Origin of the sequence: Adhaeribacter terreus, assembly GCF_042657365.1 — a bacterium.
GTDB lineage: Bacteria > Bacteroidota > Bacteroidia > Cytophagales > Hymenobacteraceae > Adhaeribacter_A > Adhaeribacter_A terreus.
On sequence record NZ_JBHSKT010000006.1, the window covers coordinates 115,343 to 230,685 of the forward strand.

Consider the following 115,343-nt stretch of genomic DNA (forward strand, 5'->3'; position numbering starts at 1 on the left):
GTTATCGCCTTCCACATTTTCTTTTTTGGCATCGTTGCCACCGCAGGCACCTAATAACGTGGTTACCACCAACAAAGCCACTACCTGCACTTTTTTCAAATTTTTCATATCGTTTTTAGCTGTTTTAGAATAGCGTTTTCTCTGCTGTTCTGCTATATTAGTAATTGAACTGGGCCTGCAGGCGCAGAAAATTACCGGCCTGGTGGTTGTTCAGGTTTTTTCCGTCTTTGTTAAGGCGGTCGGTCAGGCTATACTGCGCCGTCAGCTCGAAAGCCGGCACCGGTTGCCATTCCACGCCAAGCTCGGTTTCGTGCATTTTCGTAAAACGGGCATCGAGTTCGTTCTTTTTGCCGCCTTCGTAATACTGCACTTTAACAAACGGAATTATCCGTTGGTTTTTAACTTTCAGGTGATACATTGCCTGCGCATAACCGCCATGCAGGCTTTTTAGCTTTATCGTTTTGGTTTCCGGGTCGAACTGCGGGCCTTTACCCACGTTGTATTCGGCCTGAAAGCCAAATGGTTTCGGATATAAAATAAAGCTGGCCGCTGCCCGGTGATCCGTGAAATTTCCGCCTTTTATAGCTGTGCTGCTTAACTGATCGGCGGTTACTGTGTACATGCCGGTATAGGCCTGAATGCCTGGTTCAATGACCTGGCCGTTTTTAAAAGCAATGGGGTAAGAAAGGCGCGCAACCACGTTCAGATTATCGTTGGCTTCCGCTTTATTTGCGGTCTGACCATTGTAGATCCCTAAACCGAAAACGCCGTAATCGCCGCTGCCTTTCAAGGTGCTGTTGGTTAGTTCACTGAACCTTTTCCGGATTTTGGCAGGCGCCCAGTAAAACATTACCCCCAGGTCACGTTCGTTCGGTATGCCACTGTTCAGGGCATCGGCGCGGTCTAAGGTAAGGCGGTTGGAGCTCGATTGCATGTTTTCGAAACCGAAAGGAATTTTGCTTTGTCCTACCCGGAAACGGAATGCCTTGGCCGAATCCAGCGCCAGATCGAAATAAGCATCGCGGAGTTGCGCAAAATGAATGGATGAACTGCCGGAAGGGGTAGTAGCCAGATCGGGCTGAATGTAGATATATACCCGGTCGCTAACGCTTCCGCTGAATACCAGGCGCGCGCGGCGGATCAGGAAACCACTTTTCTCGCCAATAGATTTGTCGTACTCAGACTTGAGTTTGGAATTGGTTTCAAGTAACCGGTTATACCGGATCTGGGTGTAGCCGCGCAACGAAATATTCTGGTACCATTTCGGAAGCACAACTGGTTTGGGTTTAATATTATCGGGGCTTGGTGCGGTGCGCAGCGAATCTTTTAAAGCAGGCGGCATAACCTGCGCGGTTGCATTTCCGGAAATCAGGACGAAAGCAATCAAAATACTGAAGCAGATAAAGTTTCGCAGGTTTCTGGCTACGAACTGACATGCGGGTGAAAACATGTGATCTTAATTTTAAATGTTCTACCGGAATGAGAAGCAGCATTGGTTAGTCAGGCGCAACACTGTTTCAGCTAAAAGCTATTTCATTCCATTTTTTACTGTTGCAAAGTTCGGCTTTCTGAAACCGACAGCAGTTAAGAGTAAATCATCTTATTATTAAGAAAATGTTAACAGGAAGGCGAATTGTTAAGGGAATGTTAACTGCAAACTTAAAGCTTTAATTATGAATTAGTTATAAACACCAAAGACCGACAACAACAACTTCAGTTTTTAGCTTTAGAAATTGCCGGAAGTTTAGTTGTCATCCTGAGCACAATTGAGCGCTCAGGAAGACAGGTGTATTTATGTTTGTTACTTCAGCATTTTTTCCGGTCAAAACCATAACGTTTTTCCCACAAAAAAGCCGCCCCGGAATATTCCGAAGCGGCTTGACTTTTTTTAGAATTCACAATAAAGGTAATGTCATCCTGAGCACAATTGAGCGCGGGAGCGCGAAGATTGCGCGCGTAGCGCTGAAGGACCTTGTCGGCTTTGAGCAGAAATGACTTTTTTAGCCGGAAACCATAGCGTTTCCGACATGAATCCAAACCTCACACGTCTTGGAGACCTGTGAGGTTTTCATTTACCAGAACCTACTGCGCAACTTTTATCGCCTGTCCATCGCGCAATTCTTCCGACGCTCTCAGTACTACTTTTTCGCCTTTTTTCACTTCCCCGAAAACTTCAACCAAAGTATCTACGGTCATACCTTTTTCCACAGTTACCCATTTGGCTTTGTTGCCTACCGTTTTAATTACGAAGATCCGTTCGTCGGAATTTACTACGCTGGTGGTTGGCACGAATAAGGTCTCATGGCGGCGGACTAACGGTAATTTCACTTCGGCGTACATGCCGGCTTTTAGTTCGCCGGTTGGGTTGGGTACGTCAAATTCGGTGAGCATTACACGGGTTTTGTCGTCTACGCTGCCGGAGCTGCGGCTGAAGGGGGCGCTGAATTCCTTGTTTGGGATGGCGTTTACGGAGAACATTACCGAAGTATCGCGGTTCACTACGTTGGTATATTTTTCCGGAATGGCAATGGTTAAACGCAGCGTGCTTTGGTCTTCTAACTGAAACAAAGGTTCGCTTCCGGAGCCGCCAACCAACGCGCCCGGACTGATGTGGCGTTCGGTGATGGTGCCGGAAAATGGCGCGGTAATGGTTAAATAATTCACCAGCTCGGCTTTCGATTTAAACACCGATTTTGCGGCTTTCAGATTTCCTTCGGCGTTCACTTTGGCGGCGCTGTCGGCTTTCATTTCGGCTTCGGCTTTATCTAACTCAATTGGCGCTACGGCCCCGGCGATCTGGTTGGCTTTTAACAAGCGCAGGTAATTTTGCTTGGAAGCATAGGCGCGGGCTTTGGCTTCGTTTAAGGCTCCTTCGGCGGCGCGCACAATTCCTTCGGCCTGGGCGAAATCGGCGCTGGTTTCGGGGGCGTCTAAGATGGCGAGCACTTGTCCTTTTTTAACGCGGCTGCCGCGATCCACTTTTACTTCGCGCACAAAACCTTTCATTTTGGCGTAAATAGCCACTTTATCCAGCGGAAATAATTCGCCGGGCACTACAATGGGTTTGTGCGGTTGCAGGCTTTGTACTTCCGTAACTTTCACGGTTGGCGTGTCGTCTTTGGGTGTTTCTTTAGCAGTGGCTTTTTCGTCTTTTCCGCAGGCAAACAGCCCGCAGATCAGGAGGGGTAAGAAACAATATTGGTAAACTTTCATGCTTTTTGAAGTTTTGAATACTCGTAATATTTGCTTTCCGGATCGCCGGGATCCAGCGAAACGGAATCGAAAGATGCTTTGCGCTGCAGCAGCGTGAAAATGGCCGGCAAAATCAGCAGCGAGGCGAAAGCCGAAACCAACAGACCGCCAATTACGGCCTGGCCCAGCGGTGCGATCTGGTCGCCGCCTTCACCGAAGCCCGAAGCCATTGGCATCATACCGGCAATCATGGCAATACTGGTCATTAAAATGGGGCGAACCCGGTTAAGCGAAGCGGCTATGGCGGCGTCTTTCGCGTCTTTCATTTCCAGGCGCAGACTTTCGGCTTTGGTAACCAACAGAATGGCGTTTGCCACCGAAACCCCCACGCTCATGATCAAGCCCATGTAACTCTGCAAATTGAGGGTTGCGCCGCAAAGTAGCAGCAATAAAAGCGCGCCCGCCACCACCGCCGGAACGGTAGAAAGAATGAGCAGCGACAGCCGGAAACTCTGGAAATTGGCCGTTAAAATGAGGAAGATCACCACGATCGCAATAAGCAAACCGCCCTGCAAACTGCTTAGCGTTTCGTCGAGCAAGGTGGTCTGGCCTTTCAGCTCTACGGTTACGCCTTTTGGCGGATCGCCGGCGCGTTTTATGGCTTCCTGCACTTCTTTACTGGCTTTTCCCAGATCCGTGTCGTGTAAGTTGGCGCTTACGGTTACCAGGCGGTTGGCGCCGGAACGGTCGTATTGCGCGGGTTCTTCGGTTTGGTGGAAGGTGGCTACGTCAGATAAAACCGGGTTCATGGCCTCCTTCTGCAAGGGAATGGCACCCATGTCTTCCACGCTCGTCATCTGGTTGATCGGGATCTGCACCTGCACCTGGTAACCAAGGCCTTTATTACGATCGAGCCAGATGTTCTTATCTGTAAAGCGGCTCGACGAAGTGGCGGCAACCATACTTTGCGCAACCTGGCTGGACGTTACACCCATCTGGCCAGCACGTTCGCGATCAATTTCCACTTTCAGCACCGGGTAATTCAGCGGCTGAGCAATCTGTACGTCGCGCAGATATTGTATTTTCTGCATTTCAGCCATTATTTTCCGGGCGAATTTCGCGGCTTCTTCAATATCGCGGGCACCTACGCTTACCTCTACCGGCGTGTTGGAACCAAGGCTCATAATTTTATCTACCAGCTCCATCGGCTCGAAGGAAATGGCAAGTTCCGGCGCGTTCTTCTTCAGGTTTTCGCGAAGTTTTTCTTTCAGCAAGTCCATTTCAACATTGGCAGCTTTGGCAATGGCCACCTGCATTACGGCTTCATGCGGACCGCTGTTGAACACGAAAATGTTGGACGTACCGTAGCTGGAAGGAACCGTTCCTACGAAGGCCGAAGAAATTTCCACGTTGCCTTCGCCCACTTCTTTTTCTATTGCCTGCAACACTTTAAGCGTGGCTTGTTCGGTGCGTTCTACGCGGGTGCCGTCCGGAGCTTTAATGCGCAACTGGAACTGGCGGGAATTTCCGCGCGGCAGAATATCGGTGCCAATAAAGAAGAAACTCAGGCCGATAACCGCGAAAGCTGCCAGCAAATAAACCGTAGTCCAAAGTTTGGCGCGTTGCGTTACGTTCGTTAAAACGCCTTCGTACTTATCTTTAAAGCGCTCGAAGAAGGGTTTCCTGTCGTTTTTTCCTACGGTTTTTTCAGCTTTACTTCCGACTTTTTCAGTCGAATTCCCTATCGTTTTTGCTGAATTTCCTTCGACTTTTTCGCCCGATATCTCTATCGTTTTTCCTTCATCTTCAACTGAAGCCGGCAATAATTTCTCCGGATCGGTTTCGACTTTTTCGGTGGAAAGTGCTACCGTTTGGGTTGACGTTAATCCGGAACTTCCCGCAGGGATCCAACCGGGTTTTTCACCGGAATTCCCTATCGTTTTGGCGTCGTGATCTTCATCGTGTTTGTGGTCTTTTAAAAGCCAGTTTGCCAATACCGGAACGAAGGTTTGGGAAAGTAAAAACGAAGCGATCATGGCAAAACCAACGGCTAGGGAAAGCGGTAAGAACATGGATTTCGGTACGCCGGACATGATGAACGAAGGCGCAAAAACGGCGAGTACGGAAATTAAAATAAGGAATTCCGGGAACACGATTTCCTTACAAGCATCGCGAATGGCAATTACTTTCGGCTTGCCTTGTTCTAAGTGCTGGTGAATGTTTTCGATGGTAACCGTGGCCTGATCGACGAGAATACCAATTGCCAGCGCCAGACCAGAAAGCGTCATGATGTTGATGGTTTGCCCGAATAAATTCAGCAAGATTACCGCGGAAAGCAACGAGATCGGGATGGTGAGAACCACGATGATCACACTTCGCCAATCGCGTAGGAAAAGCAGCACCATTAAACCGGTTAAGATCGCACCCAAGGCACCTTCAATTACGAGGCTTTTCAGGGCGTTGGTAACGTAAGTACTCTGGTCGAATTCGTAGGAAATTTTTACGTCGTCGGGCAGCGCACTCTGGAATTTAGGGAGTTCCTTTTTCACGGCATCCACCACATCTAACGTAGAAGCATCGGACTTTTTTACTACCGGAATGTATACCGCGCGGCGGCCGTTCACCAAGGCGTAACTTACGGTAATATCGGCGGCATCTTCCACGGTTCCTACGTCGCGCACAAAAACGGTGGGGCCAGAACCGGTCCGAATCGGGATATTCAGGAAGTCTTCGGGTTTGTCAATTAAAGCGTTTACGGGCGTCATCACGGCTTTGTCGCCGAGGCGCACGTTACCGGCCGGCGATGGCTGGTTATTGGCAATAATGGCCTGAATAATTTCGTCGGCGGTAAGCTTGTAGCTGCGCACCAGTTTCGGGTCGATTTTTATGACGATGGAACGCTGGTTACCCCCGAACGGCGGCGGACTGGACGAACCTTCGATCTGAGAGAACATGGGCCGGATACGCGAACTTGCCATTTCCTGCAACTCCGCCAAACTGCGCGTTTTACTCTGGAACACCAGCTGGCCCACCGGCACCGAACTCACGTCGAAACGAATTACCTGCGGCGGCTGCATCCCTTCGGGCATGTAAGCTTTGGCGCGGTTCACGTTGTTCGCAACTTCGGAGGCGGCCTGCGCCATGTCGGTTCCGGGATAAAAATCGAGGCGCATTAAACATAAGCCCTGAATGGTTTTAATGTCCACGTTCTTGATGCCGGAAACGTACAAAAAGTGGTCGCGGTATTTCGTAGCCACGAAGGCGTCCATTTCGTCGGCGGCCATACCACCGTAAGTTTGCACAATGAAAATTCGGGGCAAATCGAGGCTCGGAAAAATATCTACGGGAATGCGGAAAAGGGAAAGCACGGCAAAGAAAACGATCCCGAATACTGCTACCAGCACGGAAATAGGTTTTCTTAAAGCACTTTTTATGATCTGAAACATAGCGTTTTTTAAGCTGAAAAAATTATTGAACCTGGTTCAGGAAGATGGAAAGATCGCCGGTGCTGGCCGCTTCCTGCAGCAGCGAACGCCAGGCATTTATGTAGGCAATGTAGCGGTCGGTTTCGGCGCGGTTAAGCGTTACCAGGCTTTGCGTGAAGGTCGGTAAATCAGTCAAACCACTGGCGTACCTTGATTCGGCCTGCCGGAAACCCGCCTGCGCAGCCTGCAATTGCAACGGCGCGACTTTGGCCTGTTCCATGGAAAGCTGAAATTGCATATCCGATTCCCTGAGTTGGCGCGTGAGTTTGAGTTGCTGCTCTTTGTAAAGTTGTTCGTAGCGTTTCTGCTGGAAATTCTGGCTTAAATAATCGCTTCGCACCTGGAAATAATTGCCAATATTCCAGCGCACCGCCGCCCCGAACATGTAATTGTAAACCTGGTATTGCGTGCCGCTGCTGAAGTCCGTTCGGTATTCGCCGGTCTTGTTAGAAACGCCCGAACCCCGTCCCCAGGCCGCTCCCATTAAAGTGAAAGTTGGGTAGAACGTGCGTTTAATGGCAATGGCACGCTGCTTGCTCAGTTCGGTTTGCGATTGGTAAAGCCGGAGCAGCGGCGTTTGGGTTATGTCGTTCTGTAAATAGCTTTGCGGGTTGGGCAAACGGCTGAAAAAAACCATGGAATCGAGGTTTAGATCTTTCACTTCGCCGGTAAGTTCGGCTAGTTTATAAAGCTGCGACCGTTCGTTTTTTTCGGCTTCTAATAGTTGAATTCGGGCGCGGGCAACTTCGGCATTGGCCAACGAACTATCTACGCCGGCGCGCAAACCCGAAATGGTAGCTGCATCAATGGCCTTTTTAAAAGCTTCGGCGCGTTCTAAATTATGGCGTTGCGTTTCTTTCAGGCGTTGGTTTATCAGCACTAATAAATACGCATCGGCAATTCTTATCTGGTGTTGAAAAAGCTCGTTCTCGTACTCCAGGTTCACGGTTTGCTCTTCGGCTTTGGCCGCGATTATATCGGCTTTCACTCTTCCGAAACTGAACACATCCCACTCCAGAATAGCCGTGGAAAGCGTTCCGAAGGCACCTTTGGTAATGTTTTCTTCGCGGTCGCCGCCAGAGGGGTTTATAGTAGTTCCGTTGTTTGAATAGTAAGGACCTACCACGTTATTTCCCGTGCCATAAGTATATTGGTGCTGCAGGTTGAGATCGGGCAAATAACTGGCGCGGGCGGAAGCCACTTTCTTTTCGGCGCTTCTCACGTTGTGCTGGCGGGCTTTCAGGCCGGGGTAATTGGCTTTGCCTGTTTCTAAAGCCTGGTTCAGGTTTACGGTTTGCGCGGTAGCGGAAAAGCACTGCAAAAACGATAGGGCTACAAGCAGAAAAACTGCTTTGATTTTGCTTTCAACCCGAAGCTTAGTGCCTGGGGCTGAAAAATGATATTCCGGGATTGGAACAGGATTACTTTCTGATAACATATTTTCCGGTTTAACTGTTGTAAGCGTTTCGTTTGACAAACCTATACGGCAAAACAGGAAAGAAATGGGAAGTAAAATTTATTTTTTAATCTGGTTTTAATCAGGCTGCATTACCTTTACCGCACAGAAACTACCCCGGAAATTTCCAGTTCAGACCTTTAAGTTTATTCTTGCTCATGCCTTCCGCAATTTTTCCTTACAAGAAAATTTTCTTCGCTTTTTTCCTGCTGTTAAACGGTATGGTTTTGAGCTCAAAAAGTCAGGCGCAGGGCAATCCGCCGCGCGTTATCGACCCGAATTTTAACGGCTGGCTCAGCTACAGCGGCGATCATAATTTATCGGGAAACTGGGGCCTGCACGCCGAATTTGTAATGCGCCGCTATAAACTTTACAAGCACCCCATGCAGGTTATGCCGCGGGTTGGCGTGAATTACAACATTGGCAAAAACATTATGCTTACGCTCGGTTACGCGTACGTGCATACCTACCCGTATGGCGAATTTCCGGCTTCCGATGATTTTCCGGAACACCGCAGTTACCAGCAATTTTTCTTTAAAGGCAACGTAGCTTCGCTTTTCTTTCAGCACCGCTACCGCATCGAACAACGCTGGATCAAACACGCCGGCCGCAAAGATTTTCTGTACACCAACCGTTTCCGGTATAACCTGCGGGCTTCGCATCCTTTCAAAGGCACCACCATCGATCCGAAGGAATTTTATGTGGCCGCCGCCAACGAAGTTTTCATTAATGCCGGTAAGAACGTAGCTAACAACATTTTCGACCAGAACCGCGCTTCGCTTTTATTTGGTTACCGCTACACCAAAGAACTGGCTTTCGAACTCGGTTACCTGAATCAGATCGTGGCGCAACGTAACGGTTTCCGCTTCGAACACAACCATACGCTTATGGCCGGCATTACCTTCAACTTCGATTTCCCGGCCCGTACTATTGATAACGAACCAGCTCCGGCACCTGCCCCGACAGAGAATTAAAATAAGCGAAAACAAAAAAGCCGCTCCGAAATACATCGGGGCGGCTTTACTTTTTTAGCTGCTTCTTCTGAAGCTATAACTTATACTTTTTAAGCTTATTTTGCTACCGTTCTTTCAATTTCGCGGAGGTTATCCATCTTCTTGTTGCGCAGGAAACCGTTGATATCTTCGAAGTGCTCGCGGATACGTTTGTTGCCGAACTCGAATACTTTTTCGGCCAGGCCATCCAGGAAATCGCGGTCGTGGGAAACCAGAATTAACGTTCCGTCGAAGGCTTTGAGGGCATCTTTCAGGATGTCCTTAGTTTTGATATCCAAGTGGTTAGTTGGCTCATCGAGAATTAACAGGTTAACTGGTTGCAAAAGCAATTTGATCATGGCCAGACGGGTTCTTTCACCGCCGGAAAGCATTTTCACTTTCTTTTCAACCGTTTCGCCGCTGAACATGAACGCGCCCAGAATATCTTTGATCTTGGTACGCACATCACCTACGGCAATCTGATCGATGGTCTGGAAAACGGTGAGTTCGCCGTCGAGTTTGGCAGCCTGGTCCTGGGCAAAATAACCGATCATGGCGTTGTGGCCCAAAGTCAGTTTTCCGTCGAAATCAATTTCGTTCATAATGGCTTTCACGAACGTAGATTTTCCTTCGCCGTTTTTACCAACCAGTGCAATTTTTTCGCCGCGTTCAATGGTAAGCGAAGCATCTTTGAACACCACGTGGTTGCCATAAGTTTTGCCTAATTCTTCGGCAATAACCGGGTAATTTCCGGAGCGCGGCGCGGGCGGAAATTTCAGACTCAAAGCTGAAGTATCTACTTCATCTACCTCGATCAGCTCCATTTTTTCCAGCATTTTCACGCGGCTTTGCACCTGCAATGTTTTGGAATAAGTGCCTTTAAAACGATCGATAAAGCCCTGAATATCGGCAATTTCTTTCTGCTGGTCGTCGTATTGTTTCTGCTGCTGTTCGCGGCGCTCTTTACGCAATTGCAGGTATTGTGAGTAAGGCACTTTGTAATCGTAGATCCGGCCCATGGTAACTTCTATGGTGCGGTTGGTAATGTTGTCTACGAAGGCTTTATCGTGGGAAATCACGATCACCGCTTTGGCATTATTCACCAGGAAATCTTCAAGCCACTGAATGGATTCGATGTCGAGGTGGTTTGTTGGCTCATCGAGCAGGATCAGGTCGGGTTTCTGCAACAGGATCTTGGCCAGCTCAATACGCATGCGCCAGCCGCCGGAAAATTCGGTGGTCGGCCGGGTAAAATCTTCGCGCATAAAGCCTAAGCCTTTCAGCGTTTTTTCAACTTCGGCATCGTAGTTTATTTCTTCAATGGAATAGTATTTTTCACCCAGCTCCGAAACTTCCTCGATCAGTTTGTAATAATCATCAGAATCGTAATCAGTGCGGGTTTCGAGCTGGGCGTTCAGTTCGTCCATGCGCTTTTTCATGTCCAGCACTTTGGCAAAGGCCTTACTGGCTTCCTCAAAAACGGTGCAGTTATCGTCGGTAAGCAAATGCTGCGGCAGGTAGGCAATTACGGCATCTTTGGGCGCAGAAATTTTACCGCGCGTAGGTTTTCCAACCCCGGCAATAATTTTGAGCAAAGTCGATTTTCCGGCGCCGTTCTTCCCCATAAGGGCAATGCGGTCGGTTTCGTTAATGTTAAAAGCAATGTTGCTGAAAAGGGCCGAACCGTTAAATTCAACCGTTACACCGTCTACTGAAATCATGTCTTTTGTGAATAAGCGCGCAAAGATACTACATAATTTCCCCGTTTGCCGCAGAATTTGCATCTGGCTTTTGCAGGGAATCAGGAGGCAAACATGAAAGCGGGGTTGTTTAGTTCGGTAAGGAGTTTTTTGCTTGAAAAGCATAGCGTTTTTTTGCTGTCATCTTGATGTGAGGAGAGGTCTCTTCGGAATGGTAGAAATGTTTGCTATTAAGTTTTCAGGCTGAAAAGCATACCATTCCTGTCATTCTGAGCGTTAGCGAAGGACCTCATCGGCGGTAAGTAGTTTTTTAACTAAAAAGGATAGCGTTTTTATAGCCAACTCTTAACTTTTATAGTTTGCTTTTCTCCCTCAAGCCGGGCGGCTTCGTTTCTGCGTTCGCGTCTGCAACTCTTCCTTGCCGCATGCGGCTTTTCTTACGAAACCGGAAAGTGCGGAGGCCGCGCACGCAGAAACTGGTGTCAGTTTTCCTTCGTAGTGAGCTTCTTTTTAGTTTAGCTTTCGAGCTAACGTGATTTTCAGGTAACGCTGCGCTGGCGGAATGTGTAAATTCAGGAATTGAAACAATCGTAGGAAAAGCCCCCCTCCTTTTCAAGGAGGGGTTAGGGGTGGTTAAATCTATTAATCCTTAAATCTGGCGAATCCTAATTCAGACAACTGATAATCCTGACTTTCTCAAATCCATAAAACATCTTCAACCAATAGTCTTCATATTACAGATCTATTTCCTGCACATCGCCGGCTCTTAAAGTGTGCATTTTGCCGCGGAAGTTGAGGCATATTTCGTTTTTCCAGTCGGGGTCTGCAGCTACTACCAGCTTTTGCTGCGTTAGTTTTACAGATAACCAGTTGCCGAGGTATTTCAGGCGAAGTTCGAGGTAGTAGATCTTATCGGGCAAAACGGGATTTAGCAGCAGTTCGTGATTACTCATTACCAGGCCGGTAAAGCAACGCTGAACTAAGTCTACAGAACCGGCCATGGCTCCCAGGTGTATTCCTTCTGAAGTGGTCCCTCCTTGTATATCCTCGATGTCGCTGAGCAATGCCGTCTGAAAATCGCCCCAGCAGCGTTTGCGGTTAGACCTGGCCAGCACCCAGGAATATACAATTTTACTAAGAGTGGAGCCGTGCGTAGTGCGCTTTTCGTAATAAATAATGTTGGCGAAAATGTGTTCAGGTTTAAAATCGTAGCCTAAACGGGTAAAAATATCGAGCAGTTTTTCGGTGGAAAAAAGGTAGAACAACATTAATACATCGGCTTGTTTGCTGGCTTTATAACGGTTAATATCCAGTCCTTCTTTCTCCAGTATCCGGTCCAGGCGCAGCATTTTGCCTTCCGTTTCACGGTATTTTCTTATATCCAGTTCCTGCAACGCTTCATACCCTTCGAACTGGCTTATAACCTGTTTGGTATGGTTAATGAACGGAATAAACATCTGCCGGCTTATCTGCTCCCAACGTTCGAGTTCTGCTGCTGAAATTTTAAGCTTTTCAAAAAGTTCGGCCTGGCGCTTTTCTCCTATAATTTCAGACAACTGCAAAGCCACATCCAGCACCCAAACGGCCATAAAATTAGTGTAAGCATTATTGTTCAGGCCGGGCGTTTCAGCATCAGGGTAACGGGTATGATATTCATCCGGGCCGACCACGCCTTTAATTTCGAAACGCTGTTTTTCTTCGCTCCAACTAGCCAGGCTGGCCCAGAAAAGCGCAATCTCAAAGATCATTTCCGCCCCATATAAATTCAGAAATTCGCTGTTGCCGGTAGTTTGAAAATAGTGCCATACATTGTAAGCCACTGCTGCATTGATGTGCCGCTGCAAATAGGTATCGTCGGGCAGCCAGTTTCCGGATTTCGGGTTTAAGTGAATAACCTGGCTTTCTTCCCGGCCGTTGCTGCCGCTCTGCCACGGAAACATGGCACCGCGGTAACCGGCTCCGCGGGCAGCAAAACGGGCTTCGGGCAAACGGCGGTAACGGTACATTAAAAGTTCGCGGGCCAGTTCGGGTAAGCGTAAATTCAGGAAGGAAAAAATAAAAAGCTCATCCCAGAAAATATGCCCGCGATACGCTTCGCCGTGCCAACCCCGCGCCGGAATACCTACGTCCAGATCGGCGGTGTGCAGCGAAACGGTTTGTAGCAAATGAAAAATATGCAGCCGCAGAATTTGCTGGGTACGGTCGTTGGTGGCCACAACCAGATCGCAGCGGTGCCAGAGGTGCTGCCAGGCCAGGCTGTGCGCGGCAAGTAATTCTGAAAAATCGGGTGCATGTTCCACGGCCCTGCGGGCTTCCAACAGCGGTTCTGAAATGGCAAAATCGCGGGACGTGTAGAGTACCACTACCTTTTCAATTCTTACCGTTTTCTGGTTTTCGCAGGGAATCTGGAAGGCGTGGGCTACATAATTTGCGCGCTGCTCCAGGGCGTAAAGCGGAGATTGTGCAGGAAATTCGCTGTAAAACCGGGTGCGGGCAACCTGCGCCATACTTATCTCCGACTGATTGGTGCGGGCTTCGAGGTAAATATAATGCTGCGTTTCGTCGTTGCCGGTAGCGGTAATTTCGAGGTGCTGATCGTTGAGGGCCTGGTAGCGGGCCACGCCTTTATTTTTAACCGTACCATCCAGCGCGGAACAAATTTCGATAATGCCGGACCAGTTTTCGGGAGTTAATTCCCATTGCAAGGCCGCGATATGCGGTTGTGCCATACTTACCAGCCGCGTACTTTTCAGGGAAGTTTCCCTACCGTTTTGATCTCGGAAACGCAGATGTCGGTGCAAAGTACCGTTCTTCAGATCGAGTTCCTTCCGGAAATAAATAATGGTAACTTCTGCCAGCCCGAACCAGTTTTCGTTGGGGTGCCGAAAATTGAGCGAAAGCCAGTTTGGCCAGTTTACCAGGTCTTCGTTCTCTATCGTTCTTCCGGCAACTTCCGAACGCAAGCGGTTATAGCCGCCGGCCAGGTACGTTCCGGGGTAGTGCACGCCATCGGCGCTGCTTTCTTCGGCGGCGCCGCGGGCAGCAAAATAGCCGTTTCCGAGCGTACAAAGGGCTTCGCGGTGCGCCTGTTCTTCGGGCAACCAGTTTTCGTAAACAATTTTCCAGTTATCAGTTTCCATACCTGGCGGGCAAATGTCTGCTTGTTTTACTCATCTGCCGGGAATTGGGTTATTACCAGGTCGGCGCCAAGTTCCAAAAGTTCTTTTCCTGCGGAAGCATCTTTGCGGTTTACGCCCACTACCAGACCGAATTTACCGGCTTTTCCGGCTTGTACGCCGGCCCGTGCATCTTCAAAAACGGCAGCTTCTGTAGTCTGAACGTTCAATGCTTTGGCAGCTTCCAGGAAAATATCGGGTTCGGGTTTGGTTTTTAAAAGGCGGTTCTCAGCTTCTATGCCATCCAGTTGCACTTCGAAAAGCGTTTCCAGTCCAGCAATTCTCAGCACTTCACGGCAATTTTTACTCGCCGAAATTATAGCGATCCGGAAACCTTCTGCGCGTTTTTGTTTTATCCAGGCTACGGTATCTTCATAAACATCAACGCCCTGGCGCATGATTTCCTGGTAATAGGCGTTCTTTTGGTTTCCTAATCCCCAGATGGTTTGGTTTTCAAAAGTATCTTCCGGTTTGCCCAGTGGAATTTTGAGGTTGCGGGAAGCTAAAAAATTGCGGATGCCTTCGGTGCGGGAAATGCCATCGAGGTAGCGCGGATAATCGTTTTCGATATTGAAAGGTGCCTGACTTTTTCCGGTATTTTGGGTAGCGTTTTGCAGAAATTCGTCAAACATTTTTTTCCAGGCGGCGGCGTGCAGTTTTGCGGTTTGCGTTACTACGCCATCCAGGTCGAAAATAAGGGCGCGGATGTGGCGTTGGCGGAGCAGTTCATTTAAATCGGGTGCAGCAGTTTTTTCGCTTGGGAGCATAGCGTTTTTCCGGGAAGTTTTACTTTGGAATACTACTGCCGTAGTTTTTAGTTATCCGGCTCAAAACCATAGCGTTTTTTAAACGGAAGTATTGAAAGCAGCTAATAATAAGAAATATTCTTTCGGATAAATGCCGGATTCTGCAATATTAGCGTTGAAGTGTTTTCAGCTTTCGGAAAATGACCGACTTTTTCAGGGCAAAAGCATACCGTTTTTAAATTTTCAGCATGACGCCAAAGGATGAAACAAAACCCGCAAAAAGGCTGCATGCAAGCAAATAATACGTAATTTAGAACCAGAAAGGCGCGGCGGCAGTGGTTACAAGCAGAACAAACAAACGGAAAAAACTGTGGCGGAGAAAACTCATGTTTTTTCTGAATATTGTGGCTGCATCGCTGCTGTTGGTTTCGGTTCTGGCTTCGTACGTGAGCCCGGCCGTGGCCTGGATCATTGCCTTGTTCGGTATTGCGTACCCGTATATTCTGGTGCTCAATATTCTGTTTCTGCTTTACTGGCTGATTATTCGCGACAAGGCTTTTCTGCTGTCGCTGGCCATAATTTTACTGGGTTATTCCAACCTGAAAAACCAGCTGCAACTCGACCTGCATGCCAAACCTAAACTCGATCCGGAAAAAGCTTTCAAGGTTCTGAGCTTCAATACGCGTCTTTTCGATCTATATGAATGGTCGAAAAAAACGGATACGAAAAAGCGCATTTTTGAACTGATACAGGCCGAAGATCCGGAAATTCTGTGCATCCAGGAGTTTTATACTTCCAGCACGCGGCCCGGTTTCGATAACCTGGAAACGCTGAAAAACATCCGCAAAAAGCCTTTTGTGCACATGGCTTATACCGATACCAAACGCGGCAGCGACTTTTGGGGCATCGCCACTTTCAGCAATTTTCCCATCGTTCGGAAAGGCAATATTCTATTCAACGAAACCACCAATAACCTTTGCATTTACACCGACATTAAAATAAACGACGATACGATCCGGATATATAACGCGCATTTCCAGAGCAACCGGCTGCAGCGCGAAGATTATGAATTTCTGGGCAACCCGAAGAACAAAAAGGAAAAATGGTTGGCTTCCCGCAATATTCTATACCGCATAAAAACCGGCAGCATAAAACGTTCTAAACAAGTAGATGTAGTAGCTGCGCACATCGAAAATTCGCCTTACCCGGTAATTCTGTGCGGCGATTTTAACGATCCGCCTTCTTCTTACACCTACAACCGCCTCCGGAATAATTTAAAAGATGCTTTTGAAGAAAGCGGCCGCGGTTTTGGCAACACGTATAATGGCCTGATCCCGCTTTTGCGCATCGATTATATTCTGCACGATAAAAAGCTGAAAAGCGCCGATTTTAAAGTGATGGAAGAAGACTTATCCGACCATTATCCGCTTTCGTGCCGGCTGCAATTAACCGGTAAGTAAACGGCAATTTCAAATTGAGTTTTTCAGGCGAAAAGCATAGCGTTTTTCAGAAGTTTACAGCCACTTTTTACGCTTAAAATACCACAGAAAAGTCATGGAAGAGGCTACCATTAATATAAGCGCAAACGGATAACCGGCCACCCATTCGAGCTCGGGCATTACTTTAAAATTCATGCCGTAAATGCTGGCAATGAGCGTAGGCGGCATAAAAACCACCGTTACTACCGTAAAGATCTTAATAACCTGGTTTTGCTCAATATTCACCAAACCCAAAAACGTATTCTGCAGATACTCAAGCCTTTCGAAACTAAACTGAGCGTGCTGCAAAAGTGAGTTAATATCTTTTATGATAATGCGCAGGCGGTCTTTTTCGGGTTCAGCAACAGAAAAACTCCGCAGCAGCGACGAAACCAAACGCTGTTTATCGACAATACTATCGCGGATCTGGATGGTATTTTCCTGAAGTTCGGTGATCCGGATCAGCACTTCTTCCTCAATAGATTGTTCCTTCACCAGTTTTTTACTCACGTTGTTGGTGGTGCGGGTCAGGAACTCGATAAAGTCGGCGTCGAAATCGATCTGGGTTTCGAGCAGCAGCAGCCAGATCTGAATAGCTTTGGTGGTGGTGCTCTTAAAGGTTTTCATTTTGCGCACCGTTTCGGCAAAGGCTTTCATTTCGGTGCGGCGCAGCGTGAACAGAATACCATCTTTCAGAATAAAAGAGATCTGGCGCGTTTCGTAGTTGCCTTTGTCTAAAACCACAAACGCCGAGTTGGCTTCAAAACCGGTGCTGTCTTCGAAATAACGCGAACTGCTTTCAATTTCGGCAGCTTCCTGGGGAGTGAAAAACTCGATGCCAAATTCCTGTTCAACGCGTTGTAATTCTGCTTCGGAAGGCGCCTGCAGATCGATCCAGATGGTATTTTTGCCCGCAGCCGGCCGTAAAGTTTCGGGATCTTTTTCCCAGTGCAGCTCGTCGTTCTGGAGGTAAAAACTTCTGATCATGGCCCAACGGTATAGATTTGGTAAGAAAAAGTGCTTGCCTGTTCACGAAAAACCAGTAGCCAGGGTTGCCCGAAGATTATAATTGCAAACTTATGGTTTTTCGCGGCAGGGTTTTCAGGAAAATTCAGCTAAAGCTATACTTTCCTGCATTTCTTAGCTTTTACGCCTCCGTCAGCAATTCGCCAACGTGTTTCCGGATATTGTGGCAGATCTGATCGATGGGCAAATCGTTTTCATCTGAGCCAAACGGGTTTTCAATTTCTTCGGCAATAAGCTCTAAACTGGCCAGCGCATACATAATTAAAACCACCACCGGAATAATAAAATAACCCAGGCTAAACACCCAGCCGAACGGCAAAGTGATGACGTAGAGAAACACGAACTTCTTAATAAAAACGCTGTAGGTAAACGGAATGGGCGTATTTTTAATGCGTTCGCAAGCGCCACAAACGTCGGTCAGCGATTTTACTTCTTCGTTCAGTAATAATAATTGCGCCGCCGAAATTTTACCTTCAAGATGCAGATCACTTACTTTCTGAAAAATGGCCGCCGCCAGTTGGTTCGGAAAATGTTTGTCGCGTTTCAGATCCAAAACCGAATCAATCTCGTGGAAATCTTCGTTTTCGCGCAGCAGATTTTTCAGCGCAAAAGCATAATTCGGGATCATTTGCCGGAAAAACCTGCGGTCGTTCTCTTCGGGCAGAAATGCGCGGATCTTAATGGCCAGGTTGCGCGCGCTGTTGGTTAAACTACCCCAGATCTTGCGCCCTTCCCACCAGCGGTCGTAAGCCGTATTGGTGCGAAAAACCAGCAGCAACGAAATTACAAAACCCAGCACGGTGTGCATTAGGCCCAGATTTTTAACATTATCGGCCACGTCTTTTTCCAGGAAATTGGTTTCCAGGTAAGCAATTAAACCCGCATACACACTCACAGCCAGCATTAAAGGCAGGAGTTTCCGGAACGTATCGGCTTTGGTTACGCGGAATATGAAAATGAACCAGTCTTTGGGGTTGTAATTGATCATCGGGCACAGCAAAAAGCGGCTACGAAATTACAGATTTCTTTTTTCTGAATTTCCGGAAATAAAAAAACCTCACAAAACTTTACGTGTTGTGAGGTTTGCAAAAATGCTGTATAAAAACGCTATGGTTTCAGGCCGAAAAACTAAACTACGCTTTCGAACTGACGCAGGAAACGCACATCATTTTCGGTAAATAAACGCAGGTCTTTGATCTGGTATTTCAGCATGGTAATGCGCTCAATGCCCATACCAAACGCAAAGCCAGAAAATTTATCCGGATCGATCTTAGAGCTTTCCATAACCGCCGGATCGATCATGCCGCAACCGCCAATTTCTACCCAGCCGCTGTGTTTACAGATGTTGCAGCCTTCGCCTTTGCAAATGAGGCAGGTAATATCTACTTCGGCGCTTGGCTCCGTGAACGGGAAAAACGACGGCCGGAAACGGATCTGCGTATGCGCCCCGAACATTTCTTTGGCGAAGTGATAAATGGTTTGTTTCAGATCGGCGAAGCTTACGTCTTTATCTATAAAAATGCCTTCTACCTGGTGGAACATGCAATGCGCGCGCGCCGAAATGGCTTCGTTGCGGAAAACGCGGCCCGGCATAATGGTACGGATGGGCGGTTGGTTGTTTTCCATTACGCGCACCTGCACTGTAGAAGTATGCGTTCTCAACAGATAATCGGGGTTTTTCTGCACAAAGAAGGTGTCCTGCATTTCGCGGGCCGGGTGGTTTTCCGGGAAGTTCAAGGCCGTAAAGTTGTGCCAGTCGTCTTCAATTTCCGGACCTTCGGAAACATTAAACCCGATACGGGCAAAAATGCGGATGATCTCTTCGCGCACCAAAGAAAGCGGATGGCGGGTGCCCAGCGTGTTTGGAACCGGAGGAAGCGTAAAATCGATGTTCAGTTTTTCGGAAGAAGGTTGCGAACCGGCCAATTGTTCCTGGGCTTCGTCGAAACGCTGCTGCGCCAGTTGCTTTAAACCATTCAGTTGCTGCCCAACGAGTTTTTTCTCCTCATTCGGTACCGTTTTCATCCCTTCGAACAGATCGGCAATATGACCTTTACGGCCCATGTATGCGATCCGGAATTCTTCGAGCTGCGCGGGATTTTCTATTACAAAAGCGCGGATTTCCTGCGCTACCTGTTCAATCTTCTCTTTCATAAGGTTGCAAAGATACGGATTTTAGGATTTGTAAATTTGAAGATTTGGTGATTTGAGAACGATTTCAGCTGTTCTTCCTTTCCCTGACTTTTCCGGCCTGAAAGCATATCGTTTTTTCGCTCTTAAAAGGTAAATTCAGGGGAGGACCTTTTGTCTGAACTTTGATTCTTTTAATTTTTGTGATGGCAATGATTTTATGCTGGAATGCACGCGGACAGATCAAGCCCTGTTCCTACTGCAGGTAAAAAACTCTCCGCCTAGACAGAAGGGGTTGGGGGGGGTGGTTTCTCACATTATCTGATCAAAATCCTGAAAATCCCAAAATCCCGAAATCCTGATTCAGACAAAACGTAGGGTCATAAAATTTTACCCGCATTTCAACCGGCCAAATCTACCGTTCAACGGAATAAGTTTGAACAAAAAAGGCGCAATGAAGAAGTTTGCATCGCTGAAATTCTGCTCCGGCTTGCAAACTTCAGCCGGCAAAAACAGGATTATCCGAACCAAAACAGGCTTTTTTATGGAAATTCGACTAAACGCGCCTGCTAGTAAAATTATTTCGAATGGAAACTTTCGAAACCAAAAACGTTTCCATAGTTTTGCGCCGGAATTACAAAAACGGATGGAATTAAAAGATAAAATTCTGGCTGTAGCCTTCGAAATGTTCCTGAAACGCGGCATCCGCAGCGTCTCGATGGATGACATTGCGCAGGAAATGGCTATCTCTAAAAAAACGATCTACAAATGGTATGAAAACAAAGATGCGATTGTATTTGCTGCCATTGAAAACTACCTGAAAGTTACCGAAGAACGCTGCAATTGCTTTGCCGAGCAATCTGCCAATGCCATAGACGAGCTTTTCCAGACCATGGATATGCTGCGGCAAATGTTCGGCGGCATACACCCCTCGGTTATTTTCGATATCCAGAAATTTCACCCGAAAACCTGGCAGCTGATCGAAAAACATAAATCCAGCTTCCTGCTTTCTAAAATAATCAACAACATGAACCGCGGCATAAAAGAAAGCCTGTACCGCGCCGACCTGGATGTTGAAATAATAAGCCGCCTGCGCCTGGCCCAGATCGGGATCGTTTTTAACAATGAAACTTTTCCGCCTTCGCAATTCAATCAGCAGCGCGTGCAGGTTGCCTGCCTGGAACATTATATGCTGGGCATTGCCACGCTTAAAGGCCACAAACTGATCAATAAATATAAACACGTTACCGAAGAAGAATAATAACCGCACATTTATGAAAACTATAAGTAAACTTTTTCTGCTGGTTTTGTTGAGCGCGTTCAACGTTTCGGCAAGCCAGGCCCAGAATACCCCGCAAGCCTTTAGCCTGAAGCAAGCTGTAGATTACGCCCTCCAGAACCAGGAACGCCTTAAAATTGCCCAGAACGAAACTAAAATTGCCAACGCTAAAATTGGTGAGATCCGGGCTATTGGTTTGCCGCAGGTTAATATTGGCGCAGAAGTTGGCAATAACTTTATTCCGCAAAGCACCTTTTTACCTGCCGAAATTTTTGGTGGCCCGGCCGGTGAATTCCTTCCGGTTGAGTTTACGCCGAAATTTACCGGTAGCGCTGCCATTTCCGCCAGCCAGCTGTTATTTAATGGTTCTTACTTAATCGGTTTAAAGGCAGCTTCTACGTATTCTCAACTTTCGGCCAAGCAGTTGGTTCAAACCGAGATCCAGACTACGGAGCAGGTTACCAAAGCTTATTATACCGTTTTGGTAAGTCACGCCCGCCGCGAATTACTGGATGCCAACTTAAGCCGCCTGGATACTTTGCTAAAGCAAACCAAAGAAATGCATAAGAATGGTTTTGTAGAGAAACTGGACGTTGACCGCCTGACAGTTACTTACAATAACCTGAAAATTGAACAGCAGAAAACAGACCGCCTTATCGAGCTAAGCGAAACGTTGCTGAAATTCCAGATGGGAATGAACCAGCAGGAAGCTATTACGCTAACCGATAAACTGGACAATGTGGAAGTGGACATGAACAAGGTGAATACTAAAGATTTCAACTACGCTAACCGGATCGAATATGCTATCCTGGAAACGCAACGCGATCTGGCCACCCTCGATATCCGCAATATAAAGGCCGGCTATTACCCGAGCCTGGCTTTGAATGCCCGGTATGGCGGCAATATGGCAAACAACCTGTTCAGTGCTGTTACCAAACCGGATAACTGGTTGAGCTTTGGTTATGTGGGCATTGGCCTGCAGATCCCGGTTTTCGATGGCTTAAGCAAAAGCTACCAAACCCAACAAGCTAAACTGCGCCTTGAAAATGCCAACCACGGCCTGAACCTGACCAAACAGAGCATCGACCTACAACTGAATTCTTCATCTACGAATCTTACCAACGCACTGCAGCAGTTAGAATCGCAGAAGCAGAACATGGCGCTGGCCGAAGACATTGCCCGCGTAGCCAAAATCAAATTTCAGGAAGGTGTAGGTTCTAACCTGGAAGTAGTGAACGCCGAAACCGACCTTCGTACTGCCCAAACCAATTACTACGCAGCTCTATTCGATGCGCTTATTGCGAAAGTAGATCTGGATGTAGCTACCGGCACACTGGTTCAGAAGTAATTCAAAACGCTATCTAAAACACTTAAAAAAGTAAAACCGCAACTCCCTATAAAATGAAAAATCCAATTACCATACTTTCCCTGGCACTTTTAGTAAGCTTTACTGCCTGCAACAGCGATGGCGGCGGCGATAAAACAGCCCAACTGGAAAAACTAAAAAAAGAACAAGCAGAAATTGAAGCTAAAATTGCCACACTGGAAGGCGAACTGAAAGTTGCCGGCAAAGGTGCTGAATTAACTGAAAAAGCAGTGCCGGTTGGCGTGATCACGGTAAAGCCGGAAAATTTCAAGCACTATTTAGAAGTGCAGGGCAAAGTAGATTTCGAGCAGAACGTAATGGTGAGCGCCAGAGTACCGGGCGTGCTAACCAGCCTGCGCGTAAACCGCGGCGACCGGGTTTCCAAAGGCCAGATCCTGGCTACCATCGATGCTTCGGTTTTAGACCTAAACATTGCTGAACTGAAGTCGAGCGTAGATTTAGCCAGAACGGTATACAACAAGCAGAAAAATCTCTGGGATCAGAAAATTGGTACTGAAATTCAGTTTTTAACGGCTAAAAACAACAAAGAAAGCCTGGAAAGCAAACTGAAAACCCTGGAGGAACAACGCGATCAGTACAATATTAAAGCGCCTATCAGTGGTTTAGTGGACGAAGTATTGCCGAAAAGCGGAGAAGCTGTAGCGCCGGGTGTGGGTATCATTCGCGTAGTAAACCCTGCAGGTACCAAAGTAGTTGCCGAGGTTTCTGAAGCTTATGCCGCCAAGATCAGAAAAGGCGACGAAGCGGTAGTTTTCTTCCCGGATATGAACAAGGAAGTGCCGGCTACGGTGCGCGTGGTTGGTACAGCTATCAACCCAAATTCCCGTGCTTTCACGATTGAGTTAGGCCTGAAAGATACTAAAGGTATTTCGCTGAACCCGAATATGATTGCCGTAGTGAAGATCAACGATTACTCACAGGAAAGCGCTACCGTTTTGCCGCTTAACCTGATCCAGAAAGACGAAAAATCGAGCTACGTGTATGTGGTGGAAGAAAAAGGCGACAAGAAAATTGCCATTCGCCGCACGGTAACTACCGGCCAGAGCTACAAAGATAAAATCGAGATCCTGAGCGGCATTTCGGAGAACGACAAAGTAGTAAGCTCCGGTTACCAAAGCCTGAACGAAGGCCAGCCGGTTTCATTTTAATTAGAAATTAATTATCAATATCTGAGATTACGCAATCAAGAGAGAAAGTCCCCCTTTGGAGGGGGTAGGGGGAGGATTTGTACATTATCTGATTAAATACAATCCTGATAATTCTCCTGTCCTCCCCCTACCCCCTCCAAAGGGGGACCAAATCAGAAATGCGTAAGATCAGTTATTATTTAGAGCTTTATGAAAGAAAAAATAAAAGAATTCTGGCTTACCAGCTGGGCCGTCGATAATAAAACGTCGGTATACGTGATGACGGTGATCATTTCGCTGGCCGGTATTTTCACCTATAATAAACTCCAGAAAGAAAACTTCCCTGATATCGTAATTCCGACCATGATGGTTTCGGCCATTTATCCGGGAACATCGCCTTCGGATATGGAGAACCTTGTAACCCGCCCGATCGAGAAAGAGATCAAGGCGCTGAACGGGGTGAAGAAAGTTACGTCTTCTTCAAACCAGGATTTCACTTTAATTACAGTGGAATTCAACACCGATGTTGATGTAGCCGACGCGAAGCAGAAAACCAAAGATGCGGTAGATAAAGCCCGTCCGGAACTGCCAACCGACCTTTTGGAAGAACCGCGGGTGCAGGAGATCAGCTTCTCCGAAATGCCGATCATGTACGTGAACCTTTCGGGAAATTACAGCGCGGAAAGACTGAAGAAATACGCCGAAGACCTGCAGGATAAAATTGAAGGTCTGCCGGAAATTAACCGCGTAGACATTGTAGGAGCCCTGGATCAGGAAGTGCAGATCAACGTGGATATGTATAAAATGCAGGCCGCCAAGATCAGTTTCCGCGATATTCAGCAGGCCATTGCCATGGAAAACATGACAGTTTCCGGCGGTACCGTAACCGTAGGCGAAATGAAACGGGCCGTGCGCGTGGTTGGACAGTACACCGATCCGAATGAAATTGGCAACATCGTGATTAAGTCAGCGGGTGGCGGCAATATTCCGTTGCGCGAAATTGCAGAAGTGGTAGATGGTTTTAAAGAGCGCGAAAGCTTTGCCCGTTTAGATAACAAGCCGGTAATTACCCTGAACGTGATCAAGCGTTCCGGCGAAAATCTGATCGAAGCGTCGGATAAAATCAACACAATCGTGAAGGAAATGGAAACTTCCCAGCTTCCGAAAGATCTGAAAGTTACCATTACCGGCGATCAATCGAACCAAACGCGTCACACGCTGAATGACCTGATCGGTACCATTATTATCGGTTTCGTGCTGGTAACGTTCATCCTGATGTTTTTTATGGGTACAACCAACGCACTTTTTGTGGGTTTATCGGTACCATTATCCATGTTCTTGGCTTTCTTCTTAATGCCGGTTGTGGGTGGCATCACCGATTCTTCCTTCTCCCTGAACATGATCGTGCTTTTCGCGTTCCTGCTGGCTTTGGGTATTGTGGTAGACGATGCCATTGTGGTAATTGAGAACACACACCGCATTCACCACCAGTACCACTGGAACATTATTAAATCTACGAAAGCGGCCGCCGGCGAAGTATTCGTGCCGGTTTTAGCGGGTACTTTAACTACTGTTGCGCCATTCGTACCACTGCTTTTCTGGCCGGGCATTATCGGGGAATTCATGTTCTACTTGCCAATCACGCTTATCTTAACCCTGATGGCGTCGTTGCTGGTAGCGTTCCTGATCAACCCGATCTTTGCAGTAAGCTTTATGGGTAAAGATGAAAATCCGAACCCGGTGAAAGCCCGCAAAACGTTTGTGTATTCCATGATCGTGCTGGCCGTTTTTGCCGGAATCTGCTACCTGTCCGGCTGGATCGGTTTAGCCAACCTGACTGTATTTATTATGCTTTTCGTGGCACTGAATAAATACGTGTTTACCAAGTGGATCAACGGTTTCCAGAACCGCGTTTTGCCAGCCATGATGAATGGTTACGAGCGCGTGTTGCGTTCATTGCTGAAAGGTTACCGCCCTATCTTTGTAATGATCGGTATGGTAGTTTTATTAATCCTTTCGGTGGTAATTACCGCAATCCGCGCGCCTAAAGTAGATTTCTTCCCGAAAGGCGACCCGAACTTTATTTATACCTACATCGTGCTGCCGGTTGGTACCGACCAGACCGCTACCGATTCCATTACCCGCATTGTGGAGCGGCGCGTTACGAAAGTGGTGGGTGCCGATAACCCGGACGTAGAATCTATTATTTCCAACGTAGCGATTGGCGCCGGCGATCCAAGCCAGCCATCGATCCAGGCCGAATCGCAAAAAGGTAAAGTGAGCGTGGCGTTTAAGGAATTCCAGTACCGTACCGGTCCGGCTACCAGCACCTATCTGAACCAGATCCGCGAAGCCGTGAAAGGTATTCCAGGGGCGGAAATTGTGGTGGAGCAGGAGCAAAATGGTCCACCGGTTGGTAAGCCAATTTCCATCGAAGTTTCCGGCGAAGATTATCCTGGATTGATCAAGCTTTCGAACCGCGTAGAGCGCTACATCGATTCATTGCAGATTGCCGGTATTGAAGATCTGCGTTCGAATTTAGAAGACAGCAACCCGGAACTTACTGTTTCTATTGACCGGGTACGTGCGAACCGCGAAGGCTTGAGCACTGCCCAGATTGGTTCAGAGCTCCGGACCGCGATCTACGGCGTAGAAGCCAGCAAATTCAAACGCAACGAAGACGAATACCCGATCCAGATCCGTTACGCCGAGCCTTACCGCAAAAACATCGACGCGCTGATGGATATGCGCATTACGTTCCGCGATATGAATACAGGCCAGGTGCGTCAAGTACCAATTTCTTCGGTAGCAAAAATTGAATACAATACCACGTATGGTGGTATTCAGCGGAAAAACCTGAAGCGCGTAATTACTATTGGTTCGAACGTTTTGGCCGGCTACAACGCAAACGAAGTGGTTGGAAACATCAACAAAGCCCTGAAGAAATTCGATACGCCGGAAGGTTTCGAAATTAAAATGGGCGGTGAGCAAGAAGACCAGAAAGAAACCGGCGACTTCCTCGGAATGGCTTTATTGGCTTCTTTGGGCCTGATCTTCTTAATTCTGGTTACGCAGTTCAACTCCGTTTCCAAGCCGGTTATCATTCTTTCCGAAATCATTTTCAGTATCATCGGAGTGCTTTTAGGGTTCTCAATCTTCGGCATGAATATTTCGGTAGTAATGACGGGTATCGGTATTATTGCGCTGGCGGGTATTGTGGTGAAAAACGGTATCCTGCTGGTTGAATTTACTGACCACCTGCGCAGCGAAGGCCTGGAACTGAAAGAAGCGATCGTGATGGGCGGTAAAACCCGTCTGAACCCGGTAATTCTTACCGCAACAGCCGCGATTTTAGGTCTTATTCCGCTGGCAATTGGTTTGAACATCAACTTCTTTACCTTGTTCAGCGAACTTGACCCACACATGTTCGTGGGTGGCGAAAGTGCAGTATTCTGGGGACCTTTGGCCTGGACGATCATTTTTGGTCTGGCTTTTGCAACCTTCCTTACCTTATTGGTTGTTCCAGTAATGTACTTATTGAACGAGAAGCTGAAAAATAAAATTTCCGGCAATAAAAATCGTTCTGAAATTGAAGGAAAACACTTGCACGGTACGCCGGTAAATGTGAAAGAATTAACTGTTTAAAAATGATGCTAGCTCATAAAACCGATCGGATCGCTTCGGAAGTGATTCGGATCATCAGCAATACCAAAGCCTTGAAATCTTCGCGTTTGCGCGAAAATTCAAACCTGAACCGCGATTTTGGCTTCGATAACCTGGATGTGGTGGATATTATTCTTGAAGTTGAGAAGAAATTCCAGATCACTATTCCGGATGAAGTTCCGCTTAGCACAGTGGGAGATTTTGTGCGGTATGTTTCTTCGCATACGCCTCGCAGGTTTAGTTGGATCTAATAGGTTTTGCTTTCTGTTTTTAAAAGCCTTCGATTAATTTCGAAGGCTTTTTTTATAAGTGATTTGGTTTGCTATTGAGTTTTTGGGCGTGAAAAGCCTACCATTTCTGTCATCCTGAGCACAATTGAGCGCGGGAGCGCGAAGATTGCGAGCGTAGCTCTGAAGGACCTTGTCGGCGGGCAGCAGTTTTTCCACTACAAAGTATAGCGTTTTGAAATACCTTTCCTGCTAAACATCTGACTTTTAACTTTCATCGGCAATTTTTTCCCTCAAGCCGGGCGGCTTCGTTTCTGCGTTCGCGTCTCACCCTTTCCTAGCCGCATGCGGCTTTTCTGACGAAACCGGAAAGTGCGGAGGCCGCGCACGCAGAAACTGGTATCATTTTCCTTCGTAGTCAGCTTCTCTTTAGTTTAGCTTTCTTGATAACGTAGTTTTCAGGCAACGCTGCGCTGGAGATATGCGTGTAAGTAGAAGATTGGTAGAAAAAGCACCTCGCCTGGACAGGAGGGGTTGGGGGTGGTTGATTTACTGTACAGCTTACATTAAAGAATGAAGCCTATTTCAAAAGAAAATCCTGACCATCCCAAAAATCCTTAAAATCGTGTTCAGACTATCCTCTAATCTGACGAATCCCAATTCAGACAATTCAAAATTGCGTTAAAACTCTATTGCTTTCTATTTTACCTACCAGCGCCTGGCACAAAACAGTAGGGTTTTAAAGCAAAAAAGTCAGGTTGCTGGAGCGACCTGACTTTCTGTATCAAAAATGATAGCGTTTTTTACTTGATAACGGTGATCGGGAATTTTTTTTCGAGTTTTTCGCCGGAAACAAATACTGCTTTCATGTGCGCGAAATAAACGCCGGCAGAAACATTTTTACCATCCCACTCTTTTTCCAAAGTGTTGCTTTCGAATACCAATACGCCCCAACGGTTGTAAATTTTGAGTTCGTAAGTGGTAGTTGGCGGTAGCTGTGGCTTAAAGGTATCGTTCAGTTTATCGTTGTTCGGCGTAATAATATTCGGGATCTTAACTTCTACCGGTACTGGTTTTTCAACTACAGTCACGCGGGCCGTTAAGGTATCGAGTGGGCAACCCAGGCTATTTTCTGTGGCTACTTTTACATCGAAGGTGCCTGTTGTCAGGTAAACGTGTTTCACCTGCAATCTGCCAGTTACTATAGGCGAACCATCACCGAAATAGAATTTGCCAAAAATAACCGGGGCTGGGGTTTGGGTTTGCAGCGTAAAAATAACGGTATCGCCGGCTACCGGGTTCTGAGGCAAATAAGAAAGGCCTAAAAAGTGCTGGGTAGAGTCGCCGTTAAAGATCATGCGCGAATCGGTAACCTGGCGGCAGCCGCTGGTGGCACGCAACGTAAGCTTAATGCCAGAATGATCCTGCGGGCTTGGTGTATAAATAGTAATCAGGGAATTCGGATTGCTGAATGTGCCTTTTCCGCCGCTCCACTGCACGGTTACGTTGTTTCCGGTTGCAGTTGCACCAGTCAGCGTAATAGGAGTCATAGTTTTACAGGCCAGCGTAAGATCCGGACCGGCATCGGCGGTAGCAGTTGCTGAAGCCCAGTTGTTGGTAATGCAGTTTGCGTTGGAAACAACCCAGCCGGTAACGTTGGTGGTCTTGTTGTTCGGCCAGATATTGGCGGCGTTGGTAATGTTCGGATTATACTGGCCTGAAGTTAAAGAGTAACGCGCCGTATTGCCAGGAGTTCTTTCCAGCGTATGCTGATATAAGGCATCGTTTGTATTGGCTACTTTCTGGCTGTTATTATTACCGGCATCGTAACCAATTCTGCCAATAGCATCTACAATTTGCCCGTTGGTTTGCGCCAGCACTACAATATCGTTGCCGTTAACACCCGGACCGAAAGAAGTAAAATTGGCAATGCTGGCTGTATTGCGGCAATTGGTATTAATGTATTCGTCGTTACCTACCAGAATAGTGCCGCAGGGCTGCAACGTGCCTAAAAGCGGCGAAGTAGTTGTTGCAGTGTTGCTGCCGTTACCATAAATGCGCAGCTCGTAGTTGCTCAGGTTTACCACGTTCGGAGTCGGATTCCAGATCACCACGCCTACGCCGGAACCGGAATTCCAGTCCACGTATTTTACGATCATCAGGTTATCGGTCTGCGCCTGGGCCTGGCTTACCGCGAAGGCAAACACAAAAGCGCAAATGAACTTCAGCAGCGACGAAGCGCGCGTAATTTTAGCACGGAAAAACATAGTAGAGTAAAAATTTGCTTATAGAATAGAAGTAGATGCTTTAACAGAATATTCCTCCGGAAATCGGCGCAGTTTTACGAAGACAGCACATAAGTTTACAGCAGGCATACAAAGAGCTTTATGAATAACATCACAAAGGTAAGGCTAATATTTCAAAAAATACCAATGCGATATGTTTTCATTTCGTTATCTAACTGCCTGGAGCTTGGGCACATACTTTCGAGCAAAGCCCAGAAATGCGGGCCGTGGTTCTTCTGGGTAATGTGCGCCAGTTCGTGCAAAATAACATAATCGCGAAGGCGTTCCGGCAGGCGCATTAAATGCAGGTTCAGATTAATATTATTTGTATGCGAGCAGCTGCCCCACCGCGAACTGGCTTTTTTTACGGTTACTTTCCCGAATTTCAAACCGAATTTTGCGGCGAAAAACGCTACCCTTTGCGGCAGAAAAACTTTGGCTTCGTGGCGGTAAGTTTCTTCTATGGCATGTCGGATGGTTTGCTGCAAAGAAGCTTCCGTAACCGGCCGGTAAGCGGGATAACTGATCTCTAAAAAACCGTTGTGCAGGCGAGCCTTTACGTCTGGTTTTTCCGTAGGAACCAGCTTCAGTTCGTGGGAAAAAGTACGAAAAACAGTTTCTTCGGTAAAAATGGTCTGGCGGTTTTCCTGCTGCGCAATTTTCTGCTGGTGGTGTTTTATCCAGTCGAGTTTTTCATGCACAAAAGCCTCGGCCTTATCGAAACTGCCACGCAAAGGCAAGGAAACGCGGATTCCTTTTTCCGGACGGATGCTGATGCGCATGTAGCGGGCCTTCGGTGTTTTTTCGAGCAACACCGCGCCTACGCCTTCTATGTGCAACTGAACAGATTTTAATACAGGTGAAACGGCCACAACAATTCTAAACTTTCCGGCTGCAAAGATACGGCTTTTAGTGGTTAGTTATTGGTTGTTTGAAGTTTGTAGTTGGGACCGGAGAAATGAAATTTAAACTATTCACGACTTTTTCGTGCTGAAACCATAGCGTTTTTTATTGGTTTCGGGCACAAAAAAACCGGCTCTTTTTACGGAGCCGGCTTCTGAAAGCGAATTTTTATCTGAATTACCGTACGTTGCCGCCGGCTGTAGAATCGTCGTGGTTTTTGCTCGGAATGCGGGTGCTGTCAGTGGTAGAAGCGCGAACATTCGGTTCGCCGGAACCTGAGGCCGCGGCACGTTTGGTAGCGTGCTCTTCGGTTGGGTGCTCTTCTATGGGGTTCTTTTTGGCAGGAATGTGTTTTACTTCAGCTTCGGCAGATTTCGTTTCCGTTTTCTTTTTAGTAGCCGTTTTGGTTTCTGCTTCTGAACCGGTGGCCGTAGCTGCAAGGGCTTTGCCGGAACCGGAAACGTTGTGTGAAATGCTGCCGGCGGCTTCCCAGTCGGCAAACTTGTTTATTTCTTCTTTAATGCTCGTCATGAACCAGGCCAACAAACTTACATCGTCGAGTAAACCTACTACCGGAATAAAATCGGGCACAAAATCTATGGGCGTAAGAAAATACAGAAATACCGCCACGCCGCCAACCAACGTAGAAGTAGGCACGCCGTGGTAATCGCCGGCTACTGAGGCTTTGATCATGCGGCCAAGCATTTGCAGGTTTTCCCAAACCTCGTGGGCAATGGTGCCGAAATCTTTTTTCTCGCTGGCTTTTTTATAGGCGTCGTTGAGTAATTGCTTAATCCGGATCGGTTGTTTCAAATAACCTTCTGCGCGGTTCAGAATACCTTTAAATAAGGGAGTAGAAGCAACAGTTTTGCCTTGTTGTTGGTTTGCGTGGTTTTCCATGTTCTGGTTGAATTTGTATATAAACGGAACAGCTGAATGGCCTGGCTACGCCCGAAAATGTAAGCTGCAAAAAACAGCCTGCTTGAATAGAATATTTCCGCCGCGTGTTTACCCGGTTTCAGTGCTTGTTCATATACTGTTTCCTGTAGAAATAGTTTTGTAAAAGTAAGCAGCTTCTTCTAAATATTAGCAAAATTTTATGTTTAAGCTGAAACAAAAAAGTCCGGCCTGTTGCTGCAACAAGCCGGACTTTTATACCGGAAAGCCATAGCGTTTTCTAAATTTAATTTACGCGGCCGGCCGCATAATAATTGCGCTGGTAATATGCCTGTTTCAGGGAGCTGATCATTACGCCGCCGTTGGTAGCTGAATGCACGAATTTGCCGTTTTTCAGGTAAATGCCTACGTGGTAAATAGGTTGTTTGGGCGAACGACGGAAGAAAACCAAATCGCCGGTCTGCACGCTGTCTTTTTTTATGCGCTTCACATCCTGAAACATGGAGCGGGAACTGCGGCTTAAATTTATGCCGTAAACTTCTTTATAAATGGAAGTAACAAATCCGGAGCAATCGGTGCCTCTTTTAGAAGCGGAACCGCTGCGATAAGGCGTCCCGATCCATTCGTTCACAGTTTCGAGCAGCTCCTTATCTTCGTTGTACTCCAGTTTTACGGCGAAATTCTGGGAATAATATTTATAGAAAAGGGAATCTTTGTAGGTAAGCGTATTGGCCGCTTTTTCGAAAGGGTTGGTGTTATGGTTGCCGTCCGGTGCAAAAGGAATCAGCGAAGCGTTTTCGAAAGTGAAATTCTGAGTTTCGGGATTTGCTTCGGCGGGCTTTACTTCATAAAAATAAGAAAGGCCCAGCGCTACAACCGCGAAACAACTCAAAATTATATTTTTCATTCTCAGCTTTTTAGGTGAAACATGCCGTTTCGGGCTTTGCTGCCCAACGGTTTTGTTTATTATTTATTACTTTTCCGAGGTTTGAAACCTGCGAATACGGCCAGAGAAAGCAATTTTCCAGATGATTGTTCTCCGGCATTAGGGTAAAATTAAACACGATTTTCCAAACCACCAAATAATTAGCTGCCCGCCAAGGCATTATTCTGTTTTAAATGCTGTTTTAAACAATTAAATCCAAAACTCTCTCCGCCAATTTCAGTACAATTAAAAACAGGATTTAACCAATTTAACAAAACTTTATGCACCACAAAATACAGTTAGCCGGCGCCCGCATTGTAGAGCATTCATGGCTGGCGCGCATTGCCCGCTGGGTGCTCAAAACCCCGAACGTTGCCATGGTTTTAGGCCGGCAAATTCACCTGAGCGGCGTAAAAAAAGAAGATTTTCTGAAAGACCGCTATTGGGTGGAACACGAGCTTTGCCACGTGCAGCAATATAAAGATCATGGCCTGGCAGGTTTCCTGGGCAAATATTTAATTGAAAGCTGCCGGAACGGATATTACAACAATAAATTTGAAGCCGAAGCCCGCCGCGTAGGCCGCGAAAATGCCGGACTGGCCGTGCATGATTCGGAAAAACATAAACCGGAAAAGAGTTAAATGAATCGTAGAAACATTGCAACGCAACGTTTTAAACCACAACCTGAACAATAATTCCAAAAAGCGATATTGAATCTGGCAGGCGTGATGTTGCTACTGGCAGACGTTGCAGTGCAACGTCTCTACAACAAATTTGCCACCGGAAAACCTTACCTTTGCGCACCACCTTTTCTGTAAAAAAATGGAAACCAACCAAACGCTGCCGAAAAACCCCGAAAGCATTTACGTGATCCGGTTTCAGGATTGCGACCCGCTGGGGCATTTGAATAACGTACGCTACCTCGATATTTTTCTGAACGCCCGCGAGGAACAGACTTTAAAATATTATGCCCTGAACCTGATGCAATTGCTGAAACAGCACCGCACGGCCTGGGTCGTTACCAATCATCAGATCGCCTACATTCGTCCGGCCGACCACGGCGAAACCGTGCATATTCAAACGCGCATCATTCATTTCGATAATTCTACTATTGTGGTGGAAAGCGTGATGCTGAACGAAAACCGCTCGAAACTGAAATCTGTGCTCTGGACCACGTACCGCTATATTGGCATAGAAACCGGCAGACCAACCGACCATTCCGACGATATTATGGACCTGCTGGAAGAACTTGATGACGATGAAATTTCTTTCGATCCGGATGGTTTTCAGGAACGCATTAAACGCCTGAGCAAGCAACTGAAAGAAACCGATTAATTTTTTGCTCTAAAAACAGCAGAACGCACCGCCTCGCAAAAGCCGGTGCGTTTTTTATTAACCCAATTCCTTTCCATGCGTTTATTAACCTTCCCGAAACAAAAAAATAAAACGCTATAGATTATGAGCAAAAAACTGGAAGGAAAGAAAATTGCCATTTTGGCTACCGATGGTTTTGAACAGGTAGAATTGTTTGACCCACGAAAAGCGCTGGAAGACGCAGGTGCCACCACGCACATAGTTTCCCCGAAAGATGGCGAAATTAAAGGCTGGAACCACACCGATTGGGGCGACAAGGTAAAAGTAGACGTAAAACTGGCCGATGCCCAACCCCAGGATTACGATGGTTTGCTGCTGCCGGGCGGCGTAATGAATCCCGATAAACTGCGCATGAACCCTGATGCGGTAGATTTTGCGGCCGCTTTTATGCGCGAAAAGAAACCGGTAGCCGCTATTTGCCACGGCCCGTGGACGCTGGTGGAAACCGGTATGGTGCAAGGCAAAAAAATGACGAGCTACGAAAGCATTAAAACCGACCTGAAAAATGCCGGCGCCAACTGGGTAGATGAAGAAGTGGTAGTAGACAACGGTTTAGTAACCAGCCGCAAACCCGACGATATTCCGGCGTTCAATAAAAAGATGATCGAGGAATTTTCCGAAGGCCGCCATAATCGCTGAGTTTTTGAGCCGAAAACGGTACCGTTTTTTATAAGAAAGCCTGGCAGCAATGCCGGGCTTTTTAGTTTTTAAGGTGGAAAGCATAGCGTTTTCAGTACACAGCCCACAAAAAAAGGAAGCTTCTTTGCAGAAGCTTCCTTTTTGCTTTTTCACAGTTTTAGTTTGCTAAAATCCTACGCCTACATACACCTGGAACTGGCCGTTTTTCAGGTCCTGAACCGTTTTGCCGGCAATGGTGCTTGGCTCTTTATAAATATCGTTCAGGCCTAAGTGGTAACGGGCGCCTATGCGGGCAAAGCTGATACGGCCTTCCACGCCCCCTACAGCTCCGTAAACAAAATTATTCATCCGCTCCTTGGTAGATTCGCCGAGTTCACGTTCGTTCTCCTGAACCGTTAACAATACGCCGGCTTGCGGGCCAATGTGAAGGCTGACATTATCGAGCACGTTAAACACGAATAGGAACGGAACTTCAAGGAAATCCATTTTCATCTCTACGGTATCCTGCGCTTCGAAAGCCCGGCGGTTAAACAAAATTTCGGGCTGAATGGAAACCACTCTGGAACCGGCTAGCGGGAATTGTCCGTAAATACCCGCGTGCCAGGTAGTCAGGTTTTTCAGATTCGTGATATTGTCTTTATCGCCGCCGCGCAGCTGGTTAAAATTCACGCCGCCTTTAATACCGAAGCCCGAATTATCGACATCTCCGCCGCCGCCTTCCAGGTTGTGATTTTGGGGCAAACGGGTTGTAACGTTGGTATTCTGAGCCATGGTACAAATACTTAAAGAAAGGCCCGCGAATAGTAAGAAGATTTTTTTCATAGATTTATTCTGGTAATTAGTGCGTTGTTGTTTCGTAACCAAAATTCAAGGTTCTTTTGCCTCTTATACTTCCGCCCCCTAATAATGTTTCACCCTGCTATAACCCCTGTTTAACTTAAAACGAGCCTGGTTCAATGTAAATGCGTATTTTAGCCGCTGCTACGTTATCAGCCTGAATTATACTGCCGGAATATGCTTAAATCTTGCCCCTTGCTTATTAGCTTTTCCCGAAATATTGCCAGCGTTTTATTAAAATAATTCCATGCCTGCAATCATTCACACTCCCGTTTCAGCAGAAAAAAAGCAGCATTGGGCAGCACGAACCCTGCCGGGATTGCTGTATTTTGGTTATGCGCTGCTGGTGATCTTATCGGTAAACAACGGCTTTTTCTGGGACAGTATTTTGCTTGCTTCGCGCTACGGACAATGGTATTTCGACAGCAATTTCAGTACGCTTTTCGTGCCCGAAAACATAGCCGGTTATCCGCCGCTTTTCGGAATGTTGCTGGCTTTTCTCTGGAAAATTTTCGGCAAAAATTTACTCGTAAGCCATTTACTGATCCTGCCTTTTGCTTTAGGAATTGTGCGCCAGATTTTACAACTATGCCGGAAGTTTCTACCGGAAAATATTGCTAGTTGGGCGGCACTACTTTTACTCGCGGACCCTACCCTTTTAGCACAATGCACACAAGTTGCGCCCGACGTTTTACTCGTTTTCTTCTACCTTTTCAGCCTGAATAGAATCCTCGAAAAACGCCGTCTGCTTCTGATCTTCAGCCTTATTTTTCTGGGTTTACTGAGCCCAAGGGGCACCATTGCTGCGTTTGCGCTTTTCCTGACCGATACCTGTTTGTTTATATTTGAGAAGAAAGAAAACCGCACGCTGAAGCATTTTGCAGGACTTTTTATGACTTACGTACCGGCCGGTTTACTCGTAATTATCTGGCAGATTTTACATTTCCGGCATTTCGGGTGGATCGGCTACAACCCCGATTCGGAGTGGGGCACGCTGGCGCAATTTGCCGGCCTGAAAGGGATGCTGCGCAACGCAGTGTTAATTACCTGGCGACTGGTTGATTTTGGCCGGTTATTCATTGGCTTTGGTTTGCTGCTCACACTACTTTATTACGTTCGCAAACGTCTTCAATTTCCACCGGAAATACTTCGACTTTTTACGCTGGTTTCCATACCGTTTTTTTTATTCAGCCTGGTTTTTCTGCCTTATACCAACCCGATCGGGCACCGGTATTACCTGGTAGTTTTTCTGTTGCTGGCTTTACCGGTTTACTATTTACTAACGCACGTTCCTAACCGGTTTTTCCGAAGAATTACCTACGGTTTTATGCTCCTAGGTTTGCTCACCGGCCATTTCTGGATCTACCCCGATTCCGTTGCCAAAGGCTGGGATGCTACCCTCGCGCACAAGCCTTATTTCGAACTGCGCCGCGAAGCCATCGCATTTCTGGACGTAAAAAATATTCCCTTAGAAACTGTTGGCAGCGATTATCCGAACCTGGCTCCCGGCAGCGTTACTGACCTGAACAATGATACCCGCCACTTTCAAGGCAAAAATCTGGAAAACAATACATTCGTGCTGTATTCGAATATTTTTAATGGTTTTACAGATAAAGAACTGGAGGAATTACGAACACAATGGAACGTGGTGAAAAGCTGGAAAAAAGGGCAGGTGAAAATGATCTTGTATAAAAGGCCGGAGTAAAACGCTATACTTTTCAGCCGGAAAACTCATTTTATTAGAACCAGTTGCCAGCGAAACGCCCATTGCCATTTCAAGCGGTAATTTTTAATACCGGCGGCGGCTAAAATAACTTCTAATTCCTTTCTTCGGAAAGCCCTTAAAACAGAAAGCGGTGCGTCGTTTTTCACTAAATAAGACTTCGAAAAAACCTGCGTTAAACCTTTTATACTGTAATAAGCAAGCGGGTGGCGGTGCAGATCGTTGATGATAACGGCGACGTTAGCCTGCGCATAAATTTGTTCTAAAAGCTGCACCAAAAGGTAATCCGGAAAATGGTGGCAGAATAAACTGCAAACCAGTATATCGTAGCGCTGCCGCTTAAATTCTTCGGAAAAAATATCTTGTTGCTGAAACGTAATTTCGTGGAAAGGCTGTGCTTTGGGAGCTGCGTATTCCAACATAAATTTGTTTGCATCGACGCCATTTAAACTTACTTCAAGGTTTTGCTTCCGGAACCATTGAGCCATTTGCCGCAACGTATCGCCGCCGCCGCAACCTAAATCGGCAACCGTTATGGGGCGCGGCAATTTTTCGAGTTTTGGTTGCAGAAAGGCTAGCGTTTTTAAAACCACATTGTAGCCGCCCAGCCAGGTATTAATGGTTTCAAGTTCGTCGAGGTTTTGCCGCAGTGCTTCGTTGCTCAGCTGCAGGTCATCCATCAATTCAGCTTCTTCCGAACGTTTTTTAAACATAGCAGATTTTAAGCAACATGGCTTCCATGGTAAGGCCCGGGCCGAAAGCAAAACTGAGTACGTGCTCGCCGTGGTTTTCCGGCTTCAGTTCGGCTATGAGTTTTTGCAGCACAAACAATACCGTTACCGAACTCATATTCCCGAATTCGCGCAGCACCTGGTACGCAAACCGGTTATCTTCTTTAGAAATGCCAAGTTCGTTTTCAATGGCTTCCAGAATTTTGCGGCCGCCGGGGTGAATGGCAAACCAGTTAATTGCTTCGGGTTGCAGAGCCATTTTTTCCAGTATTCTTTCCGCAAACTGTTTTATACCTTTCTTTATAAGTTCCGGAATGTAAGCAGATAGGGTCATTTCAAAGCCGAAATCGCCGATGTGCCAGGCCATGTCTTTTTTGCCGGAAGGAACGAGTTCACAATGAAACGCTTCGAGCTCCAGGTTAAAACCGGGCTGCGCCTGGTTGCTGAGCCAAACCGCTGCCGCACCATCGCCGAAAAGCGCATTGGAAACCAAGTGATCGTGTTCTGTAGATTTCTGAAAATGCAGCGTACAAAGTTCCGTACAAACCACTAAAACGTTGGCTTTCGCATTGGCTTTGCAAATATTATCGGCGAGTTTTAAAGCGTTGAAAGCGGCATAGCAACCCATAAAATTCACCGAAGTCCGTTCTGTATGCGAAGGCAATTCCAGTGCTTCTACCAGTTCAATATCGAGGCCGGGCGCATACATACCCGTGCAGCTAACGGTAATGAGGTGCGTGATTTTACTGCGCGGATCGGTTTCCTGAATTTGTTCGAAACAGTTGCGCACAGCCTCCAGTGAAAGCGGTAAAGCGTGCTCCCGATACGCCTGCATGCGTTTGCTGATGACCGGAAATGGTTCGAGCCCGGCGGAATTCGGAAAAAACTGAAACTCACCATTCGCGCGGCTGTAATCTTCCAGCACGGTATACCGATTTTCGATGCCGGAAATGCGGTAAAGGGCGTTCAGTTTGCGGGTATCGGCCGCATCGAATTGCAGGGCATTAGCCATGAAACCGGCGATCTGCATTTGCGGAATTTTATGCGCGGGATTGGCAGTGCCAATGGCACAGATATAGCTTTTCATCGAAGTCTTATAAGTAATTCGACCGCTTTTTGTTTTTCGCCGCAGCCGTTTTCCAAAAGATAATTTTTATTTAGTGATTAGAAGCTATCTCATAAATGAGTTTGTCATGTTGAGCGTTAGCGAAACAACTCGTCGGCGGATTGCGGAAATCTTTGCTACTGGCCGCCAACGAGGTCCTTCACTAAAGTTCAGGATGACAGGTATATTTATGAGATAGCTTGTAGTGATTAATGATTATTGATTAGTGAATAGTTGGAAATGGCACTGTAACTTGTAAACCCAAAAATTGAACGAACAACGAACAACGAACAACGAACAACGAACAACGAACAACGAACAACGAACAACGAACAACGAACAACGAACAACGAACAACGAAATTCAAAACGGTTTACCGTGGGTGTTTTTTATGATGAGTTGCACGGCAAAAGGTATTTTCTGCAAAGCGCCCACGGCAATTTCGGAGAGTATTTTTTTACCGAAAAGTTGCTGTACGGCACGCCCGACCCGCAATCTTGTATCGAATTGGTTTTGCCAGGCTTTGGTGTAGTTCGTTTCTAAAAGGCTACGGCTTCGATGCTGAAAATAGGCGATAATTTCTTCGGCCATGATCTTTCCGGAATGAAAAGCCATGGCCATGCCGTTGCCGCAAAGTGGCGTAATTAGTCCGGCAGCATCGCCGGCGCAAAGCACATGATCTACTACGGCAGATTTCGGGGCAAAAGAAATTTCATTTATCACTTCGGGTTGCTCGTACAGAAATTCACTTTCGCGGAAGATCTTTTGCAGATGCGGATTCCGGCACAGCACTTTTTCCTCCATTTTAGCTACCGTTTTGTGCATTTTCAGGTTCTGACGGGTGGTTAAATAGCAGAAACAATAGCGGTCGTTTTCTATGGCAGAAATGCCGGCGTAACCGTCCTGGAAGTTATGCAGCGCAATTACGTTTTTAGGCAGATCGGTTTTGAGATGATATTTTATGGCCAGATAAGGCGAACGCGCGGCGAAAAAAGGTCGGTTCAGCTGGCGGTCTAAATTGCTGCGTTTTCCAAAAGCGCCGGCTACCATTTCACTTTGCAAAACAGAACCGTCGGAAAGCGTAACCGTGAATTTTTCGTCTGAAAACGCTACCGTTTCTACGCTGGTTTGCAATTTAAATGTTACGCCTTGCTGCTGCGCTAATTGGTATAAGTAATGATCTAAAACAAACCGACTGACGCCAAAGCCACCCAGACTAAGTTGCGCTTTCAGCATTTTTCCGGAAGGCGAACTAAGTTGAAACTGGTTGATGCGGGCAGGTTTTAAGGCAGCAATATCGGCTCCTAAAGTTTCTAAAAACGGAAGAACTTCGTTGGAAATATATTCGCCGCAAACACGGTGAAACGGGTAGTTTTTTTTCTCGATAAGCGTTACCACAATGCCAGCTTGCGCCAGCAAAATAGCGCTGCTTAAGCCCGCCAATCCACCGCCAATAACGATTACCTGACCCATATATTTCGCACTTTTCAGCTATCTTATTTAAGTACAATTAAATTAAAGCCATAATACCCTATACAGAACCAGAATCTATTCAGAATACAATAACCACAACCCTGAAAGGCCGTTTATTATAATGTTAAACTAATTCTTACCAATCTATTAATTTATTATCTATGAAAAAAAACTTACTCGTTTTGTTTTCTTTTATGCTTATGAGCCATGGTTGGGCCCAGGTAAAACCCACGGAACCGCCGGCCGCCACCAAGCTTAAAAGAAGTATTGAGGTCGGCCGGGTGCAGGAGAGCGATGACAAAAACCTGACTGTGTACCCAAACCCAACAACCGGAATTGTGAATCTTTCGCTTACGGGTTTTAACGGCAAACGGACTACCCTTTCGGTAGTGAACGTAATTGGCACAGTGGTGTATCAGGAAATTCTGCCTACGGTGGACGGCCGCGTGAACAAAAGCATTGACCTGAGCAAGCAGGCCAATGGTTTATACTACATTAAGCTCGATGCAGAAGATTATAGTGAGATCCGAAAAATTGTGCTGAAATAATGAACGCCAATAAAAAAGCCCCCGGAAATTTCCGAGGGCTTTTTTTTCGCAGAAAGGTAACAATTTTAAAGGGTGAGATATTAAAATAATTGCTACATCAGATTGAAAGAGAATATCCAAAGTCGAGGTCGGAAGTGTGCGTTGAACCGACAAAAAAACCACCGATCATAACACCCTTGCCATTTCTTACTGCGGCATCCATTGCACCCTGGCTTATAAGGTCGCCGTCGGTGGTGCAGACTACTGTTTTAAAATCAGCAGCAGGAGTTTTGCTAATGCCTCCGAATAACATTTTCAAGATATTCGGACCTTGGATCTGTACACTTTCCATTTTGGTAAAATTTGGGTGAGAATGTTTTGTATATATCGTGGTGCTGGAATACACTTCAATAATGCTACAATATTAACTCCGCAAGTTTCACAAAAACAGGACAATACTACTATCAACGTAACAGCAAAAAACTCAGATAAAAACGGTATGCAATGAGTATACAAAATTGCGCATAAACAACACAACCATCTAAATATCAGCATTTAAGCAAAATACAAACATTAGAAACAGCTCACAAACTAAATACAAACTGGCGCGAAATAATATACAAAAGCAACGCTAACACATTTTACTTTTTAACTTCCAGCGCCCTTCTAAATGCCTGACCAATGGTTTGAACAGCTAAAATGGTAAGGCACAAAAGCACAGCCGGAAATAAAACCAGCCACCAGGCCTCAGTATTCAGGCGCGCGCCAGCCAGCATTCTGCCCAGACTTGGTGTTTCGGGCGGCAAACCGATTCCGAGAAAAGACAAAGTTGCTTCCAGACCTAAAAGCCCGCTTAAACCAAAACAGAAAGCCGTAACCAAAGGCGCAGCTGCATTCGGCAAAACGTGTCGGCTTAATATTCGCCAAACGGTTAAGCCACTCGCCTGAGCCGCCTCTATAAAAGGCAAGTGTTTAATTTTCAGGGTTTCGGCGCGAGCCAACCGGGCCGGACCAATCCAGTATGTAAGACTCAGCAATAAAAGCACATTTGCAATTCCCGGTGAAAGTAAAGCGGCAAAACTCAGCACCAGAATTAACCGGGGAACCGAGGCTAACACTTCTATGAGTTTCAAAAGCAGTTCATCGAGCGGCAAAGGCACTTTTTTAGCCAAAAAGGATACCGTTTTTAGCAGCCGTTTTAGAACAATTGCTAACGTCGAAATGACAACCAGCCAAACCAAACGCGAGAACAAGCCGGTGGCATTTTCATTGGCTTCGGAAGAAAAACCCGAGCGGTAAAAAACGTAGAACCAAATCGCAAAAAGCCACAAAACAAAACTAATTCCGGAAGCCAGGCTAAAATGCAAACGTTTATTACCAAACCAGGCGGCCGCCATTCCCAAACCCGTGCCTAAAACCAAAGCCAGCGACATAACCGGTAAAGCGACTAAAAAAGCCGTGCGGCTGCCATACAGCAAATTTGCCCACACATCGCGCCCCAATTGGTCGGTGCCGAGCCAATGCGAACTGAAGGAAAATGGCGCCTGATAGGTTTGGGAAAGATCGAGGAAATTGGGGTGAAAACCGGCCGACAAAAGCGGTGCAAAAAGCATACAAACGAGTAAAAGCAGCAGAAAAACCGTTGCGAGTTTAAAAGCCCATGTTCGTTTCCATTCATTTTTTAAGCGCTGCCAGATCATTCAGTTCTTCAGATTTAAGCCCGCAACCGCGGATCAGCAACGTTATAAAAAAGATCGGCCAATAAATGTGAAAGCATTTTCAGCAAACCAGTTAATAATACCAGACCGGCAATTACATGGTAATCGCGCGCCAGCACGGAACTGACCAGCAAACGCCCCATGCCTGGCAACGAAAAAATAACTTCTAAAACTACGGTGCCCGCCAGCAATACCGGGAAAAAATCGGCCAGCAAAGTAATGAGCGGCAGCAAACTATTCCGGAAAGCATGCCGCAGCAACACGTTATTTTCGGACAAACCTTTGGCTTTAGCTGTGAGCACGTAATTTTCGCGGAGCTCGCTTTGCAACGCTACAAAGGCCTGACTCGTGAAATAAGGCAGATTTACCAGTACCAAAACAGCAATTGCCAGCACCATCCCCGTTTCTTCCGGATAATTTCCAAACCAACCCAGATAGCCCGCTACCGACAAGAAAACCAGCGCCATAATAAAAAGCGGAATACTTTCCAGGGCATAAAGAAAACCTAAAACCGCACCGCGACTGCTCTCCATACTTTTCCGGCTCAATACCATAGCGATCGCAGGCCCCGAAATTGCCACCAATACAAAAGTTGCCAGCGCCAGCCAGATGGTAATAGCAAACGCTTCGGCAATAATTTCAGAAACGGGGCGCATGTCGCGGTTTGAAAAACCCAGGTCGCCGCGTAGCAGATTTCCAAACCACCGATGATATTGGTTTTGGGTGCCGTACCAGAAAAACGTTGGCTGATAATTTAATGCAGAATGCTGATGCGCAACTACTTTTTCAAAACTCGCCCGCAGGTTTTCTAAATCTTTGCAAAGCACTTTTTCACCCGAAAAGCATAGCGTTTTTTGGAACTCCAAAAGTATTTTATTTGCCTTTGCCGGTGCGGAGGTTGCTAAAAGTTGTCGTGTAAGTTTTAAATTTTTCCGTTTGGTTTCCTGCGGAAGATCAGGCCCGGAAATTGTTTTTTCAAATTGCTGAAGCGCCAGATAATAATCCGAAATTTCCGGCCAGTTACCATAGGTGAATACCAGGTTTTTTAAGGCAGCGCGGTGATTAGCCAGGAATATTTTGTGCAGTGTATCGGGTTCGGCGGCGGTGCCTATGCGAAAGTAAAAAAGCGGCAGATCTTCGCCGGTGCGGTGCAATAACTGGCGGTAAGCGCGTTGCCGGGCTTCGGCTTTGGCGCTGCTGTTCGCGCTTTCGGCGGCCTGCTCAAACTGCATTTCTGAGGCCGAACCGGGAATACTTTTGCTCAACAGAAAAACCACCGAAGCCAGCAGCCAGATAGCCGGCAACAGGATCAACAAACGTTTTCCGGCTTTTTTAAGCATGTTTAATCTACCTGCAAAGTAAAGGCGCTTACATCGTAACCCGGTTTTATGCCCGAAATTTTCAGGTTGCCGAAACGTTTGTTTACCACAATGCGGTCCTGCTGAAAAAACAGAAAGATCAGATTACTTTCCTCGTGCAGAATTTCCTGCAAACGTTTCAGCATTTTCGCTTTTTCGGCTTCGGAATTACTAGCGTACAACGCTTCAATTAATCTGTCACTTTCCGGCGTACTAAAACCAGTATAATTCAGACCATCAGGCCCTACGCTTTCGGAATGCAAAATGGGCTTAAAGTTGAATACGAACGGATTTCCGGTTAAGGAACGAATAAAACAATCGAAGTTCCCTGTTTTCAGATCTTTGGAAAGCACGCCATTCTCGAGCGGTTGTAACGTTACCGGAATACCGGCTTTTGCGGCTGCCTGCTGAAAAATAAGTGCAATGTTTTCGTATTCAGAATTGCTGGCGTTGTAACCGATATTCAGTTTCAGCTGCATGATTTCGCCGTTAGTTTTTCGTTGCCAAACACTACCGTTTTTTTGCCAGCCGGCCAGTAAAAGCAATTCGGTGGCGCGGGTTACATTATATGTGTAAGGCTGAATTTGGGAATTGTAAAAGCGTTTATCGGCAGGACTGATCGGGCCAACGGTTTTTACCGCCAGGTTTTGCTGCGTGGTTTTGATAATAGCATCCAGATCTAATAAATGCGCAATGGCGCGACGGGTGCGTGGATCGCTGAATTTTTCTGATTGCCCGTTCAGGCCCAGATAAACGAAGGAATACGTTTGCGGCGTAAAGAATTGAAATTTTTCGGACTGGGTTTTATCCTGGCGAAGTTGCTGAAAAACCGTTGCCGGCACATTTTGCCACACATCCAGTTGTCCGTTTTTCAAAGCCACCAAAGCTGCAGCATTATCGGGCACAATGCGGAAGGTTATTTTTTCAGGATTAGCCGTGAGATGACCAATTGTTTGCGGCGTTTTATTTCCCCACCAATCGGGCTTACGCTTAAACTGTATTTGCTGACCGGTAGTCCAGTTTTCCAGTTGATAACCGGCGCTGCCCTGCAATTTTTCGGGGTTTCGGGTAAAATCAGCACTATTGAAATGCTCCGCAAATTGCGCGATCTGCGGATCCTGCGTTAACGCATCGAAATTATTCTGAAGCTGCGGCAAAGTAAATTGCTTCAGTAAACCCTTTGGGTCGCCTATATATTCCGGCATTACAAAAAAGCGTTCGCCGCTCATTAGCAGGTGTTCGGGCGTAAAGCCTTTACAAACTATCGTAAACTTTTTCGGGTCGGCAGCATCTGTCCGAATATCCTGAATGAATTCAAAATCAGGACGGATCTTTTCGTTATTTACCAATGGGCATTTGATCACTTTCAGCGAAAAAACCACATCGGAGGCCGTTACCGGTGCACCATTATCCCAGGTTGCTTCCGGACGAATACGGTACGTAAAAAACGAAACACTATCCTGCTTCACTACCGTTGGCATACTTTCCGCCAGCAAAGGCTTCAGTTTTCCATCGGCCAGGTCTACGGTTAGCAAACTCTGGTAAAGCAGGTTTATCATTTGCGCGGCATTTTTGCTGAGATAGCTCACCGGGTTCAGGTTTTCCGGATCTTGCTCCACACGGATGCGCACTTCGTTGCCGGCTGGTTGCGGACGCCGGCAGCCCGCTATGATCAGTACTAGAACAAACAGGTAAATACTAATTTTCTTCATGCGCTTCAGCAACCTATAATCAGGACACAGAAACAAAGTAAGAAAAAATTTCCCGTAAGTCTTAGAATTGACAAAAAGGTATGGAGTTTACAATAGCTTAGTTGCTATCATCCCATGAACCAGTACCACCGTCGCCACCTGTAGTTGTGGTTGTAGTTGTAGTAGTTGAAGTAGCAGTTGCCTGTGCGGTTTCAGTTGGAGTTGTAGTTAAAGTACCTACTTGAATAAGGGCGGCGATTAATAGTTCGATCATGGCTTGGAGTTGTTTAATTGTTTATGCAAAGGTGAGCCAATAAAGAGCCGCATAAAAGGAAACAATGCCCTTAAATGTAACAATAATTTTTACGCTACGCTATTGCACCAAACTAATTTCCCACCATCAAATCACGCTATTACTTCAAAATTAAAGCGATTTTATTTTTTCGTTTGAACAAAAATTTGCTTATTTGTAACAAATAAGCCTGAAATCCCTTTTACAAAGGAAGAATAAATAAAGAGCGTATAAAAGGAAAAAACACCCTTAAAAGCAACACCCTATTTTAATCTTCTCTGCGTTCCAAAATTTACAATACATATTGTAAATCAATCACTTACGCGCCTGCCAAAATGAAAGAACTGGAAAAATTGGTGCAAATTGTAACAAAAAGGCATCAAAAAAACGCGCCTTTACTAAACTTTACTGAGAAAAAACCAGGCAAAGAGCTTTCGCTTTTCCGGGCCTACCAACAAGGGGAAATAACTATTCCTAAAAATAAAAAGAAAAAACCAGACTCAGCAGAACTGCGCATGACAAGAGCCCGCCTGCGCCGGAAACTGCTTAACCACCTGCATTTCCTGAATTTCAATGATCCTTTTTTAAAGATCTCGTACCGGCACGAACAGGAATGCCTTAACCTGATTTACGAAGCCCATATTTTAATAAGAGAAGGCGAATACCAAATATCGGAAAAATTACTCCGCAAATCGCTTAAGCTAGCCCTGGATAGCGAACTTACTGCTTCTGTACTTAACTCTATACAGTTACTTCAGTTTATTTATTCTCAAACCGGCAATGCCGTCCGGTTTAAGGCTTTAGTGAAGCTTATTCCGGGCCATCAGGAATTATTGCAGAAAGAACTGGAAGCAGAAAGCATTTACAACACGGCCAAACTGGAAATAAACCGGTCGGTAAGTGCAAAGAAAAAATACCTGCCTACACTGCTCGACAATATTCAGTATTTAAAAGAACTTTGGGGGAAATATAAGTCTTTTGGCTTGTTCGAAGCCTATTACAAAACCAATATCTGGTACCAGGAACTCACCAATAACTTCACCGATATTGTAAAAATAACTTCGGAAGCGGAGCGCATGCTTCAAAACAAAAAGATAAACCCTAAACGCTTCGACGACCGGTACAACAAATACATTAACGTTTACGCCCACCTCCGCGACAAGCAGTTTACGCAAGGTCTGGCCTTTGCCGCCAAAGCTGTAGATAGCTTTAACCGCTCTTCCAATAACTGGTTCGCGTTTATGGAAAACTATTTCCTGCTGGCCATGCACGCGGGCAATTACAACGAAGCCACCAAACTGATAGAGGAAGTTTACAACAACCTGTTCATTCAGAAAATTACCCGCGCAGCCCAGGAACGCTGGCAACTTTACCGCGCTTATCTGTACTTTATTTTCCCGGATGGCCATTCGAAGCGACAATTCAGTTACCAGTCTTTTATAATGGCAGTGCCGGAATACAGCAAAGATAAACAGGGCTTTAACGTGGCGATCCTGATCCTGCAATACCTGCATTACCTGAAATCGAAGGAAGTGGAAGCGCTTTTATACCGGATAGAAAGTCTGAAAAAATATTCGGGGCGCCATTTAAAAGACACGTTCAGCCTCCGGACCCAGTATTTTTTCAAATTACTGATGCTGGTGGTAAAAGAAGACCTGGACCCAACGAGGGTGCGCCGGAAAGGCCGGGCTTTGGCGGACAAATTAGCAGACACTCCCGCCCCCGGTGATGCCTATGCGGAGATCGAGATCATCCCTTACGAAGCGCTTTGGGAACAAATTCTCCGGATCCTTCAGGAAAACAAATAAGCAGACTTCATGCAAAACGCTATACTTTTTAAGCTGAAAAGTATAGCGTTTTGCTTTTCATTAACCTGATCTTTCGCCGGGCATTTCAGGTTTTGTATCAGGTTGTTCCGTTGGTGCTTCCTCAGACTTTTTCGGAACAAAAGTATAGCGAATTACCAGTTGCGGCTGGCCGGTAAAAGAAGCATTTATAGCCGGCGGGTTGGTTATGGTTTCAGGAAATTCGTATTCGGTGCGAATTTGTGGTTTTGGTTCCGGTGGCGGTAATTCGGTATGGCGGAAGAAAAAAGCTAAAAACAAACCGGCAATACCCCCCGCCAGATGCGACTCCCAGGAAACGCGGCCTTCGGAAGGGAAAATACCGTAAAGCAGGCCACCGTAAAGAAAGAAAATAACCACCGAAAACATAACGGCATTGCGGTCGCGGCGAAACATACCGCCAAAAAAGATAAAACTGGCTAATGCATAAACCACACCGCTGGCTCCTATGTGATAACCGGGTCGCGCCATCAGCCAGGCCAGACTTCCGGAAGCCAGGTAAAGCAACAGCATGATCCAGCCGGAATTGCGCGGAAACATGTAAAAAACCATGGCCGCCAGGAGCATTAACGGGAAAGTATTGGAAAGTAAATGCGCCCAATCGGCGTGTAAAAGCGGAGCGGTTAAAATACCCAGCAAGCCAAAGCTACGACGCGGATACAAGCCGTAATGCCCCAGATCCAGATCGAGGAAAAATGCCGGAACAAAAACCAGCCACATTAAACCCGCAAAAAGCAGCCCTGGTAAGAAACTGCGGCGCAAACGATTTCCGTCTTCCTGCACCGGATCATGTATAAAGCGAGAAAAAGCTGCAGTCACAGGCAATGGTTTTTAGGGTGAAAACGCTACCGTTTCGGGCCCGAAAACTCCCTGCCGCAAAACGGATCACGGAAATTCCGGTAGCAGTAATTGTACCCTTTTTCCTTTGAGCGTAAGTTGGTCAATTTGTCCGATATGCGAGGCCGAAGTTGTCATGAAACTCATTACTACGTTAGAGCCCGGTTCGGTAAAAATTCCCTGGTGGTGCTTCGAGAAAAATCCGATTATGATCACATCTGCATTTTCTACAGTAAAAGATTTGGGCGGCGTGCGCTTCTTTTTCTTTTTAGGCATGTACGAAATATGATAAACCATTTTCCGAAAATCGCCGCGCAGCATAAAAGGGAACGGTTTTTCTACATCAATGCCTTTTTCTTTAGCCAGCTTTTCGAGATACATACCCAATTTCCGGTTATCCAGAATGCTGTCTTCGGGCAGCTCGGCCGGATCCCAGGCTTTTACGTGCGTGTACACAAAATACGGCGAGCCCACATCGAACGTCTGCCGGATACGGTTCAGCCCTTTCGAATTTATTTTAGAAGCGTACGGACGGCCGTCGATGACCATGATTTCCCCGGTCATGCCTTGCAGCGGCCCCAAACCATACAAACGCCTGTGCGGATTGATGGTATCTAAAAAAATATGATTGGTGGTATCGTTATTTTCGGTTACGTTGCGCATGGCGCCCGCATATTTTACCACCGGAAAAGCCGTAGGCTCGCGGCTACTGCAGGCACAAACCGTTAAAATTAAACTCAGATAAAAGAGATATTTCATAAAAAAAGTGGACGGCGGTATTCAATTCTTCTCCCGAAACTCAAAAAGTTCGAACAGGGTTGTGTTTCCGGAAAATTTCAGCGCTTAACAGATTTTTCGGCCATAATGGCGGCAATATTTTCGGGTACCTGCAAACTATGCGGCTTCACCAGTTGCGTTACACCCAGATAAGAATTACCATCGTGCCGCACAATGCGCCAGCCCAGTTTTTTTAGTGCCTGCCGGATAAACGCATTCAGAAAACCGTGCGCCACCAACACTACTTCTTCTTCCGTTTCGGCATAGCGGGCCAACGTTTCGGCACAACACATGGCACGCTGCCGGGCTTTCCGGAAACTTTCGATGCCGCGACTGTTCAGCCCTAACATCCAGGAAAAACGCGCTGCGGCCAGCCACACTTCTATTGGAAATTTAAACAACGGCAACTGGAATATTTTGCGCTGAAACTCGTTGAAATCGGCATTTTCTACCAATTCCGTTGTCTCGCCGTAAAGCAGCCGGGCAGTTTGTTTCGCACGCGGCAAAGCACTGCAATATACTTTTGGTAATTTTTCGGGCAGGCCGGCAGGGCGGGTAAAAGCGGTTTTCACCAGGTTGGCTGCATCGTAATCGGAAATAAACCGGGAGGCTTCTTCACAATTAAAAAAGCCACTGCGCTCCACATCGGGCTCGTAGTGCCGCACCAGAAAAATATGCCGTAAACCTTCCGGTGAATTCATTGATCGCAACGTTGTTCCTCCGTTTTTCAACGCAAAAGCCATTTATTAGTTGAATGAGGGAATTAGGGAATGAGTGATTGAATGAGAGAATAAGGTTTATTGTGAAAATGGTAGGGTTTGGGCGCGAAAAAGTAAAGACTATGCATTATCAGGTAAGTGACCATGAAATTTCAGATCCTGTCATTCGTCCATTCAATCACTCATTCCCTAATTCTCTCATTCAACCATTCTCTCATTTTCAAAACTTCAAATCCCCAAATTATCTTTATTTTTACCGCCATAATTAGTTTTTTGCTTCTAAACCATACCATTTTTTGCTATGATCGCTTTCGAAAACATTAAAACCATTGGGGTGGTTGGCGCCGGCACCATGGGTCAAGGCATTGCCCAAATTTGCGCGCAGGCCGGTTACCAGACCATTTTATTCGATATTAACGCGCCGGTTTTAGAGAAAGCCCGCCAGACCACCGAAAGCAATCTGCAGAAAGCCGTAGAACGCGGCAAACTTTCTGAAACCGGGAAACAGGAAGCTATTGCGCGTTTGCTTTTTACCGGCAGCATGAACGATGTGCACGCCGACATTATAATAGAAGCGGTAGTAGAACGTTTGGAAGTAAAACACAGCATTTTCCAGGAACTTGCCATGATAAACAGTTCCGAAACGATTCTGGCATCTAATACCTCGTCTATTCCGATCACGCGCATTGCGGCTAAAATTCAAAACCCGGCGCGCGTGGTAGGCATGCACTTTTTTAACCCAGCCCACATTATGAAGCTGGTGGAAGTGATTTCGGGGGTAGCTACGGCGCCGGAAGTGGCCGAAACGGTATATAAACTGGCCGAAAAACTCGGTAAAGTTGCGGTACACGCGGCCGATGCGCCGGGCTTTATTGTAAACCGGGTAGCGCGTCATTTTTACGTAGAAGGCCTGAAAATTCTGGAAGAAAAAGTAGCCGACCTGGAAACTATAGACAAACTGGTGCAGAGCAGCGGCTTTAAAATGGGACCTTTCCAGCTTATGGACCTGATTGGCGTGGATACGAACTTCTCAGTTACTTCATCCATGTTCGAAGCGTTTCATTACGACCCGAAGTTCCGCCCGAACCGTATACAACAGCAGAAAGTGGAAGCCGGTCACCATGGCAGAAAAACCGGCAAAGGATTTTATGATTACACGGCTTAGACTTTTTTTACTCTTTACCCTACCGTTTCTGGCCGCTTGCTCCGATGACAAAGACGAGCAGCGGCCATACATTCGGGATGTGTACGTGAACCAGCAACTGAACCTGACCAATATTCAATATAAAGACCTGAAACTAGATAGAGGGTTTGTTTATCTGAATGCCGGCGCGCGGGGTATTATTGTGATCCGGCAGAATGCAAACCGTTATCTAGCTTTCGAGCAAACCTGCACGTACCAGCCTACCGATACCTGCGCCGTAGTAAAAGTAGATGATTCGCGGTTGTTCATGAAAGACAAATGTTGTGGTTCGCAGTTCGATTTTGAAGGCGCAGTAATTTCCGGTCCGGCGCGTTTTCCGCTGAAACAGTACCAAACGGCCCTTTCAGGCAATACGCTGATCATTTCGAATTAAATTTTTCCTTTGGCTTTCAGCATTTTACAAAAAACTTAAAAAAAAATTACTACCAGCACTTGCGCAGCATTTAAAAACCCTGTAATATTGCATCATAATTCAGCAACGCAGCAGCGAAACTGAAGAAAAAATTCCTCCTTAGCTCAGTCGGTTAGAGCACATGACTGTTAATCATGGGGTCCTTGGTTCGAGCCCAAGAGGGGGAGCAAAAGAAAAGCCACTTAGAGAAATCTGAGTGGCTTTTTGTTTTTACAGTACTCTTAAATGTCAATCACAAATCTATAATTGGCAACCGGGCGGGCAATCTGGGAAATTCATGAAAGGTTAACTTGATACCACACGATAAACCCGGCCAGCGATCATTTACAGGCGTATATTGGAGCGAATCAAGTATTGGTACTCTGGGTGCTTTTTCAAATAACCTCTCATATACGGGCACAGAGGCACTAATGCCAGATTTCTGGCCGCAATACTTACCAGCGCATACCGGGTCATTGCACTGGCTATACCCCGGCCTTCCAGTTCCTTAGGCACTTCGGTGTGCAACACGGTTATGACGCCGGGCTGCAGCTTATATTCAATAAAAGCGGTCAGGCCGTCCTGCGTGGTCTCAAAACGATTTTTATCTGGATTATCTTTAATTTCCATAGCCAGGTAATTTTTATGAGGTAGCTCCATGTGCTTCGGTATTTCCTACGGCAAAGGTGTTATTTCGGCTATAAACCAGAACCAGCATAAGTGTTTCATTCAATCCATTACCAGCCCAACGCGAATAAAGTACGACCGGAGAAGCATTCTTCCTGCTGAAAGCCAGATGAAACCAAATTAATGCCACATAACTGCATTTTAGCAGACCCATCCGGCAAATTCAGGCTTTTTTCAGCCTGTTCCTTTACGTGCAACACCTGACTTTTGAGGACCAAAAGGATACCGTTTTTCAGCTTTTATCCTGAGCCTTTCGCTACGAACTATCTTTACCACTTAAACCGAACACTACCATTCACATGCAAAAAACGGGCTTTCACTCATTGTAAAGCCGGCGGCTGTTTGTAATCTGAGAGCATTTGTTAACTTTGAGAAGATTAGACACTTACGTTAAATGGTGGCCCGCATCTTTTTATTTGTTTTTTTATTGCTTTCGGGGTTTGCCAGCCAGGCGCAATATCAGCATTTGGTGCATAAAACCTACGCGCAGCGCTACCTGGCATTAGAAAAAGCCTTTTACAACAGCAGATATCTGGGCCGCGATTCGGTTTACCTTTTCTGGGAACTGGAGAAACTGCAGGAAACAGCTTTGCAGGCCGACGACGAGGAATTACAGCTGGAATCCCAAATGCTGCGCTGCGAATATTATCTGTTCGGCAAACTGATCAATCACCGCTTGTTCGAAACCCGGATGCTGGCGCTGCGGGCTTTGGCCGACCAGAAAAATATCCGGTATCTTCAGATCAGAACCCGGCAAAAACTGGCTTATTTTTATTTTTCGGCGCAACATAAATATGGGCTCGGCTTCGAAAATTACCTGCAATCGTACCAGTTCATGAAAAACATGCCGGAAAAAGAATTGCCGGACAAGCAGGAAATGATCGCAAACATTGGCACGGCTTATTACAAGTTCGGCGATAATATTAATGCCCGCAAATTCCTGACCGAAGCTTTTCAGACCGCACCTTCTTATAAAAAGCGCCTGCCCATTCACCTTACCAATACCTTGGGGCTGATCTACCGCGAAGAACACAAATTCGATTCGGCTGCGTTTTACCTTTGGAAAACCTACCGGATGGCTGAAAAACTGAACGACAGCACCTGGATGGGGATTGCGGCCGGCAACATCGGCATTAATTTTTACCTGCAGAAGAAGTACGATGAGGCTATTCCGTTGCTTAAAATAGACGTGCGGGAAAGTATAAAAGCCCATGAATTCGATAACGCTGTAACTTCGCTGATCATTTTAAGTAAGATAAGCCTGCAAAAAAATAACCTTCCGGAAACCCAGGCGCAGATCAGGCAGGTAAAAAAAATGCTGCCCGAAACCACCGATCTTTACAAACATTTACGAGAATTATATCCGCTTCTGGCCAGCCTTTCTGCCACCAAAGGAGATTCGGGGCGGGCTTATCTTTATGCCGATTCGGCGCATTTTGTAAAAGACAGCCTACACGCCCGCCGCAGCAGCATGATGACTACCATGGCGGAACGGAAAATTGAACTGGAAAAACACCGCGCGGAAATGCAGCGCCTCGAAGCCGAAGATGCGTTACAGGCTACGCTGCGCAACAGCCTGATAATGGGCATTTTTTTACTCCTGATCATTGCTGCACTTATTATTAACCGGCAGCGCATTTTACACCGCCAGAAAGAACAAAAACTGCAAAGCGAAAAGGAAGTGATAGAATCGGAGCTGGAAATGGCTACCCGGCAACTGAGCGATTTCACGAACCATATCCGGGAAAAGAACAAACTTATTGAACAGTTTTCGGCGGAAATTGAAAAGCATAAACATTTGGCCGATGCACCTGAATTGGAAGCCAGCAAGGAAGCCCGCGATAAATTATTGCAGGCCACCATTCTTACCGATGACCAGTGGGAAGAATTCCGCCACGTTTTTGACAAGGTGCACGGCGGCTATTTACTGCGGCTGCGCGAAAAACTTCCTGTATTAAGCCCGGCCGATACCCGCTACATTGTACTGAGCAAACTGAACCTCACCTCTAAAGAAATGGCATCTATGCTGGGTGTGCGTCCGGATGCCATCAGGTTGTACCGCCACCGGCTTCGCAAAAAGCTCAGCATTACCGACGATAAAACGCTGGAGCAACTTATCAAATCTATCTGATCTTCTCCTCGGTTTTCCGAACTGCATCCACGCACTTTTTTACCCGAAAAGCATAGCGTTTTCCGGCTGAAAAAGCACGCTGTTTATTTAATTTTCTCTTCCCCGAATTACTTCTTTTTCTTTGGTTACTCTTAGCACTTCCAACCAGAAAAACTTAGCTACTCCTGCCCGATACTTTCTGCAAAACGAAATCAATTTTACTCAAATCCTGGCTTAAGCTTCAGTAAAATTTTCACAAAAGCACTTTTGGAGCCTGAAACCATACCGTTTTCCAGGAAAATCTCCGCCTTTCTTCAATCAAATACATCACACTATAAATCAACACTTTATACAAAATATTTCAAATTGAAACGTTTTTGAAACGCCGTTTTTTTGCGCTTACCTTTAATATGTTACAGCTTTAAATGCTTTATGAAGTTCGGGTAATTCCTTACGGGTTTTTCGAGGCTCATGAGCAGGAACAAGAACTGATCTTTCAGGAACGGTTTGCTGCGAAACAAGCAGCAAGCTCCGCTTGAAACATACTAATACAACTGTAAAAACAACGCATAAAATGAGAAGCTTTTCAGTTAATATCTTCAGGCTTTTATTGATTACATCCGGCTTGGTGTCTGCCCATTTTTTGCAGGCGCAAACCGTTTATAATACCGTTCCTGTTTCGGGGTTTACAGACGATGTTGTTGCTAATTTACCCGGCGCCGCAAACTTATCTGCCACGAACGATATGGACGGCGGTAACGCTCCTACCCGCTATTGTTTTGTTACCCAGAGCTATAGAAACCCCAGCGGTGCCGCCCCGGTAACGTATCTGCCTGCCAGCGGTTTTTTCACCAGCATAGAACGTTCCACACTCGGCCTTACTTTTCAATTAGCCGATTATAATGCGAATAATACACTGCGCATTCACGGCGTGGGCACAGGCACCCTTACGTTTAATACACCGCAGGCGGCGCGTACTATTTTTTTACTAGGTGGTTCGGGAAATTCGCAACAAGGCCCTACCAATTTCATAGCTACCATAAATTTTACGGACGGCACCAGCCAAGTATTTACCAATCAGTATTTCATGGACTGGTTTGGCTTGCTGGATGTAGTTGCTTTGCAAGGCGTTAGCCGCGTAAATTACGATACGAACGTTATCGAGAACAGCACCACCAACCCATCGCTTTACCAGAAACGGCTTGCCTTATTACCGGCTAATTATGGGAAACTGATCCGTTCTATTACTATAAATAAACCCGGCGCTTATGGTACACTTAATGTACTGGCTGTAAGCGCGGGAACTGGCTGTCCTGCGCCGCCGGCTGCCGGTAAAGCCGTTGCCAGCCTTACCAATATTTGCGGCCCAACCAGTATAAACCTTTCCCTAGATGGCGCTGCTACCGATACCGATCTTACTTATCAATGGCAGGAATCGACAGATAACGGCAATACCTGGAACGATCTGAATGGGGCTATTCACGCAACCTTTACAGCTACACCAACTACTACCACACAATACCGGGCCAAAATAAGCTGCGCCAAACAAACCGGAACATCTGCACCGGTAACGGTTACATTAACGCTTTTAACGCCCGAAGTAGCCTATAAAAATGAAGCTTACTGCCAGATGGGCTTAACCGAAGCACCTGTTGCAGTTCCGGCGGGAGGCGCTTTTTCCGGAAGCGATGGCTTGGCAATAAACCCTAAAACCGGCATCATAGACCTCGTAAGTTCTACCCTTGGCAAACACGTTATTACTTATAGTACCGCGCCCCCTTGTGTAGAAAAAGCTACTACGGAAATTGTAATTACAGGAAGTCCGGAAATCGTTTGCCCGAATATAATAACGGCAAATGGTGATGATAAAAATGAAGGCCTGCTGGTGAAAGTACCAGACCTGACCAGTTACAACATGCGGGTTTATAATCGCTGGGGTTCTTTGATCTGGGAAACCACCGATGCAGCCAAAGGCTGGACCGGAGCAGAAAACTCAGCCGGAATTTACTATTACCTGGTGCGTTTTGCCGATTGTACCGGAGCTCAGCGCACTTTCAAAAGCTGGGTAGAGCTTATAAAATAGAACAACAGAACAGCTTTTTTACAAGAATAAGAACATCCCTTTTCAATCTTTCTATAACCCGATAAACGCTTATTACATGAAAAAAACTTTACTCCTGGCCTGCGCTTTTGCCCTTGGTTTTAAAGGATTTTCCCAAACGTACGCGCCTGTTTCCCTCACCGGTTTCACCGCCGATGTAGTGGCAAACGGGTCCGGCACGGTGGCATCTTCCACTTCAATAGATATGGATGGCGCCAGCTTTAATTTTGTTGCGCAGAACTTTATTAATCCATCCGGTCAGTCTCCTTCCAGCGCACTACCAAACAGTGGCATTATTACCAGCGCAGTTACTTCTACCCCGGGCCTAACTTACCAATTGGCGCCTTATACGGGTAACAATTCATTGCGCATAAGCACCCCGGGCACCGGCACACTCACGTTTGCCACACCCCAATCTGCCGACCAGGTGTTCTTATTGCTTACTTCGGGCAGCGGCATCAGCACATTAACTGCCACGGTTAATTTTACAGATGCTACCTCACAGGCTTTTTCCGGCCTTTCCATCAGCGATTGGTTTAGCGGCAGCGGATATGCCATTCAGGGAATAAGCCGGGTTAGCCGCGCTACCGACCAGATCGAGAATTCTACCATCAATCCGCGTTTGTATCAAACCTTGCTTACTTTATCGGCGGCAAATGCGGGGAAAACCATTCAAAGCATAACGTTTAATAAAACTTCTACAACTGGAGTATTGAATGTAATGGGTGTTTCTATTCGTACCGTTGCTTCTACGCTGGCTACCGACGCAGGCATTATTGGCATTACAGCTCCAAATTCCGGTTGCGTGCTTACCAACCAGGAAACGATAACGGTAACGGTGAAAAACCACGGTACAACTGCGCAAAGCAATATTCCGGTTTCATATAAGATCAACAACGGCACGCCGGTTAATGAAGTAATACCCGGCCCGATTGCCCCTAACTCGACTTCAAATTATTCCTTTACTACCAAAGCAAATCTGAGCACTTTAGGCACTTATAGCCTGGAAGTACGCACAAATCTGACCGGTGACCTTGCCCCCACCAATGACGCAATGAACCGTTCGATCGTATTATCAGCGGCGCCTGCTGTTGCAACCATTACCGCCAGCGGATCTACCACCATATGTACCGGCGGTTCGGTTACATTAACGGCAGCTTCTTCAACTTCGGGCGTTACTTACCAGTGGTTCAACAATGGTACTGCTATTCCAAACGCAACGGCGGCCACTTATAATGCAACAGCAGCAGGCAGCTATACCGTTGTTGCCGACCTTACCGGTTGCAGCAGTGCAGCATCGGCGGCTACTGTAATTACGATGAATACCACGCCACCGGCTCCGGGCGTAAATGCAGGCGGACCAACAACGTTCTGCACCGGCGGTTCCGTGAACTTAACAGCTGTTTCTGCTATTTCGGGTGCTACTTTTACCTGGTTTCTGAATGGCAACGTAATTCCGGGTGCTACTTCAGCAACTTATACTGCTACCGCCGCAGGCAGCTATTCGGCTTCTGCCACATCGAACGGTTGCAGCAGCCCGGCCTCATTAAGCACTACGGTAACTGTAAAGCAAAAACCAACGCAACCAACTATTACCCAAACCGGAAACTTGCTTCATTCTAGCAGCAGCACCGGTAACCAGTGGTTTAAAAATGGAACAGCCATCCCGGGAGCAACAGCCCAAACGCTGAATGCTTCTTCCAATGGTACTTATACCGCAAAAGTTACGTCCAATGGCTGTACCTCCGATGCATCGAATGCGGTAACCATTACTAATACCGGCATTTCCGATGATGAAAGCAACTTGCCAATTACGGTGTTCCCGAATCCGTCTACGGGTGTATTCAACCTGATCTTACCAGAAGGGAAAAGCGTGGAAATAACGGTATCAGATCTGGCAGGAAAACTCATTCAGCAAAAAACATTGCATTCCAAAACCACACAATTAAACCTGAGCCACGCAGCTAAAGGCATTTACCTGCTGCAATTTAAAACGGAAACCGGTACTGCTATCCGGAAGCTGATCGTGGAATAAGTACGCTTAAAGCATTCAAAATTATTATTGCTCTTCCCCTGAAAAAGTTCTGCCATTTCCCTGGCAGAGCTTTTTCTCACCCTACACAAAACGCTATGGTTTTACATGCAAAAAGTGGCCGCTCCGGTTAAAAACAGATTTTACGGCTATTCATTTATCCACTTTGCCAAAGCACACACCGCGTTTGAATCACTATTTAAACTTTCATTATAAACATCACCGATCACAAATGAAAAAACTCTTTTTTATGGCTTTTGCCCTGGCAATCAGCTCGGGAATCAAAGCTCAATCGTACACGCCGGTAGTCGTTTCGGGCTATAACGCCGATGTGGTAGCAGATGGAACAGGCGCCGTATCGGCCTCCACTACGAACGATGTGGATGGGGTGAACTATACTTTTATGGCGCAAGGTTATACCAACCCGAGCAATGTAACCACTACCCGCGGATTACCGACCGGCGGCCTTATTACAAGTGCCGTTAGCGCTACTCCCGGATTAACATTCCAATTAGCGCCTTATACAGCCAACAATTCCCTGCGCATAAATGGAACAGGAACCGGTACACTTACTTTTGCAACGGCTACCGCGGCCGAAAAAGTTTATGTACTGGCTACCTCCGGTAGTGGCGTGAGCAATACAACCATTACCGTAACGTTTTCCGATGCCACAACCCAGGCTTTTCCGGCCATTTCAGTAAATGACTGGTATAACGGAACCAATTATGCAAAAAATGCTCTGGGGCGGGCAAACCGCACTGACAACACCATAGATAACGATGCCAGCAATCCGCGTTTATACCAGTTTGAACTGACTATTAGTACAGCGAATATCACAAAACCCATACAAAGCATCGATTTCAGTAATACCGGAAATGTGCTGAATGTAATGGGCATTACAATTAAAGCGCCGCCAACACCAAACGATGCTGGTATCCAGGCTTATGTAACGCCGGTTGCTCCAATTCAGGCGAACACCAGCCAACCGGTGGAAGTAACGCTGGTAAACTATGGAACAAGCAACCTGACAGCAGCAACTATTACCTGGACCGTAGATGGCGTTGCGCAAACAAACTATTCCTGGACCGGCAACCTTGCCATGAACCAGACAGCTGCCGTAACGCTTGGCAACTTTACTTTTTCGCCCGGCAGCCATACCATTAATGCGTGCACAACCAGCCCCAATGGCGTAACAGATGGCAACCCAGCAGACGATTGTAAAGCACTGACTATCTGCACTTCGCTGGCCGGAGCTTTCACAATCAATAAAGGTATTCCGGCATCGGCTACTAACTTTCTGAGCCTGACTGATGCGATAAACAGCTTAAATAATTGTGGCATCAGCGGCCCTATAACGTTTAACGTGGTAGCCGGCTCCGGCCCTTATAACGAACAGATCGAAATTCCGCAGATCAACGGCGTAAGCGCTACCAATACCATTACTTTTAACGGTAACGGTGATACCATTCAGGCAAACCCGGCCAGTGCGGCCCGCCATATCATTAAGCTGAACGGCGCTGATTACGTTACGATCAACAACTTCAAAATATTAGCCACCGGAACCGGTACTTCAACTTACGGCTGGGGAATTCATTTCATAAATGGCGCTGATAACAATACCATCAGCAACAACATTATCGGTATTAGCCCTACCAGTACCTTATCCGGCAATTCAGCCGGTATTGTATTCTCTAATTCCTCCACTTCTACTACTTCCACCGGAAACAATGGCAACAATAACATTATAATCGGCAACACAATAGATGGCGGTTATAAAGGTATTGGTCTCTATGGTCTGGCTGCCAGCACGGGCAACAACCAGATTATGAATAACACCATTAAAAACTTTTATGCTTCTGGTATTGAACTTGGAACCGTGAACGGCACCTTGGTAGAAGGAAACGATATTAGCCGCCCTAACCGGACTCCTGCAAGCAGCACTACCGAAATGGTGAACTTAAACGGAAGCACCAAAGGCAGCATAATCAGCAAAAACCGCATTCATACCAGCCATGGTGCGGCTACAACGGGAACGGTATATGGCATTTATTCTAATTCCAACGATGCCCCAGCAGGTTCGGAAAACATTGTAAAGAATAACCTGATCTATAATATTGGCACGAGCGGTACTGTTTACGGCATTCATAATGTTGGCAGCAACGGTATTTACTATTACCATAATACCATCAACCTGGACAATACTTCTCATACCGGTACGGTGCGCGGTTTTAACCAGACCACTGCCGCCAATAATATCCGCTTCAAAAATAATATTGTAAATATTGCAAGCGGAGCCAGTGGCGCCAAACACGCTATTTATCTGGCTACCGTTACTTCAGCTACAATTGCTACGGATATCGAGTCGGACAACAACGTGCTTTACGTAACCGGCGGAGCCAGCACCAGTGGTATTGGTTCGTGGGGTTCTGCAAACAAAGTAAGCATTATTGACTGGAGAACGGCCAGCGGCGATGATACCAGCAGCGTTGCCACCGATCCGCTTTTCACGAGTGTGGCTACCGGCAACTTCCTGCCTACTGCAACGGCGGTTAATAATATTGGCTTGCCCGTTTTACCAGCCGTTACCGACGATATTACCGGCGCACTCCGCAACCCACTTACCCCAGATCCGGGGGCTTATGAAATAGGAGCATTTTCCCTGGCTCCTAACGATGCGGGCGTTTCAGCCATTACAACTCCGAATTCGGGTTGCAGCTTAACTGCCACGGAAATAGTAACCATTACGGTAAACAACTTCGGAACAGCCAACTTAAGCAATATTCCGGTTTCGTACACTATAAACGGAGGAACTGCCGTAAATGAAATTGTAGCCGGACCAATTGCTCCGGGCGCAACGGCAACTTATTCTTTCACGGTAACAGCGAATTTAAGCGCTCCGGGTTCTTACAGCATTGTAGCCAGCGCCAGTTTAAACGGCGATACTATTTCCAACAACAATAGCTTTACCAAAGTAGTTGTTTCTTCAGCGCCAGCAGCTATTCCTACTATTACGGCTGGCGGACCTACTACTTTCTGTGCCGGTGGTTCAGTAGTTTTAACGGCTGCTTCCACTACTCCTGGTGCTACTTATACCTGGTTTAAAGACGGCGTAGCCATTACCGGTGCAACTTCGGCTACTTATTCTGCAACTGCCAATGGCAATTACACAGCAGTGGCTTCTACAAATAATTGCCCGAGCGCAGCATCTTTAGCTACAACGGTAACGGTTAATGCTGCCCCTGCGGTGCCAACTATTACGGCTGGTGGTCCGGTTTCATTCTGCACCGGCGGTTCGGTAACTCTAACGGCAGCTTCTACCACTACCGGAGCTACTTTCCAATGGTTCGAGAACGGAAACGCAATTTCCGGGGCTACTACAGCTACTTATACCGCAAATACTTCCGGAAGCTTTACAGTAACTGCAACGGCCGGAGGATGTTCTGCAACTTCAACAGCCACAGTAGTTACCGTAAATCCGGTTGCTGCCGTACCAACTATTACTGCAGCCGGTGCAACAACTATTTGCACAGGCAACTCAGTTACATTAACAGCTGCTTCAACCACTACCGGCGCTTCTTATACCTGGTTTAAAGATGGCACTTTAATTACGGGTGCAACATCTGCCACTTATTCAGCAACAACCACTGGTAACTATACTGCAGTAGCTACAGCCAATGGTTGCCCAAGTGCTGCTTCTGCAGCAACCACGGTAACCGTAAATGCAGCTCCGGCAGTACCAACTATTACAGCTGGCGGCGCCACCACTTTCTGTACCGGCGGTTCGGTTACGTTAACGGCCGCTTCTGCAACTACCGGTGCTACGTATTCCTGGTCGCTGAATGGTACGCCGATCACCGGTGCAACTGCTGCAACATACACGGCTAATTCACCGGGCACTTATACTGTTACTGCAACTGCTGGCGGTTGTGAAGCTACTTCTGCGGCTACTACGGTAACGGTTAATGCACTTCCTGCAACTCCTACCATAACTCGTTCCGGCTTTACGTTAACTTCCAGCAGCGCAACCGGCAACCAATGGCATAAAGACGGCACCCCGATCACCGGCGCAACCAATGCTACTTACATTACCACGGCAAACGGCGTTTATACTACCATTGTAACTACCAGTGGTTGCAGCTCTGCGGCTTCCAATGCGGTTACAATTCTGAACACCGGTATGAACGAAGCTGAAATGAGTCTGAACCTGGCCGTTTATCCAAACCCTTCGGCTGGCATTTTCAACCTTACTTTCCCTGAAAACCAGCCTTATCAGTTAATGGTAACCGACCTGACCGGCAAAGTACTGCAACAGCAAACCGTGAAAAGCCAGCATGCGCAACTCAACCTGAGCCAGGCAGCCAAAGGCATTTACCTGTTACAAATTGTAAGTGAAGGCAAAACTGGTACGCGAAAACTGGTGGTAGAATAAACTTAAAACGCTATCCTTTTCACCTCAAAAAGTCCCGTTGTAAAAAGCGGCGGGACTTTTTTAAAACTGAAAACGCAAAACGCTATGCTTTTACCGCTAAAAAGTCGGGAACTCGCAGGAAATAAAATACTGCAAGCAGCCTGACCGGAAAACAACTTCAGCAACGGAATAATAACCTGCAGCCAGCTCCAAAACCAACACTCAATCCCAATTCAGTATGAAACACGGTTACTTACTTTTTTTCTTTTTCTTTTTAATGCTTTGCAGTGCAAAAGCTGCTCCCGGCGATACCACCATGGTGCAATCGCATACGCTTACCCAGCTGGCCAACTACGGAGATTACGATGCCCCGGCTGTTTTCCCAACCACCAGCACTACCTACCGCGACATTACCATGACCTTTACCCTGGGTAAATATTCCTGCCCGGGCAACCCGCAATACTGCGGCAGCTGGGATTATACCGTTCAGATCTATCTCATAACTCCAACCGATACTTTCGAGATCGGCCGCATGATAACGCCTTATGCCACCACTACTGCGCAATATCCGCTTTCCTGGCAACACCGCTATAAGTTCGATGTAACTGATTATGCTCAATACCTGAAAGGTAATACCACCATCCGGATCCATTACAGCGGTTATTCGGGTGGATTTACGGCTAACGTGAAATTCGCATTCATTGAAGGCACGCCGCCCCGCAACGTGGTAAAAATAGACCGGCTCTGGCGGGGCAGCTTTGGCTATGGCAACCCAACTTCAATAGAAACCTATATGAATGCCCGCACCAAACCAATGCCGGCAAACGCCCAAGCTGCGGTTTTAAAATTCAACGTAACGGGCCACGGCTCCAACCCCGGCGATTATTGCTCGGAATTCTGCAGCAAGTATTACCGCGTAAACCTGAACGGCGCCATGATCGCACAGAAAAATATCTGGCGCGACAACTGCGGATTGAACAATCTTTATCCGCAGACCGGAACCTGGGTTTATGACCGTGCCAACTGGTGCCCCGGCGATGTTGTACAAGCCAATTTTCACCCGTTATTCGGCTTAACGCCCGGCAATAATTACAACGTAGATGTAGATTTTCAGCCTTATAACGTAGCCAATTCGCAGGCTTCTTACATCGTGGAAGGACAAATTATTTACTACGGCGCTTTCAATTACACCACCGATGCCGCGCTGGAAGCTATTATTTCGCCGAATAATTATGAAGGCTATTTCCGCTCCAACCCAACCTGCGAGGAAGCTAAAATACAGGTAAAGAATACGGGCAGCACTGTTATTACGTCCCTGGAAATAACCTATGGCCTGCTTGGTGGCACGCTACATACACTTCCACTAACGGTTGCCATTCAGCCGGAAACTACCGAAGAAATTATTCTGCCGGGAAATTCCGAATTCATAACCATGGGCAATAATAAAGCGAAATTCGTAGCGCGCATTTCAAAAGTAAACGGCACTACAGATCTGAACACGCTAAACAACGAAATGCAAACCGAATTTACCCCAATGCCGGTTTGGCCGAACGATCTTGTAGTAAGGCTAAGCACCAACGCATCGGGCGCGCAAACGAAATGGCGCATTTACGATGCCGCCGGTAATGTAGTAAAATCGCGTTTAAGCACTTCCAGCAACAAAACTTACAACGACTCTATTCTACTGCAGTCTGGTTGCTATCGCCTGGAAGTAACCGATACCGGCTGCAACGGACTTTCGTGGTGGGCAGCGCAGAACGAAGGCACCGGTTCTCTTACTGTGTCATCGCAGGGCAATAGTGGCAATTTCCCACTGAAAGGTTATTTCAACGGCGATTTTGGTTGTGGTTTTACGGAAGCTTTCCGCATTCAGACGGCCTTGGGTACCAAAGAAGAAAAAGCCGCTTTTAATGTATCGGTGTTCCCGAACCCGGCGCAGACTACCCTGAATGTAACCATAGGACAAAACAACAAACCGCAAACCGCCACCCTGGAATTACTCAACACGCTGGGGCAGCAGGTTTACCGGGCCGAGGTTCATGGTTCGCGCCTGTTTGTTCCGGTGCAAAATTTGCCGGCCGGCATTTACATTTTAAAGTGCCAGCTGGAAGGCAAATTCGTTCAGAAACAAATAGTGATAAACAGATAAAAGTACCACGCAGCTGCTAAAGCGAAAAGGGGTTGAGAACAGTTTTTAACTGTTTTAGCAGCTGTCCGAATCAAAAAGAGCCGGTTTTTTAAGCCGGCTCTTTTTCATTTTAGCAGTATCACTTTTTCGGGAAAACGGTATGGTTTTAGCCCTAAAAACTGCCTTATTCCTCAGCTTTCAATTTCATTCCTAAATATAATTGTGCCCGCAAAAGGCTGCAGGTTTAAAATTATTACCGCATAAGTCAAAACCAACGCAGCAATATTACCAGCTGTTTATCAAAGCATTAACATTATTACTTTTTCGCTTCAAAAGCATAACGTTTTCCAAAGCATTAGCCGCTAGTTACTTTATTAAAGGAATAACAAAATCAAAAACAAAGCGGCCCATTTTTCAACCTTTTCATGCCGAAGCAGTAAACGTGCAATATATATTTGGGCGGTAATATTGCCCGCGGACTTGTTTATTTAACCAACCTGATAAAACTATGAAAGATCTAAAAGCTTATTTTGTGGCGCTTCTCGTGCTGCTTACGTTTACCTTATCGAGTTGCGAGCTGATCGGCGATATTTTTAAAGCCGGTATGTGGACTGCTGTGATCCTGATCGTGATTGTGATACTGATTATTATGTGGCTATTGCGCATGATCCGTGGCCGGGGACCCAGACCATAATTTATTTAGAGCCGGTTTTAACTACTAAGGCTTCCTTTACTTTTCAGACTGAAAACCCTACCATTTTTGGCTAGAAATTAGAAGCGAACGCTTTGATGATGAAACCCGCTTTTGAAAGTAAATTTGCTACAACACAAAAAAGTCTGCCTTATTTCCAGGGCAGACTTTTTTGTGTTTAAAACATAGCGTTTTTTACTGGCGCATTACTTTTAAAGTAGTGGTTTCAGTATCACCGATCAGTTGCAGGAAGTAAACACCCGCTTTCAGATTTGGCAGATCGTTGAGTTGGGTTTCTGAAGCTGAAGTCAGGTTTCTGCTATAAACTTCTTTGCCTTCCAGGCTTAACAACACAACTTTTTTAGTCGTGTGGTTTGGTGCTAGCTGCAGGTTCAGTGTCTGGCCGAATGGGTTCGGATAAGCGTTTACCAGTTTTGCAAAACGGTCGTTTTTAGCAATGGCAATGATCGAAGAATATTCGAAAGCGCCATCGTTATCGGTTTGTTTCAGGCGGTAATAAGCAGTTGCAGTAGCTAATGGTTGCTTATCGGTGAAGTTGTAAGCCAGGATCTGGTTGCTGTTTCCGGCTGCTTTTACGCTACCAATCGTTTCAAAATTCTTGCCATCTGCCGAACGCTCTACTACGAAAGCTGCCGCATTTTTCTCCGAAGCAGTAGCCCAGTTCAGTTCGTTACCGTTGCTTGTTGCTTTACCTTTAAAAGATAACCAGCTAACCGGCAGCGGATTGCCTGGACCAGAGAAAGTCCAGATGGAGAAAGAGTTAGTAGTTAAACCTACGGTACGCTCAGCGCCACTTGCATCGAAAGATATTACGCTTCCTACTGGCTTCCAGGTTAAACCTTTGTCCGTGCTTTTCCAAGCCTGAACCTGCGCTTGACCAGTAGTAGGAAAATTCTGTCCGTTATCTTCAGTAGCAAGCCATTTAAAGGTCATGCTCACATCTGTTCCTGCCTGAATTTCCGGAACGATATGCCATGAACGCATAATGCTTTCTTTGGTATTGTCTTTCGGGTTAATAATAGCGGCATCGGTAGTACGGGTTACTTTTACCAGGCCCCAGTTTCCACCACCAGTATTATCAAATGACAGTCCCATGCCACCAAAGGTTCTTTGTCCTGTTCCGTTGATCGTTACCGGTTTTAACAGTTTGCCTTTAAAGTAAAAACCGGTCGTTTCGTTTACGGTAGCATTTGTACCTAAGAAAAGCGTATCAGTTGCATCAGCCTGTAGATCGCTGTTTAAGAAATTCAGCGTACCATTTACAGTAGTTTTTCCATTTAAAAGTTTCGTACCAGAGCCCGAAATAGTCAGGTTACCATAGGTTTTACCCGGAACGTCCTGAACACCGGCTCCATTGAAAATCACCGTGCTGTTATTCCCCATTGAGCCAAGGACCGGTACCGAGCCCTCAATCTTTAACGTTGCATTATCAGCTACATCTACAGTGGCATTATTGATAGCAGCGTTGGCTGGTAAAGTGAAAGTACCTTCAGCAATCAAAACTTTTGCTGATGCAGATAAAGCCCAGTTAGTAGTAATAGTGGCGGCAGTTTTATTGGCTACCACAAACATACCGGAATTAAAATCAGATGGTCTGGTACCATTTCCATCGGAGCTGGTTCCCCAGCTACCGGTTGCGGTTAGATCTGTGGCGCTCGCTTTAGAATAATAAACAGGTGCAATGGTAGATACACTAGGCGTTACGTTAATGTCGTCTAAAGCCAGAATGCAGTTTGCCTGGTTAGAACTAATGTCGGTCCAGCGCAGCATAATTTCCTGGTTTGGAGCCAAAGGCGAACCAAGGTTTAACACAAAAGTATGTGTATTCTTCACAGTATTACCATCTGAAGCACCGCCGCTGCCTTGCGGGTTAGAACCCCAGGTTAAGTCTCCTGCTGCCAGCGCACCGAAAGAATTGTGTGTTAAATCGGTAAAGGAAGCCTGGCTGGTACTATAAGCAAACTGAAAAGTAAGGTTTTTATTACCATTTACTCTTCGCCATTCTTCTGCAGAATATTTAATGGTAAAAGAATTTATGTTGCCGCCTGTATTATTTTTCAGGCGCAGGCCATAATAAGTGTTTTGCGTTGTTCCGCTAACAACTGCTCTAACACCACCAAGCGCCCGCTCTGCATCAGATGTAGTTAAACCGTAACTTCTTATACCAGAAGTCTGATCAGAACCATTATCAGCAGAAATTGCAGTTGTATTACCCGCGCCGGTAGTGTTATGTTTTACATACCAGCCAGTAAGGGTAGAATTATCAGTAAAAGAACCAGAACCGCTTTTTAGCAGCGTATTGAAGTCTTCGGAATAAGAACCAGATAATAGCACCTGCGCTTTAGCGGTACCCAAACCACCAAAGCAAAGCAAAGCAGCTAAAAATGTTTTACCGGAAGTGAGGAGTAAAGATTTGCGATTCATGGGTTTTGTTTTTTTGATTGAAACACTTCGTTTTAACTCGAAATATCATCGGCACAAAATTAAACTAAAGATTTCAATTAATATAACATCTTCAAGAACTAATAACACTAATCTTATTTATGCAATATTTTTTAAATATTTAATTTCACTATTTTTTTTAACAAGGAAGCAATTAACACAGAAAAAAATTGGAATTATTCAACTTGCAAAAAATTTAAATAAGAAATTTCACCGAAAAAATTGCACCAAATTTCCTTACAACTTCCTGAAAACCAACTTTTACTGAAAACAAAACCTAATCAGCCAGAACCTGCACTTTTTGAACAAAATATTATACTCAATTCGAAACGTATAGCAAAAACGAAATATAGATCGCCAAAAAATTCCTGAAAAAATCCAGTAAAAATTTTTACCCCAGAACTACTGTAACAAACTAAACAGGGTTTTTCTGACAACATGAAACCTACTCAGAAATTCAAAAAAATTTCACAACCGGCCAATTTTACTCTTCCAGTTAACAGAAATCCAGAAGTCGGCAACTGTTATGGAGCTACAAAAACGTTATCCTTTTGGCAGTAAAAACTTAGGCTCCTCACTAACTGACTTTTTACTGTCAAAAGGATAGCGTTTTGTTATTGCTTCGCCATACGTAAAAAAGTGGCTTTGTTTTCAGCTACAATTCTGATGGTATATATGCCGGCCGGTTCCTGCGCCAGATCTATTGCAAAACCTTTTCTGAGTTCCGTGGCAGTTACATTCTGCTCTTTTACCAATTGGCCCTGCGCATTCAGAATACTTACTTTGGCAAGGGTTGTCAGTTCTGCAGGGGTTTGTAAAACAGCCCGACCTGCTGATGGATTTGGATACAGTTCGAAGGCTATTGTTGTTTTATTGGCAGAAGCTACACTTACAATTTTAGAATAAGAAACGGTGCCATCGAAATCGGTTTGTTTCAGGCGGTAGTAAGTAAGGCTAGCGGGTGCATTAAGTTCTGTAAAGGAGTAAGAAGAAGGCTGGCTGGTAGTTCCTTTACCTTTTACGGTACCAGCTTCAATAAATTCCAGACCGTCAGCGCTTCTTTCAACTGTAAAGAAGTTATTGTTCAGTTCCTGCGCAGTTTTCCAGCTACAAACAATACCGTTTTCAGTGCGTTTTGCGGCAAAGCTTACCAGTTCTACCGGCAGCGGAATGGGCACGCCTGACTTTACGTAGAAGGGCGAGAAAGAAGTAATATTGCTGCGAACGATCTCATATTGCCCCAGCGCCGCATTAATTGTATTGATCAAGCCTTTTCCGGCTGGCACATCATCCCAATGGTTATTTTCGAAGTGAGAAATGCTGGCCTCGGAAATATCGAAACCGACTAAAAGATCGGTTGCCAGGCTGGTAAGGCTAACCGGAATACTTACCGAAACATTTGCATTACCGATAACTTCCTCGTCTATGATCCAGGTTTTATTGATGCCGTTTTCGGTTAGCAGCGCACCGGTTGGGTTATTGTTTGCATCGTATGCAGAATAAACCCCGTCAATAACTTTTACGCTGAAATTATCGGTAACGGCAGCATCGGTTTGCTTCAGGCTGATCGGTAAATACCGGGTATCGGTACCAACCGGAAAAACGACATCCTGGTTGTTGTTTTTCACTTTCATTTTTAGCCGGCCGTTGCCTTTTGCCACAATGTAATTGGTAGCGGAAGCATTTTCGATCGAGGCGCCGTCTTCTAATGCCAGGTCGAAATTACCGAGCTCAATTTTACTGTTCAGGGTAAGCTTGCTTTTTACTTTAACGTTGCCGCTCAGATTCTTTTTGCCGCCATTCACAATTAAATTACCATAGTTACGGTTGGGTAAAGTTGTTCCGGAATTGTTAAAATTTATGGTGCTGTAATCTCCCAGAGTGCCTAAAACAGGCAGGTTGCTTGTCTGAATATTCAAGGTAGCATTGTCGCTAACATCTATGGTTCCGGTAAGTTGCCGGTTTGAGGGAATGCTTAACGCACCTTCTGCCACAATCAATTTACTGTTATTCCCCAAACTCCAGTTAGCAGGCAAATTGGTATTTGCGCTTCGGTTTACATAAATAAAAGTGGCATTTGCAATATTCATTGCAGAAGGACGAGTACCAGAACCATTGGCGTTCGTGCCCCAGGTACCGGTATTTGTTAAAGTCCCGGAGCTGCTGCTGAAATAGACATTACCGGCAACCGGCGTAATAGATACGTCATCAATCGCCATATAATTTCCGGCATTGTTATCGGGTCTTTTCCACCGGTACGTAATTTCACTGTTATTGCCGAGGCCCGAAGAAAGTTTAATGACAGCATTTAAGGTAGTTTTATTCAGTTCACCATCAACCGGTAAATCTTCGGTATCAGCTCCGCTAACGCCACCGGTTACATTCAGATCTGCTACCGACACCCAGGAACCAGAACCCACTTTATACTCGAAAGTCATGTTGCCATAAACAGCAGTATACCACCAAATAACTCCCCAAAATTCAAAGGGCTCTTTCTTCATGCCTCTCCATTCTTCCAGCGTGTAGGAAACAATAAAGGTGTTTATGTCTGAGCCGGTAGTATTCTTTAACTTTAGATCATAAAGAATATCTCCCGTAGTGCTATTGGTTACTCCACCTAAAGCCCGGTCGGTTTCATTATTTTTGCCAAAGCTTCGCAAGCCGGTTGCTGTATTACTGCCATCGCCTCCTGTAATGGTTTTAGCGCCGGTATAACTCACCGACCAGCCCGGAAGTGTTACGTTATCGGTAAACGAGCCGCTTTGCGGCATGCCATCGAAATTCTGCTTATAAGGAGCCAGACTCGTAATATTTACCTGTGCCTCCGAAACCTGCGCAATACTAAATAAAGAAGCAGCTAAAAAAATTGAACGAAAAAGCTTGGTAAAAGAACTTTTGGTTTTCATTGGGAGATCTGCAATATGACTATGGAATTGAAGTCTTATTTTTCAGTGCAAAACTAGCCCTTGTATTTAATATTTTATAATGATAATTATTAATGTTAAATTTTTAACATTAATTTATAACAGACAAAATATATTTTATTGTTTTACCAATAACAATATATCCGTATTCAACAGTTATACATTTCTGGAGAACCCTTTAAATATAAAGCATTTACAATATTACGCCTCGAAAGGCAAGCTTCATTTTTTCAAGACAATTTTCAGAAGCGCGGTTTTGGTCTAAATAAATATTTCTTTAAAACATTATACCGAAATTCCCTCCTAACAATTTACTCAGAAAACTGACCGGCTTTGAGCTGCGTTTTTCTTTCGTTTAAGTTGGCATAAAAAAAGGGAAGCCTGATTGAAGCTTCCCTTTTAATGGCGAGTAAATTTTGGATTATTTTTTCTTTTCCGGCATGGTGCCAAATACCCAGTCCCAGAGCGGGGTAGAAACGCCGTAAGCACGGTTCGGATCTTTGTAATGGTGAATGCTGTGGTGGATCCAGAGAGTTTTCAGGAAATTCTTTGGTGGCGCGTACGCGTGTACCGCATAGTGCACAAATAAATAAAGCGCATACCCAAATAGCAAACCCGCTACAATGCCAAACACAAACGGCCCGAAGATCAGTTTAAAAGTAAAGAACAGGAACGACGCAATGAACAAACTTACAATGGGAGGCATAGCCAGGCGGTCCTTGTCTTTCGGGTAGTCGTGGTGGTTTCCGTGGAAAGTATACTGAATATTTTTCTTGAATTCGTTGGTCGGCTCCATGTGGAACAAATGCCGGTGCGCCATGTATTCAATCAGGGAGAAAATAAGCCAGCCGACAAAGAATAAACCGATGGCAGACAACACATTCAGGAAGCCATTCTGGAAGCCGTAGATGATAAGCCCGATGGCAATTATAATAAAGATCGAGATCGGAACAGCAATGTGGGTTTTGGTGAGGCGCTCCAGATACGGATTCTGAAAGATCTGGGCACTGCCTTTATGATTTGGTTTCATAGTGGTATATTAAGGTTAGAGATTGCAGGTATTATTCCAGCTTCAAAATTTTCAGGCAGTTTGCTCGTAGCGGCGGATAAAGTCAACCAGTGCATCTGTGTCCCGGGCAACTGAAGCAGTTGACCACCGGCTCTCAAAAATAATACCAGCCTGCCCGTAAAAAGTTGCGCGCTTATGCAGTGTTTCCTGTAAATAATTTATTATTAAGGACTTAGATTTATTTTTTAAAAGTGGGCGCTCTGCCAGATCGGTTTGAATCAGGCGGTCTGCCAAAATCTCCGGCGAAGTTTTCAGATAAATCGTCAGGCCATGCGTGTTCATAAACGCCATATTTTCATAAAAGCAAGGTGTGCCACCGCCGGTAGCTATCATGAGCTTTTCCCCTGAAAAGGATACCGTTTTCAGGGCCTCTGCTTCCAGTTCCCGGAAATAACGTTCACCTTTTTCTTCGAAAATCCCAGGAATGGTTTGGCCGGAATTCTCTTCAATAACTTTATCAAGGTCTATGAATTTCCGGTTTAAATGAGCAGCCAAAGCCCGGCCCAGGGTACTTTTTCCGGCGCCGGGCATACCAATTAAATAAATGTGCATGGTTAGCTGAGTTTCACCCGCGGGTCGAGCACTGTGTAAAGCAGATCGACGAGGATGTTGATGAGAATGAACAGGAAAGCAATGAACAAGGTAGCGCCCATTACCACCGGAAAATCGAGGTTTTCTACCGCGCGCAGCGTTACCGAACCCAGGCCTTTCCAATTGAAAATATATTCGATGAAGAATGCACCGGCCATAAGCGAAGCCAGCCAACCCGAAACCGCCGTAATAACCGGGTTCAATGCGTTTTTGAGAGCGTGTTTCTGAATGATCTTCCGTTTGGAAAGTCCTTTGGCGCGCGCCGTCCGGATATAATCCTGGCTCAAAACATCTACCATCGAGCTGCGGGTTAATTGCGTAATGATGGCCAGCGGACGAATTCCTAAAGCAAACGCCGGCAGAATTAAATTCTTCAGTTCCAGTTGCCGGCCTTCAAACGGATCGATTTCGAAAAGCTGTCCGGTTAAGTTCAGGCCGGTAACGTGGCTCCAGTAAAACCCGAACGTCATGGCAATTAAGATAGCTGCGACAAAGCTAGGCACTGAAATTCCTAAAATCGAAGTTGAAATTAACGCGTGGTCGAGCCAGGAATGTGGTTTCAGCGCTGCAAATATCCCGAACAAAACGCCGATAACCGAAGCGATGAGCATAGCCGCGGCGGCCAGCCAGAGCGTTCCTGAGAAATGATCTAAAAGTATATCGGTTACGTTTTTGTTACTTTGAAAAGAGCGGCGCAGGTAAGGCGTTTTCCAGGCCAGCACTTTTTCGCCCGGAAACCCTACGATTTTGGTATAACCGTATTTAGCTTGCGTAATCGAATCGGTAGCGTGAATACCCAGCGGCGAAATATCGTTTACATAATATATAAGTTGCACCGGAAGCGGCTTATCTAAACCAAGTTCTTTGGTAATTGCTTCGCGGGTAGAAAGATCGGAACGCTGACCGGCCAGCATAGCCACCGGATCGCCGGGCAACACATTGAACAAAAAGAAAACGGTTACCACCACACCCAGCAAAATAAGCAGGCCGTGCGCGAGTCTTTTTATTAAAAAGGATACCGTTTTCAAGTTGGTTGTTTGTTGGTAGTTGTTGATTGTTGGTGATCTAGGCTTTAAAGATTTGTCATCCTGAGCGCTAGCGAAGGAACTTGTCGGCTCCCAGAAAAAACGTTTCTCCGAACTTCGGACAAGGTCCTTCGCTAGCGCTCAGGATGACAGATCAGCAAGCTTTTCTGCTTACAATTTCGATTTCACTTCCTCCGCCGTAGGCACATCATTTCTGCTCCATTTGCCAACTACTACGCCATCTTTCAGCAGCATAATTCCCGGGTTGGAGCGCATCATGGTTTTAAGAACGGTAGCATCGGTAAAGAAGAAAGGCACGGCTAAATTCTGTTCGTGGCGGAAAACGTCGAAAGCCTGTTTGCTGCTGGAGGTTAAGGCCCAGGATTTTACCGGCGCCGCTTGCAGACCTTCCACCAGTTTATTGATCTCAGCAAAAGCATCTTTATCGGTTTTTTCTACGGCATGCACCAGGATCAAAAGTTTATTTCCCGTGAAAACTTCGTCGGTAAACGTACCGTCGTCGTTCCAAACACTGAAATCGGTAATTCTTGGACCGGCTTCCGGGTTCAGGGCAACCATTTCTTTGTAAACCCAGGTAGTATCGGTCGGGTAAACTTCAAACTCTTTTTCTTCGCCATTCTTTTCCATTACATATTTATAGCGAAGCGGCTCCGATGGTTTCATTAACGCCGGAATGTTGTTGCCAATTTTGTAAGCCCGGAAATCGATGATCGGTTCGTGCAGAATGGCGTAAAAACCAACGGCCAGCGAAAAAATAGTAGCAATACCGGTTACCAGCGCACCGGCACTGTAGTTTTTCTGCCCCGGAATATAGCGTTTGGTAGCCAGCAGAATCACGATCATGACCAGCAGAACCACATCCTTAGTGAACGATTCCCAAGGGGTAAGCTTAATGGCATCGCCGAAGCAGCCGCAGTCGGTTACTTTGTTGAAATAGGCCGAATAGAACGTAAGAAAGGTGAAGAAAATGATGAGCGCCAGCAGGAAATTCAGCACCGTTTTTAAATGCCAGCGCATGAGCAACGCCACACCCAGCACAATTTCCAGCACGTTCAGAAAAATAGCCAGCGGCAAACTAAAAGGCTTGAAAGCTAAAAAGAACGAACCGAAATCATGGCCGAAAACTTCGAAATATTCTTCCAGTTTAATGGCCGTACCCGCCGGGTCGTTGATCTTGATCAGGCCGGAAAAGATGAAAAGCACCCCGACGAAGATCCAGCAAAAACGCGTTATCCATTTCATAAGCTTGTAGTTTACTCCGCCTGAATTTCCTCCTTTGCAGGAAAGAATTTCTGGCGGCAGTTCTTAATTTAGTTTCTTACGTTGTAGTTTTTCAACCACCCCCGAACCCCTCCTTTGTAAGGAGGGGAGCTTTTTTCTGGCAGTGGTTATTTACAGTTCACGTTTCTATAGCAAGCCTAAAACGCTATGCTTTCAGGCTAAAAAAGTCAACACACAATCCTAACTTCATTGCCGTCTGCTTCAGCTGACGGTCTACGCATTCCCGATAGCTCCCCTCCTTTTCAAGGAGGGGTTGGGGGTGGTTAATTTTCCTGCCCGAACCCCAACTTAATCAAAACGAAAACGGCGTAATTTATCATATCCCGGTAATTTGCTTCCACTCCTTCGGAAATTAAGGTTTGGCCCTGGTTGTCTTCTATCTGCTTGGTACGGTAGAGTTTCATCAGGATAATATCCGTAATGGAAGTTACCCGCATGTCGCGCCAGGCTTCATCGTAATCGTGGTTTTTGTTTTCCAGCAGCGCTAAGGTTTCGGCAATTTCGGCATTGTACATTTCCTCTACCTTCTCGGCCGAAAGCGTCATTTCCGGATCGTTCTGTTGCATCAGCTTGATCTGCATAAGTGCGATCACGCAGTAATTCACGATGGCCACAAATTCGCCGGTAATGTCTTCGTCTACTTTCTGTACGCCTTTTTCCTGGATGGAGCGGATGCGCTGGGCTTTGATGAAGATCTGATCGGTAATGCTCGGCAGACGCAACACACGCCAGGCGGTGCCGTAATCCTGCGTTTTTTTCACGAAAGTATCGCGGCAGAAGGCAATTACTTTATTATATTCCTGAAGGGTTTGATTTATCAAGTTTTTAATCTTACTTTTAAAACAATTGAACCAAAATACCGGTTTTGAACGCGAAAGATACATTTTTTTCTACTAAAACTACGCTTAACTGCCAGGGAAAAATCCTGAGTCTGCACGAGCCCGTAGTGATGGGAATTCTGAACGTAACGCCCGATTCTTTCTTTGCCGGCAGCCGCACCACTTCCGAAAAAACGGTACTCGAAAGAGCTGAAAAACTGCTTACCGAAGGCGCTGCCATTTTAGACATTGGCGGTTACAGCAGCAGGCCCGGCGCAATAGATATTTCTCCGGAAGAAGAGCAAAACCGTATCGTTCCGGCCATAAAAAGTCTGAAGCAGGAATTTCCTGATGCCGTTATTTCAGTAGACACGTTTCGGGCCGATGTAGCACAAGCTGCCATAGAAGCCGGCGCTGCCATTATTAACGATATTTCGGGCGGAACCATAGATGGCAGGATGTTTGCTACAACAGCCGCGCTGCAGGTTCCGTACATTTTAATGCACATGCGCGGCACGCCGCAAACCATGCAAACCTTAACGCAGTACCAGGATTTACTTCCGGAAATGCTAAGGTATTTTGCTGAAAAAGTGGACGCACTGCGCCAATTAGGCGTAAATGATATTATCATCGATCCGGGTTTCGGTTTTGCCAAAACGGTAGAACAGAATTACGAAGTGCTCCGCCAGCTGGAAGTTTTCCGGATGCTGGAATTGCCGGTTCTGGCCGGTATGTCGCGAAAATCGATGACTTATAAAACCCTGAATATCGGGCCGGAAGAAGCTTTGAATGGTACTACGGCTTTAAATATGCTGGCCCTTACCAAAGGCGCAAAAATACTGCGGGTGCACGACGTAAAAGAAGCTGTGCAGACCGTGAAACTATACTTAAAAACTACAAACGCGTGATAAAGCTGTTTACGATCGGTTTTATGGATATCGGCTGGATCGACGTGCTCGATGTGCTGCTGGTTACCATATTATTGTATCAGCTTTATAAACTCATGACGGGTAGTGTAGCCCTGAAAATTTTCGTTGGTTTCCTTTCTATTTACCTTACTTATTTAATTGTAAAAGCCGCCGGCATGGAATTGCTAACCGCTATTCTGGGCCAGTTTATGGGCGTAGGCGTTATTGCCGGTATCATCCTTTTTCAGCAGGAGATCCGCAAATTCCTGCTCCTCATTGGCAAAACCACGGCTTTCAACAACGAAAAATTGTTCCGGGGTTTTCCGTGGCGAAGAGAAGAAACCACTGACCGCATGAACCTGACGCCGTTTATTGAAGCGGCCAAAAGCTTAGCCGGCAAAAATACAGGCGCCCTGATCGTTTTTGCCAAAAGTTCCGAATTGCAATTCTACGCCGATTCCGGCGATTTCCTGGATGCGGCTATTTCCAAGCGTTTGCTGCTTTCCATTTTCAACAAAACCAGTCCGTTGCATGACGGCGCCGTAATTATTGCCTCCAACCGCATTAAAGCCGCGCGCTGCATTTTACCCGTTACCGAAAGCGAAGATGTTCCGGCCTCATTAGGTTTGCGCCACCGCGCCGCCATCGGCCTTTCCGAAGTTACCGACTCCGTAATTTTAGTAGTTTCGGAAGAAACCGGTCAGATCAGCATTGTGAACGAAGGCACTGTTTACCGCAACCTCTCTTCCTCCGACCTGCGTTCCAAACTCAACCAGTTCCTCTTCGAAGGTCGCCACAACAAACCTGCTTTTGAAAAGATCGGCCAGCCGGTTGTTTAAATTGATTGTTAATTATTGATTGCTAATTGTTGATTGATTTAATCCTTTAGCTAATTATAAACGCTATCTTTTTCAGCTTAAAAACTCAACAAGTTTTGCCGTTTCAGAAAGAAGTTTTACTTTGTTAAAAACTTCTTTCTATGCTTCGAATCATTCTTGTGCTTTTCTTGTGCCTTTGTCTGCTTTGCAGTGGTTGTACGTATTTGTTTAGCACTGCATATGGTTTTAAAAGCCCGAAAAAGCTGAATTCAGATCAAATAGCAGATCAGGCCAGGAAGTATAATATTCCGGCGGAAAATTCTTTCGAGCTGGACATCACTTTTTTCTTCGGGTATCTGAAATCTTTCGACACCATTCAGTATCGCGAGCAGGTGAAAAACCACTATCAACCGTTACAGGCCTTGTATTTCGATAAACATGGCCAGCTTCAAAACTTTCATATTAACTGCTATGCCGGCGGTTTCCCGAATATGCAATGGAACCGGAACGGCAACTTCGAGACCTTTCCGCCTAAACCACAAGCTCCGGTAGATACTTTGGTAAGTTACCAGACGCTGAGCCGCTATCTGAAACCGCTTTCCGGCACAAAACCAATTACCGTACTTGCTGATGATTATACGGTGGTAGTTTTCTGGAGCCGCGTAATGGGCCGCCAAAGCAAACGCCTCATTCAATCCGTACAGCAGAATACTGCCAAATCCGGCAATCAAAAGATCCGGTTGATCTATGTAAATAATGATGATCTTATGGCTGAATTCTGGAAATAAAAATGAATTCTGGCAATAAAAAAACGCTATACTTTTCTGCTCAAAAAAGTATAGCGTTTTTCGTTTAAAAGAACTCTGAAATTCTAAAGACCATTTTCAAATCTTCAAATTCCCAGATCTTCAGATCTACTTATTCGGCTGCGGCGTCATTCTTAAATACGGCTTAATTTCGCGGTGACCTTTTGGGAATTTGGCCGGAATATCTTCGTTTTTAATAGCATTGGAAATTACCACATCTTCGCCATCTTTCCAGTCGGCGGGCGTGGCTACGCTGTATTTGGCGCTTAACTGCAACGAATCTAAAACGCGCAGAATTTCCTGGAAATTACGACCGGTAGAAGCCGGGTACGTCAGCATCAGTTTTATTTTTTTATCCGGACCGATAATAAAAACTGAACGCACCGTTAACGTATCGTTCGCCTTCGGGTGGATCATGCCGTAGAGGTTCGCCACTTTCTTATCTTCGTCGCCGATGATCGGAAAATTCATGCTGGTGTTTTGCGTTTCGTTGATATCGGAGATCCAGCTTTTATGCGATTCCACGTTATCTACACTTACGGCAATTACCTTTGTATTCCGTTTGTCGAATTCACTTTTCAGCTTCGCAACTGCGCCAAGTTCAGTAGTGCAAACCGGCGTAAAATCGGCTGGATGTGAAAATAAAACGCCCCAGCTATTGCCAAGCCATTGGTGAAATTCAATAAAGCCTTCAGTGGTTTCGGCGGTAAAATCCGGAGCAATGTCGCCTAATTGTAAAGCCATTTAGTTTATATTTTAAAAGCAGCAAACCGTTTCACTGCCAAAGTACAACTCAAAATTGCTACAAAGGTTTTAAGCTCGCAAGCACAATAAAAAATGGCGCAACCCGTTCAGGCTGCGCCGTTCTACTATCTTTTTATACTTTTTAAGCAAGAAAGCCTACCGTTTTTCCGCCGATAAATTTCCTGGTTCCGCCGTTTTGCCATTCAGAAATTCCTGCATCTGCGCTTCGTTCATATGCATAAGTTTCAACAATCCCTGTGCATCGTCGTTAAACGGGTGATCCTGGTACGTTCGGATAAATTCTTTCAATTTTAAAGAAGCGCGCGCCGTATCCTGAGCTTCGGCGTACGCATTTCCTTCGTGAAACAGCATCATCGGGCGATTCTTAAACTCCGGATAATCTTCATATGCCTGCCCATACATTTCAGCCGCTTTCGGAAAATCGCGCAGCACGCCTTCGTACAACTGCCCGGCCTTGAAAAGATAGATCGGGCTCAAAGTATCCTTCGGAAAATCGTTGGCAAAGAACTGGTAATTTTTAATGGTGTGCATGGCCAGCGTTACATCCGGATTTTCCTGTTTCTGAATAGAAGCTTTTATCTGATTTTCCAGGCTGTCTATTTTCTGCACGGCGGCTTCGCGCGGCGTAAGCTTTGCTTTATCGGAACCTTTGTTGCAGGCCGCTAAAAATAGTATGGGTAAAAGGTAAAAAAGTATGCGTTTCATTTTTTTAATGATTGAATGAGAGCATTATTGAATTATTGAATGAACTCTAGCCCTTCAATTTTCCAAATTATTGCGTCATCCCGAGCGAAGCCGAGAGAACTTATAAAACCGCATTTCTGACTTTGGCCTGATAAGTTTCCTAAGAACTACGCTCGCAAGTTTCGCGCTACCTCGCGCTCACTTGTGCGCGGGATGACTAAAAAAAGCTCCCCTCCTTTTCAAGAGCTTGTCTCGACAAAGGAGGAAAGGGGTTGAGAGTGGTTACCCCTTCAAAACACCCAGTTCTTTACCAACTTCCGTGAAAGCGGCAATGGCTTTATCCAAATGCTCCTGCTTGTGCGCCGCAGAAAGCTGTACGCGGATACGCGCCTGGCCTTTGGCAACTACCGGATAATAGAAACCAATTACGTAAATACCTTTTTCCAGCAGTTTCGCGGCAAAATCCTGGCTCAGTTTCGCATCGTAAAGCATGATCGGTACGATCGGGTGAACGCCTGGCTTGATATCGAAACCGGCGGCGGTCATTTTTTCGCGGAAGTACATGGTATTTTTCTCCAGGCGGTCGCGCAGTTCGGTGGTATCGGAAAGGAAATCCAGCACCGCAATGGAAGCGCCTACAATGGCTGGCATCAAAGAGTTCGAGAACAGATACGGACGCGAACGCTGACGCAGCATTTCAATGATCTCTTTGCGGCCGGACGTAAAACCACCCATGGCCCCACCCAAAGCTTTACCCAATGTACCAGTAATGATATCTACGCGGCCCATTACACCGCAATGCTCGTGCGTGCCACGGCCGGTTTTGCCAATAAAGCCCGAAGAATGCGATTCGTCAACCATTACCAGCGCTTTATATTTATCGGCCAGGTCGCAGATTTTATCAAGCTGCGCAATGGTTCCATCCATAGAGAAAGAACCGTCAGTAACGATAATGCGATGTTTCAGGTGCTGGCTTTCCTGCAGTTTAGCTTCCAGATCGGCCATGTTGTTATGCTCATAGCGGTAGCGCTGGGCCTTACACAAACGCACGCCGTCAATAATGGAAGCGTGGTTCAAAGCATCGGAAATAATGGCTGAATCTTCGCCTAAAAGCGGTTCGAACACGCCGCCGTTCGCATCGAAAGCCGCCGCGTATAAAATGGTATCTTCGGTGCCTAAAAAACTCGCAATTTTACGCTCCAGCTCTTTGTGAATATCCTGGGTACCGCAAATGAAACGTACCGAGCTCATGCCGTAACCGTGCGTATCTAAAGTTTTTTTCGCAGCTTCAATTACGCGGGAATCTGAAGCTAAACCTAAGTAGTTGTTCGCGCAAAAATTGATCACTTCACCGGCTTCGTCGGTTTTAATATCGGCGCCCTGTGGGGTGATGATGATGCGTTCTTTCTTGAATAAACCGGCTTCTTTGATCTCAGCTAGCTCTTTTTCTAAAACGGGTTTTAAAGTATCGTACATGGTCTCGTTGTTCGTTTATCGTTGTTCGGTTCAAAATTATTAAAATTTCTTTAGCAGCTATTCGTAGCGTAGGGTTTAAACCTTACGCTACAAATGCTGCGAATTCTTATCATCACTTTCCGGTTTGGCCGGCCGTTTGAAAATGGGTCTTGGCCTCGGTGGTTTCGCCGTGGGTTTCTCGACTTTTTCATCTGAACTTCCTACCGTTTTATTTTCCGGTTTTTGGTCAGAATCCCCTACCGTTTCTGCAGGCTTTTCAGAAGTAATTTCTTTTGCCGTTGCTTCGGGTTTTTGCGCCGTTTCCGATACCGTTTTTTCAGATTCAGCAGCAACATCTTCCGGTGCATTTGTAGCGGGAATTGGTCGTTTAAAAACCGGTCGCGGTCGGGGTGGCTTGGGAACGTGGCCGACTGCAGCTGAAACTTCCTCAGCGGCTTTGGCTGCTTCCGGATCCTGCTGAATTTCTTCCGAAATTGCTTTTGTTTCCGATGCACCTTCCTGACCAGGAATAGCAACAGGATTCACGACTTTTTCGGCCTGATCTGCTACCGTTTTTTCAGTTTCTGAAGTTGCGGCTGTAGTCGGGCGTTTGAAAACCGGTCTTGGCCTGGCGGGTTTTAGTGCTTCCGGAGGATCCTGTGCTTTGACTTTTTGCTCAGCATTTCCTACCGTTTCAGGATTTTCAGCAGCGGTTTTTTCCGGGTTTTCTGCTGCTTTACTTAAAGCTGCCGGGCGTTTAATTACTGCGCGCGGCCGAGCCGGTTTTGCTGGTGCGGTTTCAGGAGTTTCAGTTGCAGATTTTTCAGTTTCCGTTGTTTTAGTCTCTCCCGGATTTTTCGTTTCTGCCGGCTTTTCCTGAGCTGGTTTTTCAGTTCCCTGATTTTCTGACGGAGCTACTGGTTTCTTTATTACGGCTCTTGGCTTGAAAACTGGACGGGCCGGTTTTGCAGTTGTTTCTTCCGAAGTTCCCACTTCTGTTGGTTTGGTTTCCGAAATTTCAGCTGCAGGCTTTGCAACATCTTTAGTCGGAATTTCAGGTTTGGCAGTTTCTGCAACCGGAGCTGCTGGCTTTGAAATGGCAGCTCTTCTGGTGGCAGGCCGGGTTGTGGTAGCCGTTTCAGGTGCCGCAGCTGGTTTCGGAACTTCGGCTAGCCAGTAATTTCTACGCACATCGTTGAGCACCATTTTAACCATTTGGTAGAAACTTTCGGGGTGCATCTGGCCAAACCAGTTCTGCCATTCGGCAAAGCGCAGGGGCTCGCCGGCGGCAAAAGCGGCCACATTTACGCGGCGTTTGGTCAGGAATTCCTCGAAGGTCATAGGCAAAAACGGCGGCCATGCGCTCGTACAAAGATATTAAAAGCGGCGTTTCTTTGGCGTTTAATTTTTAGGTTTTGCGCATAAATGGTTAAATTGCACAAATTTCCGATTCCGAAATGACGAATACATCTGATACGATTTTAGTAGTAGGCGCCGGCGGTCAGCTGGGCTCCGAACTCACCATGGAACTCCGCAAAATGTATGGCGATGCCAACGTGGTAGCTTCCGATATTCAAATTCCGAAAAGCGAAGAACTGCGCGAATCCGGTCCTTTTGAAACGCTGGATGTGCTGGACAAGAACCGCCTCGGCGAGCTTTACAGCAAATACAAATTCAAGCAGATTTATCATTTAGCAGCTGTGCTTTCTGCCACCGGCGAGAAAAACCCGAAATTCGCCTGGAAACTGAACATGGACGGCTTGTTTCATGTGCTGGATGCCGCCATTGAACACAAGGTTAAAAAAGTTTACTGGCCAAGCTCCATTGCCGTTTTCGGCCCGAACACGCCGCGCGAAAATACGCCGCAACACACCATCATGGACCCGAATACGGTTTATGGAATTTCGAAACAAGCCGGCGAACGCTGGTGCGAATATTATTTCGAAAAATATGGTCTGGATGTGCGCAGCCTGCGTTACCCGGGTTTAATTGGCTACAAAGCGCTGCCAGGCGGCGGAACTACCGATTACGCCGTAGATATTTATCACCAGGCGCTGGCCAGCAAAAGCTACGAATGTTTCCTTTCTGAAAACACGTATTTGCCGATGATGTACATGCCTGATGCGCTGAAAGCAACGCTGGATCTAATGCATGCGCCGGCGGAACAGGTAAAAGTGCGTTCCTCATATAACCTGAGCGCCATGAGTTTCTCGCCGAAAGAAATTACCGAAAGCATTCAGAAACATATTCCGGATTTCAGCATTTCTTACAAACCGGATTCACGCCAGCAAATTGCCGATTCGTGGCCAATGAGCATTGATGACAGTGCTGCCCGCGAAGACTGGAGCTGGAAACCGCAATACGGCCTGGACGAAATGACCAAAGACATGCTGGAGAACCTGAAGAAAATGCAGGAAGTACCGGCCTAGTTTTTCAGCCTGAAACCATACCGTTTTTAATAAAAAAACCTTGCTGCCTTAGGGTGCAAGGTTTTTTTATTGTCATGGAGACATTGCCTTCTTTTGAAGCTTTAAACGTTAACGCAAATGCTTTTCCGAGAGGTTTACAGCTTTTAAAGGCGGGCTAATATCTATTTATTTTAATATTTAAAGCGTACTTTTGCACCGCATTATCCGGCAGCTAATATGGTTGTCATTTTTTAAATTTTCATTCTTAAAACACTATGAAAAAGATCCTTTTAACGGCTGCTCTTCTTGGCGGCTTTTTCTGGAATGCATCGGCTCAGACTGGTAAAACTACTACCACAACCAAAACATCGGCCGGCACCACTACCACTACTATTAAACAGGAAAACAATACAGGTACTACGCAGGAAACCAGCGCCAGCACTTCGGGCGGTTTTTCACAGCGTGCGCAAAGCACCAATGGCGGCGATATTAAAGCAACCAGCGGCGACATAACCCTGGAAGCCAATGTCAATATTTTGAGTGGCGGCGTTAATTTAAGCAACTCACTGAACCAGATTCGCGGCCGTTATTTCCTGAGCGATGATATGGCTTTGCGTTTAGGTACTCATTTAAGCTTCAACACCACTACCCCTGATCCGGATACCAAAACCCGCACCATTGAATTCAGCATTGCGCCGGGTCTGGAAAAACACTTTGCCGGCACCAACCGCCTTTCGCCTTATGTAGCGGCAGAATTACTGATCGGGCTGCGTTCGGCACATGCTGAAATAGATGGTCCTGGTAATTCCAGCGTTGAAATAAAAGGAAACATTGGTCCGGGTAACGCAAACCGCGGTTATTTCCTGGTTGGTTTGGGCGCAGTAGGAGGTTGCGATTTTTACATTGCGCGCCACCTGTTTGTTGGGTATGAATTAAGCATGGAACTCTCGAACCGTTCTTTCTCCGAAGTTGAAACCATTACTACTGCAAGCGACGGCACCGTACTTACCACCACAACCGATGGCGACAGCGCATTCAGCTTTGGCCCGAACGTGCGCAACGGCATTCGGGTAGGTTTTGTGTTCTAAAAAACGGTATCATTTCAGGCTCCAAAAGTCCCGGCGGATAAACTGCCGGGACTTTTTTATACCCGGAATTTTACTGTTGACAACAAACTTACCCGCCATGCGTTTGTTTAAGCTGATATTATTTATTCACTACAATGCCCATAAAAAACGCCACCGACAAAGAACTCCGCAAACTCATTTTCGAAAACCCCAAAGTAAGTGTAAAGTTTACCAAAACCGATTGCCCGATCTGCGAACGCATGAGCAAAACGTATTTAAAACTTTCGGATCAGGCCCGTTATAAAGATATTATTTTTCTACTCATGGATGCTTCCGAAAACCCGGTTTCGAGCCAGGAAGTACATTTAACCGGCACGCCTTTCTTTGCCATTTATAAAAACGGCGTACTAGCTACCTGCAATCTCATTTCCAACGAAAATGAACTGGAAGAACTACTGAACGAATTGCTGTAAACCTTTGCGGGCAAACACCACCGGCCGGAAAAAATCGTAACTTGCGCCGTTTTTAAAAAAACCGATAACTTCAAGTGAAACGATTTACCAACCTTGCCTCAGTTGCGCTGTTTTGCAGCGCATTTTCTATTTTACCGGCCTGCAAAAGCACTACTTCGCTTAACACCACCACGCCTGCCGCCGAAGCCGCGCCGGCCCCGAAATTCGAACGCAAACTTTCTACCATTAATGTTCCGGTTTCATTTAAAGTAACTACGCTACAAAACAAGCTGAACCAGGAATTTAAAGGCCTGCTTTACAACGACGAAAACCTGAACGACGACAACGTAGCGGTAAAAGTCTGGAAAAAAGGCGACGTAGGCGTGAAAGCGGAAAACAATAAAATCTACTTCACCATTCCGCTGCACATCTGGGTAAAAGGCCAGTATAAATGGAAAGCCTGTGACATGTGCCCAACGCTCGAAAAATCGGAAGCTACCGAGTTCGATTTTGTGGCTAAAAGTGAAAGCGCTTTAGCGTTTACCGAAGATTACAAAGTAAAAACCACTACCGTAGGCGATTTTGCCTGGGGCGACACCAAACCTGTGCTGGAACTTGGCCCGATGAAAATTGGCCTGGCGCGTTTTGTAGAACCGGCTTTGCGTAGCCAGATGAGCGAACTTACCAAAATGCTGGACCAGGAAATTCAGGCGCGCGTAAACATAAAACAATACATTCAGCAAGCCTGGCTGCAGGTGCAGCAACCCATTAAAATAGACGATACCTACGATGCCTGGCTGAAAATTACGCCAACCGCCATCCGGGTTTCGCCGCTCGTAGCCCGCAACGGCGAGATCAGCATGCGCATTGGCATGAACTCGTACATCGAAACGTTTACCAACGGCAAACCAGCTTTCAAAGCAAACCCCACCCTGCCGAAATTAATTACTGACAGCCGTATTCCGGATGATGTGCAGATAGGCTTAAGCGGCGAAATTTCTTACGATTACGCTACCAAATTACTGAAAGAACAGCTGGCCGGCCAGACATTTAAATTTGAAGGCTCCGACGAAGTAACCATAAAAGATGCGGCCATTAGCCCGAGCGGCGACAAACTGATGCTGATGCTGGACGTGGACGGCAAAACCAAAGCGGGCTTCATTACCAAGAAAATCAAAGGCAAAGTATTTTTACAAGCCATTCCGTATTACGATGCCGAATCTGGCGCCATAAAAGTGCGCGACGTAGATTACAACCTCGAAACCCGCGACAAACTGCTTTCTTCGGCAAGCTGGCTGGCTAAAAATAAATTCCGCACCATGATCCAGGAGCAGATCAATTTCCCGCTGAAAAACCAGTTGGAAGACACCAAAAAGCAGATCCAGAAAGCGCTGAACGAACAAGGCCGCGTGCACGAAAGCGTAATGCTTAAAGGCAAAGTAACCGATATAGTTCCGGATAATATTTACCTGACCCCAACTGCCATTAAAGCTGTTGTAAACGCAAAAGGCAACATTATGGTAGACATCGACAAACTGTAAAAAACGCTATGCTTTCGGGCTAAAAAACTAAAAGCCTGCTTCTGAAACCGGAAGCAGGCTTTTTTATTACGGTTATTCTAAATACGTAATATTTTATAGCAGAAGGAAGTATTTAGCAGAAGGGTTTTGTCCCCTTTGGAGGGGGTAGGGGGAGGACAAGAGAATTATCAGATAAATTAAAAATCAGATAATTCTCTTTTCCTCCCCCTACCCCCTCCAAAGGGGGACTTTCCTCCTGTTTTGTAGCCTAAGCTAAATAAAATCTGGATATACTTTCTCAGCCGAAAACCCTATCGTTAATTATTTGATCTTGCTTTTATCGATCGGGGTTGGGCTCAGGAACAGATCTTTAGGCACGGTTTCAACCACTTTCAGATGCGAAATTCTTAACGTATCCATTTGCGAATCGCGGTTCAGAGCCAGTTTCATGCCGTTAAATTCTTTGTAATCGGCCCATTTCCGGATGAACGCCGGGTCTTTGTCTTCTTTTGAACCATAAAATGCCCAAAGCACCGGCAAATGCGTTTCTTTATCGATCCATACATCGTGCATATTATCCGGGCTAACGCCCACTCTATCGAAGGTTAAGCGCACCACATCGGCTGGTTTGCCATCCGGACCTTTGGCTTCGAAACGGTATTTCAGCGTTACGCCCTGGTCTTTCATTTTATAAGGCATGAACAGGAAATAAGTATTCGATACAAAATGCGTGTAAGCGGTACTGAGTTTGTTGTAAAGCAGCACGGTATCAGTTTCTTCTACGCCGTTATCAAAAACCCGGCCGCCGCCTTTGCTCATCGCCAGAATTGAAACCGTTTTGCCTTTTTCGTGACGGAAGAGGCTTTCTTTCTTATCCCAGATGTTATACTGCCCGAAAAAGGTCCAGGCTATGTAGCGGGAATTTTGCCAGGCATCGTAACCGCCCATGGCTTCCATCATTTTATCGGCAACTTCAATGGCTTTTTTATCGGATCCTTTTTCGTTAAAACCCGGTTGCGCCGGATACACTTCTCCAGAACCGGATCCAGAGCTGGAACCGCCGCCGCTGCAGCCCGCCAGAAACAGAAAAGTAAAAACGCTTAGAAGTTGCAGGAGGCGCGCTGGTTTCAGGCGCAATTCAGAGTGGATCATAATTTTAAAAATGTGGCTTATTTCAGTAAAATCTTTCTATTATTAACAGGTCGTAAAAAACGGCTAAAAGTATGCTTCGAAACTTAAAGAAAAGGCATTTTTTTCATTTTTCCGAAAACGGGTTGTAATTCCCGGTTCAACTTAACTTTCCTGAAAGCCGTATCTGAAACGCAATTAATCCACGCCACGCCCCTTTTTTCAAAACTATGAACTCCAAAACCCCGAACGCTGTCTGGTATCTGGCTAAAAATTCGGCAACCGAATTTATGAAAAACAATTCGTTGCGTTTGGCTGCTGCCCTGGCTTACAACACTATTTTCTCGTTGCCGCCGCTTTTGTTCATTATTTTAATGGCCGCCGGCGCATTTTTCGGAGAAGCAGCTATGTCGGGCGAATTGTATAACCAAAGTAAAGCTGCGTTGGGCGAAGAAGCCGCGGCCCAGATCCAAACCATGATCCAGAACCTGAATAAACAGGAAACCCACGGAGTGGCTAAACTGATCGGATTTGGCACGCTGTTCTTTGCCGCCACTACGTTTTTTGTAACCCTGCAGGAAAGTCTCAACGCCATCTGGAACATAAAACCTAAACCTAAAAACGGGATGCTGCAAATGGTAAAAGCCCGTTTCCTTTCCTTTGGCATGATCCTGAGCATTGCTTTACTCATGCTAATTTCGTTTGTAATCAGCGCCGCGCTCAGTTTCTTTACCGATTATCTGAAAGAAGTTTTCCCGGACATTGCTGTTTACCTGCTAAAGCTGGTCGATTTTGTGGTTTCGGTGGGCGTAATTACGCTCTTATTTGCCCTGATCTATAAATTTCTGCCCGATGCTATTATTCGCTGGAAAGATGTGTGGGCCGGCGGCGGAATTACGGCATTTTTATTTGTGATCGGCAAAATGCTTATAGGCTGGTACCTGAGCGTTTCGGATGTTGGTTCGGCTTACGGCGTGGCGGGTTCCATTATCATTATCCTGGTCTGGATCTATTATTCTTCCCTTATCGTTTTTTACGGCGCCGAATTCACCCAGGAATATGCCAAAAGGTTCGGGGTAGAGATCAGGCCGAAAAGGTACGCCGTAAGCTACACCATACTGGAACTCCCCACTGAAAACCCCGCCGATAAAAAAGCCGGCCGGCCAAAATCAGAAGGCAGTTTCCGGAAGCATGATTAAAAAAACGCTATGCTTTTAAAGCTAAAAAGTCGAAAGCCGTTCCGAAATAATTTCAGAACGGCTTTCGAATTTTTGTGGTAAAAACGGTAGCGTTTTAAGCTTGAAAAGTGCTTATTTCTCTTTAATGGCCAACTGTCCGCAGGCAGCATCAATGTCTTTTCCGCGACTGCGGCGCACGTTTACCTGCACCCCTCTGTCTGCTAAATAGCGAAGGAATGGTTCCAGCGTTTCATCTTCGGCGCGTTCAAAACTGGCGCTCTCGATCGGGTTATATTCCAGAATATTGATCTTGCACGGAATAAGTTTCGAGAAAGCTAAAAGTTCTTTGGCGTCTTCCAGGGTATCGTTAAAGCCGCTGAGCAAAATGTATTCGTAGGTTACTTTGCGGCCGGTATGCTCGTGGTAATAAAGCAGCGCTTCTTTTATAGCCGAAAGCGAATTGGTTTCGTTGATCGGCATAATTTCGTTGCGTTTAATATCGTTGGCAGCGTGAAGACTCAAAGCTAAATTCGCTTTAATGCCATCGTCGGCCATTTTCTTAATCATTTTGGCAATGCCGGCGGTACTAACGGTAATGCGGCGCGCAGCCATGTTCAGACCATCGGTAGAAGTTATCATTTCGATGGATTTCATCACGTTGGCGTAATTCAACATTGGTTCGCCCATGCCCATGTACACAATATTGGTAAGCGGCGTGCCGTATTGCTGCTGGCATTGTTCGTTAATGCGCACCACCTGGTCGTAGATTTCGGCGGCATCTAAATTCCGGATGCGGTCCATGGTGCCGGTGGCGCAGAATTTACAGGTAAGTGAGCAACCAACCTGGCTCGAAACGCAGGCCGTCATGCGCTGTTCGTGCGGAATTAAAACGCCTTCTACAATATTGCTGTCGTAAAGTTTGAAAGCAGATTTAATGGTGCCGTCGTTGCTAAGTTGTTTGGTAGCTACCTGCACGGCATTGATGGTGAAATGTGCATCGAGTTTTTCGCGGAGCGGCAAAGCAATGTTGTTCATCTCCGCAAAGGTTTGCGCAGAATTCTTCCAAAGCCACTCGTACACCTGCTTGGCGCGGAACGGTTTTTCGCCGTTTTCAGTCATCCAGGCTTTCAGGTCATCCAGTTTTAACTTCCGGATGTCCTTTTTATTTAAGATCTCAATGTCAGCAATCAATTCCATACCGCAAAGATACAAAATTTACTGCGCTTTAGTTTCGTAACAGCCTCCAGGAAATAGCAGGCACTTTTTCAGCTGTTTTCCCTACCGTTTTTCAGTTTCTCAGCAGCTTTTTCGGGTAGGGCCATGAGTTTGCGGGTGGCGTAATTAAAGCAGAGCATGCCGGTTTTAGCATGTGCAATTTCTTTTCCGTGCTGATTTATAAAAAGGTACATCAGATCGAAGCCGTATTTAGTCAGATCTACTGCTGTAACTTTTACCGTTAAAATATCTCCGTAAAAACCTTCGCCTTTATATATAATAGCTGTGTCGCTCATGATCAGGCCGGCGCCTTCCATTTCTAATTCTGTATAGCCCAGGTTTTGCAGGAACTGTACGCGTGCTTCATGCATCATGCTCAGAATAGCGTCGTTGCCCAAATGGTTGCCGTAATTAATATCGGTAATCCGTACCGGAATATCGGTCTGGAAAGAAAAAGTATCGGGAAGCTGAAGCTGAATGCGCATAAATATTTTTGAACGAGAGAATGAGTGAGTTTGTGAATTAAGCGTGGAAGAAAACGAAGGTACGAATTTTAGTTTTTCGGCTGAAAACCATACCGTTCTTTAGACTGCAAGCACCAGACGTTATTTATGCACGCATTCAGGACTTTTCAAATGCTCGCATTCAATCATTCTAAGCTTCAATAATTATAAATACCCGTGCAACGTTCGGGGCATTTTGGTTGTCAATGAAATACGGTACCTTCGTGTATTATGAAAGTGGAAGTAAAACAAACCAACGATGGCTCAAACACGCTTTTTGTGCCGGAGCTGAACGAGCATTATCATTCTATTCACGGGGCTTTGCAGGAAGCGCTGCACGTATTTATTAAATATGGTTTAGAGCCAACGCTGGAAAAAGCTACGGAACCGATCCGGTTGCTGGAAATTGGTTTCGGCACGGGCCTTAATGCTATTTTAACGTTACAGACTTTTTTAACCCAAAACCATAGCGTTTTTTACGATACACTGGAGAAATATCCGTTGCCGGAAAACCTTATTAAAGAATTGCAGTTCGGGAATTTTATTCTGAACCCTGAATTGCTCGACTACTTTCATAAACTGCACGCCGCGCCCTGGAACGAAACGATAGCTATAACGCCGAATTTCAACCTGCAGAAAATGCACACCGACCTGGAAACGCAAACGTTCCCGGATAATTATTACGACCTGATCTATTTCGATGCCTTTGCCCCGGAAAAACAACCGCATTTATGGACCGACGAGATCTTCCGGAAAATGGCTGGCGCTTTAAAACCGGGCGGTTTTCTGGTGAGCTATTGCGCCAAAGGAATTTTTAAACGCGGCCTGAAAAGCGCAGGTTTAACGGTAGAAGCTTTACCCGGCCCGCCAGGTAAACGCGAAATGACCCGCGCAACCAAAACTAATTAAACAAGGCCGTTCACTCAAAAAGTGTTTGATAAGTTTTTTAATATCCTATTGGAATTTATTTTTTTATTACATAGATTTGAAATTGACAAAACATTCTTCAAAACCAAATTAATACATGATGAAAAAATTACTTTTTCTGGGCCTTGCCTTCTCTGCTTCGGTAGGGGTGAGCAGCGCTCAAAAAGCTCGTCAGATTGTTGCCAAAACAGGCCCGGTAGCATTAATGAAAGCCGACCGCGATGGCAAAACCGGCACATCTGGCAACAGCACTGCTAAAGACAGACCTGGCAGCAACCAGAAAACAAACGTTACGGGTTCTTTTGGTACAAAAGTGGGTAAATCTTACTACGATCTGCCTTCTAACTCTTCTGTAGCGAACCGTACTTTACGCCACAGCGATGGTACAGTTTCTGTTGTTTGGACAGAAACCTGCTTCGGCCCGCAATCACCAAACTTTGCCAGCCGTGGTGTAGGTTACAACTACTTCGATGGCACAACCTGGAAAGAAGGTGCTACTTCAAGACCAGGTGAATTCCAGGGTACTTGCGGTTATCCAGCTGCCCAAGCTAACTTCGGTATTGCTTCTAAACGTGTTGGATGGCCAGAGATCGTTTCCGTTGGTGGTAACGAAATGGTATTCACGCACGATGTAGGTATTAGTGTAACAAAACGCCCTGCAAAAGGCGCAACTGGTATCACTACCTGGGGTCAGACTACTGACCTTGCTTTCACGCAAAACATTGGCGGCGTAACCGGCAACAACGGTACCTGGCCAAGAGTAATTGCCGATGGCAATAACATCCACATGATCTATACCATCAACAATACGCCACTTCCGGTTATTAATGGTGTATCTGGTATGGTAGTTTACAGCCGCTCAACTGACGGTGGTAATACCTGGGATAAACAAAACATTCAGCTTCCAGGCTTGACTTACGCAAACGGTTATGACCGTATTGGCGGTGATGCTTACGCTCTTGCTGTAAACGGACAAAATGTAGCAATTGTAACAGGTAGCGCAGGTGATCCTTGGACTTTGTGGAAATCTACTGACAACGGTGACAACTTTACCCGCACCGTAATGAGCTCAGTAGTACCAGCTGACACTGTTGGCAACACAATCATTTCGCCTAACGCCGCAGGTTCTGTAGATACTTTCTATACTGCATTTACAAACGATAATGCGCACGCATTAACAATTGACAACGCAGGTAACGTACACGTTTTCGCTGGTGAAATTCGTGTTGCTGTAAGAGATACTTTAGGTTCACTGAGACCAGTTACCAACGGTACATGGTTCCCGAATTCAGGCGCAGGTATTCTGCACTGGACTGATAAAGCAGGTGCTCCAACTACACCTACTCTGATCGCTGAACTGGAAGAACCTCGCAAGCCAATTTCATGGACAATTCCTACTGGTAAAAACGGTGGCGGTATTGCTCCTTATGGCCAGGTAGGTTTACTTTCTATGCCAAATGCTGCTTACGACGCTCAAGGTAACGTTTACTTAGTATACTCTGGGGTTATGTTAGGCACGTCTCACACTTCAGATTCAACCGGTCAGCCTTTCCGTGACCTATACCTGACTAAATTCACTGCATCTACTAACTCCTGGATTGCAGCTGACAGAGTGACCAACATTGCCCGTAAACTTGATATCTACGGCGATTCATCCAGTACTGCTGAGCAGCTTGAAGAAAGCGTATTCCCATCTGTTCACCACTTCGTAGATACTGATGGTTTACTGCACGTTTCTTGGATGTCTGACGATAAGCCAGGTATGACTTTAGGCCGTGATGAAGACCCTGAAAAGGAAAACAGCATCATGTATATGGCTATGAAAGTTGAAGAACTGTTAGGCAGAAAGAAAGATATGGCTGCATTCGTAAACGAGATCAAAGCTTATCCTAACCCAACTTCCGGCAAAATTGCTATTAACGTTGACCTGAAAAAATCTGCTAACGTAAAAGTTCGCGTTACTAACATCATGGGTCAGGAAGTTGCTTCTGTAGAAGCTGGCAAATTAGCTACTGGCAAAAACACTATTTCTGTAGACATGAGCAACTTCGCAAACGGCGTTTATCTGTACACAGTTTCTTCTGATAACTTCACAGTAACCAACCGCATTGTGAAACAATAATTAACCGCTTCGGTTAAAACCAAAAAGCCCCCGAAATATTTCGGGGGCTTTTTTTATGACTAAATATTAGAGTTGAAAATCTGAGCAGAAAAGGTAATGAAAGCTTTACTTTTTCAGCCCAAAATCATAGCGTCCTTTTGGCGTAAGGCAATGATCTAAAGGCACATCCCAATCGTCGGCAGGAATCTGGTGCGGCACAGGCGGCAACAGCGACAAGCCGATTTTAAGCACCGAAGCGCGGCAATGCTGCAGAAACTGATCGTAAAAGCCTTTGCCGTAACCGATTCGGTTTCCGTTTGCATCGAACGCTAAAAGTGGCATTAAAACGGTATCTATTTCGGCTTCAAAAACCCGCAGGGCGTTTACCGGCTCCGGAATTCCCCAATGATTTTCAGCAATTTCCGTTTCTGGTAAGATCTCGTAGTGCTCTAATTCCTGGGTCTGAAAATTAGTAACCGGCACCGCAATTCTGCACGCCGGAAACTCCCGCCAGATTCTGTGAATAATGGGCCAGGTATTGATCTCCCGGTTTTTCAGGATCGGCAAAAAAACGTGAATAACCTGTGGTTTTGTGGGCGCGAATCCTTCAAAAAAAAGATCGCAAACCCGCTGGCTAAGTTTTTCGGCTTCGTTCAAACTGAATTGTCTGCGTTCGGCCAGCATCAGTTTCCGGAGGGCTTTTTTATCCATTAAACTTCCTCCTCCAGAATCACGAATTGGTTATTGAATGGCTCAAAAGCGTGCATCAGATCGGCAATAAAATTGGGATTATTACTTTGGAACGAAAGTAAATTATCGCTGCGTTCCTGCAAACCATCGCCGGGAAACAGCTTTTCTTTCAGGACTGCAAGTTGCTTAAAAACGGTTTCATGCTTCGTTTCCTGGGCTTTGGCAATTTTCTTTTCCAGCATCTGCAATACGTTCTGCACTTTTTGAGCTTCCGCGGCTACCGTTTTTTCCAGCGTCGGTTCAATGGTTTTAGCCAGGTTTTCAACTGATGCAAAAGCTTCAGAAATGCTATGCTTTTGAGCTTCCAAACTAATTACCGGCAGATCCAGCTTTTCGCTTACCTGCTTTTTCAAAGCTTGCAGATCTTCAAACAGATCTTCCGCTTTCAGCCCTAATTTCTGCAGCCGCGAGGCGTTGCTTTTATTAATATACATGGCCGAATTCCGCAGCATTACGATTGGAAACGGTATGTTGTAATGCTCAAAAACTGCTTTCAGTTGTAACCAGTAAGCCACCTCCGCACCGCCGCCAATGTAAGCCAGATCCGGCAACAGCATTTCCTGGTAAAGTGGCCGCAGAATTACGTTCGGGCTGAATTTTTCCGGATAAGCCTGCGCCATGCTTTTAATTTCTTCGGTACTGAATGCCAGGTCGGTGTTCAACACTTTAAACCGATCGCCTTCCTGCACAATGCGTTCGCGGCAATTGGCATCCAGGTAAAAAAGGTTTATTTCGCGCGCCAGCACCTGCGGTTTGTAATAAGCGGCCAGCGTTTCGTTGGTCTGGTTTACCAAACGGAAAGACGTATTAGCTAAAAGCTCATTCAGAATAACCGGAATAAGCGTTTTTTTCAATTCCGGATCGTCGCCGTCAACAATCAGCAAGCCGTATTCGCCGAAAAGCTCGTTCACAATTTTGCGTGTTGCTTCGGCTAAGGTCTGGCTTTCGAGGTAAGCTTTTTCAAAAACCGGGAATTTTTCCGGTAGTGCGTCCAGCACTTTTTCCAGGCCATCCGGTTTCATGCTGCCTACCGCCCCTTTTTGTTCCGAAGGCCATTCGTACTTTTTCCCGAACAGGTTAAAATGATTGATCTCGGCAAAATCGTGGTCTTCGGTGGCCATCCAGTAAACTGGCACAAATTCATTTTCGGGGTAGGCTTTTTTCAGTTCCCGGCAGGTTTTTATGGCGCTCACAATTTTGTAAACGAAGTAAAGCGGACCGGTAAAAATATTGAGCTGATGGCCGGTAGTTATAGTAAACGTTTTCTCCTGCTGCAGCAGCGCCATGTTCAGTTCTACGGCCGGGTTTTTCTCTACATTTCCGTACTGTTTTTCCAGCGCATTAACGAGCGTCTGGCGTTGCGCCACCGGGAAATTGCGGCGTTCTTTTATCTGTTCGCCAAAATTTTCCAGCGTCGGAAAACGGTTCAGAAACGGTTTTACATGCGGTTCTTCAGCCACATAATCGGTAACGAGTTTCGAAAATGAATGCGTGGCGGTATATGGAAGCGTAGTAATTTTCATGCGAAAAAGATAAGAAATGCAATTATACGGAAGTCTGAGATTTACTTTTTATAAATTCACGTATTTCGATTGTCCCCCTTTGGAGGGGGTTGGGGGGAGGATTTACATTATCAGGTCATCCCGACGACAGGAGGGATCTCTTCGGGCTGGTAGAAAAGCCAGAATAAAAGTTACTACTAACTTGGTGAGATCTCTCCTAACGTCGAGATGACAAAACGTAAAAATCCTCCCCTACCCCCTCCAAAGGGGGACTTTCGGGAATACGTGCTTTCAGAAATTCCTTTGTACAAAGTAACGGCAATTTCGGGCATAAAAAAACCTTGCAGCTTTTAGCAAACTGCAAGGTTAAAAACGGTAGGGTTTCCGGCGGAAAAAGTCTTATTTCACTACTTCGCCGTAAAGGTCGAAATCGGTATTATCGGTAATTTTTACGTTGGCAAAATCGCCGATGCGAACGTAGGTATCGGTGGCTGGCACCAAAACTTCGTTATCCACTTCCGGCGAATCGAACTGCGTACGGCCTACGAAATAGCCGCTTTCTTTCCGGTCGAATAAAACTTTATAGGTCTGGCCCACTTTTGCTTCGTTCAGTTCCATGGAAATGCCTTGCTGCAGCTCCATTATATCATCGGCGCGCTGCTGTTTCACTTCCGCCGGCACATTGTCTTCTAATGTATAAGCGTGCGTGTTGTCTTCGTGCGAATAGGTAAAAATACCCAGACGTTCGAATTTTGTATCTTCCACAAAGCGGTAAAGTTCTTCAAAATCCTGCTGCGTTTCACCCGGATGACCAGCAATTAGGGTGGTGCGCAAAGCGATTTCCGGCACTCTTTGACGGATCTGATCTACCAGCTCAATAGTTCTACGCTTAGAAATTCCGCGGCGCATGGTTTTCAGCATGTTGTCGGAAATGTGCTGCAGCGGCATGTCTAAATACTTGCAAACATTTTCGCGCTCGGCCATTACATCCAACACTTCCATCGGAAACTGGCTCGGGTAAGCGTATTGCATTCTTATCCATTCCACGCCGGGAACGTCAGACAGATTTCTAACCAGATCAGCCAGTTTGCGTTCGCCGTATTTCTCGAGACCGTAATAGGTTAAATCCTGGGCAATTAAAACAAGTTCTTTGGTACCGGAAGCAACCAGTTTCTTCGCCTCGCCTACCAGCTCTTCAATAGAACGGTCTACGTGTTTACCGCGCATTAACGGAATGGCGCAGAACGAACAAGGACGGTTGCAGCCTTCGGCAATCTTAAAGTAAGCGTAATGTTTGGGTGTGGTTAAAAGGCGTTCGCCAATGAGTTCGTGCTTGTAATCAGCGTCTAAAGTTTTCAGCAGTTGAGGCAATTCCAGCGTTCCGAAATAGGCATCTACCTGCGGAATTTCAACTTCCAGGGAATCTTTATAGCGCTGCGACAAGCAACCCGTTACGTACAGTTTATCGATCTGGCCGGCTTCTTTGGCATCGGCGTATTGCAGAATGGTATCAATAGATTCCTGCTTGGCATTATCAATAAACCCGCAGGTATTCACAATAATAATGTTGGCATCATCCTTCTCCGATTCGTGCGCCACATCAAAATCGTTGCCGCGCAACTGCCCCATCAACACTTCCGAATCTACCAGGTTTTTAGAACAACCCAGGGTAATTACGTTGTATTTGTCTTTCTTTAAGCTTCTTACTTTCACTTCCTACTTTTATTTACTGCCGGAAAATCCTGCAAAGGTAACAATTTTATAGCGCATTACCGGAATCCAGAATTGCATTACATTCGCGGGTAACAATCCGGAAGGCATAAAGATTCAGCAAAAGCAGTTTTTCAGGCAGAAAGCATAGCGTTTTTATTCCGCCGGTGCGGTTCTAAATGCTGCACTGCCATTTCCTATTACACCAGAACCGGAAATTCCTTCTGCATAGATCCTGAAATTGCTCACCGCATCAGACGTTGGGAAAGTAACTTCTGCATTTCCGCTGGCATCTGTTTTCAGGCTTGGGTTCCAGTATAAAAGCGGCCGGAAATCTGGAATCTGCGATTGTGTATTGACTATTGGCGGCACGTAAAATTCGCGGGCCATCGCAACGCCCGGAACCGTGATCTGGTATTTATCATCTAGTTCCGGCGAATTAAAATTACCGGCTTTCGTTTGAATTGCAATTACCCCCTGGTTACCTATTGAGCCGAATTGCCGCAGGGTTTTGGAAGAATTATAAATGCTCACTTCTTTAATCAGATCAGCGTTCAGCCGCAGAATTAAGTCATCGTTCCAGGTTGGCCGGCCATCTATAAAATACATGGGCGGATGTTTAAAAAAATCGCGCTTATCTTTACTTATCATGCGCGTTTCCGGCTCTGCGGTGGCAGTCAGAACCCGCACATCGGGCACAATTTCTTTCAGAACTTCTTCAAAATCTTTCAGCGCTTCGTATTTTTCCAGCACGTAAGTTTTATCAGGCGCGGTTATTAACCACTTTTTAGTTTCAACTGGCGTTGTTTCAGACTTTTCCGCTTTTAAACCATACGCTTTTTCTATCTGGCTGCGCATAATATTTTTTTGAAACAACAGGGTATCCGAAGTATTAACAGCAAAGAAATCGGGCCAAACAATTTCTGTTTCCTTGTCTGTTTTTATCTGCGCGTTACGAATAAAACTGTCGTTCTGCCACACCTGGTAAGCATACCGTTGGGTAGCTTTATTGCCATCGGAATGAATGCTGAATTTCCCCTCTTCATCAGATATTACTACTTCCGATTCGCCGGTTTTATGATCGAGCAAGTAAATTACGGCCTGCGCCAGCGGGTAATTATTATTCTCTACGGTGCCCCGTAAAACCATTTCCGGCTCGTGCTTAAATGTTGGTCTGGCTTTTCCGGCATCGGCAATCTGGGTCCAGGTAAAGCGCCGCCAGCCCTGAGTCAGCAATAAATTATCGAGTGCTTCGCGAGTCTCGGGTAGATTGTTATTAAAATAAAACCCCGGATTTTCGATATTGCCAGCAAGATCTGATGTCAATAATAAGTTAGAAAAGATGGTTTGCTGCAAATTAATAGAGCCTGTTTGCTTCAGGTCCGAAACCGCAAGGGAAATTTCGGTTTGCAAAGGTGCGCCGCTTTCGTCGGTTACTTTTACATTCACCTTTACTTTTTCGCGTCGGTTATAAATATCTTGTTCGGGCGTGAGCTGAATATGAAAACGGCGCTGATTATTCACAAAGAACAACCGTTCAGCTTCGGGCTTACCCGTTTCATTAAATACCGTTACCTGCGCAATGCCATCGCGAAGTTCGCTTTTGTCGATTATCATGCGGTTTCCGGCCTTCATTTCTTCCAGAAACAGTATAAATCCGCGACTTTGCACCACTACATAAAATTTTTCCTTCACCCGATCAGGTGAAACCGCCAGGCTTATATGGGAACTGTTATTGGTATACTCTGCAACAGTTAAAACCAAACCACTGCTCATAACCTGCGGCAAAGCAAAGGTTTGCTTCTGTTTATTAGCTAACGTTATCTGGGCGCTATATTTTTTCCCGGCAGCCGGGGTAAACGTAAAGCTTCCCATACCAGCCTGCAAACTTTTAAACTGAACAACTGTTTTACCAGCTTCATCTAAGATTTGTCCTTCTACCGGTAAACCCAAACCCTGCGTATCAAGCGCCTTGAACCCTACTTTGCTTTTCAGGCCGGCAACCAGGTTTCCGCTTTCCGGAAAAAAGTTCAGCGCAGCCAGCGTTTGCTTTTGTGCACCCGCAGATTTGCCCGTAGCCGTTCCAATTACCGTCAGAGATTTTTTATAAAAAAACTCCGGACTGAAATTGCGCATCCAGTGCGTATAAGCCACCAGCGTATAATTACCCGGCAAAAGTGAATCTGGCAATACCAGTTGCCCGGCCGCCAAGCCGTTAAACGCAGAAATTTGTTGGGTTATTACCGCCGTTTTGCCTGTAGAAATTAGACTTACTGTTACTATTTCGTAACCATTCACCGGAAATAAAGATGCAACATCTACCAGATAAGCTTTAAACCAAACGGTATCGTATGGAGCATAAAAACTGCTGGCAGTGTGTAAATGTACCTTCTGCGGAACAAAGGTTTGTGTAAATTGTTTTACATCGCTTACCAGCTTGTCTTGCCAGTTTACTCCACTAACCAGTTGGGCATTAGCCAAATGAACGTTAATTAAAAGTGCACAGGTTGTAAAAATGCACAGGAGCGTTCCGGGTCTTAAGATTCTTGTATACAACATTATTACCAAAAGCTAGGCCGTTTAGTTGTAGCACCACTTATTATCCGGCAATCGTCAGGAAAAACAAATGTGCCGGCATAAATACCAAAATCGAAAGGCTGAATAAAAAAGGATTTCTTGCTTACGCCTGCCGCACTAAAATAGCCCAGAACCTGTTCCTGCGGATTCGCTTCGTTTTTAATATTGCTCACTGCATTAGCGGGCGCGGGTTCCTGCACGGAGCCGGTTCCGGCAATCTGATCGTCCAGCGTTTTCCAGAACCTATAAGCGCCCTCAGAAATTGCGAATTGCCGAACCTCTACAAAATGCTTATTCTGAAAATATCTTGGTTTAAAAGGGATCTTCGAAACTTCCTGCCCTACCAAGGCATTCCCGTTAAATTGCAGGTCTTCCCGAACATTCACAACGCTGCTTTTTTCACTGACCCAACATTGATGGCAGCAATCTTTAGGAGCAGGAACCGGTTTGCCGTTATGATCTACACCCATAAAATTTTCAGGCTGGGTAGTTACTTCGTAAGTATTATTAAAGATCCAACGGTAGAAATTGCGTTCATTGCCGGGATCTTTGGTATCTACCAGAATTGATACATAGTTTACAGTTACCTGATCATTCTTTTCATTCACGATCACCACCGGTTTCAGGCGCGCATATACGCGGTCTATTGGTTGGGCAGCGCGCAGCTCTTCGGTTTCCGAAACGTATTGCTTGCCATCGCGCAGCTTTACACGCAAAGTATACTTGCCGCCAACCCGTCCGCGAATAGCCGCCGAATCGGTTTCATAAACGCCCGGATGCGTTTCTTTGAGTGTTACAGTTTTGCCATTCTCATCAGAAATTGTTACTTCCGCATTTCGCACGCTGGGCTCAATATCGCTGAAATAGCTGCCATACTTAAAAGTGGTGGTCAGGTTTACAGTATAAGGCCCGGGTTCATCGGTTATCATGCCACTTACCACCAGCATTTTTGCAGGTTCCTCTGCCTCAAAATCTAAAGGTTTAATGCACCCTGATAGAAGGAACGGCAAGACAATTAATATGTATTTATAAGCAGCATGCATATGCTTAAAATTTAAAGTTATAACTGATAGAAGGAATAGCCGTGCCAATTACAGCCAGTCTGAAAACCTTCGGTTGCGTGCCATAAGTATGGCGATAGAAAACCGAATAAGCATTATCGCGGGCATAAACGTTATATACCGCCAGGTTCCAGTTGCCTTCCCATTTCTTATTTTTCCGCAGGTTGGTGAGCAAGGTCAAAGAAACATCCAGGCGGTGGTAATCGGGAATACGGTATTGATTCCGGTTCCCATAATAAGGAACTACGTTGCCTTCTATTACATAAAAGGCGGTGGAAGCTGTAAACGGCCGACCGGTGCTGTAATTAAAATTAGCCGAAGCGCTTAAGCGGCGGGTGATCTGGTAATTCATTACCAGGTTCAGGTTATGCGGCTTATCGTAGTTAGTAGGGTATTTATTATTGTTATTGATCTGTTCTTCAGCAAAAGCGCTGTTGGTTTGCAACCACGACCTTGAGTATGCATAACTTCCCCAACCGGTAAGCCGGCCTCCTTTTTTATTCACCAGCAACTCCACGCCATACGCTTTCCCGGTTGTTGCTATAAGTTCGGTTTCCAGGTTTTTATTCAGAAACAGGTCTGCGCCTTCTTTGTAATCGAGCTGATTTTGAATTTGCTTATAGTAAACCTCTACCGAAGTTTCTATGGCATTCTGTCTCAGGTTCCTGAAATAACCCACCGAAACTTGGTCGCCGATCTGCGGCTTGATGTGGCTGTTACTGGTTTTCCAGATATCTACCGGTGAAATGGTAAGCGTATTGGAAACAACATGCATGTATTGGCGGGTACGCGAATACCCGGCTTTTACAGAACTCTTTTCATCGAAAGCATATTTTACGAAAAACCGGGGCTCGGCGCCCTGATAACGCTGAACGATATCGTTTTCACCATAAAAAGTGGAATCTGTTAACGTGAACTCATTTTTAGGCGCACCAGACTGGTAATTATACACTACCCCATTGCCATAATTCTGATATAAAGAATAGCGCAGGCCAACGCCAAAAGAAAGCAACGGGCTTAATTCAATTTCATCGTTCACATAAACAGCCGTTTCCAGTGCACGATCATCGGGCAATGTTTCTGGGTTAATATTGGAGTCTTCGGCTGTTGGTTTTAGTTCCCCTTGTTCATAATTATAAAAAGTGCCCCTGCCACCAATATTCATTTTTTGCTTTCCCTGGCGTATTAGTAGGTCGGCATTAAAGCCTTGCTGCCTGATACCACTGGTATATTGCGCTTCGTTGCCCGGCGCATTAAAATCGAGGTTCATGGCGTAATCACCCGAAAATCCCGTGGCATTCAGGATAAGCTTTTCTGAGAAAATATGATTTAAACTTACGCTGGCATTACTGGTAGAACTTGAGTAAACGGTATCGGCGGAGAAGCCAAAACTATCGTGGCTGCGGTAACCCGAAGCAATTACCTTGGTTTTTTCTGAAAGCAAGGCGCTGAATTTAATGGTACCATCGTAAAAAGATGCCTTGTCGTCGCGTAAGGATGCATTCGGAAGCTTTTTAAAGATCCAGTCCGAATAACTACTTCTGCCAGCCAGCAAAAACGATCCTTTTTTATTTAATACCGGCCCTTCTACAGCCAATCTTCCTGACACAATTCCAATTCCGCCGCTTCCCTGAACCTTTTCATAACTTCCTTCTTTTTGTTTCACATCCAGAATTGAGGAAAGCCGCCCACCCAATTGTGCCGGTATAGCGCCCCGGTAAAAAGTTACCTCCTGCACCACATCTGGGTTAAACACTGAAAAAAAACCGAACAAGTGCATTGGATTAAAAACCGGGACATTATCCAAAAGGATCAGATTCTGGTCGGTATTGCCGCCGCGCACGTTAAAACCAACTGCTGCTTCGCCTACTGAAGTTACCCCCGGAAGCATCTGCACGCTTTTCACAACATCAACTTCTCCCAGCAGCGCCGGCATTTTCTTCATTTCCATTATAGAAAGCTTATTAACCCCAATCTGGCTGCCAGATACGTTATTGTTCTTACTTTCTATTTCCACATGTACCTCGCTAAGGTCAAAGGCTTTATCCAGCAATTCGGCATCTAAAGTTCCGTTACCGTTAAGCTGAATCAGGCGGGTTTGGGTTTCAAGCCCAATAGAACTGATCGTAATTTCATATATGCCGGGCAGTAACTTTAATTCATAGCGGCCATTAATATCAGCAACCGTTCCAATTCCCAGCTTTTCGATCCGGATGTTGGCACCAATGGCAGGCTCATTGCGTTTGCCATCTTTCACATTCCCGCTTAAACTAAGTTTCTGGTTGCGGGGAGCAGGCTTCGGGCCACCAATCACTTCGACTTTCTGTCTGGCAACCCCAGGTTTTGCGCGGGGAATATTTCCAGCCATTCTTCCGGATATTTCAGGTACCAGAACAACATTGGCGGCATCATAAACCACGAAATTCAGTTCCGTCTTGCTTAAAACAGTTTTCAGGGTATTATCTAAATCCTGGTTGGTTAGCACCGCCGAAACGCGTTTATTGCTGAACCATTCGGGTTTATAAAAGATCTTTATGTTAAACCTCGTTTCAATTTCTTTCAGGGCCTCAACGAGTGGTTTATTGGTAAAAGTGGCAGTAATAGTTACCGGCTTTTTATCCTGCGCCTGCAATGCGAAAGCTAAAGAAATACACCAGAAGCAAAGGGCAAGTAAAACTATTTTTCTCATCTATTTTTTTAAACTGCAACGCAAGAGAACAACCGGGTTTCTGGCAAATAATTATTTAAGCGAAAATTTAAGGATTTTAAAGCTCAAATTGAAATTATATAATGTTAAACCCTATTTTACTTAAGCCAAAAACCATCAAATGCCGTGCAACCACCTGAAAGACAATCACAAAACCTGCAACCCTTAGTCTGGTCATAAAAAAACCGTAGCGTTTCCGGCATAAAAACTCATGCTGAAAACGCTACGGTTTTGTGCAGAAAAACTGCTTATCTTTATTTCTTTCTGCTGAAAAGCGAATCTACAAACTCGTATTTATTAAAGATCTGCAAGTCCTCGATCTTTTCGCCTACGCCAATATATTTTACCGGAATTTTAAATTCGTCGGAAATACCGATCACCACCCCACCTTTGGCCGTACCATCCAGCTTGGTAATGGCCAGGGCCGTTACGTCGGTAGCTTTGGTAAACTCGGTGGCCTGCAAAACGGCATTCTGGCCAGTAGAACCATCTAACACCAATAAAACTTCGTGCGGCGCTTCTTCAATGAACTTCTGCATTACCCGTTTTATCTTCGAAAGCTCGTTCATTAAACCAACTTTGTTGTGCAAACGGCCGGCAGTATCTATAATCACCACATCAGCACCCATTTCCACGCCTTTTTTTACTGCATCGAACGCTACAGAAGCCGGGTCCGTGTTCATACCGTGCGAAATTACCGGCACGCCAACACGCTCTCCCCAGATGATCAGCTGATCTACGGCAGCCGCCCGGAAAGTATCGGCAGCACCAAGTACCACTTTTTTACCGGCTTTATGAAATTGCGCAGCAAGCTTACCAATAGTAGTAGTTTTGCCTACCCCATTTACGCCCACCACCATAATTACGTATGGCTTAATTCCGGCCGGAAGCGATATTTGGGTACCTTTTCCTGAATTATTTTCTTCCAGCAAAGCGGCTACTTCCTCGCGCAGAATTTTATCAAGCTCCGAAGTGCTCACATATTTATCGCGGGCTACGCGTTCTTCAATGCGTTTAATGATCTTGATCGTGGTTCCAACGCCCACGTCAGAATGCACCAGCATTTCTTCGAGATCGTCGAGCACCTCTTCATCTACCTTGGCTTTGCCAACCACGGCTTTGCTAAGCTGGTCGAAAAAGCTGGTTTTGGTTTTCTCAAGTCCTTTATCGAGCGATTCTTTCTGTTCTTTCTTGAAGAAGTCAAATAATCCCATAGGGGCGGAAGCTGTAAGTGAAAATAAAAATCGGTTAAAAATACCGGAAAAAGAATAAACTAAAAAAGTCCCGACACGTGCGTGAGGGACTTTTTTAACTGAATGAGATCAGCGCAATTATTTAGCGGCTAAAAACTCCTGTACTTTATCTACAGGCACCATTTCTTCTCTGAAGGTGTAAGCACCGGTTTTTTCGGATTTTACAGCCTTAATTACTTTTGCCCAGTCTTTACCGGTAGAAGTTTTGAGGGTTGCAACTACTTTCTTAGCCATCGTTATTTAATTTCTTTGTGTACAGTTACTTTTCTCAGGTTGGCATTGAATTTCTTCATTTCCAGACGCTCAGGGGTATTTTTTCTGTTCTTGGTAGTGATGTAGCGGGAAGTACCTGGAACACCAGAGTTCTTCTGCTCGGTGCACTCCATAATTACTTGTACGCGGTTACCTTTTTTAGCCATCTCAACTATCTTTTAAAAATCTTTGCAAATTTACTATTCACCTTTCGGAATAACAACTAAAGCGCTTAAAAATAAAATCAAAGCCCCGGAAAACCTGCGTCTTCCGCCTTGTATTTACTTTTCAGCCCGCCGGCGCTACTGTTTTCGCAACAGGAACCGGGCTTATGCGCTTTTATTTAGTAGCTGATAAAACCTTCGCGGTGTGCTTTTTTCAACACTGCGGCAATACCATTCTTGTTGATAGCGCGCAAAGCTGTAGTAGAAACTTTCAGCGTGATCCAGGCATCCTCTTCCGGGATGTAGAAACGCTTTTTCTGTAAATTCGGGTAGAACTTACGTTTGGTTTTATTGTTGGCGTGGGAAACGTTATTTCCTACCTGAGGTCTTTTGCCGGTTAAATCACAAACTCGTGCCATTTCGTTTTATCAGTTTTATTCTAAAGGGTTGCAAATATCGGAAGAAAGAAACAAAAAGTCAACCCCAAATCTAAAATTATTTGAGTTTCACTGCTTAAAGCCGTTCTGCCGCGTTTTTACTTCAAGGCTTTGGCTTACTTTCCTGCGCTTTTCTGAAACCATAAGGGCAATGCTTACACCCACTCTTGCAACAATAACCGCGCTTCAGGTGGTATTGAGCCGTAAAAACCATTAAACCCTGTTCATTAAAATAATAATCTCCGGGTTCTAAAGGTGGCAACGGTTTATTCAAAACAGTAAACTTTGCTATGCTTTCAGGCTGCAAAAGTAGGAAATTAAACTTGTACTTATACACTCCGGCCGCAATTTATTTAAAACCAATTCTTTACTCTGCATTTAAAAGCTCCCGCTTTCAGCCATAAACCGGCCCCAGAGCGGCCTTTCAGCCAAAACGAAGCAGGATAATATCTTTTACTTCAGCTGGTAAATCTGAAGCGCAAAAATATATTAACTTACTGAAATATAGCAAACTACAAAACGTAACAGTCGTAAAAAGAAGGACTTAATTAAAATTTTTACTACAAACTTTTTCGCGCTATGAACACAAACGATCCAATATTTAAAGTTGTGCAAGACCTCCGGGACCGCGGCTTTATTCATACCTTCAACATTCAGGACAACGGTATTTATTGCCCCGAACTTTCAAAAGAAGTAGCTCCCGAAGACCTGACCATTGTAGAACAGCACCACATAGACGGCCCGGAAGCGGACGCTGCCAACACCCACGAAGTTTTTGCCGTTGAAACCCAGGACCACGTAATGGGCATTATGCTCGATACGTATGCCCAATACAACGCCGCCGAATTTGCCAGCATTTTTAATAAAGTACACAAAAGCAAACCCGGCATGGCTTAAATCTCCGGCAACCCGGAAAACTTACCAACAGCATTTCCGCTGGCAAAGCACCGCCAGCAGAAATGCTGTTTTTTTATGCCGGTATTCTGAAATAAGTGAATGCTGAAATGTGATAGGAAAAGCAAGTAACGGTAAAGGTTGGACTCGATTTTAGGGATGAATTTTCAAATTGTCTGAATTGGGATTTGTCAGATTTAGGGATTAAAGGATTCAACCACCCCTGCCCCTCCTTTTCAAGGAGGGGCGCTTTTCTCCATTACGAATTCACGCCTTTCGCCAGCGCAGCGTCCTTCGACAACCACGTTATCAAGAAAGCTAAACTAAAAAAGAAGCTAACTACGAAGGTGAATGATCCCAGTTTCTGTGAGAGCGGCCTCCGCACTTTCCGACTTTTGCTTTAGCAAAATTGCGCAAGCAAAGGAAAGGGTGCAGCCGCGAACGCAGAAACGAAGCCCGCCCGGCTTGAGGGTGAAAATTGCCGATGAAAGTTAGAAGTCAGCTGTTTAGCAGAAAAGGGGATTCAAAAACGCTAGCACTTTTAGTTAAAAAACTACTGCCCGCCGATGAGGTCCTTCAGAGCTACGCTCGTAATCTTCGCGCTCCCGCGCTCAATTGTGCTCAGGATGACAGAAAAAAAACGGTATGCTTTTCAGCATAAAAACTCAGCAAATCCATTCCTCACTTCAATAAATTCCCACCTTCCACCAAAATCCTTAACTTTACCCCGAAGCAATTTGCTTAAAGCACAGCAAAAACGCTATCATTTCCGTACTGAAAAGTCTGAAAGAGAATCTATTTCCAACCGAATAAAACAAAATAAAACGATGCATACTGCTACCATTACCTCCAGCCAGCAGGCCATAGAACTCGAAGATAAATACGGCGCCCACAACTATCATCCGCTGCCGGTGGTTTTAACGCGCGGCGAAGGCGTGCACCTCTGGGATGTGGAAGGCAAACGCTACTACGATTTTCTTTCAGCTTACAGCGCCGTGAACCAAGGCCACTGCCACCCCAAAATTATTGGTGCACTGGTAGAGCAGGCGCAGCAACTCACTTTAACCAGCCGTGCTTTTTACAACGACAAACTGGGTGTAGCTGAAAAATACATTGCCGAATATTTTGGCTACGACAAGGTTTTAATGATGAATTCCGGAGCCGAAGCCGTAGAAACTGCCATTAAACTGGCGCGCAAATGGGGCTACAAACAAAAAGGCATTGCTCCTAACGAAGCAGAAATAATTGTAGTGGAATCGAATTTTCACGGACGTACCACGGGTATTATTTCCTTCTCAACCGACCCGGATTCTACCGGCGGTTTTGGTCCGTACATGCCGGGCTACAAAGTAATTCCTTACGACGACCTGGAAGCCCTGGAAGAAGCCGTTCAGAACCCGCACGTTTGCGCCTTTTTAGTAGAACCAATTCAGGGCGAAGCCGGCGTTTATGTACCTTCCGAAGGATATTTAAGCAAAGCCAAAGCCCTCTGCGAACAGCACAACGTCCTCTTCATTGCCGACGAAATTCAGACCGGAATCGCCAGGACCGGACAACTACTGGCAACCTGCTACGAAGGCGTAAAAGCCGATATCCTGATCCTGGGAAAAGCATTATCAGGTGGAGTTTTACCGGTTTCAGCAGCACTTTGCAACGATGAAATTATGCTTTGCATCAAGCCAGGCGAACACGGTTCTACGTTTGGCGGCAACCCGCTGGCCTGCGTAGTTGCCATGGCTGCACTTCAGGTAATTGAAGACGAAAACCTGACCGAAAATGCCCGCATTATGGGCGAAATTTTCCGCGAACGCATGCGCCGCATTCAGCAAAACCACCCTGAACTAATTACGCTGGTGCGCGGCAAAGGCCTTTTGAACGCCGTAATTATTAAACCAACCGCCGACGGCCGAACCGCCTGGGATGTTTGCGTTGCCCTGAAAGAAAACGGTTTACTGGCCAAACCAACGCACGGCGATATCATCCGTTTTGCGCCACCACTGGTAATTACCGAAGAACAACTGCATGAGTGCTGCGACATTATTGAGCAAACCATGCTGCAATTCTCCAGCCCGGTAGAAGCCCCGGAAGAACTGGATTAATCATTTTCAGCTGAACCATTTTAAAAGCAAGCGTTTCGGGTAAAACCGGAGCGCTTGCTTTTTTATTTAACGTTGTTAAAAACTACGGTTATCTGCTTATATTGGTGGGATAAACGGAGTTATTACGGATATACTGTAGTTAGCCCAAATTTAAAATTTTAAAAATGAAGAAGCTCTTAATAATTATTATTCTCCTTTGGGCAAGTGGTTCATCTTACGCTTGTAAATGTGTTTCTTACAAGCATTTGATAGAAGCATCTAAAGCTTATGATTATATAATGGTAGGGCAGCTAATCAAAGTTACAAAAGTCGATTCTACTACAAGTCCTGACAAATCTTTTGGTTTGAAAGGAAAATTTGTAGTTTCAAAAAGAATTAAAGGAGTTCTAGAGCAAGATACACTAGAAATAAAAGGTGGCAATGGAGTAGATTGCTTGTACAATCTAAATGAATTAAATAAAAATACTCAATACTTGGTTCTCCTTACAAAAGATAAAAGTTTAGTCAGTTGCGGATTCACAGTTTTTCCAATTCAAAATGGAACTGTAACTGGTAGAATTACTAAATCTAAAAAGCAGGAAATACCCCTCGACCAAGCTGCTTATGAAATAAAAAAGAAAAACAAGAGCTAACCACACCTAAACGTCAGCTACGCCGTCGTTTAGCCAAGTACGTTATTCTCCCATCACCCACAACCAAACCTCGTCTTTTCAACTATAAGGCTTACCACCACTAAAAGCCCGATATGAAAGCCGTGATCCTCCTCGCAACTCTTAAAAAAGAAGGCATTTCCAACACGCAAACGCTATGCGAATTCCTCCAAAAACACCTAAAGGAACAGCAGATAGAAAGCAGCATCATTAAACTGGTAGAGCACAACATTCTGGCGGGAACTTACAGCAACATGGGCGCCGGCGATGCTTGGCCGCAAATTCTGGAGCAACTTTTAGCCGCCGATATCATCATTTTTGCAACGCCCATTTGGTGGAACAACCAATCGTCGGAAATGCAGCGGGTAATTGAACGGCTCGACGAACTGCACGACGAAATTCTGGCCGGAAAAACCTCAAGGCTGGAAGGCAAAGTTGGCGGCATCGTCATCACCGGCGATTCGGACGGCGCGCAAAGCATTATTGCCAACCTCAGCAATTTCTACAACGCCATTGGTTTGCTGCTGCCGCCTTACGCCACGCTTTCGGTTTTATGGAAAGGCCAGGCCAAAGACAAAAACACCAGCCGCGCAGAACTCATGCAAAAATACGAACAGGATTATGCTTCCGCTGCCGAAACCATGGCTAAACAACTTGTAACATTCAGCAAAAAACGTCCGGCTTGATCACAATTTCGCAGCCTTCAATCAAACCAAAAACGCTAAGAAAACAGGCTAAAAAAGTACGAACTTCACCTAAACCCTAATTTCTGCATTTCATAAGCCCGCGATTTTACAAAAATATTTCGCTGGCTTTTTCTATTTTTGAGCAAATCTGCTGCATGAAAACTTCTCAGATATCCTTCCTTTCCTGGCTAATTTTTCTCAATCTGCTTTTCGGTAGTTGCCAAAGCTCCAAACCGCCACTTTTCGTCTCCGGCAACACTGTTCCGCTTACATCGCAACCCGCTCATTTGCCTTCAGAGAATGAACTATATGCGGCTGCAACCATACAAATCCCGGAACCCAAAACGGTAGCAATTCCGGCCGAAAAAGTGCTTCCAGCATCCCGAATAAGTCAACCAAAACCAATTTTCGCATTAGTTCAACCCGACCAACCAACAAATTTCCCAGGCCAAAAACTGCTCCCGGAAAAACCTGACAAAGCGCTAACAGTTAAAACCCAGGATGAACCCGAAAAAGTGCGTGGCCGTACGCTTTCCGGTATTTTTCTGGCGGCCGGCACCATACTATTATTGATTGCGCTGGGTCTGGTAATTGCCGGAACTTCCGGGGCAGGTGTTGTAGCCTGGATCGGCGGCGGTTTATTTCTGACCGGCTTTATTTTTTCGATGGTTGCTTTGCTGGGCCGTTAAACCCGCAAACTGCGCCCGGGAACACGAGCCAATCTAAATTTAGTTACCTTTGAAAAAAAAAAATACGGTTTCCTGCTTATTCCGAGGCCTTGGCCAAACAGAATTGTGGAAACCACACGCCGATTGCCGGCCGCAATACCATGAAAGAATCCTTCGAAAAAAAGTATCACGAAATAGAGAAAAACCATTTCTGGTTTAAAGCAAGAAGACAGTATATTCTGCAATATTTAAAGAATTGTCCCCGCAACAGCCGCATCCTGGATATTGGCAGTTCTTCCGGTATTTTACTGAACGAACTGGCCGAAATGGGTTTCGAGCGCAGCAATCTTTATGGCGTGGATATCAGCGCGAATGCGATCCGGAATTGCAAGGAAAACGGTATTCAGAATGCGTTTGTAATGGATGCGCAAAACATTACGCTGGAACAAAAATTCGACATCATAATTGCTTCCGATTGCCTGGAGCATTTAAAAGACGATGAAAAAGCGCTGAAGAACTGGAATAGTTTACTGAAAGCAGACGGCACGTTATTGGTTTTTGTGCCGGCTTTAATGGCATTATGGAGCGAGCACGACGTAGAAAACATGCACTTCCGGCGCTACACCAAAACCGAACTCGAAACCAAACTGAAGCAGAACGGCTTTCAGATCAGCAAAGCCAGCTACTGGAATTTTTTCCTGTTCCTGCCCATTTACGCCGTTCGCCTTTTAAGCCGCCTGAACCTCTTCAAAAAAGGCAAAACCGGCGATCTGGAAGACGAAATGAAATTCAACAGCTTGTTCTACAACCTGATCAATTCCGAAAACAAACTCCTGAAATACATCAATTTACCGATTGGCGTAAGCACGTATTGCATTGCTAAAAAGCAGGCTTAAAAACGCTATGGGTTTCGGCTGAAAAACTCAATCATCCGTTTCCAGCATAAAAATTGCGTTTACCGTTGTATCAAAAACTTCCGAAATTTTAATAGCCAGCACTGTAGAAGGCACGTAACGCTCGGCTTCAATGGAGTTAATAGTTTGCCGCGAAACGCCCACTTTATCTGCCAGTTGTTGCTGGGTTAAATTCAGTTTGGCGCGCTCCACTTTCAGCGAATTTTTCATGCTTCTTCGCCGGTAAGCTTCTGAAGGTAAAAGGTAGCTAAATAAGTAAAGAGCATGAGCATGGCTAAACCCTGACCCGTTAACGGTTGCAAGGAACTTTCTTTAAACAACAGGTTCCACGAAGACCAGATGATGGCGCTGATCACCGCCCCCACAAATCCACCAGCAAAGGCTTTAGTTTTAGAGGTAAAGGTTCGCTCATCTTCTACTTTCTCTTTGGCCAGCGCAATAAATAGGAGACCTAAAATAAAGAAATTCAGGCCGTAGGTTTTGGCTGGTTCTAATTGTTCCGGCGCAAGACCAAACCAGGCTTCTTTCATTCCTATTAGAAACAGCGCCGCTAAAACGGCAATCCCCAAGCCAATAAATTTAAATCTGTGAGGAATAAGATTGAATTGCGGGTCTCTCTTTTTCATTTTACATAGCAAGTTTATTTTCCATAATGACAAATATACTTTCCATTACGAAAAAATTAAATAGCCGGCAAAAATCTAAGTAATCATTTTCATCCTGATCATTAGCGGTTAAAAACGCTATCCCTTTGGCTCCAAAAACTGCCAATAATCATTTCATTCCCCGGGCATTAGCCGTACCTTTGCAGCAGTTTAAACTTAAATGCATAGTATTATGAATTTAACCCGCCGGCCGCGCCGCAACCGCAAATCCGAAGTGATCCGGAACATGGTTCAGGAAAACTTTGTAACCGTAAACGATCTTATCTTTCCCATATTTGTTGTAGAAGGCCAGAATCAGGCTATTCCCATTACTTCTATGCCGGGCATTTCCCGCTTCAGCACTGATAGAATGCTGGACGAAATTGCCAGCTGCGTAGAACTTGGCGTAAAAGCCTTTGCCCCTTTCCCGGTTATTTCCGAAGATAAAAAAGACCGCTTCGCCATGGAAAGCTACAACAAAGAAGGCCTTTTCCCGCAGTTCATTGCCGAAGTAAAAAAGAACTTCCCCGATGTAGTGCTCATGACCGACGTAGCCATGGACCCTTATTCCTCCGACGGCCACGACGGCATTGTAGATAACGGCGAAATTCTGAACGATGCAACGCTGGATATCCTGGCAAAAATGGCCCTGGAGCAAGCCCGCGCCGGCGCCGACATCATCGGCCCAAGTGATATGATGGACGGCCGCGTAGGTTTTATCCGGGAGCATTTAGACAAGAACGGTTTCAGCAACGTGGCCATCATGAGCTACACCGCCAAATACGCCAGCGCCTTCTACGGCCCGTTCCGCGAAGCCCTGGATTCGGCCCCGAAATTCGGCGATAAAAAAACTTACCAGATGAACCCCGCCAACTCCCGCGAAGCGCTTCTGGAAGCTGAACTAGACACGTTGGAAGGCGCCGACTATTTAATGGTAAAACCCGGCTTACCGTACTTAGACATCATCAAAAGCCTCCGCGACAACTCGCATTTACCAATTGCCGCCTACAACATTTCCGGCGAGTACGCTATGGTAAAAGCTGCGGCTGCCAACGGCTGGATCGACGGCGAAAAAGCAATGGCCGAAGTTTTATTAAGCTTCAAACGCGCCGGCGCCGATATCATTCTTACTTATTTCGCGAAGGAATTTGCACAGTACCTGAAAAAGATGAACGGCTAAAAAACGCTATGCCTTCAGGCAAAAAAGTCAGCTCCACAAACCTGCAGGGCTGACTTTTTTTTATTTCTGCCAGAAGTGGTAAAATGTTCCCCACAACTAATTTGTCTGAATTTGGATTCGTCAGATTAATGGATTTTCAGGATTATCGGGATGGGTTTGTTTTCTCTTTGAACAAACTTTATCCTTTAAAGTAAGCAACACAGCAGATCAACCACCCCAACCCCTCCTTATTAAGGAGGGGAGCTTTTACATTCCTGCTCAATTCAGTAATTTCACTCAAACGCGGAGCGGAGTACGATCAACGAAACCGAAGAACTTCAAGCAAAATTTGCGCTTACGGCAGCAAATTTTGCTGCTTGCCTAGCCACTGATGCTCACTATCCAGGCACTGTCCAGTTTACTACAAAGAAGAAATGTACCACGGTGGCCTTTTGTCAAGCGCACTGTTTGAGCGGTCAGCGAGTTTGCGCTTAACTTGACTTTTTTGGTTCTGGGGGTAGGGGCCCTCTTTATTTGTGTCAAGACAAAAAGAACACGAAAGCTCATTATGAAAAAAAAGCTAACTGATAAAAGAGAAAATACCAACTATGAAAAACGGTATTCTTTATAGCTAAAAAAGTCAGCATGCTACAAACCCGAAAAGATCTCTCCTATCGTCGAGATGACGATAAAAAAACGCTATCCTTTTCTATTTAAAAACTCAAAATTTTCCTCAAACCCCGAAAAAACCGTACCTTTTTAACCGCAAATACCCGTTAAAGAACAAACCCTGCTTTGCTTTAGCCTGAAACTATGGAAGAATCAAAACCAAAGATCCGCTTATTACGCATAACCATTGCCGCGCTTCTGGCCGAACTCATTCCGCTGGTTATTCTCATAATAGCCGTAACGGCCTATGGTTATATTGCCACCCCGGCGCAGGACAAAGCTGCATTGGAGGCATTTGCTGGGAAAGCCGGGCTTTATATCGGGCCAATTGCCGGAATGCTGGCTGCTTTGGGTATGGGTTTCTGGGCTGCCCGCAAACTTACTAACTCTCGTTTATTGCATGGTTTGCTTACCGGCGCTTTTATTGTACTATTAGATCTGGCTATTTTTGCCAAGCCCAAAGCCGATTTCGATTTAACCGATGTTCTTGTTTTAGTTGGGAAATTTTTAGCAGCTACCCTGGGCGGTTACCTGGCCGACCGCCGCTACCAAAATCTGCCCGCCGAAGCCCGCGAAAGCCACCGTTTAATTTAAGTTTCCCCGAATTTGAAAGATTATTACCAGATTTTATCCGTTCCCGGAAATGCTACGCAAACCGAGATCCGGAAAGCTTTTTACAAACTGGCCAAACAATATCACCCGGATAAAAACCCAAACGCCGCGCACCACCACAAATTCCTGGAAATAAACGAGGCCTACGAAATTCTGGGCGACAAAAGCAAACGCGAAATTTACCATTACCGCTGGGTTACTTATAAAAATCAGCCGAAAGCCACCACACCTGGCCCGCAACCTTTTAACCGGCCAAATCAAACCCAGGCAAGAAGACCGCAGGCAACCTACCGGCCACCTCAACCACCGCCGCATTTCCGGCAACATTACCAGAATT

Annotated in this window: 96 protein-coding genes and 1 tRNA gene (2 of these 97 running past the window's edge); 41 read left to right on the plus strand and 56 right to left on the minus strand. The window is 45.8% G+C overall.

Annotated elements, in window-relative coordinates:
* The 5 genes from ACFPIB_RS11365 to ACFPIB_RS11385 form a co-directional block, all read right to left on the minus strand.
* Positions 1–108, minus strand: partial view of a phosphate ABC transporter substrate-binding protein gene (locus ACFPIB_RS11365; protein ID WP_378017579.1) — the 5' portion only. It extends 783 nt beyond the left edge of the window; the window shows 108 of its 891 coding nt (coding positions 1–108); it begins with the start codon at positions 106–108; its stop codon lies beyond the left edge, outside the window.
* Positions 109–157: 49 nt separating this feature from the next.
* Positions 158–1,450 carry a porin gene (locus tag ACFPIB_RS11370; RefSeq protein WP_378017580.1) on the minus strand — a complete coding sequence of 431 codons (1,293 nt, stop codon included), beginning with the start codon at positions 1,448–1,450 and terminating at the stop codon, positions 158–160.
* Between the two features lie 632 nt (positions 1,451–2,082).
* Positions 2,083–3,213, minus strand: a complete 1,131-nt coding sequence (locus ACFPIB_RS11375; RefSeq protein WP_378017581.1) for an efflux RND transporter periplasmic adaptor subunit — start codon at positions 3,211–3,213, stop codon at positions 2,083–2,085.
* Positions 3,210–6,638, minus strand: coding sequence for an efflux RND transporter permease subunit (locus ACFPIB_RS11380; protein WP_378017582.1), 3,429 nt, complete (start codon positions 6,636–6,638; stop codon positions 3,210–3,212). Before ACFPIB_RS11380 ends, ACFPIB_RS11375 begins: the two co-directional genes overlap by 4 nt.
* A gap of 22 nt (positions 6,639–6,660) precedes the next feature.
* Positions 6,661–7,998 carry a TolC family protein gene (locus ACFPIB_RS11385; RefSeq protein WP_378017583.1) on the minus strand — a complete coding sequence of 446 codons (1,338 nt, stop codon included), beginning with the start codon at positions 7,996–7,998 and terminating at the stop codon, positions 6,661–6,663.
* 293 nt (positions 7,999–8,291) lie between these two features.
* Here ACFPIB_RS11385 and ACFPIB_RS11390 point away from each other — a divergent pair, with 293 nt between their 5' ends.
* Entirely contained in the window at positions 8,292–9,107 is an 816-nt protein-coding gene (locus ACFPIB_RS11390) for a DUF2490 domain-containing protein (protein ID WP_378017584.1), read from the plus strand.
* A 95-nt stretch (positions 9,108–9,202) separates the two neighbouring features.
* Here the strand turns inward: ACFPIB_RS11390 and ACFPIB_RS11395 are convergent, their stop codons facing one another.
* The 3 genes from ACFPIB_RS11395 to ACFPIB_RS11405 all read right to left on the minus strand — a co-directional run bounded on the left by ACFPIB_RS11395 (position 9,203) and on the right by ACFPIB_RS11405 (position 14,768).
* Positions 9,203–10,846: an ABC-F family ATP-binding cassette domain-containing protein gene (locus ACFPIB_RS11395; protein ID WP_378017585.1), complete on the minus strand. Its 1,644-nt coding sequence runs from the start codon at positions 10,844–10,846 to the stop codon at positions 9,203–9,205.
* Between the two features lie 713 nt (positions 10,847–11,559).
* Positions 11,560–13,965 carry a glycoside hydrolase family 65 protein gene (locus ACFPIB_RS11400; RefSeq protein WP_378017586.1) on the minus strand — a complete coding sequence of 802 codons (2,406 nt, stop codon included), beginning with the start codon at positions 13,963–13,965 and terminating at the stop codon, positions 11,560–11,562.
* A gap of 26 nt (positions 13,966–13,991) precedes the next feature.
* Positions 13,992–14,768, minus strand: a complete 777-nt coding sequence (locus tag ACFPIB_RS11405; protein ID WP_378017587.1) for an HAD family hydrolase — start codon at positions 14,766–14,768, stop codon at positions 13,992–13,994.
* Between the two features lie 365 nt (positions 14,769–15,133).
* On the opposite strand from ACFPIB_RS11405, the gene ACFPIB_RS11410 reads away from it, so the two are divergent.
* On the plus strand, positions 15,134–16,207 hold the full coding sequence (locus ACFPIB_RS11410) for an endonuclease/exonuclease/phosphatase family protein (RefSeq protein WP_378017588.1): 1,074 nt from the start codon (positions 15,134–15,136) through the stop codon (positions 16,205–16,207).
* Between the two features lie 54 nt (positions 16,208–16,261).
* On the opposite strand, the gene corA is transcribed toward ACFPIB_RS11410, so the two are convergent.
* The 3 genes from corA to pheS all read right to left on the minus strand — a co-directional run bounded on the left by corA (position 16,262) and on the right by pheS (position 19,405).
* A complete protein-coding gene (gene corA, locus ACFPIB_RS11415; protein WP_378017589.1) occupies positions 16,262–17,212 on the minus strand; it encodes a magnesium/cobalt transporter CorA in 951 nt (316 codons plus the stop codon).
* Positions 17,213–17,372: 160 nt separating this feature from the next.
* A complete protein-coding gene (locus ACFPIB_RS11420; protein WP_378017590.1) occupies positions 17,373–18,239 on the minus strand; it encodes a bestrophin family protein in 867 nt (288 codons plus the stop codon).
* Between the two features lie 140 nt (positions 18,240–18,379).
* Positions 18,380–19,405 (minus strand): phenylalanine--tRNA ligase subunit alpha, encoded by a 1,026-nt coding sequence (pheS, locus tag ACFPIB_RS11425; RefSeq protein WP_378017591.1) that lies wholly within the window; start codon positions 19,403–19,405, stop codon positions 18,380–18,382.
* 520 nt (positions 19,406–19,925) lie between these two features.
* Between pheS and ACFPIB_RS11430 the strand changes: the two genes are divergently transcribed.
* The 5 genes from ACFPIB_RS11430 to ACFPIB_RS11450 all read left to right on the plus strand — a co-directional run bounded on the left by ACFPIB_RS11430 (position 19,926) and on the right by ACFPIB_RS11450 (position 27,088).
* A complete protein-coding gene (locus tag ACFPIB_RS11430) occupies positions 19,926–20,642 on the plus strand; it encodes a TetR/AcrR family transcriptional regulator (RefSeq protein WP_378017592.1) in 717 nt (238 codons plus the stop codon).
* Positions 20,643–20,655: 13 nt separating this feature from the next.
* Positions 20,656–22,008, plus strand: coding sequence for a TolC family protein (locus ACFPIB_RS11435; RefSeq protein ID WP_378017593.1), 1,353 nt, complete (start codon positions 20,656–20,658; stop codon positions 22,006–22,008).
* A 53-nt stretch (positions 22,009–22,061) separates the two neighbouring features.
* Positions 22,062–23,195 carry an efflux RND transporter periplasmic adaptor subunit gene (locus tag ACFPIB_RS11440; protein ID WP_378017594.1) on the plus strand — a complete coding sequence of 378 codons (1,134 nt, stop codon included), beginning with the start codon at positions 22,062–22,064 and terminating at the stop codon, positions 23,193–23,195.
* Between the two features lie 189 nt (positions 23,196–23,384).
* A complete protein-coding gene (locus tag ACFPIB_RS11445; RefSeq protein ID WP_378017595.1) occupies positions 23,385–26,819 on the plus strand; it encodes an efflux RND transporter permease subunit in 3,435 nt (1,144 codons plus the stop codon).
* A gap of 2 nt (positions 26,820–26,821) precedes the next feature.
* Positions 26,822–27,088, plus strand: a complete 267-nt coding sequence (locus ACFPIB_RS11450; protein ID WP_378017596.1) for an acyl carrier protein — start codon at positions 26,822–26,824, stop codon at positions 27,086–27,088.
* Positions 27,089–27,867: 779 nt separating this feature from the next.
* On the opposite strand, the gene ACFPIB_RS11455 is transcribed toward ACFPIB_RS11450, so the two are convergent.
* The 4 genes from ACFPIB_RS11455 to ACFPIB_RS11470 all read right to left on the minus strand — a co-directional run bounded on the left by ACFPIB_RS11455 (position 27,868) and on the right by ACFPIB_RS11470 (position 32,056).
* Complete coding sequence (locus tag ACFPIB_RS11455; RefSeq protein ID WP_378017597.1) at positions 27,868–29,331, minus strand: T9SS type B sorting domain-containing protein; 1,464 nt, start codon at positions 29,329–29,331, stop codon at positions 27,868–27,870.
* A 152-nt stretch (positions 29,332–29,483) separates the two neighbouring features.
* Complete coding sequence (locus tag ACFPIB_RS11460) at positions 29,484–30,221, minus strand: M48 family metallopeptidase (protein WP_378017598.1); 738 nt, start codon at positions 30,219–30,221, stop codon at positions 29,484–29,486.
* A gap of 208 nt (positions 30,222–30,429) precedes the next feature.
* Positions 30,430–31,152, minus strand: a complete 723-nt coding sequence (locus ACFPIB_RS11465; RefSeq protein ID WP_378017599.1) for a YkvA family protein — start codon at positions 31,150–31,152, stop codon at positions 30,430–30,432.
* Positions 31,153–31,435: 283 nt separating this feature from the next.
* Positions 31,436–32,056, minus strand: coding sequence for a C40 family peptidase (locus ACFPIB_RS11470; RefSeq protein ID WP_378017600.1), 621 nt, complete (start codon positions 32,054–32,056; stop codon positions 31,436–31,438).
* Positions 32,057–32,355: 299 nt separating this feature from the next.
* Here ACFPIB_RS11470 and ACFPIB_RS11475 point away from each other — a divergent pair, with 299 nt between their 5' ends.
* The 3 genes from ACFPIB_RS11475 (at position 32,356) to ACFPIB_RS11485 (ending at position 34,087) form a co-directional block, all read left to right on the plus strand.
* Positions 32,356–32,715, plus strand: a complete 360-nt coding sequence (locus ACFPIB_RS11475; RefSeq protein WP_378017601.1) for a hypothetical protein — start codon at positions 32,356–32,358, stop codon at positions 32,713–32,715.
* A 181-nt stretch (positions 32,716–32,896) separates the two neighbouring features.
* Positions 32,897–33,409: an acyl-CoA thioesterase gene (locus ACFPIB_RS11480; protein WP_378017602.1), complete on the plus strand. Its 513-nt coding sequence runs from the start codon at positions 32,897–32,899 to the stop codon at positions 33,407–33,409.
* Positions 33,410–33,532: 123 nt separating this feature from the next.
* Complete coding sequence (locus tag ACFPIB_RS11485; protein ID WP_378017603.1) at positions 33,533–34,087, plus strand: type 1 glutamine amidotransferase domain-containing protein; 555 nt, start codon at positions 33,533–33,535, stop codon at positions 34,085–34,087.
* A 165-nt stretch (positions 34,088–34,252) separates the two neighbouring features.
* Here ACFPIB_RS11485 and ACFPIB_RS11490 read toward each other — a convergent pair whose 3' ends face one another.
* Positions 34,253–34,909: a porin family protein gene (locus tag ACFPIB_RS11490; protein WP_378017604.1), complete on the minus strand. Its 657-nt coding sequence runs from the start codon at positions 34,907–34,909 to the stop codon at positions 34,253–34,255.
* 262 nt (positions 34,910–35,171) lie between these two features.
* Here ACFPIB_RS11490 and ACFPIB_RS11495 point away from each other — a divergent pair, with 262 nt between their 5' ends.
* Positions 35,172–36,629: a hypothetical protein gene (locus ACFPIB_RS11495; protein WP_378017605.1), complete on the plus strand. Its 1,458-nt coding sequence runs from the start codon at positions 35,172–35,174 to the stop codon at positions 36,627–36,629.
* A 26-nt stretch (positions 36,630–36,655) separates the two neighbouring features.
* Here ACFPIB_RS11495 and ACFPIB_RS11500 read toward each other — a convergent pair whose 3' ends face one another.
* The 3 genes from ACFPIB_RS11500 to ACFPIB_RS11510 form a co-directional block, all read right to left on the minus strand.
* Positions 36,656–37,360: a methyltransferase domain-containing protein gene (locus ACFPIB_RS11500; RefSeq protein ID WP_378017606.1), complete on the minus strand. Its 705-nt coding sequence runs from the start codon at positions 37,358–37,360 to the stop codon at positions 36,656–36,658.
* Positions 37,353–38,465 carry a type III polyketide synthase gene (locus ACFPIB_RS11505; protein WP_378017607.1) on the minus strand — a complete coding sequence of 371 codons (1,113 nt, stop codon included), beginning with the start codon at positions 38,463–38,465 and terminating at the stop codon, positions 37,353–37,355. The genes ACFPIB_RS11500 and ACFPIB_RS11505 overlap by 8 nt, the downstream gene beginning before the upstream one ends.
* Positions 38,466–38,846: 381 nt before the next feature.
* A complete protein-coding gene (locus ACFPIB_RS11510; RefSeq protein WP_378017608.1) occupies positions 38,847–39,956 on the minus strand; it encodes an NAD(P)/FAD-dependent oxidoreductase in 1,110 nt (369 codons plus the stop codon).
* A gap of 161 nt (positions 39,957–40,117) precedes the next feature.
* On the opposite strand from ACFPIB_RS11510, the gene ACFPIB_RS11515 reads away from it, so the two are divergent.
* Positions 40,118–40,504: a T9SS type A sorting domain-containing protein gene (locus tag ACFPIB_RS11515; RefSeq protein WP_378017609.1), complete on the plus strand. Its 387-nt coding sequence runs from the start codon at positions 40,118–40,120 to the stop codon at positions 40,502–40,504.
* Between the two features lie 97 nt (positions 40,505–40,601).
* Here the strand turns inward: ACFPIB_RS11515 and ACFPIB_RS11520 are convergent, their stop codons facing one another.
* From ACFPIB_RS11520 to ACFPIB_RS11540, 5 genes are all read right to left on the minus strand, one after another.
* Positions 40,602–40,835, minus strand: a complete 234-nt coding sequence (locus tag ACFPIB_RS11520; protein ID WP_378017610.1) for a hypothetical protein — start codon at positions 40,833–40,835, stop codon at positions 40,602–40,604.
* A 289-nt stretch (positions 40,836–41,124) separates the two neighbouring features.
* Positions 41,125–42,096: an ABC transporter permease gene (locus tag ACFPIB_RS11525; protein WP_378017611.1), complete on the minus strand. Its 972-nt coding sequence runs from the start codon at positions 42,094–42,096 to the stop codon at positions 41,125–41,127.
* Between the two features lie 101 nt (positions 42,097–42,197).
* Complete coding sequence (locus ACFPIB_RS11530) at positions 42,198–43,541, minus strand: ABC transporter permease (RefSeq protein WP_378017612.1); 1,344 nt, start codon at positions 43,539–43,541, stop codon at positions 42,198–42,200.
* A 2-nt stretch (positions 43,542–43,543) separates the two neighbouring features.
* Positions 43,544–45,271, minus strand: coding sequence for an ABC transporter substrate-binding protein (locus ACFPIB_RS11535; RefSeq protein WP_378017613.1), 1,728 nt, complete (start codon positions 45,269–45,271; stop codon positions 43,544–43,546).
* A gap of 97 nt (positions 45,272–45,368) precedes the next feature.
* Complete coding sequence (locus tag ACFPIB_RS11540) at positions 45,369–45,524, minus strand: hypothetical protein (RefSeq protein ID WP_378017614.1); 156 nt, start codon at positions 45,522–45,524, stop codon at positions 45,369–45,371.
* 533 nt (positions 45,525–46,057) lie between these two features.
* Between ACFPIB_RS11540 and ACFPIB_RS11545 the strand changes: the two genes are divergently transcribed.
* The gene (locus ACFPIB_RS11545; RefSeq protein WP_378017615.1) at positions 46,058–47,350 is read left to right on the plus strand and encodes a hypothetical protein; all 1,293 of its coding nucleotides are present in this window, start codon (positions 46,058–46,060) and stop codon (positions 47,348–47,350) included.
* 60 nt (positions 47,351–47,410) lie between these two features.
* On the opposite strand, the gene ACFPIB_RS11550 is transcribed toward ACFPIB_RS11545, so the two are convergent.
* From ACFPIB_RS11550 to ACFPIB_RS11560, 3 genes are all read right to left on the minus strand, one after another.
* The gene (locus tag ACFPIB_RS11550; protein WP_378017616.1) at positions 47,411–48,205 is read right to left on the minus strand and encodes a rhomboid family intramembrane serine protease; all 795 of its coding nucleotides are present in this window, start codon (positions 48,203–48,205) and stop codon (positions 47,411–47,413) included.
* 66 nt (positions 48,206–48,271) lie between these two features.
* Complete coding sequence (locus tag ACFPIB_RS11555) at positions 48,272–48,982, minus strand: acetolactate decarboxylase (protein ID WP_378017617.1); 711 nt, start codon at positions 48,980–48,982, stop codon at positions 48,272–48,274.
* A 77-nt stretch (positions 48,983–49,059) separates the two neighbouring features.
* The gene (locus ACFPIB_RS11560; RefSeq protein WP_378017618.1) at positions 49,060–49,701 is read right to left on the minus strand and encodes a histidine phosphatase family protein; all 642 of its coding nucleotides are present in this window, start codon (positions 49,699–49,701) and stop codon (positions 49,060–49,062) included.
* A gap of 322 nt (positions 49,702–50,023) precedes the next feature.
* On the opposite strand from ACFPIB_RS11560, the gene ACFPIB_RS11565 reads away from it, so the two are divergent.
* From ACFPIB_RS11565 to ACFPIB_RS11575, 3 genes are all read left to right on the plus strand, one after another.
* Complete coding sequence (locus ACFPIB_RS11565) at positions 50,024–50,884, plus strand: 3-hydroxyacyl-CoA dehydrogenase NAD-binding domain-containing protein (RefSeq protein ID WP_378017716.1); 861 nt, start codon at positions 50,024–50,026, stop codon at positions 50,882–50,884.
* Positions 50,868–51,296 carry a QcrA and Rieske domain-containing protein gene (locus ACFPIB_RS11570; RefSeq protein ID WP_378017619.1) on the plus strand — a complete coding sequence of 143 codons (429 nt, stop codon included), beginning with the start codon at positions 50,868–50,870 and terminating at the stop codon, positions 51,294–51,296. The genes ACFPIB_RS11565 and ACFPIB_RS11570 overlap by 17 nt, the downstream gene beginning before the upstream one ends.
* A 132-nt stretch (positions 51,297–51,428) precedes the next feature.
* Positions 51,429–51,502, plus strand: a tRNA-Asn gene (locus ACFPIB_RS11575).
* 157 nt (positions 51,503–51,659) lie between these two features.
* Here the strand turns inward: ACFPIB_RS11575 and ACFPIB_RS11580 are convergent.
* Both ACFPIB_RS11580 and ACFPIB_RS11585 read right to left on the minus strand, forming a co-directional pair.
* Positions 51,660–51,944 (minus strand): GNAT family N-acetyltransferase, encoded by a 285-nt coding sequence (locus ACFPIB_RS11580; RefSeq protein ID WP_378017620.1) that lies wholly within the window; start codon positions 51,942–51,944, stop codon positions 51,660–51,662.
* Between the two features lie 107 nt (positions 51,945–52,051).
* The gene (locus ACFPIB_RS11585; RefSeq protein ID WP_378017621.1) at positions 52,052–52,219 is read right to left on the minus strand and encodes a hypothetical protein; all 168 of its coding nucleotides are present in this window, start codon (positions 52,217–52,219) and stop codon (positions 52,052–52,054) included.
* 176 nt (positions 52,220–52,395) lie between these two features.
* On the opposite strand from ACFPIB_RS11585, the gene ACFPIB_RS11590 reads away from it, so the two are divergent.
* The 6 genes from ACFPIB_RS11590 to ACFPIB_RS11615 all read left to right on the plus strand — a co-directional run bounded on the left by ACFPIB_RS11590 (position 52,396) and on the right by ACFPIB_RS11615 (position 65,474).
* Positions 52,396–54,132, plus strand: a complete 1,737-nt coding sequence (locus ACFPIB_RS11590; protein ID WP_378017622.1) for a hypothetical protein — start codon at positions 52,396–52,398, stop codon at positions 54,130–54,132.
* A gap of 553 nt (positions 54,133–54,685) precedes the next feature.
* Positions 54,686–56,194, plus strand: a complete 1,509-nt coding sequence (locus tag ACFPIB_RS11595) for a T9SS type B sorting domain-containing protein (RefSeq protein ID WP_378017623.1) — start codon at positions 54,686–54,688, stop codon at positions 56,192–56,194.
* Between the two features lie 76 nt (positions 56,195–56,270).
* Positions 56,271–58,247: a T9SS type A sorting domain-containing protein gene (locus tag ACFPIB_RS11600; protein ID WP_378017624.1), complete on the plus strand. Its 1,977-nt coding sequence runs from the start codon at positions 56,271–56,273 to the stop codon at positions 58,245–58,247.
* Positions 58,248–58,476: 229 nt separating this feature from the next.
* Entirely contained in the window at positions 58,477–62,673 is a 4,197-nt protein-coding gene (locus tag ACFPIB_RS11605; protein WP_378017625.1) for a T9SS type A sorting domain-containing protein, read from the plus strand.
* A 217-nt stretch (positions 62,674–62,890) separates the two neighbouring features.
* Positions 62,891–64,801, plus strand: a complete 1,911-nt coding sequence (locus ACFPIB_RS11610) for a T9SS type A sorting domain-containing protein (RefSeq protein WP_378017626.1) — start codon at positions 62,891–62,893, stop codon at positions 64,799–64,801.
* Positions 64,802–65,288: 487 nt separating this feature from the next.
* A complete protein-coding gene (locus ACFPIB_RS11615; protein WP_378017627.1) occupies positions 65,289–65,474 on the plus strand; it encodes a hypothetical protein in 186 nt (61 codons plus the stop codon).
* A gap of 192 nt (positions 65,475–65,666) precedes the next feature.
* Here ACFPIB_RS11615 and ACFPIB_RS11620 read toward each other — a convergent pair whose 3' ends face one another.
* The 7 genes from ACFPIB_RS11620 to ACFPIB_RS11650 form a co-directional block, all read right to left on the minus strand.
* Positions 65,667–67,916, minus strand: a complete 2,250-nt coding sequence (locus ACFPIB_RS11620) for a T9SS type A sorting domain-containing protein (RefSeq protein ID WP_378017628.1) — start codon at positions 67,914–67,916, stop codon at positions 65,667–65,669.
* Positions 67,917–68,548: 632 nt separating this feature from the next.
* Positions 68,549–70,840 (minus strand): T9SS type A sorting domain-containing protein, encoded by a 2,292-nt coding sequence (locus tag ACFPIB_RS11625; protein WP_378017629.1) that lies wholly within the window; start codon positions 70,838–70,840, stop codon positions 68,549–68,551.
* A gap of 439 nt (positions 70,841–71,279) precedes the next feature.
* Positions 71,280–71,888, minus strand: a complete 609-nt coding sequence (locus ACFPIB_RS11630) for a sterol desaturase family protein (protein ID WP_378017630.1) — start codon at positions 71,886–71,888, stop codon at positions 71,280–71,282.
* A 51-nt stretch (positions 71,889–71,939) separates the two neighbouring features.
* The gene (locus ACFPIB_RS11635) at positions 71,940–72,479 is read right to left on the minus strand and encodes a shikimate kinase (protein WP_378017631.1); all 540 of its coding nucleotides are present in this window, start codon (positions 72,477–72,479) and stop codon (positions 71,940–71,942) included.
* A 2-nt stretch (positions 72,480–72,481) separates the two neighbouring features.
* Positions 72,482–73,546, minus strand: a complete 1,065-nt coding sequence (locus tag ACFPIB_RS11640; RefSeq protein WP_378017632.1) for an ABC transporter permease — start codon at positions 73,544–73,546, stop codon at positions 72,482–72,484.
* A gap of 168 nt (positions 73,547–73,714) precedes the next feature.
* Positions 73,715–74,806, minus strand: a complete 1,092-nt coding sequence (locus ACFPIB_RS11645; RefSeq protein WP_378017633.1) for a BT_3928 family protein — start codon at positions 74,804–74,806, stop codon at positions 73,715–73,717.
* 302 nt (positions 74,807–75,108) lie between these two features.
* Entirely contained in the window at positions 75,109–75,666 is a 558-nt protein-coding gene (locus ACFPIB_RS11650; protein WP_378017634.1) for a DUF1599 domain-containing protein, read from the minus strand.
* Positions 75,667–75,710: 44 nt separating this feature from the next.
* On the opposite strand from ACFPIB_RS11650, the gene folP reads away from it, so the two are divergent.
* The 3 genes from folP (at position 75,711) to ACFPIB_RS11665 (ending at position 78,177) form a co-directional block, all read left to right on the plus strand.
* On the plus strand, positions 75,711–76,571 hold the full coding sequence (folP, locus tag ACFPIB_RS11655) for a dihydropteroate synthase (protein ID WP_378017635.1): 861 nt from the start codon (positions 75,711–75,713) through the stop codon (positions 76,569–76,571).
* Complete coding sequence (gene cdaA, locus ACFPIB_RS11660; protein ID WP_378017636.1) at positions 76,568–77,410, plus strand: diadenylate cyclase CdaA; 843 nt, start codon at positions 76,568–76,570, stop codon at positions 77,408–77,410. Before folP ends, cdaA begins: the two co-directional genes overlap by 4 nt.
* A gap of 140 nt (positions 77,411–77,550) precedes the next feature.
* A complete protein-coding gene (locus ACFPIB_RS11665) occupies positions 77,551–78,177 on the plus strand; it encodes a hypothetical protein (protein ID WP_378017637.1) in 627 nt (208 codons plus the stop codon).
* A 126-nt stretch (positions 78,178–78,303) separates the two neighbouring features.
* Here the strand turns inward: ACFPIB_RS11665 and ACFPIB_RS11670 are convergent, their stop codons facing one another.
* The 4 genes from ACFPIB_RS11670 to ACFPIB_RS11685 form a co-directional block, all read right to left on the minus strand.
* On the minus strand, positions 78,304–78,939 hold the full coding sequence (locus ACFPIB_RS11670) for a peroxiredoxin (protein WP_378017638.1): 636 nt from the start codon (positions 78,937–78,939) through the stop codon (positions 78,304–78,306).
* 156 nt (positions 78,940–79,095) lie between these two features.
* Positions 79,096–79,665 (minus strand): tetratricopeptide repeat protein, encoded by a 570-nt coding sequence (locus ACFPIB_RS11675; protein WP_378017639.1) that lies wholly within the window; start codon positions 79,663–79,665, stop codon positions 79,096–79,098.
* Between the two features lie 261 nt (positions 79,666–79,926).
* Positions 79,927–81,120: a glycine C-acetyltransferase gene (gene kbl / locus ACFPIB_RS11680; RefSeq protein WP_378017640.1), complete on the minus strand. Its 1,194-nt coding sequence runs from the start codon at positions 81,118–81,120 to the stop codon at positions 79,927–79,929.
* An 87-nt stretch (positions 81,121–81,207) separates the two neighbouring features.
* Positions 81,208–82,440 (minus strand): prolipoprotein diacylglyceryl transferase, encoded by a 1,233-nt coding sequence (locus ACFPIB_RS11685; protein WP_378017641.1) that lies wholly within the window; start codon positions 82,438–82,440, stop codon positions 81,208–81,210.
* A gap of 116 nt (positions 82,441–82,556) precedes the next feature.
* Between ACFPIB_RS11685 and ACFPIB_RS11690 the strand changes: the two genes are divergently transcribed.
* From ACFPIB_RS11690 to ACFPIB_RS11705, 4 genes are all read left to right on the plus strand, one after another.
* Positions 82,557–83,528: an NAD-dependent epimerase/dehydratase family protein gene (locus ACFPIB_RS11690; protein WP_378017642.1), complete on the plus strand. Its 972-nt coding sequence runs from the start codon at positions 82,557–82,559 to the stop codon at positions 83,526–83,528.
* 254 nt (positions 83,529–83,782) lie between these two features.
* Positions 83,783–84,595 carry a hypothetical protein gene (locus ACFPIB_RS11695; protein ID WP_378017643.1) on the plus strand — a complete coding sequence of 271 codons (813 nt, stop codon included), beginning with the start codon at positions 83,783–83,785 and terminating at the stop codon, positions 84,593–84,595.
* Positions 84,596–84,729: 134 nt separating this feature from the next.
* The gene (locus ACFPIB_RS11700; RefSeq protein WP_378017644.1) at positions 84,730–85,047 is read left to right on the plus strand and encodes a thioredoxin family protein; all 318 of its coding nucleotides are present in this window, start codon (positions 84,730–84,732) and stop codon (positions 85,045–85,047) included.
* Between the two features lie 74 nt (positions 85,048–85,121).
* Entirely contained in the window at positions 85,122–86,567 is a 1,446-nt protein-coding gene (locus ACFPIB_RS11705) for a DUF4403 family protein (RefSeq protein ID WP_378017645.1), read from the plus strand.
* A gap of 300 nt (positions 86,568–86,867) precedes the next feature.
* On the opposite strand, the gene ACFPIB_RS11710 is transcribed toward ACFPIB_RS11705, so the two are convergent.
* Positions 86,868–87,698 (minus strand): hypothetical protein, encoded by an 831-nt coding sequence (locus tag ACFPIB_RS11710; protein ID WP_378017646.1) that lies wholly within the window; start codon positions 87,696–87,698, stop codon positions 86,868–86,870.
* Positions 87,699–87,904: 206 nt separating this feature from the next.
* Between ACFPIB_RS11710 and ACFPIB_RS11715 the strand changes: the two genes are divergently transcribed.
* A complete protein-coding gene (locus ACFPIB_RS11715) occupies positions 87,905–88,873 on the plus strand; it encodes a YihY/virulence factor BrkB family protein (protein ID WP_378017647.1) in 969 nt (322 codons plus the stop codon).
* Positions 88,874–88,984: 111 nt separating this feature from the next.
* Here ACFPIB_RS11715 and rlmN read toward each other — a convergent pair whose 3' ends face one another.
* Both rlmN and ACFPIB_RS11725 read right to left on the minus strand, forming a co-directional pair.
* Complete coding sequence (gene rlmN / locus ACFPIB_RS11720) at positions 88,985–90,049, minus strand: dual-specificity RNA methyltransferase RlmN (RefSeq protein WP_378017648.1); 1,065 nt, start codon at positions 90,047–90,049, stop codon at positions 88,985–88,987.
* Positions 90,050–90,117: 68 nt separating this feature from the next.
* Positions 90,118–90,552 (minus strand): thioesterase family protein, encoded by a 435-nt coding sequence (locus tag ACFPIB_RS11725; RefSeq protein ID WP_378017649.1) that lies wholly within the window; start codon positions 90,550–90,552, stop codon positions 90,118–90,120.
* A 249-nt stretch (positions 90,553–90,801) separates the two neighbouring features.
* Between ACFPIB_RS11725 and mnmC2 the strand changes: the two genes are divergently transcribed.
* Together mnmC2 and ACFPIB_RS11735 are read left to right on the plus strand one after the other, a co-directional pair.
* Positions 90,802–91,479: a tRNA (5-methylaminomethyl-2-thiouridine)(34)-methyltransferase MnmC2 gene (gene mnmC2, locus ACFPIB_RS11730; RefSeq protein WP_378017650.1), complete on the plus strand. Its 678-nt coding sequence runs from the start codon at positions 90,802–90,804 to the stop codon at positions 91,477–91,479.
* A 115-nt stretch (positions 91,480–91,594) separates the two neighbouring features.
* Positions 91,595–93,619 carry a T9SS type A sorting domain-containing protein gene (locus ACFPIB_RS11735; protein WP_378017651.1) on the plus strand — a complete coding sequence of 675 codons (2,025 nt, stop codon included), beginning with the start codon at positions 91,595–91,597 and terminating at the stop codon, positions 93,617–93,619.
* Positions 93,620–93,724: 105 nt separating this feature from the next.
* On the opposite strand, the gene ACFPIB_RS11740 is transcribed toward ACFPIB_RS11735, so the two are convergent.
* The 11 genes from ACFPIB_RS11740 to ACFPIB_RS11790 all read right to left on the minus strand — a co-directional run bounded on the left by ACFPIB_RS11740 (position 93,725) and on the right by ACFPIB_RS11790 (position 106,348).
* Complete coding sequence (locus tag ACFPIB_RS11740) at positions 93,725–94,309, minus strand: 5-formyltetrahydrofolate cyclo-ligase (RefSeq protein WP_378017652.1); 585 nt, start codon at positions 94,307–94,309, stop codon at positions 93,725–93,727.
* The gene (bshC, locus tag ACFPIB_RS11745) at positions 94,309–95,871 is read right to left on the minus strand and encodes a bacillithiol biosynthesis cysteine-adding enzyme BshC (RefSeq protein WP_378017653.1); all 1,563 of its coding nucleotides are present in this window, start codon (positions 95,869–95,871) and stop codon (positions 94,309–94,311) included. Before bshC ends, ACFPIB_RS11740 begins: the two co-directional genes overlap by 1 nt.
* A gap of 378 nt (positions 95,872–96,249) precedes the next feature.
* Positions 96,250–97,563: a 30S ribosomal protein S12 methylthiotransferase RimO gene (rimO, locus tag ACFPIB_RS11750; protein WP_378017654.1), complete on the minus strand. Its 1,314-nt coding sequence runs from the start codon at positions 97,561–97,563 to the stop codon at positions 96,250–96,252.
* Between the two features lie 153 nt (positions 97,564–97,716).
* The gene (locus ACFPIB_RS11755) at positions 97,717–100,041 is read right to left on the minus strand and encodes a hypothetical protein (protein ID WP_378017655.1); all 2,325 of its coding nucleotides are present in this window, start codon (positions 100,039–100,041) and stop codon (positions 97,717–97,719) included.
* A gap of 80 nt (positions 100,042–100,121) precedes the next feature.
* Positions 100,122–101,180: a DUF4249 domain-containing protein gene (locus ACFPIB_RS11760; protein WP_378017656.1), complete on the minus strand. Its 1,059-nt coding sequence runs from the start codon at positions 101,178–101,180 to the stop codon at positions 100,122–100,124.
* 4 nt (positions 101,181–101,184) lie between these two features.
* Entirely contained in the window at positions 101,185–103,887 is a 2,703-nt protein-coding gene (locus tag ACFPIB_RS11765) for a carboxypeptidase-like regulatory domain-containing protein (RefSeq protein ID WP_378017657.1), read from the minus strand.
* Positions 103,888–104,159: 272 nt separating this feature from the next.
* A complete protein-coding gene (ftsY, locus tag ACFPIB_RS11770) occupies positions 104,160–105,119 on the minus strand; it encodes a signal recognition particle-docking protein FtsY (RefSeq protein WP_378017658.1) in 960 nt (319 codons plus the stop codon).
* 117 nt (positions 105,120–105,236) lie between these two features.
* Complete coding sequence (locus ACFPIB_RS11775) at positions 105,237–105,392, minus strand: DUF4295 domain-containing protein (protein WP_200506030.1); 156 nt, start codon at positions 105,390–105,392, stop codon at positions 105,237–105,239.
* A gap of 2 nt (positions 105,393–105,394) precedes the next feature.
* Positions 105,395–105,577 (minus strand): 50S ribosomal protein L33, encoded by a 183-nt coding sequence (gene rpmG / locus ACFPIB_RS11780; protein WP_378017659.1) that lies wholly within the window; start codon positions 105,575–105,577, stop codon positions 105,395–105,397.
* Between the two features lie 176 nt (positions 105,578–105,753).
* Complete coding sequence (gene rpmB, locus ACFPIB_RS11785; protein WP_200506028.1) at positions 105,754–105,993, minus strand: 50S ribosomal protein L28; 240 nt, start codon at positions 105,991–105,993, stop codon at positions 105,754–105,756.
* A gap of 121 nt (positions 105,994–106,114) precedes the next feature.
* Positions 106,115–106,348 (minus strand): DUF5522 domain-containing protein, encoded by a 234-nt coding sequence (locus tag ACFPIB_RS11790; RefSeq protein ID WP_378017660.1) that lies wholly within the window; start codon positions 106,346–106,348, stop codon positions 106,115–106,117.
* A 242-nt stretch (positions 106,349–106,590) separates the two neighbouring features.
* On the opposite strand from ACFPIB_RS11790, the gene ACFPIB_RS11795 reads away from it, so the two are divergent.
* The 6 genes from ACFPIB_RS11795 (at position 106,591) to ACFPIB_RS11820 (ending at position 111,904) form a co-directional block, all read left to right on the plus strand.
* Positions 106,591–106,908 (plus strand): hypothetical protein, encoded by a 318-nt coding sequence (locus ACFPIB_RS11795; protein WP_378017661.1) that lies wholly within the window; start codon positions 106,591–106,593, stop codon positions 106,906–106,908.
* A gap of 824 nt (positions 106,909–107,732) precedes the next feature.
* A complete protein-coding gene (rocD, locus tag ACFPIB_RS11800; protein ID WP_378017662.1) occupies positions 107,733–109,004 on the plus strand; it encodes an ornithine--oxo-acid transaminase in 1,272 nt (423 codons plus the stop codon).
* Between the two features lie 164 nt (positions 109,005–109,168).
* Positions 109,169–109,636: a hypothetical protein gene (locus tag ACFPIB_RS11805; RefSeq protein WP_378017663.1), complete on the plus strand. Its 468-nt coding sequence runs from the start codon at positions 109,169–109,171 to the stop codon at positions 109,634–109,636.
* Positions 109,637–109,749: 113 nt separating this feature from the next.
* The gene (locus ACFPIB_RS11810) at positions 109,750–110,340 is read left to right on the plus strand and encodes a flavodoxin family protein (protein ID WP_378017664.1); all 591 of its coding nucleotides are present in this window, start codon (positions 109,750–109,752) and stop codon (positions 110,338–110,340) included.
* Between the two features lie 155 nt (positions 110,341–110,495).
* Entirely contained in the window at positions 110,496–111,029 is a 534-nt protein-coding gene (locus ACFPIB_RS11815; protein ID WP_378017665.1) for a hypothetical protein, read from the plus strand.
* 89 nt (positions 111,030–111,118) lie between these two features.
* Positions 111,119–111,904, plus strand: a complete 786-nt coding sequence (locus ACFPIB_RS11820; protein ID WP_378017666.1) for a class I SAM-dependent methyltransferase — start codon at positions 111,119–111,121, stop codon at positions 111,902–111,904.
* Positions 111,905–111,931: 27 nt separating this feature from the next.
* Here the strand turns inward: ACFPIB_RS11820 and ACFPIB_RS11825 are convergent, their stop codons facing one another.
* Together ACFPIB_RS11825 and ACFPIB_RS11830 are read right to left on the minus strand one after the other, a co-directional pair.
* The gene (locus tag ACFPIB_RS11825; protein ID WP_378017667.1) at positions 111,932–112,132 is read right to left on the minus strand and encodes a helix-turn-helix transcriptional regulator; all 201 of its coding nucleotides are present in this window, start codon (positions 112,130–112,132) and stop codon (positions 111,932–111,934) included.
* Positions 112,129–112,548, minus strand: coding sequence for a hypothetical protein (locus tag ACFPIB_RS11830; RefSeq protein WP_378017668.1), 420 nt, complete (start codon positions 112,546–112,548; stop codon positions 112,129–112,131). Before ACFPIB_RS11830 ends, ACFPIB_RS11825 begins: the two co-directional genes overlap by 4 nt.
* A gap of 211 nt (positions 112,549–112,759) precedes the next feature.
* Between ACFPIB_RS11830 and hemB the strand changes: the two genes are divergently transcribed.
* The 3 genes from hemB to ACFPIB_RS11845 all read left to right on the plus strand — a co-directional run.
* Positions 112,760–113,746, plus strand: a complete 987-nt coding sequence (gene hemB / locus ACFPIB_RS11835) for a porphobilinogen synthase (protein WP_378017669.1) — start codon at positions 112,760–112,762, stop codon at positions 113,744–113,746.
* A gap of 792 nt (positions 113,747–114,538) precedes the next feature.
* On the plus strand, positions 114,539–114,988 hold the full coding sequence (locus ACFPIB_RS11840) for a hypothetical protein (protein ID WP_378017670.1): 450 nt from the start codon (positions 114,539–114,541) through the stop codon (positions 114,986–114,988).
* A 12-nt stretch (positions 114,989–115,000) separates the two neighbouring features.
* On the plus strand, positions 115,001–115,343 hold the beginning of the coding sequence (locus ACFPIB_RS11845) for a J domain-containing protein (RefSeq protein WP_378017671.1). Its footprint extends 491 nt past the window's final position; 343 of the gene's 834 nt are visible here — the first part of the coding sequence; the start codon lies at positions 115,001–115,003; its stop codon lies off the right edge, out of view.

Excerpts from the sequence above, each read along its gene's own strand:
- ACFPIB_RS11515 (WP_378017609.1), top strand. The coding sequence starts at position 40,118 with ATGAAAAAAAACTTACTCGTTTTGTTTTCTTTTATGCTTATGAGCCAT.
- ACFPIB_RS11665 (WP_378017637.1), top strand. The coding sequence starts at position 77,551 with ATGCTTCGAATCATTCTTGTGCTTTTCTTGTGCCTTTGTCTGCTTTGC.
- ACFPIB_RS11765 (WP_378017657.1), bottom strand. The coding sequence starts at position 103,887 with ATGAGAAAAATAGTTTTACTTGCCCTTTGCTTCTGGTGTATTTCTTTA.
- ACFPIB_RS11520 (WP_378017610.1), bottom strand. The coding sequence starts at position 40,835 with ATGGAAAGTGTACAGATCCAAGGTCCGAATATCTTGAAAATGTTATTC.
- ACFPIB_RS11605 (WP_378017625.1), top strand. The coding sequence starts at position 58,477 with ATGAAAAAACTCTTTTTTATGGCTTTTGCCCTGGCAATCAGCTCGGGA.
- ACFPIB_RS11395 (WP_378017585.1), bottom strand. The coding sequence starts at position 10,846 with ATGATTTCAGTAGACGGTGTAACGGTTGAATTTAACGGTTCGGCCCTT.
- ACFPIB_RS11405 (WP_378017587.1), bottom strand. The coding sequence starts at position 14,768 with ATGCTCCCAAGCGAAAAAACTGCTGCACCCGATTTAAATGAACTGCTC.
- bshC (WP_378017653.1), bottom strand. The coding sequence starts at position 95,871 with ATGAAAATTACTACGCTTCCATATACCGCCACGCATTCATTTTCGAAA.
- ACFPIB_RS11445 (WP_378017595.1), top strand. The coding sequence starts at position 23,385 with ATGAAAGAAAAAATAAAAGAATTCTGGCTTACCAGCTGGGCCGTCGAT.
- ACFPIB_RS11430 (WP_378017592.1), top strand. The coding sequence starts at position 19,926 with ATGGAAATTCGACTAAACGCGCCTGCTAGTAAAATTATTTCGAATGGA.
- ACFPIB_RS11465 (WP_378017599.1), bottom strand. The coding sequence starts at position 31,152 with ATGGAAAACCACGCAAACCAACAACAAGGCAAAACTGTTGCTTCTACT.
- ACFPIB_RS11615 (WP_378017627.1), top strand. The coding sequence starts at position 65,289 with ATGAAAGATCTAAAAGCTTATTTTGTGGCGCTTCTCGTGCTGCTTACG.
- ACFPIB_RS11675 (WP_378017639.1), bottom strand. The coding sequence starts at position 79,665 with ATGAAACGCATACTTTTTTACCTTTTACCCATACTATTTTTAGCGGCC.
- ACFPIB_RS11700 (WP_378017644.1), top strand. The coding sequence starts at position 84,730 with ATGCCCATAAAAAACGCCACCGACAAAGAACTCCGCAAACTCATTTTC.
- ACFPIB_RS11600 (WP_378017624.1), top strand. The coding sequence starts at position 56,271 with ATGAAAAAAACTTTACTCCTGGCCTGCGCTTTTGCCCTTGGTTTTAAA.
- ACFPIB_RS11580 (WP_378017620.1), bottom strand. The coding sequence starts at position 51,944 with ATGGAAATTAAAGATAATCCAGATAAAAATCGTTTTGAGACCACGCAG.
- ACFPIB_RS11505 (WP_378017607.1), bottom strand. The coding sequence starts at position 38,465 with ATGAAAAGCTATATCTGTGCCATTGGCACTGCCAATCCCGCGCATAAA.
- ACFPIB_RS11570 (WP_378017619.1), top strand. The coding sequence starts at position 50,868 with ATGATTACACGGCTTAGACTTTTTTTACTCTTTACCCTACCGTTTCTG.
- kbl (WP_378017640.1), bottom strand. The coding sequence starts at position 81,120 with ATGTACGATACTTTAAAACCCGTTTTAGAAAAAGAGCTAGCTGAGATC.
- ACFPIB_RS11510 (WP_378017608.1), bottom strand. The coding sequence starts at position 39,956 with ATGGGTCAGGTAATCGTTATTGGCGGTGGATTGGCGGGCTTAAGCAGC.
- ACFPIB_RS11475 (WP_378017601.1), top strand. The coding sequence starts at position 32,356 with ATGCACCACAAAATACAGTTAGCCGGCGCCCGCATTGTAGAGCATTCA.
- ACFPIB_RS11595 (WP_378017623.1), top strand. The coding sequence starts at position 54,686 with ATGAGAAGCTTTTCAGTTAATATCTTCAGGCTTTTATTGATTACATCC.
- ACFPIB_RS11480 (WP_378017602.1), top strand. The coding sequence starts at position 32,897 with ATGGAAACCAACCAAACGCTGCCGAAAAACCCCGAAAGCATTTACGTG.
- ACFPIB_RS11685 (WP_378017641.1), bottom strand. The coding sequence starts at position 82,440 with ATGACCTTCGAGGAATTCCTGACCAAACGCCGCGTAAATGTGGCCGCT.
- ACFPIB_RS11795 (WP_378017661.1), top strand. The coding sequence starts at position 106,591 with ATGAACACAAACGATCCAATATTTAAAGTTGTGCAAGACCTCCGGGAC.
- ACFPIB_RS11455 (WP_378017597.1), bottom strand. The coding sequence starts at position 29,331 with ATGTTTTTCCGTGCTAAAATTACGCGCGCTTCGTCGCTGCTGAAGTTC.
- ACFPIB_RS11725 (WP_378017649.1), bottom strand. The coding sequence starts at position 90,552 with ATGCGCATTCAGCTTCAGCTTCCCGATACTTTTTCTTTCCAGACCGAT.
- ACFPIB_RS11440 (WP_378017594.1), top strand. The coding sequence starts at position 22,062 with ATGAAAAATCCAATTACCATACTTTCCCTGGCACTTTTAGTAAGCTTT.
- ACFPIB_RS11535 (WP_378017613.1), bottom strand. The coding sequence starts at position 45,271 with ATGAAGAAAATTAGTATTTACCTGTTTGTTCTAGTACTGATCATAGCG.
- ACFPIB_RS11810 (WP_378017664.1), top strand. The coding sequence starts at position 109,750 with ATGAAAGCCGTGATCCTCCTCGCAACTCTTAAAAAAGAAGGCATTTCC.
- ACFPIB_RS11530 (WP_378017612.1), bottom strand. The coding sequence starts at position 43,541 with ATGCTTAAAAAAGCCGGAAAACGTTTGTTGATCCTGTTGCCGGCTATC.
- ACFPIB_RS11435 (WP_378017593.1), top strand. The coding sequence starts at position 20,656 with ATGAAAACTATAAGTAAACTTTTTCTGCTGGTTTTGTTGAGCGCGTTC.
- ACFPIB_RS11830 (WP_378017668.1), bottom strand. The coding sequence starts at position 112,548 with ATGAAAAAGAGAGACCCGCAATTCAATCTTATTCCTCACAGATTTAAA.
- ACFPIB_RS11775 (WP_200506030.1), bottom strand. The coding sequence starts at position 105,392 with ATGGCTAAGAAAGTAGTTGCAACCCTCAAAACTTCTACCGGTAAAGAC.
- ACFPIB_RS11390 (WP_378017584.1), top strand. The coding sequence starts at position 8,292 with ATGCCTTCCGCAATTTTTCCTTACAAGAAAATTTTCTTCGCTTTTTTC.
- hemB (WP_378017669.1), top strand. The coding sequence starts at position 112,760 with ATGAATTTAACCCGCCGGCCGCGCCGCAACCGCAAATCCGAAGTGATC.
- ACFPIB_RS11645 (WP_378017633.1), bottom strand. The coding sequence starts at position 74,806 with ATGAAATGGATAACGCGTTTTTGCTGGATCTTCGTCGGGGTGCTTTTC.
- ACFPIB_RS11670 (WP_378017638.1), bottom strand. The coding sequence starts at position 78,939 with ATGGCTTTACAATTAGGCGACATTGCTCCGGATTTTACCGCCGAAACC.
- mnmC2 (WP_378017650.1), top strand. The coding sequence starts at position 90,802 with ATGAAAGTGGAAGTAAAACAAACCAACGATGGCTCAAACACGCTTTTT.
- ACFPIB_RS11560 (WP_378017618.1), bottom strand. The coding sequence starts at position 49,701 with ATGAATTCACCGGAAGGTTTACGGCATATTTTTCTGGTGCGGCACTAC.
- ACFPIB_RS11735 (WP_378017651.1), top strand. The coding sequence starts at position 91,595 with ATGATGAAAAAATTACTTTTTCTGGGCCTTGCCTTCTCTGCTTCGGTA.
- ACFPIB_RS11525 (WP_378017611.1), bottom strand. The coding sequence starts at position 42,096 with ATGCTTTTTGCACCGCTTTTGTCGGCCGGTTTTCACCCCAATTTCCTC.
- ACFPIB_RS11410 (WP_378017588.1), top strand. The coding sequence starts at position 15,134 with ATGTTTTTTCTGAATATTGTGGCTGCATCGCTGCTGTTGGTTTCGGTT.
- rpmB (WP_200506028.1), bottom strand. The coding sequence starts at position 105,993 with ATGGCACGAGTTTGTGATTTAACCGGCAAAAGACCTCAGGTAGGAAAT.
- ACFPIB_RS11540 (WP_378017614.1), bottom strand. The coding sequence starts at position 45,524 with ATGATCGAACTATTAATCGCCGCCCTTATTCAAGTAGGTACTTTAACT.
- ACFPIB_RS11760 (WP_378017656.1), bottom strand. The coding sequence starts at position 101,180 with ATGCATGCTGCTTATAAATACATATTAATTGTCTTGCCGTTCCTTCTA.
- ACFPIB_RS11715 (WP_378017647.1), top strand. The coding sequence starts at position 87,905 with ATGAACTCCAAAACCCCGAACGCTGTCTGGTATCTGGCTAAAAATTCG.
- ACFPIB_RS11625 (WP_378017629.1), bottom strand. The coding sequence starts at position 70,840 with ATGAAAACCAAAAGTTCTTTTACCAAGCTTTTTCGTTCAATTTTTTTA.
- ACFPIB_RS11590 (WP_378017622.1), top strand. The coding sequence starts at position 52,396 with ATGGTGGCCCGCATCTTTTTATTTGTTTTTTTATTGCTTTCGGGGTTT.
- ACFPIB_RS11635 (WP_378017631.1), bottom strand. The coding sequence starts at position 72,479 with ATGCACATTTATTTAATTGGTATGCCCGGCGCCGGAAAAAGTACCCTG.
- ACFPIB_RS11710 (WP_378017646.1), bottom strand. The coding sequence starts at position 87,698 with ATGATCCACTCTGAATTGCGCCTGAAACCAGCGCGCCTCCTGCAACTT.
- ACFPIB_RS11380 (WP_378017582.1), bottom strand. The coding sequence starts at position 6,638 with ATGTTTCAGATCATAAAAAGTGCTTTAAGAAAACCTATTTCCGTGCTG.
- ACFPIB_RS11500 (WP_378017606.1), bottom strand. The coding sequence starts at position 37,360 with ATGTTTAAAAAACGTTCGGAAGAAGCTGAATTGATGGATGACCTGCAG.
- rlmN (WP_378017648.1), bottom strand. The coding sequence starts at position 90,049 with ATGGAATTGATTGCTGACATTGAGATCTTAAATAAAAAGGACATCCGG.
- ACFPIB_RS11420 (WP_378017590.1), bottom strand. The coding sequence starts at position 18,239 with ATGATCAATTACAACCCCAAAGACTGGTTCATTTTCATATTCCGCGTA.
- ACFPIB_RS11490 (WP_378017604.1), bottom strand. The coding sequence starts at position 34,909 with ATGAAAAAAATCTTCTTACTATTCGCGGGCCTTTCTTTAAGTATTTGT.
- ACFPIB_RS11630 (WP_378017630.1), bottom strand. The coding sequence starts at position 71,888 with ATGAAACCAAATCATAAAGGCAGTGCCCAGATCTTTCAGAATCCGTAT.
- ACFPIB_RS11610 (WP_378017626.1), top strand. The coding sequence starts at position 62,891 with ATGAAACACGGTTACTTACTTTTTTTCTTTTTCTTTTTAATGCTTTGC.
- ACFPIB_RS11450 (WP_378017596.1), top strand. The coding sequence starts at position 26,822 with ATGATGCTAGCTCATAAAACCGATCGGATCGCTTCGGAAGTGATTCGG.
- ACFPIB_RS11470 (WP_378017600.1), bottom strand. The coding sequence starts at position 32,056 with ATGAAAAATATAATTTTGAGTTGTTTCGCGGTTGTAGCGCTGGGCCTT.
- rpmG (WP_378017659.1), bottom strand. The coding sequence starts at position 105,577 with ATGGCTAAAAAAGGTAACCGCGTACAAGTAATTATGGAGTGCACCGAG.
- pheS (WP_378017591.1), bottom strand. The coding sequence starts at position 19,405 with ATGAAAGAGAAGATTGAACAGGTAGCGCAGGAAATCCGCGCTTTTGTA.
- ACFPIB_RS11555 (WP_378017617.1), bottom strand. The coding sequence starts at position 48,982 with ATGAAATATCTCTTTTATCTGAGTTTAATTTTAACGGTTTGTGCCTGC.
- ACFPIB_RS11620 (WP_378017628.1), bottom strand. The coding sequence starts at position 67,916 with ATGAATCGCAAATCTTTACTCCTCACTTCCGGTAAAACATTTTTAGCT.
- ACFPIB_RS11545 (WP_378017615.1), top strand. The coding sequence starts at position 46,058 with ATGACAAGAGCCCGCCTGCGCCGGAAACTGCTTAACCACCTGCATTTC.
- ACFPIB_RS11695 (WP_378017643.1), top strand. The coding sequence starts at position 83,783 with ATGAAAAAGATCCTTTTAACGGCTGCTCTTCTTGGCGGCTTTTTCTGG.
- ftsY (WP_378017658.1), bottom strand. The coding sequence starts at position 105,119 with ATGGGATTATTTGACTTCTTCAAGAAAGAACAGAAAGAATCGCTCGAT.
- ACFPIB_RS11485 (WP_378017603.1), top strand. The coding sequence starts at position 33,533 with ATGAGCAAAAAACTGGAAGGAAAGAAAATTGCCATTTTGGCTACCGAT.
- corA (WP_378017589.1), bottom strand. The coding sequence starts at position 17,212 with ATGATCAGAAGTTTTTACCTCCAGAACGACGAGCTGCACTGGGAAAAA.
- ACFPIB_RS11370 (WP_378017580.1), bottom strand. The coding sequence starts at position 1,450 with ATGTTTTCACCCGCATGTCAGTTCGTAGCCAGAAACCTGCGAAACTTT.
- ACFPIB_RS11400 (WP_378017586.1), bottom strand. The coding sequence starts at position 13,965 with ATGGAAACTGATAACTGGAAAATTGTTTACGAAAACTGGTTGCCCGAA.
- ACFPIB_RS11740 (WP_378017652.1), bottom strand. The coding sequence starts at position 94,309 with ATGGATAAAAAAGCCCTCCGGAAACTGATGCTGGCCGAACGCAGACAA.
- ACFPIB_RS11825 (WP_378017667.1), bottom strand. The coding sequence starts at position 112,132 with ATGAAAAATTCGCTGAAAGTGGAGCGCGCCAAACTGAATTTAACCCAG.
- ACFPIB_RS11805 (WP_378017663.1), top strand. The coding sequence starts at position 109,169 with ATGAAGAAGCTCTTAATAATTATTATTCTCCTTTGGGCAAGTGGTTCA.
- ACFPIB_RS11840 (WP_378017670.1), top strand. The coding sequence starts at position 114,539 with ATGGAAGAATCAAAACCAAAGATCCGCTTATTACGCATAACCATTGCC.
- ACFPIB_RS11815 (WP_378017665.1), top strand. The coding sequence starts at position 110,496 with ATGAAAACTTCTCAGATATCCTTCCTTTCCTGGCTAATTTTTCTCAAT.
- rocD (WP_378017662.1), top strand. The coding sequence starts at position 107,733 with ATGCATACTGCTACCATTACCTCCAGCCAGCAGGCCATAGAACTCGAA.
- ACFPIB_RS11375 (WP_378017581.1), bottom strand. The coding sequence starts at position 3,213 with ATGAAAGTTTACCAATATTGTTTCTTACCCCTCCTGATCTGCGGGCTG.
- ACFPIB_RS11495 (WP_378017605.1), top strand. The coding sequence starts at position 35,172 with ATGCCTGCAATCATTCACACTCCCGTTTCAGCAGAAAAAAAGCAGCAT.
- ACFPIB_RS11690 (WP_378017642.1), top strand. The coding sequence starts at position 82,557 with ATGACGAATACATCTGATACGATTTTAGTAGTAGGCGCCGGCGGTCAG.